General features: G+C 65.7%; 67 protein-coding genes and 4 pseudogenes (1 of these 71 cut by a window edge). 35 read left to right on the top strand and 36 right to left on the bottom strand.

The window, feature by feature from the left end:
- Positions 1–137: 137 nt before the first annotated feature.
- Positions 138–1,341 (bottom strand): annotated as a pseudogene (locus tag R2733_24270) (IS256 family transposase).
- A 394-nt stretch (positions 1,342–1,735) separates the two neighbouring features.
- Here R2733_24270 and R2733_24265 point away from each other — a divergent pair.
- Positions 1,736–2,873 (top strand): annotated as a pseudogene (locus R2733_24265) (IS3 family transposase).
- Positions 2,874–3,322: 449 nt separating this feature from the next.
- Here R2733_24265 and R2733_24260 read toward each other — a convergent pair.
- Both R2733_24260 and R2733_24255 read right to left on the bottom strand, forming a co-directional pair.
- The gene (locus R2733_24260; GenBank protein ID MEZ5379636.1) at positions 3,323–4,030 is read right to left on the bottom strand and encodes an ABC transporter ATP-binding protein; all 708 of its coding nucleotides are present in this window, start codon (positions 4,028–4,030) and stop codon (positions 3,323–3,325) included.
- A 10-nt stretch (positions 4,031–4,040) separates the two neighbouring features.
- Positions 4,041–5,123 carry an ABC transporter permease gene (locus R2733_24255; protein ID MEZ5379635.1) on the bottom strand — a complete coding sequence of 361 codons (1,083 nt, stop codon included), beginning with the start codon at positions 5,121–5,123 and terminating at the stop codon, positions 4,041–4,043.
- Between the two features lie 180 nt (positions 5,124–5,303).
- On the opposite strand from R2733_24255, the gene R2733_24250 reads away from it, so the two are divergent.
- The 5 genes from R2733_24250 (at position 5,304) to R2733_24230 (ending at position 9,224) form a co-directional block, all read left to right on the top strand.
- Positions 5,304–6,425 (top strand): sensor histidine kinase, encoded by a 1,122-nt coding sequence (locus R2733_24250; protein MEZ5379634.1) that lies wholly within the window; start codon positions 5,304–5,306, stop codon positions 6,423–6,425.
- Positions 6,422–7,060 carry a response regulator transcription factor gene (locus R2733_24245; GenBank protein ID MEZ5379633.1) on the top strand — a complete coding sequence of 213 codons (639 nt, stop codon included), beginning with the start codon at positions 6,422–6,424 and terminating at the stop codon, positions 7,058–7,060. The genes R2733_24250 and R2733_24245 overlap by 4 nt, the downstream gene beginning before the upstream one ends.
- Positions 7,061–7,332: 272 nt before the next feature.
- Positions 7,333–7,542: a hypothetical protein gene (locus R2733_24240; GenBank protein ID MEZ5379632.1), complete on the top strand. Its 210-nt coding sequence runs from the start codon at positions 7,333–7,335 to the stop codon at positions 7,540–7,542.
- A gap of 84 nt (positions 7,543–7,626) precedes the next feature.
- Positions 7,627–8,919, top strand: a complete 1,293-nt coding sequence (locus R2733_24235; GenBank protein ID MEZ5379631.1) for an ISL3 family transposase — start codon at positions 7,627–7,629, stop codon at positions 8,917–8,919.
- A gap of 20 nt (positions 8,920–8,939) precedes the next feature.
- The gene (locus tag R2733_24230; GenBank protein MEZ5379630.1) at positions 8,940–9,224 is read left to right on the top strand and encodes a hypothetical protein; all 285 of its coding nucleotides are present in this window, start codon (positions 8,940–8,942) and stop codon (positions 9,222–9,224) included.
- A gap of 100 nt (positions 9,225–9,324) precedes the next feature.
- Here the strand turns inward: R2733_24230 and R2733_24225 are convergent, their stop codons facing one another.
- Positions 9,325–9,840, bottom strand: a complete 516-nt coding sequence (locus R2733_24225; protein ID MEZ5379629.1) for a hypothetical protein — start codon at positions 9,838–9,840, stop codon at positions 9,325–9,327.
- A gap of 785 nt (positions 9,841–10,625) precedes the next feature.
- Here R2733_24225 and R2733_24220 point away from each other — a divergent pair.
- The 3 genes and pseudogenes from R2733_24220 (at position 10,626) to R2733_24210 (ending at position 13,198) form a co-directional block, all read left to right on the top strand.
- Positions 10,626–11,853: pseudogene (locus R2733_24220) on the top strand (IS256 family transposase).
- 98 nt (positions 11,854–11,951) lie between these two features.
- Positions 11,952–12,422, top strand: coding sequence for a hypothetical protein (locus R2733_24215; GenBank protein ID MEZ5379628.1), 471 nt, complete (start codon positions 11,952–11,954; stop codon positions 12,420–12,422).
- 257 nt (positions 12,423–12,679) lie between these two features.
- Positions 12,680–13,198, top strand: a complete 519-nt coding sequence (locus R2733_24210; GenBank protein MEZ5379627.1) for a hypothetical protein — start codon at positions 12,680–12,682, stop codon at positions 13,196–13,198.
- 787 nt (positions 13,199–13,985) lie between these two features.
- Here R2733_24210 and R2733_24205 read toward each other — a convergent pair.
- The gene (locus R2733_24205) at positions 13,986–14,480 is read right to left on the bottom strand and encodes a helix-turn-helix domain-containing protein (GenBank protein MEZ5379626.1); all 495 of its coding nucleotides are present in this window, start codon (positions 14,478–14,480) and stop codon (positions 13,986–13,988) included.
- 253 nt (positions 14,481–14,733) lie between these two features.
- The gene (locus tag R2733_24200; GenBank protein ID MEZ5379625.1) at positions 14,734–15,930 is read right to left on the bottom strand and encodes a site-specific integrase; all 1,197 of its coding nucleotides are present in this window, start codon (positions 15,928–15,930) and stop codon (positions 14,734–14,736) included.
- 327 nt (positions 15,931–16,257) lie between these two features.
- Here R2733_24200 and R2733_24195 point away from each other — a divergent pair, with 327 nt between their 5' ends.
- Positions 16,258–17,133: a DUF4214 domain-containing protein gene (locus R2733_24195; protein MEZ5379624.1), complete on the top strand. Its 876-nt coding sequence runs from the start codon at positions 16,258–16,260 to the stop codon at positions 17,131–17,133.
- A gap of 124 nt (positions 17,134–17,257) precedes the next feature.
- Here the strand turns inward: R2733_24195 and R2733_24190 are convergent, their stop codons facing one another.
- Complete coding sequence (locus R2733_24190) at positions 17,258–18,991, bottom strand: DUF4132 domain-containing protein (GenBank protein MEZ5379623.1); 1,734 nt, start codon at positions 18,989–18,991, stop codon at positions 17,258–17,260.
- A gap of 53 nt (positions 18,992–19,044) precedes the next feature.
- Between R2733_24190 and R2733_24185 the strand changes: the two genes are divergently transcribed.
- Together R2733_24185 and R2733_24180 are read left to right on the top strand one after the other, a co-directional pair.
- Positions 19,045–20,271: an IS256 family transposase gene (locus R2733_24185; protein ID MEZ5379622.1), complete on the top strand. Its 1,227-nt coding sequence runs from the start codon at positions 19,045–19,047 to the stop codon at positions 20,269–20,271.
- 173 nt (positions 20,272–20,444) lie between these two features.
- Positions 20,445–20,900, top strand: a complete 456-nt coding sequence (locus R2733_24180; protein ID MEZ5379621.1) for a hypothetical protein — start codon at positions 20,445–20,447, stop codon at positions 20,898–20,900.
- Positions 20,901–21,931: 1,031 nt separating this feature from the next.
- On the opposite strand, the gene R2733_24175 is transcribed toward R2733_24180, so the two are convergent.
- Entirely contained in the window at positions 21,932–24,178 is a 2,247-nt protein-coding gene (locus R2733_24175) for a DUF4132 domain-containing protein (protein ID MEZ5379620.1), read from the bottom strand.
- A gap of 336 nt (positions 24,179–24,514) precedes the next feature.
- Between R2733_24175 and R2733_24170 the strand changes: the two genes are divergently transcribed.
- A complete protein-coding gene (locus R2733_24170) occupies positions 24,515–25,552 on the top strand; it encodes an IS110 family transposase (GenBank protein ID MEZ5379619.1) in 1,038 nt (345 codons plus the stop codon).
- A gap of 94 nt (positions 25,553–25,646) precedes the next feature.
- Here R2733_24170 and R2733_24165 read toward each other — a convergent pair whose 3' ends face one another.
- The 7 genes from R2733_24165 to R2733_24135 all read right to left on the bottom strand — a co-directional run bounded on the left by R2733_24165 (position 25,647) and on the right by R2733_24135 (position 37,405).
- Positions 25,647–26,648 (bottom strand): hypothetical protein, encoded by a 1,002-nt coding sequence (locus R2733_24165; GenBank protein ID MEZ5379618.1) that lies wholly within the window; start codon positions 26,646–26,648, stop codon positions 25,647–25,649.
- Positions 26,649–26,684: 36 nt separating this feature from the next.
- Complete coding sequence (locus R2733_24160) at positions 26,685–28,664, bottom strand: hypothetical protein (GenBank protein ID MEZ5379617.1); 1,980 nt, start codon at positions 28,662–28,664, stop codon at positions 26,685–26,687.
- Entirely contained in the window at positions 28,661–29,812 is a 1,152-nt protein-coding gene (locus R2733_24155; protein MEZ5379616.1) for a VWA domain-containing protein, read from the bottom strand. Before R2733_24155 ends, R2733_24160 begins: the two co-directional genes overlap by 4 nt.
- Positions 29,809–32,274 (bottom strand): DUF5682 family protein, encoded by a 2,466-nt coding sequence (locus R2733_24150; GenBank protein MEZ5379615.1) that lies wholly within the window; start codon positions 32,272–32,274, stop codon positions 29,809–29,811. The genes R2733_24155 and R2733_24150 overlap by 4 nt, the downstream gene beginning before the upstream one ends.
- Positions 32,275–32,283: 9 nt before the next feature.
- A complete protein-coding gene (locus tag R2733_24145; protein MEZ5379614.1) occupies positions 32,284–33,354 on the bottom strand; it encodes an AAA family ATPase in 1,071 nt (356 codons plus the stop codon).
- On the bottom strand, positions 33,354–36,683 hold the full coding sequence (locus tag R2733_24140; GenBank protein ID MEZ5379613.1) for a DUF4132 domain-containing protein: 3,330 nt from the start codon (positions 36,681–36,683) through the stop codon (positions 33,354–33,356). The genes R2733_24145 and R2733_24140 overlap by 1 nt, the downstream gene beginning before the upstream one ends.
- A 176-nt stretch (positions 36,684–36,859) precedes the next feature.
- Positions 36,860–37,405, bottom strand: a complete 546-nt coding sequence (locus tag R2733_24135; GenBank protein MEZ5379612.1) for a hypothetical protein — start codon at positions 37,403–37,405, stop codon at positions 36,860–36,862.
- Between R2733_24135 and R2733_24130 the strand changes: the two genes are divergently transcribed.
- The 3 genes from R2733_24130 (at position 37,391) to R2733_24120 (ending at position 40,272) form a co-directional block, all read left to right on the top strand.
- Positions 37,391–39,283: a DUF4132 domain-containing protein gene (locus R2733_24130; protein MEZ5379611.1), complete on the top strand. Its 1,893-nt coding sequence runs from the start codon at positions 37,391–37,393 to the stop codon at positions 39,281–39,283. The genes R2733_24135 and R2733_24130 overlap by 15 nt on opposite strands.
- A gap of 84 nt (positions 39,284–39,367) precedes the next feature.
- On the top strand, positions 39,368–39,634 hold the full coding sequence (locus tag R2733_24125; GenBank protein MEZ5379610.1) for a hypothetical protein: 267 nt from the start codon (positions 39,368–39,370) through the stop codon (positions 39,632–39,634).
- A 2-nt stretch (positions 39,635–39,636) separates the two neighbouring features.
- Positions 39,637–40,272 carry a YkgJ family cysteine cluster protein gene (locus tag R2733_24120; protein ID MEZ5379609.1) on the top strand — a complete coding sequence of 212 codons (636 nt, stop codon included), beginning with the start codon at positions 39,637–39,639 and terminating at the stop codon, positions 40,270–40,272.
- Positions 40,273–40,307: 35 nt separating this feature from the next.
- Here R2733_24120 and R2733_24115 read toward each other — a convergent pair whose 3' ends face one another.
- The gene (locus tag R2733_24115; GenBank protein MEZ5379608.1) at positions 40,308–41,366 is read right to left on the bottom strand and encodes an LLM class flavin-dependent oxidoreductase; all 1,059 of its coding nucleotides are present in this window, start codon (positions 41,364–41,366) and stop codon (positions 40,308–40,310) included.
- 171 nt (positions 41,367–41,537) lie between these two features.
- On the opposite strand from R2733_24115, the gene R2733_24110 reads away from it, so the two are divergent.
- From R2733_24110 to R2733_24090, 5 genes are all read left to right on the top strand, one after another.
- Positions 41,538–42,638 carry an IS5 family transposase gene (locus R2733_24110; GenBank protein MEZ5379607.1) on the top strand — a complete coding sequence of 367 codons (1,101 nt, stop codon included), beginning with the start codon at positions 41,538–41,540 and terminating at the stop codon, positions 42,636–42,638.
- 458 nt (positions 42,639–43,096) lie between these two features.
- Positions 43,097–44,479, top strand: coding sequence for an MFS transporter (locus R2733_24105; GenBank protein ID MEZ5379606.1), 1,383 nt, complete (start codon positions 43,097–43,099; stop codon positions 44,477–44,479).
- Complete coding sequence (locus tag R2733_24100; GenBank protein ID MEZ5379605.1) at positions 44,476–45,216, top strand: dienelactone hydrolase family protein; 741 nt, start codon at positions 44,476–44,478, stop codon at positions 45,214–45,216. The genes R2733_24105 and R2733_24100 overlap by 4 nt, the downstream gene beginning before the upstream one ends.
- Positions 45,217–45,328: 112 nt before the next feature.
- Positions 45,329–46,651, top strand: coding sequence for a cytochrome P450 (locus tag R2733_24095; GenBank protein MEZ5379604.1), 1,323 nt, complete (start codon positions 45,329–45,331; stop codon positions 46,649–46,651).
- A gap of 2 nt (positions 46,652–46,653) precedes the next feature.
- Complete coding sequence (locus R2733_24090; protein ID MEZ5379603.1) at positions 46,654–47,598, top strand: alpha/beta hydrolase; 945 nt, start codon at positions 46,654–46,656, stop codon at positions 47,596–47,598.
- 14 nt (positions 47,599–47,612) lie between these two features.
- Here R2733_24090 and R2733_24085 read toward each other — a convergent pair whose 3' ends face one another.
- The 5 genes from R2733_24085 to R2733_24065 form a co-directional block, all read right to left on the bottom strand.
- Positions 47,613–48,083, bottom strand: coding sequence for a universal stress protein (locus R2733_24085; protein ID MEZ5379602.1), 471 nt, complete (start codon positions 48,081–48,083; stop codon positions 47,613–47,615).
- 89 nt (positions 48,084–48,172) lie between these two features.
- Positions 48,173–48,757, bottom strand: a complete 585-nt coding sequence (locus tag R2733_24080) for a GerMN domain-containing protein (protein MEZ5379601.1) — start codon at positions 48,755–48,757, stop codon at positions 48,173–48,175.
- Positions 48,754–50,163 carry a HAMP domain-containing sensor histidine kinase gene (locus R2733_24075; protein MEZ5379600.1) on the bottom strand — a complete coding sequence of 470 codons (1,410 nt, stop codon included), beginning with the start codon at positions 50,161–50,163 and terminating at the stop codon, positions 48,754–48,756. Before R2733_24075 ends, R2733_24080 begins: the two co-directional genes overlap by 4 nt.
- An 81-nt stretch (positions 50,164–50,244) precedes the next feature.
- Positions 50,245–52,425, bottom strand: a complete 2,181-nt coding sequence (locus R2733_24070; GenBank protein ID MEZ5379599.1) for a cation:proton antiporter — start codon at positions 52,423–52,425, stop codon at positions 50,245–50,247.
- 86 nt (positions 52,426–52,511) lie between these two features.
- Positions 52,512–53,222, bottom strand: a complete 711-nt coding sequence (locus R2733_24065) for a response regulator transcription factor (protein MEZ5379598.1) — start codon at positions 53,220–53,222, stop codon at positions 52,512–52,514.
- Between the two features lie 60 nt (positions 53,223–53,282).
- Between R2733_24065 and R2733_24060 the strand changes: the two genes are divergently transcribed.
- Positions 53,283–53,702, top strand: coding sequence for a cupin domain-containing protein (locus tag R2733_24060; protein MEZ5379597.1), 420 nt, complete (start codon positions 53,283–53,285; stop codon positions 53,700–53,702).
- A 28-nt stretch (positions 53,703–53,730) separates the two neighbouring features.
- Here the strand turns inward: R2733_24060 and R2733_24055 are convergent, their stop codons facing one another.
- Entirely contained in the window at positions 53,731–54,216 is a 486-nt protein-coding gene (locus R2733_24055) for a CinA family protein (protein MEZ5379596.1), read from the bottom strand.
- 87 nt (positions 54,217–54,303) lie between these two features.
- Between R2733_24055 and R2733_24050 the strand changes: the two genes are divergently transcribed.
- The 4 genes from R2733_24050 to R2733_24035 all read left to right on the top strand — a co-directional run bounded on the left by R2733_24050 (position 54,304) and on the right by R2733_24035 (position 58,937).
- Entirely contained in the window at positions 54,304–54,669 is a 366-nt protein-coding gene (locus tag R2733_24050; GenBank protein ID MEZ5379595.1) for a hypothetical protein, read from the top strand.
- 29 nt (positions 54,670–54,698) lie between these two features.
- The gene (locus tag R2733_24045; protein MEZ5379594.1) at positions 54,699–56,054 is read left to right on the top strand and encodes an SPASM domain-containing protein; all 1,356 of its coding nucleotides are present in this window, start codon (positions 54,699–54,701) and stop codon (positions 56,052–56,054) included.
- Positions 56,055–56,200: 146 nt separating this feature from the next.
- Positions 56,201–57,400 carry a cytochrome P450 gene (locus R2733_24040; GenBank protein ID MEZ5379593.1) on the top strand — a complete coding sequence of 400 codons (1,200 nt, stop codon included), beginning with the start codon at positions 56,201–56,203 and terminating at the stop codon, positions 57,398–57,400.
- Between the two features lie 64 nt (positions 57,401–57,464).
- Positions 57,465–58,937, top strand: a complete 1,473-nt coding sequence (locus R2733_24035) for an MFS transporter (protein ID MEZ5379592.1) — start codon at positions 57,465–57,467, stop codon at positions 58,935–58,937.
- Between the two features lies 1 nt (position 58,938).
- Here the strand turns inward: R2733_24035 and R2733_24030 are convergent, their stop codons facing one another.
- The 3 genes from R2733_24030 to R2733_24020 all read right to left on the bottom strand — a co-directional run bounded on the left by R2733_24030 (position 58,939) and on the right by R2733_24020 (position 66,469).
- Entirely contained in the window at positions 58,939–62,139 is a 3,201-nt protein-coding gene (locus R2733_24030; protein MEZ5379591.1) for a hypothetical protein, read from the bottom strand.
- 45 nt (positions 62,140–62,184) lie between these two features.
- Positions 62,185–65,766, bottom strand: coding sequence for a WD40 repeat domain-containing protein (locus tag R2733_24025; protein MEZ5379590.1), 3,582 nt, complete (start codon positions 65,764–65,766; stop codon positions 62,185–62,187).
- 112 nt (positions 65,767–65,878) lie between these two features.
- A complete protein-coding gene (locus tag R2733_24020; protein ID MEZ5379589.1) occupies positions 65,879–66,469 on the bottom strand; it encodes an ASCH domain-containing protein in 591 nt (196 codons plus the stop codon).
- Positions 66,470–66,610: 141 nt separating this feature from the next.
- Here R2733_24020 and R2733_24015 point away from each other — a divergent pair, with 141 nt between their 5' ends.
- Positions 66,611–67,465, top strand: coding sequence for a hypothetical protein (locus R2733_24015; GenBank protein ID MEZ5379588.1), 855 nt, complete (start codon positions 66,611–66,613; stop codon positions 67,463–67,465).
- 71 nt (positions 67,466–67,536) lie between these two features.
- Here the strand turns inward: R2733_24015 and R2733_24010 are convergent, their stop codons facing one another.
- Entirely contained in the window at positions 67,537–68,820 is a 1,284-nt protein-coding gene (locus tag R2733_24010) for an HNH endonuclease (GenBank protein MEZ5379587.1), read from the bottom strand.
- A gap of 265 nt (positions 68,821–69,085) precedes the next feature.
- On the opposite strand from R2733_24010, the gene R2733_24005 reads away from it, so the two are divergent.
- On the top strand, positions 69,086–73,912 hold the full coding sequence (locus R2733_24005; GenBank protein MEZ5379586.1) for a hypothetical protein: 4,827 nt from the start codon (positions 69,086–69,088) through the stop codon (positions 73,910–73,912).
- A 67-nt stretch (positions 73,913–73,979) separates the two neighbouring features.
- Here the strand turns inward: R2733_24005 and R2733_24000 are convergent, their stop codons facing one another.
- The gene (locus R2733_24000; GenBank protein ID MEZ5379585.1) at positions 73,980–75,635 is read right to left on the bottom strand and encodes a DUF4214 domain-containing protein; all 1,656 of its coding nucleotides are present in this window, start codon (positions 75,633–75,635) and stop codon (positions 73,980–73,982) included.
- Positions 75,636–75,932: 297 nt separating this feature from the next.
- Between R2733_24000 and R2733_23995 the strand changes: the two genes are divergently transcribed.
- Complete coding sequence (locus R2733_23995) at positions 75,933–76,628, top strand: maleylpyruvate isomerase family mycothiol-dependent enzyme (GenBank protein MEZ5379584.1); 696 nt, start codon at positions 75,933–75,935, stop codon at positions 76,626–76,628.
- 9 nt (positions 76,629–76,637) lie between these two features.
- Here R2733_23995 and R2733_23990 read toward each other — a convergent pair whose 3' ends face one another.
- The gene (locus tag R2733_23990) at positions 76,638–77,441 is read right to left on the bottom strand and encodes a hypothetical protein (protein MEZ5379583.1); all 804 of its coding nucleotides are present in this window, start codon (positions 77,439–77,441) and stop codon (positions 76,638–76,640) included.
- Positions 77,442–77,508: 67 nt separating this feature from the next.
- Between R2733_23990 and R2733_23985 the strand changes: the two genes are divergently transcribed.
- Both R2733_23985 and R2733_23980 read left to right on the top strand, forming a co-directional pair.
- Entirely contained in the window at positions 77,509–77,847 is a 339-nt protein-coding gene (locus R2733_23985) for a hypothetical protein (protein MEZ5379582.1), read from the top strand.
- A gap of 27 nt (positions 77,848–77,874) precedes the next feature.
- A pseudogene (locus R2733_23980) lies at positions 77,875–78,438 on the top strand (DinB family protein).
- Between the two features lie 16 nt (positions 78,439–78,454).
- Here the strand turns inward: R2733_23980 and R2733_23975 are convergent.
- From R2733_23975 to R2733_23955, 5 genes are read right to left on the bottom strand one after another with little or no spacing between them, the layout of a single operon-like run.
- Positions 78,455–78,976, bottom strand: a complete 522-nt coding sequence (locus R2733_23975) for a pyridoxamine 5'-phosphate oxidase family protein (GenBank protein ID MEZ5379581.1) — start codon at positions 78,974–78,976, stop codon at positions 78,455–78,457.
- A gap of 9 nt (positions 78,977–78,985) precedes the next feature.
- Complete coding sequence (locus R2733_23970) at positions 78,986–81,178, bottom strand: AI-2E family transporter (GenBank protein ID MEZ5379580.1); 2,193 nt, start codon at positions 81,176–81,178, stop codon at positions 78,986–78,988.
- The gene (locus R2733_23965) at positions 81,175–82,683 is read right to left on the bottom strand and encodes an ABC transporter permease (GenBank protein ID MEZ5379579.1); all 1,509 of its coding nucleotides are present in this window, start codon (positions 82,681–82,683) and stop codon (positions 81,175–81,177) included. The genes R2733_23970 and R2733_23965 overlap by 4 nt, the downstream gene beginning before the upstream one ends.
- Positions 82,680–83,651 (bottom strand): ABC transporter ATP-binding protein, encoded by a 972-nt coding sequence (locus R2733_23960; GenBank protein MEZ5379578.1) that lies wholly within the window; start codon positions 83,649–83,651, stop codon positions 82,680–82,682. Before R2733_23960 ends, R2733_23965 begins: the two co-directional genes overlap by 4 nt.
- A complete protein-coding gene (locus R2733_23955) occupies positions 83,648–84,217 on the bottom strand; it encodes a fasciclin domain-containing protein (GenBank protein ID MEZ5379577.1) in 570 nt (189 codons plus the stop codon). Before R2733_23955 ends, R2733_23960 begins: the two co-directional genes overlap by 4 nt.
- 130 nt (positions 84,218–84,347) lie before the next feature.
- Here R2733_23955 and R2733_23950 point away from each other — a divergent pair, with 130 nt between their 5' ends.
- Positions 84,348–85,193, top strand: coding sequence for an SDR family oxidoreductase (locus R2733_23950; GenBank protein ID MEZ5379576.1), 846 nt, complete (start codon positions 84,348–84,350; stop codon positions 85,191–85,193).
- Positions 85,194–85,209: 16 nt separating this feature from the next.
- Here the strand turns inward: R2733_23950 and R2733_23945 are convergent, their stop codons facing one another.
- A complete protein-coding gene (locus tag R2733_23945; protein ID MEZ5379575.1) occupies positions 85,210–86,037 on the bottom strand; it encodes a DUF2202 domain-containing protein in 828 nt (275 codons plus the stop codon).
- A 186-nt stretch (positions 86,038–86,223) separates the two neighbouring features.
- Here R2733_23945 and R2733_23940 point away from each other — a divergent pair, with 186 nt between their 5' ends.
- The gene (locus R2733_23940; protein MEZ5379574.1) at positions 86,224–86,922 is read left to right on the top strand and encodes a response regulator transcription factor; all 699 of its coding nucleotides are present in this window, start codon (positions 86,224–86,226) and stop codon (positions 86,920–86,922) included.
- On the top strand, positions 86,919–88,013 hold the full coding sequence (locus tag R2733_23935; protein MEZ5379573.1) for a HAMP domain-containing sensor histidine kinase: 1,095 nt from the start codon (positions 86,919–86,921) through the stop codon (positions 88,011–88,013). Before R2733_23940 ends, R2733_23935 begins: the two co-directional genes overlap by 4 nt.
- Positions 88,014–88,016: 3 nt before the next feature.
- Here R2733_23935 and R2733_23930 read toward each other — a convergent pair whose 3' ends face one another.
- Complete coding sequence (locus tag R2733_23930; GenBank protein ID MEZ5379572.1) at positions 88,017–88,835, bottom strand: PGPGW domain-containing protein; 819 nt, start codon at positions 88,833–88,835, stop codon at positions 88,017–88,019.
- Positions 88,836–88,917: 82 nt separating this feature from the next.
- On the opposite strand from R2733_23930, the gene R2733_23925 reads away from it, so the two are divergent.
- On the top strand, positions 88,918–89,664 hold the full coding sequence (locus R2733_23925; protein MEZ5379571.1) for an alpha/beta hydrolase: 747 nt from the start codon (positions 88,918–88,920) through the stop codon (positions 89,662–89,664).
- Between the two features lie 46 nt (positions 89,665–89,710).
- Here the strand turns inward: R2733_23925 and R2733_23920 are convergent, their stop codons facing one another.
- A protein-coding gene (locus tag R2733_23920) for a PA2169 family four-helix-bundle protein (GenBank protein ID MEZ5379570.1) crosses the window boundary here: on the bottom strand, positions 89,711–90,075 show its 3' portion. Its footprint extends 88 nt past the window's final position; only the last 365 of its 453 coding nucleotides appear in the window; its start codon lies beyond the right edge, outside the window; its stop codon occupies positions 89,711–89,713.

Below are 90,075 nucleotides of genomic sequence, written 5' to 3'. Positions count from 1 at the left end.
GCGGGTCGGCTACGCAAACGCCGAGACACTCCGCTCCCTCCTACGCAGACAACGACGCCGTTCCTGAGTCCAGCGGGACTGTCAGATCGTTGGTGTAACTGATCTGGCTGGTCATTGTTGTTGGGGATCGTAGGGCCTCAGAAGAGGCGGCCTTCGAAGGCGATCGCGAACGCGTTGAGTGCCGGCTTCCAGCGGTTCAACCATCGCTCCTGTCCGGTGCCTTTCGGGTCGAGCGACCGCACGACGAGGTAGAGGCACTTCAACGCGGCCTGTTCGTTCGGGAAGTGGCCGCGGGCTCGGGTCGCTCGCCGGAACCTGGCGTTGAGCGACTCGATGGCGTTCGTCGAATAGATCACCCGTCGAATCTCGGGCGAGTAGTCGAGGAACGGCACGAACTCCGACCAGGCGTTCGCCCACAGCGTGCGGATCGCCGGATACTTGTCGCCCCAGCGGTCGTGGAACTCATCGAGCCGCGCCTGGGCGTCGGCTTCTTTCACCGCGGTTTAAACGGGTCGGAGGTCCTTGGCCATCTTGTCCCAGTCGGCCCGTGACGCAAGCCGGAAGGTGTTGCGGATCAGGTGCAGCACACAGGTCTGCACGACCGCCAGCGGCCAGGTCGCCTCGATCGACTCCGGTAGTCCTTTGAGGCCGTCGCACACGACGATGCAGGCGTCGTCGACGCCGCGGTTCTTGATCTCGGTGAGGACCTGGAGCCAGTACTTGGCGCCCTCTCCCGCCGGTTCCGACCCAGAGTCCTAGGATGTCTCGCTTGCCATCCACGGTTACGCCGATCGCCGCATACACGGGCCGGTTGGCGACTTGGCCATCGCGGATCTTCACCACGATCGCGTCGATGAAAATCACCGGATACACCCGATCAAGGGGCCGGTTCTGCCAATCAGAGAGCTCGTCGAGAACCCGGTCGGTGATCTTCGAGATCGTCTCCCGTGAGATCTCAGACGAGTACACCTCGGCGCGGTGGGCTTCGATCTCACCGGTCGTCAACCCTTTCGCGGTGAGTGAGATGACCATCGAGTCGACACCATCGAGGCGGCGCTGGTTCTTGCGCACCGTCTTGGGTTCGAAGCTGCCACCCCGATCTCGAGGCACATCGATGTCGACCGGGCCGACCTCGGTGATCACCTGCTTCGACCTCGTCCCGCTCCGTGAGTTCCCGCCGTTGCGGCCCTCAGCAGCGTGCTTCGGATAGCCGAGATGCTCCTCCATCTCGACCTCCAAGCCGGTCTCGAGGACCTGCTTGGTCAGATCCGACAGCAGCCCGTCCGGGCCGACCAGGCTCCTACCGTCGGCTCTGGCTTGCTCCACGAGCTGCTCGGCCAGCGACTGATCCGGCCGCCCCTCATCGTCGTCGTTGGACGGTGTCGCCACCGCCACATCATGGTTCGTCACGGTTGTCTGTCCTTCCCGCCGAGCGAACCGCTCAGCGTTTCAGGCCAGACCAGTTACACCGCGGATCTGACAGTCCCAGTCCAGCACCATGCATGTAGCCGGTGTAGCAACGCGCAGTTGGATCCGATCGCACGCAGGTAGACGGCGTTCTGAGGGGCGCGTTTCCGAGCGCGTCAGAGCCACATCCGCGTCGGTGTGCTGCGAGGGGTTCGTACGAGCGGCCAGGATGGATGGATGTCGGATCTGCGCTGAGCCCCTGAGATCGGTCCAGTAGCTGTGCGGTCTGAACGGCTCCGCCATGATGGCGGGGCAGGAAGGACCGACCATGTCGAAACGGCGCCGGCGTTCGCCGGAGCAGATCATCCGCAAGCTGGCCGAGGGCCAGAAGCTCCTCGCCGAGGCAAGACCGTCGAGGAGGTGTGTCGCGAGTTCGGGATCGCTGAGTCGACCTGGGCCAGATGGCTGAATCAGTACGGCGGGATGAAGGCCGAGGACGCGAAACGCCTGAAGGAGCTCGAGACCGAGAACGCGCAGCTGAAGAAGCTGCTCGCCGAAGCCGAGTTGGACAAGGCGATGTTGAAGTACCTCGCGGAGGAAAAATGGTGACCCCGAACCGTCGCCGGGTCGCCGTCGCAGCGCTCGAGGACGAGTTCGGGGTCTCCCAACGCCACGCGTGCCGTGTGGTCGGCCAGCATCGCTCCACGCAACGTCATGAGCCGGTGCCGCCGCCCGACGACGAGGCCTTGATCCGTGAGGAACTCCGGGCGTTCGCGAAGCGCCGGCCTCGGTGGGGTTGGCGCCGCGCCGCGAAGCATCTCCGCCGGGAGGGCTGGGTGGTGAACAACAAGCGGATCCGCCGTCTGTGGCGTGACGAAGGCCTCCAGGTCCCGCAGAAACGCAAACGCAAGCGCCTCACCGGCATCGGCGCCCATGTCGGGCCCATGTCGCTGATCGCCCCCAACGCCTTGTGGGCCTTGGACTTCCAGTTCGATCACACCATCGACGGACGCCAGGTCAAGATCCTCAACGTCATCGACGAGTTCACCCGCGAAGCCCTCGCTTCCGATGTCGATCACTCCATCACCGCCGACGACGTCGTCGCCTGCCTGGAACGATTGGTGATCGAGCGAGGCCGCCCGCCCGCCTTCGTCCGCTTCGACAACGGCCCCGAGTTCGTCGCGATCGTGGTCGCTGAGTGGTGCGCGGAGGCCGGCGTGGCCGCGGTGTTCATCAACCCCGGCTCGCCATGGCAGAACGCCTGGATCGAATCATTCAACTCCCGGATGCGTGACGAGCTGTTGAACCTCTGGGTCTTCGACAGCCTGCTCGAAGCCCGCGTGATCATCGACGACTGGCGAATCGACTACAACAAGAACCGGCCCCACACCGCCCACGGCGACCTCACCCCAACCGAGTTCGCCGACCACTGGACCACCATCAACCACCAACCCCAACCCGCATAGCCCCTGGACCAATCAACGGGACCCGCTCAGATCGTCCGCCACAGTCGTCGTGGGTGAGTGCAAGAGTCGTTGTCGCCGAATCATCGATCGAGGGCCGTGGCTTGTTCGCCACCACCGACCTCGACATCGGCGACGTCGTTGTTCACTTCGGCGGGAACGTCGTCACCGACCGACCGAGCACCGACGCGCCGACCTTTCTCGGGTGTGACGCTGCGAAGGCCCTGTCGATGTGCGTGGTTCGAAACCCTTCGGCCAATGCCTGTTTCGGGCTGCGGGTCAGGGGTTCGCGAGTCGCTCGAAGCGCTGACGTGCGCCTTGGCGGGTCATGCCGAGCTGTCCAGATGACTCCCTATGACGCACCGTTGCGGTGAGCGCGAAGTGCTGCGGCTTCGATGCGGCTCTCGGCATTGCGACGGGCCGCCGCCGCTGCAGGTTGCGATGGCCAGCTGCTAGCGATCGACGGTCGAAGCGAGTTCGCTGGGAGAGCTTGCAGCGTGCAGATGCCCGTCTTGAAGGCGTAGTTGTCGGACGCGTTCGGGGAGCTGGTCGAGGGTGTGGGTGACGATGAGCGTGGCGGTGCCGCGTGCGTCCGCCTGGTCGAGGAGAAGTCTCATCAGTTGGTTGCCTCGTTCGGAATCGAGTGACGCAGTTGGCTCGTCGGCGAGGAGCAGTTCGGGTTGATTCATGAGTGCTCGGGCGACGCCGACGCGTTGGCGCTCGCCACCGGACAGTTGGGCGGGTCGGGCGTCGAGGCGGTGTTCAAGTCCGACCTCGCACAGCAGTTCCCGTGCTTTGTCGCGGTGCACGGAGTCGAGGTTGCCGTTGATGTGGGCGACGAGTTCGAGTTGTTCGGTGGCGGTGAGCGCGGGGAACAGGTTCGATGCTTGGTAGATGATCCCGACGTGTTCCCGTCGGATTGTTGTGGCGTCTCTGTTGGACAGTCCGGTTGCGGGTTTGTCGGCGATCGTGACGTCGCCGGTGTCCGGGGTGAGGAGGAGTCCGGCGATAGCCAGCAGCGTCGATTTACCAGATCCTGATTGGCCGGCGACCGCAACGGTCTCGCCGGGGGCGATGTCGAGGTTGACGTTGTCGAGGATGGTGCGGGTGTCGTCGCCGTCGGGGTAGGCGAGCGAGACGTTGTGGAAGTGGAGTGTCATGACTTCTCGTTCAGGTGTCGGTCTTGAGAGCGACGATTGGTTCGACGTTGACGATGCGCCGGAGTGCGACGATGCTGCCGAGGAGACCGAGGACGATCAGGCTGGCGGCGGTGGTCAGGACGGCGGATGCTTCGAGTCGGAACGGGATGGCGCCGCCGACGAGTTGGCCGACGCCGGTTCCGACGAGCGCGCCGGCCGTGGTGGCGACGACGAGGATGATTGCGAGTTGTCCGACTGCGTCGCTGATGACGTAGAAGTTCGAGGCTCCGATCGATTTGAGGAGCCCGATCTGTTGGGTGCGTTGCACGGTCCAGATCACGAAGAACGCGCCGACCACGAGCGAGGAGATGGCGAGCAGAAACACGCGGATGAGTGTCATCGTCTGGGTTTCACCGCTGTAGCCGGGTGATCCCTTGTATGCGGCTTGCTTCGACATTGTGTCCGTGCCGGCGTCGGCGTCGAGAGCTGCGAAGCCCGACGTGTCGTCGGTGTTAATGGCGATTGCGGAGAACCGTCCCTTTGCGTTGTCGCCGTATTGCAGTTGCTGCCAGGTGTCGAGCGACGAGAACGCGATGTCGACGTGGCCGTAGGAGCCGGTGAACGTGAAGCCGAGGACCGGCAGGACCTCGTCCACGCCGACGATCGTCAACTCGTCGCCGATCTTGATCCCCTCGGCTTCGAAGCTGTCACTCAGCACGATCCCCGCAGGACCTGAGAGTGCTTGGCGGGCCTGTTGGTCGGGGGCCAGGAAGCTGTCGGCCGGCACCCCGAACAGTGCGATGTCGATGGTGCCCGATGTGTCGGTGCGGGCGTTGAGAAAGGTGACACCGAGCGGCGACACTTCGAGACCCGACTCGGTCCACGGGTCGAGGTTGGCGTCATTCAGCGTGGACCGGCTGAACACCGCGTCGGCGCCGTCCTGGAACGCGATGTCAGTGACCGGGAGTCGACGAACCCCGGAGATGCCGTCGTCGACCAGGCCGACAGCGAGTCCTGACAGCAGTGTGGCCATCAAAGCGATCAGACCGACGACTGCGGCGACGAGCCCGAAGCGGGCTCGTCCGACGAGCAGTTCTCGTAGAGCGAGGAACATTGTGGTGGCCTCCGGCCGGGTCGATTGTCGGCGGTCGCCGAACGGGGTCCAGTGTGTTCGGCTGCCACTCTCGGGCCACTCGGTGGATGGGATGACGGGGCATCATCCGAACGGATGAGTCGCCGTGCGTCGATCGGGTGAGCGAGCCGCCGTCGGCCCGTCAGTACACTCGATCCCGTGATGGGTCCCGCGCCGCTCTCAGCGAACAGAGGCTGGTTCGAACGCGGTATCGACGTCTTCTTCATTGCCGTCACCGTCGTCTCAGCGTCACGAAACGCCGACTGGCAGACCCTGACAGCTGCGATCACCCTGCTCGCGCTCTACGTGGCCCGGGTCCCGATTCGGCGGCGTGGACGGTCCGAGATCATCTGGCTGATCGTACTCACCGTTGCCTGGTTGGCCGCAGTACTGCTCGTGACGGTCGACTTCGTGTGGGTGTCGGTCCCGTTGATGTTTCTCTATTTGTTGATGCTGCCACTGCGCCCCGCTGTCGCTGTCGTCGCGGCGATCACGGCAGTGGTCATCGCAGCCGAAGCCGTCGACGACGACGGCCTCCTTGCCGCTGAGGTTGTCGGCCCGATCCTCGGTGCCGGGTTCGCGATCGTCGCCTGCGTCGGCTACCGACGCCTCGCCACCGAGTTCGACCACACGCAACGAGCACTCGCCGATCTCGAAGCCACCCGCGACGACCTCGCGCGCAGTCAACACGCGCGAGGGATGCTCGACGAACGTCGACGAATGGCGCGCGAGGTCCACGACACCATCGCCCAAGACCTCGCCGGAATCTTGTTGATCGCCAGGTCGCCCGACGCGACGAACTCCAGGTCACGAATCGAAGAGCTCGCCACGACAGCACTCCACGAAGCGCGCCGAATCGTCGACGCGCTCGGTCCCGTCGAACTCGTGGCAACACCGCTCCCAACAGCACTCGCCCAACTCGCCGTGACCGACCCAGAACGTCAGCCCGAGATCGTGTTCGAAGTCAGCGGTGAGCCCAGAGACCTCCCACAGCCGCTCCAAGCCATGCTGCTTCGCGTCGCCCAAGGAGCGCTTGCGAACATTCGCGAGCATGCCCAGGCGTCGAGCGCGTACATCACGTTGAGCTACCTCGACGACGAAGTCGCCATCGACATCGTCGATGACGGGCAAGGGTTCACCCCGTGCGACACGACGCAACGGTCTGCCGGGAGTTTCGGTCTGTCAGTGATGCGCGAACGAGCACAGCAGGTCGGCGGAACACTCGTCGTCGAGTCCCGACCCGGTGCCGGCACCGCCGTCCACGCAGCAGTACCGACACCATGATCTCAGTACTCGTCGTCGACGACCACCCACTGTTCCGAGTCGGACTCTGCGACGCAATCAACACCCAACCAGATCTCACTGTCGTAGCCGATGTCGACACCGCCGAAAGCGCCATGGACTACGCCACCCACCACCAGGTCGATGTCGTCCTGATGGATCTCCGCATGACCGGAATGGGAGGGGCCGCAGGCACCGCCACGATCACAGCGCTCGACAACCCACCAAAGGTCATCGTCTTCACCACGTTCTCGACCGACGCCGACATCACCGCAGCACTCGACGCTGGAGCACGCGGCTACATCCTCAAAGACGCCCTCCCCGACGACGTCTTCGCAGCAATCCGACAGGTCGCCTCCGGCGGGGCCGTGCTCGCCCCTGTCATCGCCGATCGGGTCATCAATCGCGACAAAGAAGCGCGCAACAACGACCTCAGCATCCGCGAACTCGACGTGCTCGAACTTCTCGCGGAAGGCTTGAGCAATCGGGCGATCGCCCAACGCCTCCATCTCAGCGAAGCAACCGTGAAAACGCACCTCGCACACATCTACAAAAAGCTCGACGTCGAAAACCGAACGGCTGCCGTCATCGCCGCGAACACCACCGGAATCATCCGGCACCCCGATCAGCCGAACTGAACACGATCCACCATCGGTCCGCGTGCGACCGCTCGTAACATTCACGCCGCCACCCACCCCGATAGCGCATAGCCGGCAATACGGTCGCGTCGAAGCGCTCAAGAATGTGCGTCGCCGTCCCGGCGATCTGGGGGTGCGTCAGCCGTGGTGCGATCGACATTCGGGGATGCCTCAGCACGGCCGGCGATTCGAGTCCATTGGTTGATATGAAGGTCCGGCCCTAGGCAACGGCGTTGTCTCATCCCGGGATGCGTTCGGCCGATGGATCGGGCATGGCATCTGGCTCGGCCGCTCCATCAGCGTTCGCTGTCCGGTCGCTGGGCGTTGGGCTGGCCGCCGTTGTGGCCGCGGCAGCGACCTGGGCACTCACCGGGAGCATGAGGGGCGATGTGGATGCCGACTGGGCCGTCATCGGTGAACCGGCTGCCGATGCCGCATCGTTCGAGGTTTCGGGGCGCTTCGCGTCTGAGCGGGGTGTGTGATCTGGTGGGGATCGCCGACGCGGTTCAGGAGCACCTGCGAATCTGAGGGTGTCTAAGCCGTTCGGATTCTGAGGTGCCCCTGCAGTGTTCAACCCTACGCGCGCGTGCGAGCTGCTGGTCGGCTTGAGCGCGGTCAACATCGTCGACGTCACCGAACCGCTGCCCGGCCGGCTCGAGGTCACCGTCGAATCGATCATCGAGACGCCGGCGTGTCCGCAATGCCGCGAACGGGCTTGGGTGAAGGACCGGCCCGTGGTCGAACTCGCCGACCTGACCTGTTTCGGACGGCCGGTGAGGTTGCGGTGGCGCAAGCACCGCTTCTGCTGCCCCAGGATCTGGTGCCAGCAGCGGTCCTGGACGCACGAGGACCCCAAGATCGCAGCGCCCCGGTTGTCGTTGACCGACCGGGCCGCACGGTGGGCCACGGTGCAGGTCGGCCGCCACGGTCGTGCGGTCAGCGATGTCGCCGCCGAGCTTGGTGCTGACTGGCACGCCGTGAACGACGCCGTGGTCGCCTACGGGCAAGCGCTCCTCGATGCCGATACCGACCGGGTCGGCACGGTGGACGCGCTCGGGGTCGATGAGGTCTTGTTCGCGAGGCGGGGTCGGTGGCGGACCCAGGCGTGGTCGACCTCGATTGTTGATGTTGCCCGGGGTCAGTTGATCGATGTGATCGAGGGCCGCTCATCGATCGGGTTGTGTGAATGGCTTGCTGAGACGCCGCCGTCGTGGCGGGACACGATCTGTTGGGCGGTGCTGGACCTGTCGGGTCCGTGGCGGCTCGCGTTCGACACGATGCTCCCCGACGCCACCCAGATCGCGGATCCGTTCCACCTGATCAAGCTGGCGAACCAGCGTCTCGATGAGGTCCGTCGCCGGGTCCAGAACCAGACCCTCGGGCACCGGGGCCACAAAGACGACCCGCTCTACCGATGCCGGCGGCTGCTCACCATGGCTGATGAACGCCTCGACGAGGATGGTCGAGCCAAGCTGTTGGGCCTGCTCGACGCTGGGGACCCGCACGGTGAGGTCCGCAACGCGTGGCATGCGAAAGAGACGGTGCGCAGCATCTACGACATCGACGACCCCGTGCTCGCGGCCGAGTTCGTCGAACGGCTCGGTCACGATCTCCAAGACCAGGACTGCCCGCCCGAGATCCAGCGTCTCGGGCGGTCGATTGTCCGCTGGAGCAACCAGATCTCGGCCTGGCACCAGGCCCGGGTGTCGAACGGGCCGACCGAGGCGGCGAACAATCTGATCAAGAGGGTCAAGCGTGTGGCGTTCGGGTTCCGCCAGTTCACCAACTACCGGATCCGTGCCCTGCTCTACGCCGGCCGACCCAACTGGGACCTACTCGCCACCATCACACCCCGCTGAAACGCGGAGAGCCGGTTTCGGTGACCGATCCGGCATGCCCGATCAAGCTCGATCGTGACGATATTGACGTCGGCGTGGTCGAAACCAACGATGCTGTGGTGGTACGCGTGCGTGTCCCTGACAACAACGATGGCTCGGCGTGCAAGGCGATGGCGGTCGCCTACACCGTGACGATCGACCTGGCTCAGCCCTTGGCGCAGCGTCGAATCATGGATGGCCGGTTCGATCCGCCACGGCCGGCAATCGCCAGCGACACCGGTCTGTCGGGTGGACCGAAACCGAGTCCGGTGGCCGTCGACGATTGACGCTAGGCAATGAGCGCCGCGCATCCCACGGCCGGTGGTCGAAGGCAGAGGCGACCACGCAGCCGCTGGGCGGAGCTGGGGCTGTCGGACTCGTTGGCGTTTAGGTGGCGCTGCTTGGCGTTGTGGGCGAGGGATGAGTCGCTGCCCACGCATTGAATGTTTCCACGACCCGGGCAGCGTTGGAGCGGGACACCGTGAGGCTGTAGTGCCTTCCAGCGTTGGAGAACACGAGCGTCTTCAGCCCGAGCCGGTGCGGGGTGACGCTGAGGCTGATGTCTGCCGGCGGGCCAGGGACCTTCAGTCGTGGAGCCCTCCCGAGAGGAGACATTGGAGCGTGAACTCCAGCGCTCGTGCCCACGGCCCAGATGAACCTGTTCACGAGTTGCGCGGCGAAGCTGAACAGGAGCACCGCCGCCGCCATCAGAGCAGAGCCAGCAAATGCCCAACGGACGCCGGTGGTCCGAGTGAGGACGAAACCGGGATCGTTGCCCATGTCGATCAGGTAGTAGGCACCGGCCGTGAAGAGTCCGACCGAGCCGACCATCAACAGCGATATTGCTCTCGGACTCACCCTGACCAGCACGACCCGTGGTGATTCCTCCGTTGCCGTGTTCATGTCGTTCGGGGCCCCAGAGGAAGTGGCTTCTGACCGTCGAGCTTGCTGCAGCTCGTGAGCGACGGCAGGCTACGGACCGAACACTCTTGCGGAACTGGTGGTGCGTGCAACCGAGAGTACTCGCTTGCCATCGATCGTGTCTTTCTTCGCTGCCGGCAACGATCGTTCCTGGCGTCCTGACAGTCCGACGGAGGCAGTAGTGGTTGTCCCAATCGTCATCGCGCTCGTGTGTTGGGTGCTCGCCTGGGTTCTGCGCCGAGTTGGTCGAGCCGTTCCGAGGGTTGGCTTCAAGGAGCTTGGTCGTAGGGGCGGGACCTATGACGATGTTCTAAATTTCCGGCTCCATATGCTGCCGCCGACCCTCGTTGTCCTTGGCCTCTTCGCTCTCGCGTTGGGCGTGCTCAAACAGCTCGGCTGGTAGAGCCGCAAGAACACCTCCAGGCCCGCGATCGGCGGCGGTTCGTGCGGGTAGCAACAAGAGAGTCCTGGGGCGCTTCGGGCCAGAGTGACCTCCGTAGCTCCATTCCGATCGACCACAGCATCGCTGCAGCACTGAGCGACGCAGCCCTGTCGATGTCGCGCGAGTTGATCTTCAGCAGCGATCAGACACTCACGGCTTCGCCGACCCGCGATCGCTCACCTGGCTGTCGCTCTACGCTGAGGGGCGTGGCGGACGTATGAGTCCCTTGGCGTGGTGGGGTTTCGGGGCGGGTCCACCTGTGGGTGAGTCACCGGCGTGATGCTCGGTGTGTACGACCAAGTGCACACCATGGAGAACCACACCGATGACTCTTGAACAGTCTGACATCGACCGCTTGCTCGACGCGATCTCGATCGGAGAAGGAACCGATCTGGTCCGCCAGCTCGCCCAGTGGGCGCTGCAACAGTTGATCGAGGCCGAAGCGGCCGAAACGATCGGCGCCGGCCGGTACGAGCGCAGCATCGACCGGACCACGCATCGCAACGGGACCCGGCCGAGGACCTTGTCGACCAAGGCCGGCGATCTGGAACTCGGGATCCCGAAACTTCGCAAGGGTTCGTTCTTCCCCAGCATCCTCGAACCCCGCCGCCGGATCGACCAGGCCTTGTATGCGGTGGTGATGGAGGCCTACTGTCAACGGCGTCTCCACCCGTGCGGTCGATGATCTGGTGGTGGCGATGGGGATCGACACCGGCATCTCCAAGTCCGAGGTGTCGCGGATCTGCGCCGGTCTGGACGAACGAGTCGAAGCGTTCCGGACACGCACCCTGGGTCACACTTCGTTTCCGTACGTGTATCTCGACGCCACCTACATCAACGTCCGTGACGACGCCCTCGGGCAGGTCGTGTCCCGGGCGGTGGTCATCGCGACCGGGATCACCGCTGCTGGCGACCGCGAGGTGTTGGGGGTCGATATCGGTGATTCGGAGGACGAAACGTTCTGGCTCCGGTTCCTCCGCTCGATGCGTAAACGTGGTCTTGGTGGTGTCCGCCTCGTCATCTCCGACGCCCACGAAGGGCTGAAGGCCGCCATCCGCAAGGGGATCAGCGGGGCGAGCTGGCAGCGGTGTCGTGTGCACTACGCCCGGAATCTGTTGTCCAAGGTCCCGAAAGGGCAGCAAGAAATGGTGGCGGCCGCGTTCCGGTCGATCTTTGCGCTCGGCACCACCGGGGAGATCAACGGCCGTTGGGACGAGGTCGCCGACATGCTGGAGGCCAAGTTCCCGAAAGCGTCGTTGTCGATGCGTGACGCCAAGACCGATGTGTTGGCGTTCGGGGCGTTTCCGTCGTCGCACTGGCGCAAGATCTGGTCGAACAATCCGTTGGAACGACTGAACAAGGAAGTGAAACGGCGGACGAACGTGGTCGGGATCTTCCCCAACGACGCCGCCGCGATCCGGCTCATCGGTGCGGTGCTCGCTGATCAGCACGCCGAATGGGCGGTCGCTCGCCGCTACATGACCGAGGGGTCGATGGCAGACCTCAACACTGTGCGCGACACTGAGCGATCACGGGCCCAACTCGAGGCCTGACACACCGAGCAACACACTCGGAACCCCACCACTCCACGGGACTCTGTCTGGCGGACCAGGCGGTGTCGATCGTGATCGTTCGCTACAATCGAGCCCGGATGTACGCAGGATTGTTCCTGCTGCCGCTCGCAGCGTTCGTCCTGTGGCTCGGTCTCAACGGCGAGGCTGGCCTTGGCCGCAACACGATCGCACAAGTCGTCGGTGCCGGCATGCTGTTCTTCGCCACGATCGTCTTGTCCGGTCTGGTCTGGCGGCGGAACGGCTTGATCGTCGGCCGGCGAGGTGAGCTGCTCGTCTACCAGTACGTTCCTTGGCCCCGCACCCGACGGTTGGCTGGTGATCTCCGCGACGTCGAACTGGTGTCCCCACCGCTTCCGCTACCCGAGCCGGTTCCCTTCGCGACACTGCTGAAGCAGCATTTCGGCACGTTCGCAGTGTCACCACCGAGGTTGACCTGGGTCACGTTGGTGTTCCAAGGCTCCGCCGGGTCGATCCATGCCGATGTTGCTCTGGAACGTGTCGAGCCGGGGTTCGTCGAGAACTTCGCGGCCTGGAAGACGCTTCAGTAGCGACACGACGGCCTCGTGCTGAGACGCTGGCAGTCGCTGAGAAATCGAACGCGCTCCGTAGATGTCTAGCGCTCCCGCGACGCCGTGAACTGGCGGCCACCGGAATCACCGGCGACGCAGAGCCGTCGAAGACTGCCGACCCCGCAGGGAGTACGGGACGGGCCGCTGCCTACTGCACCCGCCGATCTACACCACGAGACGGGACCCGTCCCCCGTCAGCTACCGTCGCGCACCGCATCCAGTGAGGGTCGATCGCAATGAAGGACAAGTCGATAGCGATTGTTCGCTACAACACGGTGCGCCTTCGACTGATGGCGGCGGCTTGGATGCTTGCACTCTTCGGGTTCTGGTTCGGGGCGAGCGGCATCGCCGGGCCCGGACGCAAATGGATCCTGCTCGTCGCCAGTAGCGCAATGCTCATCATGGGGTCGATCACCACCTTCAGCATGTTGTGGCGGCGCAGGGCTCGCGTCGCTGGCCGGCGGGGCGAGCTGGTCATCTATCGGTACTTCCCCTGGCCAGGATCTCGGCGTCTTGTCGGTGACCTGCGTGATGTCGAGATGATCAGCCCAGCCCGACCCTTCCCTCGTCCGGTTCCGTTCAAGACGCTCATGAAACGCCAGTTCAGCCGTATCGCCGTCATTCCTCCGGAGTACACGATCGTCAGGTTCGTTTTTGATGGATCCGCAGGTTCGCTCGATGTCGATGATGCGGTCGAGTGGATCGAACACGACTTCTCAGAACGATTCGATGAGTGGAAGAGAATGCAGGGATGACCGATGGCCGCGTCTGTTGTGTCGGCGCCGCTGTCAACGCCGAGGCCCGTAGCGCAAGGGGTGAGGGTTCCCTTCAACGATGACCTCGAACCCCGCGAGTCTTGCTGCCTCGGCCACCCGTCTCGGCCGGGAGCGAATGAACCCGGGAAGTGTCGGCCAGATTCCCCATAGGGCCGGAACCTTGATTGTGTCCGGCTTGTTCACTGGTCGGAGCAAGAAGCTGAGAGTGTCGAATCGCCAACCCGTGTTGCGGTACCGCTCGATGAGTACCCAATCGTTTGGGGAGTAGGTCGTGTGAGCGTGCCACCCCTGCACGATGAGCATGTCTGGGCCAAACGCTGCGGTCAATCGGGAGCGACGCACGAGAACTGCGCACAATGCGACGGCGGCGAGAGCTGTCCCGGTCACGACGGAACCGGTGAAAAGCCAAGCCCAGAAACCCAGACCGAGAGCGATCGTGTACGGGTACATCGAGCTGGGGCGAAAAGTGGCGAACGGCGACGGCGTGCCATCGATGCTTTCTTCCATCTACTTATCGGCCCGAATCATCGTGTTCCCCTGGGAGCTTCGCCCGCCAACGTAACCGAGTTCAGCCGGTCGCCGGCCCAGCCCGTTACCGAAGGCGGCGACACTTCGGTATCCCATAACGCGCAGGCGATATCCGACTGGGGCATGCCCGCGAAGTGCCGTTTCGTGACGCTTTGATATCGCTCCATCGATGGCATCGATGAGCTGCTCGTTCATCGTCCCAGCAACGATCGACGCCGACTCGGCGCGCCTACCAAGTTCACACTTGTGGCGTTGGCAGGCCGCTTCCCGGAGCGCGAGGAAGCCTCGACCCGGATTTTGGGACCGACTCGCTCGGTTCTGTTGCATCGGGGTGAAGGCGGACGGGGAAGTGGTGCTCGGTCCAGGCTTGCATGGCGTCGAGGACGGTATGCAGCGACCTACCTAGCGGTGTGAGTCCATACGAGACTGCGATGTTGCCGCAGTCATCTATGCCAACGACCTTTTCAACGAGACCATCGTCGACGAGCCCGTCGAGGCTCTGGTGGAGAACTTTTCGAGCGATGGGCCTCAGACGGCGGCAGAGCTGACCATGCCGGATAGGGCCGTCATGCAGGGTGGCGATGATCGTGAGCGTCCACTTCCTACCCAGGATCGAGCCGAGCGGACCGAGTCGCTTGGGATCCCAGGACGTCCGTACTCCGAGGGGTTCCAACCCCGTACTCTCGTCGTTCTCCGCCCAGGTTTTGCCTCGCCGGTGCTTCAGCTCGTTCATGTCGCCGCCTCCTCCAATCGTCACTTTCATCCAGTAGCGGTCACGGGGACATGGGGAGCGCAATCCATCGGGCGAATTGGGCAAGTGTGCCCACCGCCAGCTGGCCGGCTTCGGAGGCACGGCCACGACCTGCGCAGAGGTCGAGAACCCACCTTTTCCCGAGTCGGCTGGCCGTCGAGCCATCAACAGTGGACGTCGCCTCATTCGAAGCTCGGGCGGGTGTGGCGCCTCGCAGCGCATCTGCATTCCCGATTCAGGCACCACCGAAGAGCGCATCGTCCATGGCGTCGGCGGCTTGCTTGCGGGCCGCCGGCATGAGGTGGCCGTAGACGTCCTTTGTGATCCTGATTGACGAATGCCCGAGCGTCTCAGATACGACCTCGAGCGGTACACCCTGTGCGAGCAGGATCGAGGCCGCGGAGTGTCGAAGTTCGTGTGGGCTCCACTTTTCGTGAATTGCGGCCTCGGTGACTTGATACGTGCAGTTCCGGAAGTTGTCGGCATCGATGGCTTTCCCGAACTCTGTGCGAAAGACGAGATCGTGTCCGAGCGGAAGCAGTTCCCACGCTGGACCAGCAGCCATTCGCTCCGCGTGTTGCGCTGTCCGGTGCGCAGTGAGGCGATGGGCTAGGCGGGTAGGGAGGTTGAGTGTTCGGCGCGAGTCGGCGGTCTTGGGCGCTTCGATGACGAGGCCTCGGCCTGTCTCACGCTTGAGTGCGTATCTCACCCGGAGAACAGGCGTGTCGCCGCCGAGCTCGAGATCGTCCCATCGGAGCCCAAGCAGCTCGCCTCGGCGCAGTCCGAGCGAAAGGGCGGTGAGCCACGCAGTTTCGAGACGTTTGATCCGCCTATTGTCGGAGCTGGCAATGTGGTCGAGCAGGGTGCGGGCCTGTTCGATGCTGAGTGCTCGGCCCTCCTTCTTCTTTGAGACCTTCACGCCGTCGGCGATCTGAGCGACGTTTCGGGACAACACCCCTTGTTGCTGGGCTCGCCGCAAGGCTCGGCGAAGGACAGATCGAGCGAGACGTTGTGTGTTCGTGCTCTTTCCATCGGCCGCTAGGGCACGAAGCATTCGCTCGACGTGGCCCGGCGTGAGCTCGGCGAGCTTCACGTCACCAATCTGCGGGATGATCCAGTACTTGGCGACTTCGCTGTAGTTCTTGAGCGTCCCCGCCGACACGGTGCCTGGTAGCACCTCGGTCAGCCATTGGTCGAGGTACTCCTTCACGGTCGAGGCGGCGGTCACCAGGTCGACCCCGGCGGCCAGCTCCTTGCGTGCATCATCGATCTTGTCGGCGACCTCCTTCTGGGTGCGGCCCGTGTACAGCTTTCGGACAAGGCGGCCGTCTTCGTCTCGTCCGATGGTCAGCTTCGCCTCCCACCGATTGCGTTTTACGTTTCGGGTGACCCTGGCGTCACCGTCGGGTCGCTTGGCGCGCTTCTTGGGCATCGGTGGCCTCGGGTCGAGAGGTGGACAACAGGTGGACAACAAGGTAGCCGCAATGGCGGATGGAGATCGACGAGGATGGACGCCGGTCGTGCATTTTACCTGTTCAACGTCTTGTGATCTGAACGTCGGCGGACGAGTGTGGACCTACTTGCTACGACTGGGGGTCAGGAGGTCGGGAGTTCGAATCTCCCCAGCCCGACGGTAAACAAGCAGGTCAGAGCCGGTCCGAGAGGGCCGGCTCTCCTTGTTTCTAAACCGAAAAACCCCGAGGGGAGGTGCGGCGCTACTCGATGAGTGGCTGAGCCAGTGACCTGCCAAGATGGGAGCATGAGACACCGACCGGCCGCTCAGGCGCTCTTCGCCGTCGTTCTGTTCGTATCGGTTGTGAGCCGAGGCGCGAGTGGGGCCGAACCGGCCGACTCGAATGATGGAACGTCAACAAGCCACATTGCGCTTGCCGTCAGCCAGGATGCGACTTCCTCGGCGCTCTACGCGTCCGCCTGTCCAGAGCTGACCGACTCCGTCTACCGGCTCTACGCCGCCTATTTCGGGCGAGAACCCGACCCCGGCGGATGGGACTACTGGCTCCGAACCTACAAAGACCGGTCGACGAATCTCGAGACGATTTCTGCGAGCTTCGAGGTCTCCGACGAGTTCGTGCAGACCTACGGGCGACTCGACAACCGCGAGTTCGTCCGTCTCGTCTATCGAAATGTGATGGATCGTGACCCCGACCCCGCTGGATGGGACCATTGGACGAGTTCCTTGAACGGTGGCTACAGCCGTGGTGCGGTGATGATCGCGTTCAGCGAATCGGAGGAGTTCGTCGTCAAGACCAACACGTGGCCTCCGCTCGCTGGCTATCTCACGTGGTACAGCCGGCCCAAGATGTTTGCGTGCGGCATCGGTCAAGTCAGTGTGCCGACGAACGACATGCGATACGCCGATGTCGCAGTCTGGAACGATTCGGCGGAAGCGATCTCCTTCGAGATCGACTACTGGCCGGTCGGATCAGCTCCGGGGACCGGACCGATCACTCTTCAGCCGAACGAGTACTACTTCGAGTGGAACGTCGAGCACGATCCACGGGTGGTCTTCGACATCGAGATCAACGTGCCGATCGACAACGACAAGGTCTTCTGGACCGTCATGCGGTACGACTCGATGCACTCGGCCACACGCCACCCCTACGATCAGCCCTGATGCCATCGTTCTGAAGCTGCGCTCGGTCGACCACAACCCGAATGTGGGGCCTCGACGAGGCCTTGTTGTTGCTCCAAGGAAGGCAGAGACGCGACACGTCCAGTTCGAGCGAGGCTTGGTCAGCTCAATCAGCGCCGCTGCTTTGCCCACAGATGGAGTGGACGTCGCGAACGATCTCGGTGAGGAGGACCGGGGAGAGCTCGCTGAGATCGACGGCGGCATACTCGCCGTGCGCAGCGGAGCCTGACTCGACGACGAAGAGGTTACCGAGGCGACACCGGTGGTCGGAGTACTCATAGCCGCCGAGGTGGAGCCCTCCATCTACGGCGAGAATCGCTTCCAGACCGAGGTCGGCGAATTGGAGGAACACGCCGACGAACGATCGCAGGTTGTCGGCCACCTGCCAGCCAAGGGCTCGGGCCCGCGAGGCCAGAAGGTTGGCACTGAGCTCGCTCCCGGCAACGAGGTCGATGGTCCGCTGGCCCTTGGCGACGACGATGCCGATCGGATCGAGCTGCGAAATGAGCGGGGCGACCTCGTAGTCGCGCAGATGGACGAGTGCCCGTGATCTGGTCTCGGGGTCCAAACGCTGTCCGTGCAAGATCTTCACATCGTTCCCAACGAGCACGAAGTGATCGTCATCCAGCGTGAGCAGCGTGCCGTCGATGAGCGGGCGGAAGATGATCTCGCCGCCAGGCACGTCGGTCGACCACAACACTCGGCTGGCGAGGCGAAGCATCACCGGGTGATCGAGAACGAACTGCTGGAAGTCGGTGCCGCTCCACACTCGTTCCGTGGCCATCGCTCGGCGAAGTCTCAGTGGTTGATGCTTGACCGCAGATCGGATGTCGGTGATGGCGTCTTTGAGAATGCCCTTCGCGTGCCCGATGGCCGCTGCGTCCTCGTCGGCTCGGCCACGCGGCATCGAGCGGAGTGACTTGCCGGTCGAGTCTTCGACAATGGTGATGTCGAGGTCGTTGGTGAGCTTCGCGGTAAAGGTTCGACTGCCATAGTCGAGGGTCAGGGTTCCGGTCCGGTCGAAGCCTCCGGTGGGCACCGACCTATCCGCGAGCTGCTCGGTTGTCCAGCCTTTGTGGTCGGCGACTTGCGCAATCTGACGCGCTGCTTCCTGCTGGAGCGCTCGTGGCTGATAGCGGTGAGCCATCGACATTACGGTCTGGACGGCGCTCGAGTCGTCCATCCACGCCAGCATCTCGATGAGCGCTTTGCTCTGACTCGCTCGCTTGCCTCGGTAGGTCTGCACGTAGGAACGGGCGTGGTCGATGATGACAGGGCTTGCGCACGGCGCGACGAGCGCGAGTAGCCCCTGGGAGGTCCGGGCGGATCCCCTACCCTCCAGTGCGAGATCGTGGTCGATCCACGCCAGCAGGAGCGCTTCGCCGAATGCCCGCGTGTCTGCACCATTCATGTCGGAGAAGTGGCGTTGCAGGATGGGCGATGGCCTTGCCGACTTGTTCTTGGCGGCGCTGTGCAGGAACCACCGCACGACGTTGCTGTCGACAGGGTCGCCATCTCGCCAACGGATTGGGGGAAGCGTGTCGATGGCGAGCCAGTCAATCGCCCTGGAATGCGACGACTTCTTGGACATCGCGTTGTGTGCCGTAGTGACAAGCTCAGTAGGGCTGAGAAATCGGTCGAGATCTGAGCCCAGCCTCTCGAGTGATGTCAGCATGGCGGCCTTGACCCGATCGTCGGCCTCTCGCTGAGCGGCGAGGGTGAGCGCCTCGGTACCAGCGGGACTGGGATGGGCGCCGAGCCATTGCGCTGCACCGATCCGCTCGTATGAGTCCCTTGGCGTGGTGGGATTTCGGGGCGGGTCCACCTGTGGGTGAGTCACCGGCGTGATGCTCGGTGTGTACGACCAAGTGCACACCATGGAGAACCACACCGATGACTCTTGAACAGTCTGACATCGACCGCTTGCTCGACGCGATCTCGATCGGAGAAGGAACCGATCTGGTCCGCCAGCTCGCCCAGTGGGCGCTGCAACAGTTGATCGAGGCCGAAGCGGCCGAAACGATCGGCGCCGGCCGGTACGAGCGCAGCATCGACCGGACCACGCATCGCAACGGGACCCGGCCGAGGACCTTGTCGACCAAGGCCGGCGATCTGGAACTCGGGATCCCGAAACTTCGCAAGGGTTCGTTCTTCCCCAGCATCCTCGAACCCCGCCGCCGGATCGACCAGGCCTTGTATGCGGTGGTGATGGAGGCCTACGTCAACGGCGTCTCCACCCGAGCGGTCGATGATCTGGTGGTGGCGATGGGGATCGACACCGGCATCTCCAAATCAGAGGTGTCGCGGATCTGCGCCGGTCTGGACGAACGAGTCGAAGCGTTCCGGACACGCACCCTGGGTCACACCAGCTTCCCGTACGTGTATCTCGACGCCACCTACATCAACGTCCGTGACGACGCCCTCGGGCAGGTCGTGTCCCGGGCGGTGGTGATCGCGACCGGGATCACCGCTGCGGGTGACCGCGAGGTGTTGGGTGTCGATATCGGTGATTCGGAGGACGAAACGTTCTGGCTCCGGTTCCTCCGCTCGATGCGTAAACGTGGTCTTGGTGGTGTCCGCCTCGTCATCTCCGACGCCCACGAAGGGCTGAAGGCCGCCATCCGCAAGGGGATCAGCGGGGCGAGCTGGCAGCGGTGTCGTGTGCACTACGCCCGGAATCTGTTGTCCAAGGTCCCGAAAGGGCAGCAAGAAATGGTGGCGGCCGCGTTCCGGTCGATCTTTGCGCTCGGCACCACCGGGGAGATCAACGGCCGTTGGGACGAGGTCGCCGACATGCTGGAGGCCAAGTTCCCGAAAGCGTCGTTGTCGATGCGTGACGCCAAGACCGATGTGTTGGCGTTCGGGGCGTTTCCGTCGTCGCACTGGCGCAAGATCTGGTCGAACAATCCGTTGGAACGACTGAACAAGGAAGTGAAACGGCGGACGAACGTGGTCGGGATCTTTCCCAACGACGCCGCCGCGATCCGGCTCATCGGTGCGGTGCTCGCTGATCAGCACGCCGAATGGGCGGTCGCTCGTCGCTACATGACCGAGGGGTCGATGGCGGACCTCAACAGTGTGCGCGACACTGAGCGATCACGGGCCCAACTCGAGGCCTGACACACCGAGCAACACACTCGGAACCCCACCACTCCACGGGACTCTGTCATCCGCTCGGCCTGGCCCCTACTGAGAAAGGTGAGGACTTGAGTCGTGAAGCGGTCATCGACGTGTGGCCAGAGCGCCTTGCGATCCTCGTCGGGACCGGTGACTGCGGATCGCACGAGAGCATCGTGGAGCGGGCCTGGACGTTCCTCGATGCAAAGTGCAAGCTCGAAGAGTTCGTGGCGAACCGCGACGTGTGTGGACGGATCCTCGATTGCTGCCACGATGTCGATCGCATGGAAGCTCAGCCACTTGCCAAGCTGAATCGAAGTCCATCGCTGTGGATCAGCGCGCCAGAGGTTCGAGACGAGCTTGAAGACAAGGTCGTCCTGAATGCCAGCAGCAACAGCGACTGCGCTGATGAACAACGGTTCGACGTCTCGGGATTCGTCGAGCCCTGGAAGATTGCGGTGAACGGAGCCGTAGGCGGCGTAGCGGAGCATGAACAGGACACGGTTGGCACGGGCCAGTCGCTGAAAGAGTCGCAGCGTCGAGGCGCCGACGATCGACTCGTACGTTTTCGACACCTCGAGATGGTCCATCGACCGGTCGGTGTTGAAGAAGCGTCGGACCTGGTCGGCTGACGCCCAGCTGTCGTCACCCCCAGTGACTTCCAGCCACTCCTGGTCAGACAGGTCGACTTCGGTGAACTCGACGTCCGGAAGTGTGATGGTTTGGGTTGAGCGCAATTCGAGGACGGCGCGGACGAGTTCGAGCTCAGCACGTGCGCGACCGGCGGTCTCCTGCTCCACTCGACACTCGACCCAGTCGAGCAGTTCGCGTGTCGGGTTCGGCATCGAAGAAGCGATCGATCGCAGAACGCCTGCGGCCCGCTGACGCTGAATTGCCGATCCGGTTTCGATAAGGGTCGTGAGCGTCGGGATCGCGAGCGTTGCAGGCAATCGAGTCGCGATGGCATGTGCCGATTCCGCGTCCACTCATTGCGTCCAAGCGCGTCATCGATCGCCAAGCCCGTGAAAGGACCGAGGGCTTCGATGCTCACTTGTGAGAGCGACCTCCACAGGCTCGTTCGTGTGGTTGCCTGCTGCGCTGCAGCGAGTAGCTCGGATGGGCGGTCGATGACGAACCGCTCGTAGCCGTCCATCGCTGGTAGTCCGGGGCTGAACTCGCCTACAACGATCGAGGCAGCCAGGTCGCTGATGTTCCAACCCCAACGCTCACCGCAGGCAACAATGTCGTCCACCGTCGACTTCTGAGTCGCGCTCCGATTGGTCGACACTCCGATGGCCAGGTCGATGATGTTCTTGAGGTTGGGTCGGGATCGGATCCCTACTGCCGGCGCCATTCGGGCAATCGCCTCGTCGGGAAGCGCGAGTAGCGCGGCCAAGACGAGCCGCGGTTCGACGACGAAGGAGTGGCTTCGTGACGTCGCCCGCTTGTTGATCGCAGCGAACTGTTCGGTCGTCGGCTCACGACCTTCGAGGACGTGTTCGATCAGGGGCGCTTGTAGGTCATCATGGACCAGCCCGTGTCGCAGCAACTCAGCGACCGAGCCGCCGAAGGCCGACAGGTCGGTGATGTCACTCCCGAGAACCGGGCAGATAGGGGAGTCGGACATCGTTGCCTATCGGCTCGAGGAGCGGGGAGTCGAGAATCAGGCGCCCGGGTGACCGGCGATGATCAGCGCGTCGTCGACAATCTCGGCAATGAGCACCGGCGAGAGTTGGCCCAGCTCAAGTGCAGCGTGCTCGTCGGGTCGATTGGAGCCTCCTTCGATCACGTACAGGCTCGACAGGGTGCAGTCGTAGTCGACGTGGTCGTAGCCACCGAGGAAGAGGCCCCGTTCGACGGAGAGAACGGCTTCGAGTCCGAGATCGGCGAATTGGGTGGTCACGCCGACTGAGAAGCCGGCTCCACCGGTGTCGGCGACCTGCCACCCCAGGCTTCTGGCCCTTGATGCGAGCAGATTGGCGCTGAGCTGACAACCGGCGACGACATCGAGGGTGCGCTGGCCGCGCGCTACTTCGATCGGGCGCCGGTCGAGCTGTGAGAACAGCGGGACCACTTCGTAGTCGGAAAGGTGCGTGGCTGCGGCCTCGATGGCGACACGGTCGAGGCGTAGCCCGTGCGCAATGCGTACCGGCTGGTCGTCGAGGACGAGTTCCTCGTCGTCCATCGTCAGCAGGCTGCCGTCGACCAGAGGACGGTACAGAACCTCGACGCCGGCGACGGTCGTGGACCACAGCAGCCGCGTCGCGAGCCGAACCATCGGCGGATGCCCGAGGATGTATCGGTTGAACTCGTCGCTCGACCAGGTCCGCTCGGTGGCCATTGCGCGGCGCAGTCGTTGTGGTTGGAAGTCTTGCGCGGCGGCGACATCGGCTGTGGCCTCTTTCAATGCCGACTTCTGGCCCTTGACCTGCTCGGGATCTTCATCGGCTCGGCCACGGGGCAGGGAACGGATGGTCTTGCCCGACGAGTCGTCGATCAGTGAGATCCCGGGATTCCCCGACAGTTGCGCCGTGAAGGTGCGTGCACCGAACTCGAACGTGCGTCTGCCTCGTTGGTCGAAGCCGCCATCGGGGACAGATCGGTCTGCGAGGTCGTCGACCGACCAGCCGCGATGGTCGGCGAGAAGCTTGATCTGGCGAGCTGCTTCCTGTTGGAGTGCCTTCGGGTTGAAACGATTGGCCATCGACATGACGGTTTGAACGGCTCGGGGCTCGTCCATCCACGCCAGCATCTCGATGAGCGCTTTGCTTTGGCTGGCCCTCTTGGACCGGTGCTTTCGAATGTAGGAGAGGGCCAGGTCGACTGCCGTTGGGCTGGCGCTGGCGGCGACCAGTGCGAGGATTCCCTGACTTGTGCGCGCCGAGCCGGCAAATTTCGCTTCGCACTCAGGCAGCAGCATCCCCTTGATCTGTTCGATCGTGAGCCCGGTGTACCGATGCGCAGGGTACTGCTGCGCCATTCGGTGCTGGCTCTGAGCCAACATCGTCGCTTCCTTCAGCGCATCGGCGCTGCTCACGCGCATCAGGTCCCGTTCCATCCACGCTTCGAGTAGTGAAAGGCCGAAGTCCGTGGCACTGTCCGAGGTCATCCGCGAGAAGTGGCGTCGCACGATTGGAGAGGGAACTGCGGACTTGTTCTTGGCGGCGCTGTGCAGAAACCAGTCGACGATCGTTCCGTCGACGAGGTCACCGTTCATCCATCGCAACGGTGGCAGTCCAGCGGTGTCGAGCCAGTCGATGGCTTTCGAACGAGACGTCTTCTTCGACATGGTCGCGGCTGCATCCAACCTCAGAGCCTCCGGGCTGAGGAACTCCTCCAGGTCGATGCCGAGGGTCTCGAGTGTGGTCAACACCGCCGCCTTCACCCGATCGTCGCGCTCCGAGCGCACGACGCTCAGCAGGGCGCTGGTCGCTTCTGGACTTGGGTGGATCCGGATCCACTCCGCAACGCCGATTCGCTCACGCTGGCCCCGGTCGAGGTAGGCGAGTACCTCCTGCGTGTACCGAGTGTCGATGACCGACAAGGCCCGCTGGCGGAACTCGGAGCCGAGTACTGCCGAGCGGATGAGGGCGTCGTCGATAGCTGCCGGACGATCAGGGCTGCTGATCAGCATCGAGACAAGCGCATCTCGGTTGACGCCGTAGTGCCTCGGACTCTCCAGGAGCTCGACGATGTCGAGTGCGTGGTGGCTGGCCCACTGCCGGATCTTCGTTGTCGAGAAGCGCTCAGGGTCACCCCTCCACAGCTCGGTCACGAGCCGAACGACCTCTGGCACGATGACGTGCCCGGCTTCGGCAACTGCGCTGAAGAAGAGCGGGTCGTCGCCGTCGTAGTCCGCCAGCCCGAGATGCGCCCGGTGGCCAGCGCCGTATGCCGCAAATTCCAGCATGAGATAGACCCGGTTGGCATCGGCAAGGGGACCGAGGAGATCCAGGTCGGCTGCGAGCCAGAGCGCTGTTCTGACTGTGAGTCTGTAGCTGCGGCCACCGCGCTCGTGGTGTGCTGTGGTCGATGGCCTGGTGCGTGACTCGAATTCTGACTGACCGCAGTGTCTTGTTGGGGACATGTCCGCATCCGGTCATCGGCCCCGGCCCTGGCCGGAGTGACTGGCCTGATCAGGAGCTCGACCGCCAGCTGATCCCTGGCGTGTCCCATCACAGTCCCGCCGATCTCCGCCCTGGACCGGAACCTCACGTTCCACGTTCAAAGGAGAAACGCAGTGACCATGCTGGCAGAAGTCGTCGACGTCGTCATCGGAGTCGACACCCACAAACACACCAACACCGCCGCTGTCGTTGCGGCATCGACCGGCGCCGTGATCGACAGCATGACCGCCTGCACCGATCTCGGTGGCCATCAGGCACTGCTCGAGTTCGCTGGGAATCACGGTGGCCTGCGGGTCTGGGCGATCGAAGGTGCGAACGGATATGGCGCCGGTCTCGCCCGTTGCCTGGCCGAGCGCGGTGAATGGGTGGTCGAACTCGATCGACCGAAACGAGCCAACCGTCGCCACGGAGCGAAGTCCGACCCGATCGACGCCGTTCGTGCTGCTCGTGAAGCACTCAGCCGTGAGCACCTGAGCGAGCCTCGCTCTGACGGGGAACGCCAAGCGCTCGCAGTTCGGCTGGCTGCCCGCCGCCTCGCTGTCGATAGCAGCACCGATACTCAACGCCAGATCCACGGGCTCGTCGTTGTCGCTCCCGAGCAGCTCCGGTCGAAGCTTCGGGGCAAGACCACGGCGGAGATGCTCAAGATCTGTTCCCGTCTTCGTGTGGATCCACGCTGGGACGTGGCGACACGTGAGACCGCACTCGTGTTGCGTTGTCTCGCCCGCCGGGCGATCAACCTTGCTGAGGAAGCCCGGGAGCATGAACGAGCGATCCTTCACCTCGTCCGCGCCTGGCGCCCAGACTTGTTGGACAACTGTGGTGTCGGCCCGATCGTGGCGGCGACCGTGCTCTGCGCCTGGTCACATCCCGGCCGCGTTCGCTCCGACGCTGCGTTCGCGATGCTTGCCGGCACCGCTCCGATTCCAGCCTCGTCGGGAATGACGATCCGGTATCGGCTGAATCGGTCCGGTGATCGCCGTCTCAACCAGGCCATCCACACCGTCGTCGTTACCCGCATGCGGGTCGATCCCGAGACCAGGGCCTACGTCGAGCGGCGCCGCGCCGAGGGCAAGACCGATCGGGAGATCAAACGTTGCCTCAAGCGATACGTCACGCGACAGCTCTTCCGCCAGCTCGAACATCACACCGCTTGACACGACATAGGAGCGTCCCCTTGGTTGGCGTACGACGCTCGTTGGAGCGTGCCGCTCAAGTAGCTCGCTACTTCGGGAGCGCTTGCGAACTCGTTCACCCGCGAGTGGCGGCCGCAGCGACGATTGCTGCCCACAGGTCGTCGCTCAACTCGACCCGCTCGAACCTCACCTCGGGTAGCACGACGGGTTCCGTCTCGCGATGGGCGAGGGTTGAGTGGGCCTTGTCGAGCACAGCGACGACCCTTGCCGAACTCTCGATTTCGATTCGTTGCTCGACCCAGCGGCGAACCGATGGCATCGGGACTTGTGCCTTGGTGATGCTGGCCAACAGCGTTGACGCGGCGTGGAAGCGGTTGGCCGGCGCGCATTGCTCGATCACGTCCTGGGTCTGTCGTACCGCGGCCAGCGGAGGCAGCTGAAGAGCGACCTGCCGAGCCGCAGTACGAAGCCCCTTGTCCGTCGATGCGGAGTCATCGATCAGGTCCGTGGCGAATGGCAGCAGTTGCTCACCTGAGAGCATTCGGAGCGAACGCCAAAGCTCCGCTCGACTGGGTTGGTCTTGAGCCGCTGCGAGGAGTTCAGCGCTGTTGTTGGTAACGAAGGACTCGAGACCTGCGAGCTCGCTGACATACATGGTGCCCTTCCTTCCGTCGACCAGGGCCGCGATCACGTCGCCGGTATCCCATCCCCATCGTCGACCGCAGGCAACGAGGTCGTCGATCGTCGTCGGATCGGTCATCAATCCGCGAGACCTGTCAGCGCCGCCGATCGCTGCGGTTGTGACAAGGGTCAGGGGTGGCTCAGCTCCGGCGAACGGGGTGGTTCGGTTGGCCGCTTCATCTGGCAAGCTCAAGACCGCAGCGAGCATGAGGCGTGGCTCGACCACCAACGTATGGACCCAGGACTTCAAGCGTTCGTTGATCGCAGTGACGGTGTCGGCGTCGGGCTGGGTTCCCTCGACGAAGTAGTCGATCAACGCTGAGTTGGTGTCGTGTTCGGCCAGCGCGAATCGGAGCACTTCGGTGGCCGAGCCGCCGAACGGTGTGAGGTCGGTGATGTCGGTACCGAGCTTCGGTCGGGTGGGGGAATCGGCCATTTCCAACTATCGGCGTTATCTGCGACGAGTGGAGGGTCATTCTGCGGAGTCTGGCGCGTCGCTGCCGTCGGCATCGCGCAGGAGGAGGAGCGTCCATGCGGCGCGTAGAACACTGACGGACGGGTCGGGTGCCGCAGCGATCACCTGGTGAAGGATGGTGTAGCCCCAATCACGAGCCGTCGACGCAAGCGATGTGAGGTCGGTCGATGTCGTTGGCCGTCGCCCGCCGTCGGCAACGCGAACGAGTCGGGCCGAAAGGCGGTCGAGGTGATCGATGGTGGCAATCGGCGCATTCGCCGACGCTGCCGTTTCGTCGGGGAGGACGCCGCCGGCGATTCTCGGGGCTGCGAGGTTTCGTAGTGTCCCGTTGGTCATCGCCGAGATCGGCCACAGTGACAGCGTCTGGCCATCAGCCCGAAGGCGACCGACGAGGTACTCGGGAGGGCCTTCAGATGCGATCCGCTCGAGGTTGGCAAGCGCTCCCACCGAGGAGGGGCGGTAGGGCATGGTGACCACGATGCCGGCTCCCGCTGCGGTTAGCTCCCACTGGAACTGCTGCGAGATCGTATCGAATCGGGGCGGCGACACTTGCCCCTCGACGGCGACGACCGTCCAGCCGGGCTCGGATCGGCCGAGGAGCCGGCTCGGTACAGTCGGCCTCGTACCGCCCCAGGCCAGGCGGGCGAGATCGTCGTTGGTGACCGGTCCGACGGTCGCCGCGGTGGTCGTTGGACTCGCGGACAGTCGGTGACTGCTGCTCGCCTTGGCACCCGACAGCGTCACGTGCTTGCCACTGAGCGCTGACACGTCGCCGACACCAGTCCAGCCCAGCGCTTCGGGTAGGTGCCGCCCGCTCACGACTCGTGGCCGGGCGACGGCGAAGAACCGGGCTGATGGCGTTGCGAAAATGCCGGTCGTTCCAGCGAAGCGATGGTCTCCCCAGTCATAGTGGCCCAGGCCCATGATGCGGAGCTGACCGACGGGTTCGTATCGCGCTCGGGCCGTGCCGCAGAGACCCTCGGGCAGCAGTTGACCGGCAGCGATCTGAGTGTCGATCGCCTCGGCGACCGCTGAGATCTCGGCCAGGTGATCGAGGAGCCGGCTGGTGTCTGCGTCGACGGAGAGCGCGGCGAGCGCATCAACTTGGTCTGCAGCCCGCTCGGCGAGGAGTGCGAGACGATAGAGCTTCGCACCGCGGAAGGATGCGGCCAGCGAATCGAGACGTTCACGTTCGGCATCACCGAGATGGAGAAGTCCGATGGCGACGAGGTCGCGGCACACGCGGTCTGCTCGTTGCACCAGGGCCTGCCGTTCCTTCGGCAATTCGGTTCGCCGGGCGGGTGTCGCGTCGTCTCGGACGACTTCACGTCCGTGGCTGAGCCACAGCGCGAGGACGGCGAGCGTCACGGATCTTCGATCGTTGGGCGTGGTCGGCTTGACGATTGCCGAGTCGAACGTGGTGGCCATGAAACGCACGATGGCGTGCGGAGGTGGAAGCTCGACGGTCACCGATCCGTCTTCGATCACGATGATCTGCGTCGGGTCGATCGAGGCCAGGCGCTGGTGCGCCCAGCGCAGTTCCGCTGACGTCGCCCACTTCGCGAGTTCCTCGTCATGACGCCCAAGCAGGCCGCTCAGAATGTCTCCGGCTGTTGGCGTCGAGCTGACGACGGGTCGGTCGGTCGGAGTCGGCGCAGGATGGAGATCTGCGTGCGCTTCGCGGAGCGCAATGATCGCAGCAATCACGTGTTGGCAGATTCCAGCTGTTGCGCAATCGCATGTTGCCTTGGACAGCGGCGTCGACCACTCGAAGCGCACCCGCCATTCAACGGCGATCACGTCGAGCGCGTCGGCCGATTCGAGCTGCGGAGGTGTCTCGAGGAGCTTGTGCGCTCGTCGCACGAGACCCTTGTTCGACAGGTGCTCGAGCGTTGCGTCGTCGAAGAGCGCAGCATCGACGAGGAGGGCGAGGAATCGGGCATCGTCGCCTGCCGTCCGCGATGGATCATCGCTCATCGCATGACACCCGCTGCCCATTGGGCGAACGACTTCGGTGTCATCGCTGCAACCGGCATGCCAGCGTTGACCACTCGCTCGGCAGTGTGATGGTCGAACGCCGGTGCGGCGACTTCGTCGAGCGCGGCGAGGCCCATCAACGTGACGCCGGCTTCGCTCAGGCGGCCAACCGTTGCGAGCAGCGATTGGACCGAACCCCCTTCGTAGAAGTCGGTGATGAGGGCAACGATGGTTCTGCTGGGGTTGGTCACGATCTGTTCGCAATAGCGAACGGCTTGGTCGATGTCGGTGCCGCCACCGAGTTGGACCGACATGAGGGTCTCGACCGGATCGTCGCTGAGGTGCGAGAGATCGATGACGGCCGTGTCGAAAACGACGACCTTCACCGACACGCCCGGCAAGCCTGAAAGCACACCGGCGAGGACAGCGCTGTGGATGACGGAGCCGACCATGGAGCCGGACTGATCGACGCAGAGGATGATCTCCCACGGATAGCGAACTCGGGAGCGTCGGAAGAACGAGACCTCTTCGATGAGGAGGCGCCTGCGTTCCGGGTCCCAGGTTCCGAGGTTTTCCTCGATGGTTCGTCGGGCGTCGATCACACCGGTCGGCCGCCGGGTTCGGCTCTGGGGGTTGACCCGGCCGGTGAGTACCGCTTCGATCTCGGTCCGTAGACGCTGCATGAGGTCCTCGACGACGTCGGCAACGATGCGCCGGACCGCACCGAGCGCTTCGGCTGGAACATCAGACTTCAGCGAGAGCAGCAGCTGCAACGTGTGGAGATTCGGCTCGACTCGTTCAAGTACTTGCGAGTCGGTGAGTAGCTGCGTCAGTCCAAATCGTTCGACCGCTTCTGCCGTCAGTTCCTCGGCGACCTCGTTGGGGAAGAGCTCGTTCACTGACTGCAGCCAGTCGACCAGGTGCGGTGCGGAATCCTCGAGTCCCGCGCTGCGCTGCTGAGACTCGCCGGGACCACCTCCGCTGCTGCCTACGCCCTCGGCGTCGCCTCGGAGACCGCGACCGGTGTAGAGCCGGTCGTACAGGTAGCCAAGCGCTCGGTCTCTTGCGTGTTGTGAAGGTGCGAGGGGTAGACGCGGCTCGGCGTACTTGCCGAGGATGAGTCGCCACCGCTGCTCAATGTCGCTCATGGTCGCATCCATCCGGCGAGGCCGTCGGTTTCGAGCTGGGTCTCGACGGTTGCCGAGGCCAGCGAATGCCGTAGCACCTCCCCAGCGGTCACTCCGCTGACACGCACATTGGCCCGGGAGCCGGTGATGGTGGTAACGATCTCGGCCAATCGATCGGTCTGTCGTGGTGCGAGCGCCGCAAATGCTGAGCGGAAGGAGGGGACTCGTCGCAAGAACTCCTCCTCGTCGAGGCTGCCGAAAGCGTCGGACAACACCCTGACCATGCCGTTGACGTCCCAGAGGGAATCGCGGGCGACCAAAATGAGCCCTGCGAGGAACAGGCCTCCGACGGCGCTTTCGGTGGCGGGCGCGAGATGACCGGCCGTCGTTGCGAGCAGATGATCGTCGTCGATCCGGCCCCCTCGCCATTCCAGTCCGGCGATCGCGCCTCGGAGCATGCCGGGTTCGACCCGGTCCCGCTGGTCGGCGAGCATGTCCCAGAACAGTTCGTGATCGAGTCCGGCCCAAGTATCGGTGGTGATGACTCGGTGCAGCGACTCCAGACTGCCGACGGTCGCTCGCCACTCCTCTCGTGGGGTCTCGTGCAGCCGGCTGCCGAGTTGACACGAACGGACGTAGAGCTGCTCGGCGAGTGCAGGAAGTGATGTCAGGTCGGAACCGCTCAAGGGTTCTCTCGCGGCCCACAAGAGCTCAGCTTCGGAGAGTGCGCCTACCAGGTCTGTGATGGATGGCTCGATGGCGAGTCGAGAGCGAATGCCATCGAGCGCTTCGGCGACGACGGACGGTACGCCTCGCTGGGCTGCGGTCATCACGAGGCGCATGAGCGCAGCGGCGCTCGGTTGGAACTCGAGAAGTTCGTAGAGTTCTCGTCGGGTCTTGTTGGCAACGGCTTCGACGACGCCGGCTCCCCACACCGAGGCCTCGGTGAGCGAAACGTCAGTGCTTCCGTCGACCCGGACTCGCCATCGTTCGCGAACCACATCCCGTCCGGCGGCACGTGAGAAGCGCAGCGGCGTGATGCAGACGCCGTAGACGACACCAAGAGCATCCAATCCATGGAGTAGCCGCGATCGACGTAGGTCTCGGTCGTTGCGATAGACGTCGAGATGCAGCTGCTTCGGCTCGGTCGTGTCATTGGGAAGCGCGAGTGCGGCGACGATGCGGTCGAAATCTTCGGCCAACGGCACGCGAGGTGTTCCCGGAGGGAGCACACCCAGGGCCGTGCCCGTCATGGAGAGGGCAGCGAAGTGTCGGACCGGGTTGAACACGTTGTCTTCGCCCTTGGTGAAGCAGCTCACCATGGCGTCAAGGCAGTCGTTGCGGCTCACCCTGCGTCGGTTCCGGAGCTTGCTCAACTGTTCGGCGGCGACGAAGGCATCGACGACCGACGGCAGGCTCGGTTGGCCATCACCGCTGACGCTCCGCACTTCGGTGGCGACTTCGCTGATGAAACGATGTGCGGTCACCACTGCACCGGTGCCTCCCGCTCGGCGTTCCTCCCAGGCCGCCTGATACCAGCGTGGACTCGGCATTCCGGCGGCATAGCCGCTCAGCGCGTCGAGCCGCTCGAAGGAGTAGCGGATGAGACCATGCCCATGGTCAACGACGGAACGGACGGGGGCGACGGTCACTGGTGCCGAAGCCGTGCCGGTGACGATGCTGTCGACGAGCGCTGGCAGCGCAACGCTGTGGAACGCTCCGGTGACGACGACGATCGGCCGGGGATCCGAGCTCATCTCGACTCGAACCGCGGCGATACGGGTTGCCATGGCGAACTCACGCTGCTCGGTTCCGTCCCGGCGGAGTTCTTCGGTGCCGACGCCCGCTCGGGCAAGTGAACCGTAGGTCAGCACCGCAGCGACGGTTTCCTCGAGCGGGAGATCAGTCGCCTCGACCATGTGGTCCCACAATTCGTTGTGGTCGCGGCAGCCGAAGTGTTCCGCAGCTGCGGCCAAGGTGGCAGAGAACTCGAAGCGCCGCTCGTCGGTATGGCCGGCAGGAGAGGAGTCCAACCGAGCAAGGGAGTGATCGTCGAGATCGATGAAGCCGAGTCGAGCTTCAATGGCTCGGCCGGAGCGGAGGGCAACCGTTTCGGGCGAGTAGTCACAGAACGGGTGGTAGAACGCACGTCGGATCGGTTCTGCAGCTCGATGATCGACTTCGTCCTCCGCCGGTGCGAACTGGTCGGCGTCGACCTCAGACACCGGCGCGTAGGTGACATGGCTATAGATCGCCAGCGGCATTCGGGCGGCAGGATCCACCAGGAAGTCAATCTGGTCATCGAAGGCGGGAGGACCCTCGACGAGCACAGCGCATGGTCGTTGTTCCGCGATGATTTCGGCGACTACGTGTGCGCAGGTCGGACTGTGATGGCGGATCGGCACGTAGATCACCGGCGGAGCGAGAAGGCCCGCAGCAGCCTTCCGTACATCATCGGCTTCCGTTGGTACGTCGGTGTCCATCAGATGCAATCAGGCGAGCTCGGAACGGACATCCCACAGGTCGCGCCATGGGCCTGACCGCTTCTTCACCACCACGTCGAGATAGTGCCGGAGTTTGGCTTCGTCATCGGGGTTGTCCTTGAGGACCGTTCCGATCAGTTGGCGGCCGATCTGGCGGCCTGTGGGCACGCCATCGTCGAGGAACACTGCCTCGAGGCAGGCGGCGTAATTGATGGCGACGGCCTCGGCGGTGGACATGACGGCAGTCGGTCGTTCCAGAACGACGCCTTCGCGGGTCGATCCGTGACGAAGCTCGTTGAAAACCGTGACCAGCATGTCGACCACGTCGTCCGGGGTTTCCACGTCGAGGCCGCGTTCGGCCAGGAGCTGTTGGGTCTGGCTGACGATCAACCGATGTTCGAGGACAGGGTCGGCGATGGGTCGTACGGTCTCGAAGTTGAAGCGTCGCTTGAGTGCCGACGACATTTCGTGGACACCCCGGTCACGTAGGTTGGCCGTTGCGATGACGTTGAATCCCCGTCGTGCTCCCACGAACCCGGAGGCTCCCAACTGGGCAATGGTGAGGTACTTGTCGGACAACACGGCGATGAGCGCGTCTTGGACCTCGGCCTGCATCCTCGTGATTTCCTCGATGCGTACGATCTTGCCGTCACGCATCCCCTTGAGCACGGGTCCGGGAACGAGCGCATCTTCGGAGGGCCCGTTGGCGATGAGCATCGCATAGTTCCAGCTGTGCAGGACCTGGTCCTCGGTGGAACCCGCCGTTCCCTGCGCAGTCAGCGTGGAGTCGCCGCTGATCGCTGCGGCGAGGAGCTCAGACAGCATCGACTTCGCCGTTCCCGGTTCACCGACGAGCAGGAGCCCACGATTGCCCATGAGTGTCACGAGACAGCGATCGACCAGCGGGTCGTCGCCGTAGAACTTTCTGGCGATGTCGAGTTCGGGGTCGCCGAGAATGAAGCGCCTCGCGGCCCGTGGACTCAGCGCCCAGCCGTCCGGACGAGGTCCGCGGTCGTTGAGCCGGAGCCGTTCGAGTTCGTCGCCGAGCCGGAGTTCGGCGGGGAGTTGCAGGTCGCTCATCAGTGCACCTTCTTGGCATGGTCCGGGTCGAAGCCGCTGCCGCCGTTTGCGATCGCCAGCACTTCCGCGAACAACTCGGTCAGCAGAATCGGCGGTATCTCGGTCAGTTTCATGGCCGACTGGCGATGAATGTACGACTCCTTGGCAGGCACGACGTAGAACTCGCCGATGGCGCATTCCCACGATCCGACGTCGTATGCCCCCGCGGGAACGCCGCCGAGGACCTCGACCACAGCGGTCATCGATTCGCTTGGGATGACCTTGACGATCTCGTACACCATGCCCCCGTCGTGCGGCGTCCCCATCTGCCAGCCGTGGCGGTTCATCTGGCCACGAAGTGACCCGTCGTTGTGCATGAATCCGACGAGATCGGTGATCGCCAGCTGTTCGGGGAGGAGGTCGAGTTGAGGACGCCCGAACTGGGCGAACAGGGGAGTGACCTCGTAGTCGGCGATGTGCTGCCGCCAGCGGCTTGAGAGATCCCCGGGAAGGAGCCGTTCGTGGGCGATGGTGATCTCCCAGGCCGGATCGAGAGCGAGGTCGCCGTCGTCGATGGTGATGAGCGAGCCGTCGGTGAGCGGCCGGAAGCCGATCACGTCGTCGGGGGTCGTCGCAACCCAGATCAGACGCGTGGCGAGGCGCACCATCACGGGGTGCCGGACGAAGTAGCGCTCGAAGTCGTCGCTCGACCAGCGCCGCTGCACCGACATGGCGAGATGGAGCCGGTCAGGCTGAAGGGCCAGGACGGCTTTCAGGTCCTTCTTGGCTGCTGCGAGGTCGGCCTTTGCTTGCTTGATGTTCTCGGCATCTTCGCCGGAGCGACCCGGGGGCAGACTCTTGAGGGTCTTGCCGGTCTCGTCATTGACGAGTGTGACCGACAAGTCGTCGCCGAGGTGTGCGGTGAAGGTGCGGGCGTCGTAGCTGATCGTTTGCCGACCATCGGACTCGAAGCCCCCAGCGGGCACGCTGCGGTCGGCAAGATCGTCGAGGGTCCATCCGTGTCGCTCTGCGAGGAGTTCCGCCTGCAGTAGTGCTTCGTTCTGCATGCCCTTCGGCCGAAAGCGAGTTGCGACCGACATGACCGCTTGCACGGTGGCCGGTTGATCAATCCATGCCAGCATCTGCAGCAGCGACTTGCCCTGACTCATGCGGTGACCGCGGTGCCTGCGAATGTAGGCCATCGTCCTCTCGGTCACATCGGCGCTTGCCGAGGCGGCTACTACGGCCAGAAGTCCCTTGCTCGCCGTCGCCGACGTGGTCATGGTCTGCCGATAGTGCGCAGTGAGTTCATCCTCGATCTGTTGCAGCGTCTTCGTCGCACCGCTCGGCGTGCTCTGTTGCCAGCGGAAGTGGTGCGCTGCCGACTTGCGAGCCTCTGCCCGTGCTTCGTGCTCCGTCACCGGTCGTTGATCTTCGTTGAGCCAAAGGTCGAGAAGTGTCGCGCCGAATCGTTCCACTTGTGCGCGGTCCATGTTGGCGAAGTGACGCCGGAGGATTGGCGAGGGTTCAGCCGACTTGTTCTTGACCGCCGAGGTGAGGAACCACTGCACGATCGCTGGCTCGACGGGTCGGCCGTCGGTCCAGGTGAGTGCGGGCAGGGACTCGAGCGAGAGCCACCTGAGGGCCTTGGGTACGGTCGATGACTTGGCCAACGCCCTGGTGGCGTCGGCCAACAACGTGTCAGGGCCGACGAACTCATCGAGTGGCTGATCGAGTATCTCGAGTGCCGAGAGCATCGTCGTCTTCGCCCGATCGTCTGACTCGACCCGAGCTGCGGTGCGGAGGCCCTCGATGGCCTCGTTCGTCGGGTGGGCTTTGAGCCACTCGGCGGCGCCGAGGCGCTCGCTCGTCGTTCGGCTGGTCAGGAAGGGGAGGACATCACGGGTCCGGTCCGGTCCGACGAGCTTGTAGAGGGCCGTTCGATCGGCGACATAGCCAGCGACGGCAGCCCGAACGAGCGACGAGTCGAGCGCATGCGTCAGAGCTGCAGCCCGACCGATCAGCTCGAAGACCCTCGCGCGCTCGAATCCCCAGCTCGGTCTGGTCACGATGATGGCAATGAGCTCGTCGCTGTAGTAGCGGACGAAGTCGGTCAGCTCCTGCGTCGACCAGAGCTCGGGATCCCCATGAGCGAGGTGGGCGACGACGCCGATGACGGTGTTCGAATCGCAGCGATCGACCTCGGCGACGGCAGCGAGAAGGAGGGGGACCGGTCGCTCGACATGTGTGAGAAGCCGAGCAAGGTCCGACCAGTCGAGGTTGAAGCTGTAGCTGCCTCCAGAGATCAGTACGCGTGCCACATGTGATGACGTCACCTTCCGGAGGGCACGCGGCTCATTCGCAAGTGCAGTCGCCAGAAGGAACCGTGAGGTGGTGAATCGCTCGGCAGACTCCCCGTTCATCGCCGCGGTGAGTTCGGTGGCAAGATCGAGTCGACCAACCGGGGTCAGACCAAGCAGGTCGAGGTGTGGGAGCTCGACACGCGGTAGCAACGGCATCTCAGGGTCGCTGGTTTCATCGAACTCGAGGGACGCACGAGCTCGTTCGATCGCCTCGGCCACCTTGGTAGACCGGTTGTCCGCAGCAAGGTCGTCGAGCCACATCCGCACCTGAGTCGTGTCGTGATCGGCCGATAGACCGATAGCGAGATCGATTGCTCTGGCCCTCTGAGCAGATGGCGCGGATTCGGCAAGCCTGCGCAAGGCTTCGGCTGTCACTTCGATCGGCAACCGGGCCAGCATGGGTGCAGTGGCTGATCGGAGATTCTTCGAATTGGCCGTCGCTGCGTCGCAAAGCTGGTCTGCCAGCAGCACCAACACCTCGGGATCCGTCGACTGGAGTCGCACCCAGTGCTGCTCGTGATCGGATGACGCCGGCGTCAGAGCGCTCCGGAGCCGCTCGATGTCGGCGATCAGCCGATCGGCGAGGCCTTCCCGACCAGCGAGCGATTGGATGACGTTCCCCCAGCGGATCGCTGGCGAGACGATGGAGTTGACCAATACCTCGGCTGGCCACCCCAGCGCCGGGCCTACCGCATCGAGGTCGTGCAGCGTCACCGTTGCGTCGCGGCCAACCAGCCTTGTCACGATGTTCTCGAATTCCCAGACGCCGACGACGAGATCGCCGAAACGTTGGCGCTCGGCCGGCGTCAGCGCAGCTGCGACCGCCAATGAGACTCGTGGCGCACCGATCAACGCCCGATGCCCTGCGCCGAGGGCCACCGAGATGTGGTAGTTCGCGCTCGCAAGTGGGTGAGAGGTGGGTTTGGGCCTGGTCCCGTCCTTGACGTAGGCGATGACCTCGGCGAGCTGCGAGCTTGGTTGCAGCACCGTGGCGAGCAGCTGCTCCCACGAGCCGTCAAACTCTCTCAGATCCAGAATGTCGTCGCCGAGTCTCCGAGGCCCACGATGTCGCTTCATCCATCTTCGCATGCGCCGCTCCCCTGATCTGCTGCCTCATCTGCTATCGGCTTGGGTCGATCGACGATGAGCATGGCCATGATTGCTCACGATGATTCCCCGTAGGTGGAGGACAATGTCTCGACCACCATCTCCATTGGAGTTTCCTGTAGATGAGCAACAGCGAAGCCGCCGATCGCACCGAGGCCCTCCGGGTTCTTCACGTCGCGATTGACCCTCCCGTCGGTGCCCGTCTGCGCTCGCGCCTTCATGCGGTGAGGCCAGCGCACGGTGACTGGGATATCGAGGCGCTCATTTCGGCGATGAGCGGTGAATCGAGTTCCGGCCATGATCTGGACCGTCTCCTCCTGTACGCGCAACGACGTGATCCCGGTATCGCCGATGAGCTGCAGGTGGTTCACTTGGCTCGCATCATCAACCTGGGCTTCGAAGGAAGTTCGCGTCGATCGGTGCATGCTCGGGCCGCATTGATCGAAGCCTTCGGACAGCCGACGCCGATGGAGTTGGCAGCTGTCGCCGACGCCGATGGGAGACCAAGTGCCGAGCTGCCCGTCGTGCTGGGGGTTCTCGCCGACGAATCCGCTTCCCTGTGGAGCGAGGCCGACGTTCGAGCGTACGTGCATTTCCGGCACGACGATCTGATCGAGTGCGGCCTCACCGGCACCATTATCGACCGGGCGGTGGCCCGCGGTCTGCTCGGGTCCGACATCGCCAGCGACCTCGTGCCGTATCTCACCGCTGGTGCTGCCGCAGCGCGTCAGGCCGCTGCGGAGTGGATGCGCTCGTTGCGTGACGCTTCGGTTGAGCCTGCGCTTCGCGTCGCAATTGCCAGGGAGAAGCTCGACCTCGTCAAGCAGGCGCAGATGGCCGCCATCGAATCTCTCGGTGGCTCGCTCGAGGAATACTTGAATCCTCAGCGTTTGCTCGCTGACGCCACAAAGGCGATGAAGAAGGGCCTGCCCCCGGCCATCGATTGGCTCGACCTCGCGCGGCTCCCCGAGCTGCGGTGGGCTGACGGCTCCCCGGTCGATCCGGTCATCATCCAGTGGTTCATCGTGAGCGCTGTGAAGTCGAAGACAGCCGAGCCATCGCCGTTGCTCCGCCGCCACTTCGCACGGATGGTCGAGAGCGATGTGGAGGAACTCGCGCAGTGGCTACTCGACCGCTGGATCACACAGGATCTTGCGGGCATTCCTCCCGCTCGAACCGCGAGCGAAGCGACGTCAGCCCGCTTCCTGGCCATGGCCGAGGGCACGCTCGGATCGGCCCTGCCGTCGAAGGGCCTCCTCGCCGTTGTCGCCGCGGGCGGCGGAGCACCGATCGTTGCCCCGAGCGTCGCCTACATCGACATGTGGCGAGGCAACCGCACCAGTCAATGCAAGTCGCTGATCCAGATGCTGGCCTGGATCGACCACCCGCTTGCAGCGCAAGCGGTGTTGTCGATCAGCACCCGCTTTCGAACCAAGACGATCCAGGCAGAAGCAGCGCTTCAGACCGAGCTTCTCGCGGAGCGCAAGCAATGGACCCTCGACGAACTGGGAGATCGGACCATTCCCACGAGTGGGTTCGATCACGATGGTCGACTGGTGCTGAGCTATGGCCAGCGCACGTTCACCGCTCAACTGACTGACGACCTGAAGGTCGTGCTTGTCAACGACCAGACCGGATCGTCGATCAAGGCGCTGCCCGAGCCTCGCGTCGACGAGGATGACGAAGTGGTGCGTCGGGCCAAGGCTGACCTGGCAACCGCAAGGAAGGAGATCAAGCAGGCGGCGTCGTCCCAGCCGAGTCGGCTGGCGAGGGCGATGTGCATGCAGCGGGCCTGGACGCTCGAGGACTTCCGGCGAGACATCCTTGGCCACCCCGTGATGCGTCGAGTTGCCTCCCGATTGGTGTGGACCGCTGAGACCGAGACGGAGACCTTGACCTTTCGGCCGCTGACTGATGCCACCCTGCTCGACGTGGAGGACCAAACCGTTGGTCTTTGCGACGATGCGGTGATTCGCGTTGCACACGATCTCACGGTCTCGCCCGGTGACGGTCAACGATGGTTGGCCCACCTGCGCGACTACGAGGTGTCGCCGCTGATCACGCAGTTCGGACGGCCGCCCGTGCCCGAGCAGCTCGGCGACGTGATCGACGACTTCAACGGTCATCTGATCGGAACATTCAAACTCAAGCGGATGATGACCAAACTCGGCTGGGGCGCCGGTGGATCAGCCGGGGGAGGTGTGATCGACTCGATCGTCAGGCAGTTTCCTGGATCCGACTTCGAGGCGATTCTCGATATCGCTGGGATGCCCGCCTACGCCGAGGACTGGACGACCGCACTGAGGTTGCTGTACTTCATCCGCGTCGGCCAACGACCAGTAGCAGGCAACGCTGCGCCGATCGCTTCGCTCCCACCGGTGCTCGTAGCCGAGATCTACAACGATGTGGCCTCGATCGCCGCCGCCGGGACCGGCTTCGATCCCGAATGGGAGGTCAGCGGCGCACTCGGCAAGCGTTGAGACAGTGGACACAGCTGCGCATTGTCGCTCGGTCGGATGCAATGCCTCGCGTAACCGCCGGCATTTCTGTCCGTCTCGTGTGGCATGACTGACAACAACGCAACGATTGCCTCCGACCAGATCCGCATCTCGATCGAGATCGGCGCCGACTATGCCATGAGCGACACGCTGGCCTCGCTGCTCCAGCAGGTGCAGGCCGAGGTCTCCGATGACGAGGTGAGTGGCTTCGCCATGGACTTCATGAATCTCAAGCCCCGCACCGGTCTGGACTACCTGACGATCACGATGGAGAACGTCAAGGTTGCGGGCTACACGGAGAACGACTCGAAGGGCAAGAAGAAGGGCATCTGAGCGTGCCCACGACTGCGATCTCGGCGCCGCTGGAGGTCACCTCGGTCGACGAGTTGTTGGATGCAGCTCGTGTGCTCGTCGACAGTGACGTTCGGGGCATCGCCGCTCGCCCCGAGTTCCCGATCTCGTGCGGACCGGGCTGCGGCGCATGCTGCCGCCAAGCCGTGCCGGTGACCGCCGCTGAGCTGCGTGCGGTGCGCGCCTGGCTCGATGGGTTGCCCGACGACGAGCGGATGGCCCACGAGCGACGCATCGCTGCGACCAAGACTCGACTCGACGCCGCCAATGCCGAAGCCATCGGCATCGAGAACGAGCGGGCCTACTTCGCCCTGGGAATCGCTTGCCCGTTCCTCGTTGACGAGTCGTGCAGCATCCACCCGGCACGACCGCTGGCCTGCCGAGAGTACGTGGTGACATCGGATCCAGCGCACTGTGCGACCCGAGCCGACGGTCAGATCGTGCGGATCAGCGCGACCCACGACGTCCTCGGCGCGTTCGCTGCCGTGTCCGCCGAGCTCGGTGAACCGGTCGAATACCTCCTCGCCCCGGCCATCGCTCGGCCCGTTCCCGAGGCACCGGTGTTGGAGCCACGCCCGACACCCGACCTGCTGCGGACGCTGATGGGCCGACCAACCTGACCAACCGGACGCGGTCAGCGTTCCGGGAGACGAGGTCAATCGGCCGGAACGGCGCCCGGACCGGTGAGGCGTGGCACGACCTCTCGAGCCAGCCGCTCGACCATCGGCCCCATCAAGTCGGGGTCGACACCGGGTGGCAGTCCCGACGATGCGATGTCGGTGATGCCGAACTCGTCGATGAAGCCCTGGAGCTGGGCGACGCATTCGTCGGGTGTGCCGATGATGACCGTCTGCGGGATGGTGTCGCCGCCTCGCCAGCCGTAGTCGTCGGGCGTGTCGGCCATGAACGTGTCATAGACACTCATCCGGTGCTGCTCGGCCCGACGCAGGATCGGCCAGTCCCGTTCCTTGTCGTCGGTGACGTAGATCGAGCGGATCAACCCCACCCGGTGTTGCGCAGGGGAGCGGCCGGCATCGGCGACGGCTTCGCGCCACGGGTCGAGCACCTCGGATCGCCGGCCCTGGGGGAGCAGGTTGGTCCCGAAGCGTGCCGCCCGCTTGGCCCCGGCTTCGGACATCGCCGCAATCCACAGTGGCGGACCGCCGGGCTGCACCGGCTTCGGGTGTACGTCGACGTCGTCGAGTCGGTAGCGCTTGCCGTGGAAACTGAACGGTCCATCGGACCAGGCGAGCCGGAGAATCTGGATCGCCTCCTCGGTCATCGACACCCGGTTCTTCAGCGGTACGCCGAACGCCTCGAACTCCCGGGGCACGTAACCCATCCCGATGCCGAACTCCATCCGTCCGTTCGAGATCAGGTCGAGCACGGCGAGCTCCTCGGCCAGGCGGATCGGATGGTAGAGCGGGAGCAGCGCAATGTCGGTCGAGATGCGCACGCGTTCGGTCCGGGCTGCAATCGCGCCGGCCAGGGGCTGAAACGCCGGCAGGTAGCCGTCCTCACAGAAGTGATGCTCGGTGAACCAGACATGGCTGAGGCCGAACTGATCGGCCATCACCGCCTGTTCGATGGTGGCGGCGTAGACGTCGCTCATCGTCATGTCGGATCGCGGATCGAGCCGACAGTCGTACATCAGCCCGATGCGAAGCGGTGGTGACGAGATCGTACGATCGGGAGCGTCGGCTGTCGTATCCATCGCTCCAGTCTGTTGCACGGCAACCGTTGCTGCGAGCCGACCCGGTGTTCGACCCGGGATCGTGCAATCTGGCCGAGTGGTCGAGTGGGTCGACGGTACCGGCTAGCAGGGTGCTGAAGTTCGTCTGATTGGGGCTCGCGTTCTGGGCGGGGATCGAAAATACTGGTGGGTATGCGTGGAACGCCTGATCGCCAGTTGTCGATGTTGTCGTCGCTCTCGACCGAGGACCTGATCCCGACCGATCATCCGATCCGCCGGATCCGGGCTGTGGTCGACGAAGTCCTGGCTGGCATGGATGACCGGTTCGATGCCATGTACGCGGACTCGGGCCGCCGCAGCGTGCCGCCCGAGACCCTGTTGAAGGCGACGGTGTTGATGGCGCTCTACTCGATCCGTTCCGAGCGGGCGTTCTGTGAACGGTTGAACTACGACATGTTGTTCAAGTGGTTCCTGGACATGGCGATCGATGATCGGGCGTTCGATCCGACCACGTTCACCAAGAACCGTCAACGCCTGTTGGATCATGCGATCGCGGACGAGTTCTTCGCCGCCGTCGTCGCCCAGGCCAGGTTGCGGCGCTACACCTCCTCGGAACACTTCAGCGTGGACGGCACGCTGTTGCAGGCGTGGGCATCGAACAAGAGCTTCAAACCCAACGACAGGTCCGACGACGACGGCGACGGGAACGGGTTCAAGGGCCGCAACGCCGAGGTCGACTTCAAAGGCCAGCGGCGATCGAACAAGACCCACACCTCCACGACCGATCCCGAAGCGATGCTGTTCCGGAAGTCTTCCAACGCCGCAGCAGAGCTGTCCTACATGGGGCATCTGTTGATCGAGAACCGGTCCGGCCTGATCGTCGATGTCGAGCTGACCCAAGCGACCGGTTACGCCGAGCGGGACTGCGCGACCGAGATGCTCAAACGGTTGCCGGCATCGGGTCGGCGTCGGACCGTGGCGGCGGACAAGAGCTATGACACCAAAGACTTCGTGGCCGGAGTCCGGGAGTTGGGGTTCACCCCGCATGTCGCGCAGAACACCTCGAATCGTCGCTCCGCGATCGATGGCCGCACGACCCGGCACGAGGGCTACCGCACGTCGCTGCGGATCCGGAAACGCGTGGAGGAACCCTTCGGTTGGATCAAGACCGTCGGGGCGGGCCGCAAGCTCCGCTACATCGGCCAGACCAAGAACCGGGCCTGGCTCAAGATCGAGGCAGCGACCTACAACCTGATCCGGATCTGCGCCCTCGACACCGCCATACCAGCCTGAAGCCAGGGCCCCGACAGCTACCCGAGCCGGTCCTCCGGCCAGCCCAGGGCCACGAGAACCAGCCAGCCCTACCGATCCCGACCAGAACCGCCGCTACAAGCCGATTTTCCGCGCCCTGCTAGGCGCGAAGGCTCAAGTGCGCGCCGCAGATGCACGGAACGATTCGAGATCGCCCCATGCGTCTTGGGTTTGATACGGGTAGGAGCTGTACGCATCTGCACAAGCAGCATCGATCGCGCTCGGGTGAGGTGCGCTGACAAGTGCTCGAAGGGCTGCGTCGAAGAGTTCAGGGAAGCTCGCGTCGGGATGTGCTCGGCGCGCGTCATGAAGGAGATCGGTATCGACCGTCGTGTTGATTCGGACCCGAGCCACACCCACAGCCTGCCACGAGAATGCTCGTGTCGCCGGTGCTCGGGCTGTTTCGGCCCCGCCGAGTTCGTGGAGTAGCGTCGGCGCTCGTGCGCCGCGTCCTCGAGCCCGTTCCGGCCCGCAGCTGGCTGGCGCTGTCTTTGGCGGCACTGACCTTCCTGGTCATCAGCATCACGCTGACGGGAACGAACATCGCCTTCCCGGCGATCACCGCCGAGTTCTCCGAGACGAGTCGAGCCACCCTCTCGTGGGCGCTCTCGGGCTACAGCATTGCCCTCGCCACGTTCATGGTGCCGGCCGGGCGACTGTCGGATCGGCGAGGTCGACGCACGATGTTCTTCGCCGGCGTCTGGATCTTCCTGCTCTCGTCATTGGTCTGTGTGGCGTCACCGAACGCAACCGTCTTCGTCGCCGCCCGCGTCGTGCAGGGCATCGGCGGATCGCTCACCGTCCCCACGTCGCTGGCGCTGGTGCTTCCTGCGTTTCCGGTCGGACGACGAGCATCGGCCGTTGCGGCGTGGACCGCGAGCGGGACGGTCGGGGCAGCCATCGCTCCGAGCCTGTCGGCAGCCATCGTCGAACACGTGGGCTGGCGCTACGTCTACCTCATCGCCGTCCCGGCGACCGCCGCCGTGCTCATCTGGGGACGGTCGCTGCTGCCCAGTGCGCAGACCCCGGTCACCGGCGACCGCCTCGACTTCATCGGCCTCCCCATGGGCACCGTCGCCATCGGACTAATCGCGCTCGTCATCGTGCAGGGATCGTCATGGGGCTGGACCCACCCGGCGATCCTCGGTGCGATGATTGGTGCCGTTGTCCTGCTGCCACTGTTCATCGTGCGCTCGCTGCGCCATCCGGCGCCGTTGCTCGATCTCCGAGTGTTCGCCAAACGGCAGGTCTGGACGGCAACCGCCGCCGGCTTTGTCCTCTCGATGCTCGGCGCATCGACCTGGGTGGTGTGGCCGCTCTTTCTCACCGAGATCTGGGACTACTCGTTGGTGCAGGCCGGCCTGGCGATCACGCCGGCCCCGGTGTGCGCGTCGGCGTTCGGCCTGATCGGCGGTCAGCTCGCCGACCGCTTCGGCCGGGGCGCACTGATCCGGATTGGGTCGTTCTTTCCCCTCGCCTCCATGCTGATCATGGCCTTCGCCTGGGGACCCGAGCCCCGCTACCTGACGGCCTACCTGCCGAGCATCATCTTGTTCGGCACGGGCTTCGGCCTCACGTTCTCGTCGCTCAACGCCGCCGCACTGGAAGGCCAGACCGAGGAGATGTTCGGCGAAGTCAATGCCGGCTTCAACACCGTGCGCAACCTGTCGGCCGGGCTCGGCGTCGCCGCGGCCGTCGCCCTGCTCGGCGAGCGAGACGCCATCGCCTTCGAGGCCTTCGATCGATTCTTCTTCGTCTTCGCTCTCGTCGGCGCACTACCGTCGCTCATCATCAACGGCTTCTACCCGCGGACCACGACATGATCGAAGAGCTGACCGACATCACCACTCGATCCGGTTCGATGCCGACCTTCGTCGTTCGCCCCGAGCGACACGGTCCGTTCCCGGCGGTGTTGCTGTTGATGGACGCACCGGGCATCCGGGAAGAGCTGCACGACATGGCCCGCCGACTGGCCACCGTCGGCTACTTCGTCTTGGTGCCGAACCTCTACTACCGGGCGGGTGCCGACACCACCTTCGGTCCCGAGGTGCTCGACGGCAAGAGCGACGACTACCACCGCATGCGGGCCATTCGCACGAAGATGACCATCCCACCGGTCATGGACGACGTGGCCGACATGATCACGTTCATCGACGCCCACCCCGATGCCGCTCCCGGCGGCGTCGGGGCCCACGGCTACTGCATGAGCGGACCCTACGCCCTGGCTGCCGCCGCCCGGTTCCCCGATCGAGTGGTCGCGGCCGCCTCGTTCTACGGCACCTGGCTGGTGAGCGACGCCGAGGAGAGCCCCCACCTCACGTTCGCCGACGTCACCGGCGAGATCTACATCTCCTGCGCCGAACACGACGACCTCGCTCCGCCCGACATGGTGGCCGAACTCACCACCCTGTTCGAGGCGTCGGGAGTTCAGGGCGAACTCGAGATCCATCCCGGCGTGCACCACGGCTTCGCGTTCCCGCAACGGTGGTGCTACGACAAGCCCGCGGCCGAACGCCACTGGGAGCGGCTGATCTCGCTGTATCGCCGCCACCTGGGCTGAGCGCTGCCAGACCGAGCCTCGAATCGGACAGACGACGTGGTTCGTCTAGTGTGCGCCCCATGCCGATGTTGCCCGATCAGGGGAGGGCGACGCCGCTGACCAAGGAGTGCTGATGACCGACCAAGCGACGACCGAACGTGCACCCTCGCTCGAGGAGTTCCGCAACCCGGAGCAGGAGATGGCGGAGAAGGGCCGTGACGTCGCCGACGCCGACCAGCTCGCCATCGACGAGATCAACGTGCTCAACGCCCACCTCTTCGCGGAGCACCGCTGGTTCGACTACTTCGCCCGGCTTCGTCGCGAGGACCCGGTGCACTTCAACGAGCTGGAGACGGCGGGTCGGTACTGGTCGGTCACGAAGTACGACGACGTGAAGGCGGTCGACGGTGACTGGCAGACCTTCTCGTCCGACCCGGGCATCACGCTTGGTCTGAAGATCGGCTCGCCGCTGCCCGAGGGCATGTCGACTGCCAAACCCTTCATTGCGATGGACCCGCCGAAGCAGACCGAGCAGCGCAAGACCGTGCGCGGTGTCTCCGCTCCGAGCAACCTCAAGCTCTTGGAGTCCCAGATCCGAGAGCGGACGGTCAGCGTGCTCGAGTCGCTGCCGGAGGGCGAGACCTTCGACTGGGTCGACACCGTGTCGATCGAGCTCACCACGCTCATGCTGGCCACCCTGTTCGACTTCCCGCTCGAGGATCGGCGCAAGCTGACTCGCTGGTCCGACATCGTCTTCGCCATCCCCGAACCGGGTGGTCTCGTCGAGTCCCACGCCCAACGCCGCCAGGAACTGGCCGAGTGTGTGACGTACTTCGAGGGCCTGTGGGAGGAGCGGCGGGCCAACCCCGGCAACGACCTGGTCTCGATGCTCGTGCACGGTGAGGCCACCAAGGACATGGCCACGGTCGATCATCTCGGCAATCTCCTGTTGCTGATCGTCGGCGGCAACGACACCACCCGCAACACTATGTCGGGCAGCGTCTTCGGGCTCAACTCCTTCGGCGATCAATACGACAAGCTGATCGCCGACCCCGGACTCATCCCGAAGATGGTCCCCGAGATCATTCGCTGGCAGACCCCGCTGTCCTACATGCGCCGCACCGCCACCCGCGACACCGAACTCGGTGGCAAGCAGATCCTCAAGGACGATCAGGTCCTCATGTGGTACCTGTCGGCCAACCGCGACGAAGACGTGTTCGGCGACAACGCGAACGTGATCGACATCGAACGCCCGAACGCCGACCGCCACCTGTCATTCGGCTACGGCGTGCACTTCTGCATGGGGAGTCGCCTGGCCGAACTCCAGCTCCGCGTGCTGTGGGAGGAGATCCTCGCCCGCTTCGAGCGCATCGAGGTGCAGGACGACCCCACCTACACGTTCTCGTCGTTCGTCAACGGCTACGCCAAGCTGCCGGTCTCGGTGCAGCGCAAGTGACCATGGACGTCCCGACACGATCGGTCCGAGGCGTCGATGGCTCCAACATCGTGGTCTACGAGGCGGGAGAGGGACCACTCGTCCTGCTCTCACACGGGTTCCCCGAACTCGCCTACTCCTGGCGTCATCAGATCCCGGCCCTCGTCGATGCCGGCTACCGGGTCGCGGCTCCCGACCAGCGTGGTTACGGCGCCTCCGACCGACCCGATGCGATCGACGCCTACGACATCGATCACTTGACCGGCGACCTGGTCAACATCCTCGATGCGCTGGGGGAGGAGAAGGCCGTCTTCGTCGGGCATGACTGGGGTTCGATGGTCGTGTGGCAGTCAGCGTTGCTCGTGCCCGATCGAGTGGCCGGCGTGGTTGGTATGAGCGTGCCATTCGCGCCTCGCTCCGAGCATCCGCCCACCCAGATCTGGCGGCACGTGTTCGGCGACTCCTTCTTCTACATCCTGTACTTCCAGGAGCCCGGGGTCGCCGACGCCGATCTCGGCCGCGACGCCGCCACCACCATGCGTCGTCTGCTCGCCGGAATGGGATCGAGCGATCTTGCACCGTCGGTCGGTGACGATGCCGGCTTCGTCGACCGGTTCCCCGAGCCGGATGGGCTGCCCGACTGGTTGACCCAGGACGAGCTCGACCACTACGCCGGCGAGTTCTCACGCACCGGCTTCACCGGCGGCATCAACTGGTACCGCAACTTCGATCGCAACTGGGAGCGACATCCCGAGTTGGCGGGTGCCCGTGTGACCGTTCCGTCGCTCTTCATCGGCGGTTCGGCCGATCCCGTCCTGCAAATGGTCGATCCCGAGGCCAACGTGTCGTGGCTCGACGACCATCGGGGCAACGTCCTCGTCGACGGCGCCGGTCACTGGGTCCAGCAGGAACGCCCCGACGAGGTCAACACCGCACTCATCGCCTTCCTCCGCGAGCTCGATTGGTAGCGGTCGACACCAGATCAGCCGCCGACGTCGATGCCGACGACGGCGCAGGGGACCGACGCCATGAGCCGTCGCAGCAGGCGGTTGCGGCGTGAGCGTCGGCCGACCACGATCATGTCGGCGGTCGCCCCGTAGCGACGCAGGATCTCGTCCGGCCGTCCGTGCTCGACGATCGTGTCGGCTCGGTCCCGGCCGATCAGCTCGTCGACCACGGTTCGCATGGTGGCCCATGTCGGGTTGCCCAGCGCCTCGGCCACCTGCGCCGACGGGCCATTGTGGACAGCGATCGGCACGCTCGTTGCATGAACGATCACGAGCCGGTCGGTGAGCGGCGTCGTTCGGGCCGCCCACGCCACGGCCGATCGCGAGCTCGGTGAGCCCGAGTAGCCGACGACCACGAGCCGCTCGGTCACCGGAGGCGGCGCAGGCATCGGCGCTTCGGCTCGACGTTCGGATCGTGGCGACGTGGGGACCATCACTGCAGACATGCAACACCTCCCGGGTTCTTCCTCTCACAGTGTGAACGAGCGGTGTGTGTTCGGTCCGACGATCGTGCGCGCATCGCGCGCGTTCGCCGTCAGCGATCGAGCAACTCGGCGTAGTCCTCGGCGGTGACCGGACGCTCGGTGAGGGCCCCGTCCCCGGTCGGCACGGCCACCGCACGGCCGTCGAGTACGAACGCCACGTCGTCGATGGTGGGGAACTCGCAGAGTGTGAGGACCACCTGGCCGACGGCGAGAATCTCCTCGACTCCGCCGACGGCGGTGAAGCTGGAAGTGAGATCGACCGTCGCCGTTGATCCGTCGACGGCCACAGCGGTGAGCAGGGTCGACGACGGGATGGCGGTGGACAAGCCTTCGCTCGCCTCGGCATCGGTCGGCCCGTCCAGCAGCGAGCGAACGGTCCCGGCTGCGCCGGCGTCGGAGGACAGCTCACGGGACACGCCCACCAGCCGTTCGTCTCGCACCAGATAGACCGCATACTCGGTGGTGGCCTCGTCCGTTCCGTCGTCGGAGGGGCCAGCGAGGACGAAGGGCTGGTCTCCCTCAGCCAGCACCGTCGGGTTCTCCTCGGTACCGACACCGCAGGCGGCGAGGACGATCGACAGCGCAGCGATGCGCGCAACCAGCCGCAGGGTTGAGGGGGAGCAACGCCGCTTCATCGGTCGCTTCTCGGAAGCTCGATGACGAACCGTGCGCCGCCCTCGGGGCTGTCGTCACACCAGATTCGGCCGCCGAAGGCGATGACCGTCTCCGACACCAGTGCCAGTCCGAGGCCCGACCCGAGCGACAGTCGGCCGGGACCGACGCGCGCGAAACGGTCGAAGATCCGTTCCCGGGATTCGACCGGCACACCCGGCCCCCGGTCGTCGACCAGGACCCTGGTCGTGGTGGCATCGCCCTCGACCGTGATTCGATGCACCCCGTCGGCGTGGTGATCGGCATTCTCGATCAGGTTGGCCATGATCCGCTCGACTGCCGGTTCATTCACGACCACCAGCGGTTCGGCACCGGACGGTTCGACGACCAGCTCGATGTCAGGTCGACGGAGACGACGCAGCGTTCGCTCGACCAGCTCGGCGATGCCGACCTCGGACCGGTCGGCGACCACGACCCCGGCGTCGTGTTTCGACATCTCGGTCAGGTCGATCACCATCCGCTGGAACCGGGCGAGGTCGCCCGAGAGCAGATCGAGCGCCTCCCGCCCATCGTCGGACAACTCGTGGCGACGGTTCTCGAGCACGGCGGCCGAGGTGAGCAGCGTCGTGAGCGGTGAGCGGAGTTCGTGGCTCACGTCGGAGGCGAATCGAGCCTCACGCTGCACCCTCCGCTGCAGAGCATCGGCCATCGAATTGAACGATTGCGACAGGCGCTGAAGGTCGAGATCGTCGGCGGCGCTGAGGCGGGAGTCGAGACTTCCTGCGGCGATCTGCTCGGCCACCGTGCTCACTGCGTCGAGTGGGCGAACCACGCTCGAGCCGATCCAGTGCCCGAGCGCCGCACCGATGATGGTGGACACGACCGCGCCGATCAGGAGGGCGGCAGCGAGGGTGTCGAGTGTCTCTTCGAGATCGCCGAGCGAGAAGACCTCGAAGTAAACGATGGAGACCTCGTCGACCGGAAGCCCGACACCGAGCACGGTCGAGCCGTCGATGTCGAATCGTTGGCGTACCGCCTCGCCGTCGAGCGCGGCGTCGACGAAGGCGTTGGGGAGCTGGTCGGGCTGGATCTGCAAGGAGGCGGTGAACCAGCGCCCGTCGCGATAGAGCAGCGGGCGAGCACGGACCTGGGGTCGCAGTGAGGCCAGCAGCTCCGTCTCACTGATGCCGGTGCTGCGGATGCCGGACGCGACGAGCCGGGAATTGGCCCGGACCTGCTCGACCGCACCTCGCTGCCGCTCGTCGATCAGCGCATCCCGGACCACGAGGTAGGTGCCAACGCCGAGCCCGATCGCAATCGCTGCGGCGACGGCGGCGACCCGCACCGCAATGCGGACCCGCAAGCGGCGCCACGAGGCCGCACGACGAAACTCGAGCCCGCGGCGTCGGCGATCGAGTTGGGTCTGCACCAGTATCTTCTCCCCGGCGGATCGCTCACCCGGGCGCTAGGGGTGGTGTCGAACACCGTACTTGACCGGGGGAAGCGGCGTTCACCGTCCCACGCCCGCCGGCATCCGCTCGGTCTCGGCGCGCCCGGCGGCGGGCTCGCGCCGACGGTTGGGTGACACGACGAGCACGAGCGTGGCACCGCAACGATCGAGGACTCGCTCGATCGTGTTGCCCAGGACCGGAGCCCCGCCGTCGTTGCGCTGCGCCCCAGACACGACGACCAGGTCGGCGTCGAGTTCCTCGACCGAGGCCACCACGGCGTCGGCCGGTGACGTTGCCCGCTCGAGGGTGGCGGTGAAGTTGGCGCCGACCCGGGTCATGTGCGCCGACACCTGATCGAGCACGTGACGACCACCCGCAGCGTCGCGCAGACCCCCGACCCCGCCGGAGCGGCTGCCCCGCCGCTCCGGCGCCGTGTCGACATAGACCAGATGGAGGTGGGTACCGAGTGAGGCGCTGAGATGGCCAGCCACTTCCACACCTCCGACCGAGGCCGCGCTCCCGTTCACCGGCACCACTGCACGGGCGAAGGCCCACGGCAGACGATGACCGTGGTCCCGTTGCATGCGAACCACCACGACCGGCACCGGCGCATGCATGACGACCTCATCGACGAGTGGTGAGACGACGCCACCGCTGTCGGCATCTACCGCCGCGCCCATGGCGATGGCGCCGTAGCCGAGGAGGGCCTCGCGGGTGATGGCGTCGGCAACGTGTTCGCCGTCCTCGACCACGACGTGGTGCACCCGATGGCCGGCAAGCACGGCACGGAAGGGGCGCAGGTCCACGTCGTGGTCGCCCACGGTCAACAGTGTGACCGGGGTGTCCTCAGGCCAGGCGGTGGCGATGACCTGTGCGGCGAGCATCGAGGAGATACCGCCCCGGGTGGCGAGCAACACACCCTTGTCGGTGACGACCGAATTGGCCGCCAGCACCGCCTCCCGATCGAGACGGTCACGCTCCTTGGCGTTGCCGTCGAAGTCACGTAGCACCCGACGCAGCAGCGGGGGAGCGAGCATCGACGTGGCCATCGCCATCAACACCACGATCGTGTAGGAGCGCTCGTTCAACACACCGAGCGAGAGGCCAACGGTCGCAATGACCACCTCGAGCGCACCTCGGGCGTTCAGCCCGACCCCGAGCGCTGCACCCTCACGGCTCGACAGTTGGCCGAACCGTGCACCGACCCACGCCCCGGCGAACTTCGACACGCTGGCGACCGCTACGACCAGCAGTGCCCAGGCGAGCGTCTCGAGGTCGGCCAGCAAGCCGAGGTCGACTCGTAGGCCGGCGGTGGCGAAGAAGACCGGGGCGAGGAACGCGGTCGTCACCGACTCGACCGGTGCGATGAGGCGATGCTCGGCAAACCGTGACCGGGCCAGCACGACCCCGGCGACGAAGGCGCCGAGCACCGCCTCGACATGGAGCCACTGGGTGATGACGCCGAACACCAGCGCCGTCACGAGCACGACCACGAGGCCCGACACCGGATCGTCGCCGTTGAGTCGGACACGGCGCAGCGACAGATCTACCAGACGCTTGCCGACCGTGAAGGCGAACACGAAGAAGACACCGAGGCCGACGACGGTGAAGGCGAGCTTGCCGATGTCGAGTCCACCTCGAGCCAATCCGGCGACGAAGCCGAGCAGGAGCCAGCCGAGCACGTCGTTGGCCATGCCAGCCGCCAAGGTGAGCTGGCCGAAGTTGCGTCGCATCAGCCCCATTTCGGTGAGGATCTTGGCGATCACCGGTAGAGACGAGATGGACAGCGCGGCGGCGATGAAGAGGGCGAAGACGTACCGCTCTGTCTCCTCGCCGACGAACACGCTCGGGATCGACCACCCGACGAACAGGCCGGCGGCCATCGGCACGATGAGTGAGCCGGTCGACACCCAGGCCGCGGCACCGCCGAGCCGGCGGATCAGGCCGAGATCGGTCTCGAACCCGGTGGAGACGAGGAGCAGCATCACCCCGAGCCAGCCGACCGTGAACAGCATGGCGGTCTGCGCGGCATCGTCGGGGAAGAGCCAGTCGGTCACATCGGGTGCCACCCGGCCCAGCAGTGAGGGCCCGAGGATCAAGCCGGCCGCCAGCTCGCCGACGACCGACGGTTGGCCGATCCGGCGCATCAGCGCGCCCAGTGACTTGGCGACGACGATGACGACGACGAGAGCGACGAAGAAGACGAGGACCTGATGTTCGGTGGGCGGGGTCAGGGTCATGGCGGCAGTCTGAACCACCAACGTGACGCTTCTGCGCGCCCGATGCGCGCACTGTGCGCGCTGACCGATTGTGCGCGCGGATCCGGTCAGGCCTGATCGGGATCGAACTTGTAGCCGAGGCCTCGGACGGTGACGATCCAGTCCTTCAGCCCGGCAGCGGCGTCGAGCTTGGATCGCAGCCGCGCCACGTGGGCATCGACCACTCGAAGATCGCCGTAGTAGTCGTAGCCCCACACCCGCGACAGGAGGTCTTCACGCGACAGTACGCGCTTCGGGCTCGACGCCAGCTCGCTCAACAGTTTGAACTCGGTGGTGGTGAGGTCGATCCGCTGGCCACGGTGGCTGACCGTCCCGGCTTCGATACCAATCGCCAGCTCGTCGAAGGTGAGCTCCATCGGAGCGTCACCGGTGTCGAACATGCCGTCGACCCGGCGCAGCAGCGATCGGATCCGGGCGGCGAGTTCCTTGACGTTGTAAGGCTTGGTCACGTAGTCGTCGGCCCCGCACTCGAGGCCGGCAACGACGTCGTGCGAGTCGTCACGAGCGGTCACGATGACGATCGGGATGGCGCTCGTTCGCCGAACCCGACGGATCAGATCGAGACCGCTCATGCCGGGCAGCATCACGTCGACGAGGAGCAGCTCGGGCCGCTCGTCGGCCATGACGTCGAGCGCCGCTTCGGCCGACGGGGCTTCGAGTACGTCGTAGCCCTCGTCTCGCATGGCCAACCGGAGCGAGGCCCGAATGCGATCGTCGTCCTCGACGAGCAGGATGCGATGTCGTCCCGGCGTGGTCACCGACTCAGTCTGCCACCGCCACGTGCACCTAAGCTGGCGCGCTCACCGAGGGGAGCCGTCATGGCCGATTCCGCACCGCCGATCAGCAGCGCCAACTACCCGAACCCGCCCGAGCTGCGGTCGCGCTACATCGATCCCGAGCAGATGGCGTGGCAGCCGTCCGACTTTCCAGGCATCGAGACGAAGGTGCTGTGGGCCGATGCTGCCACCGGCCGATCGACCATCCTGTTCAAGCTGGCGCCTGGAGCGGTCGTCCCGCCCCACGAGCACGCCGACGTCGAGCAGACCTGGGTGCTCTCCGGAACGTTCGAGGATCACGAGGGCACGGCGCTCCCCGGTCACTACATCTGGCGCCCGGGTGGCAATCGCCACGAAGCCCGTTCGGTCGACGGCGCCGTCATCCTCTCGATGTTCGCCGCGCCCAACCGCTTCGACGCCGGCTCGCGGTTCTACACCGACGACGATCAGGACATGTCGTAGCTCTTGCAGCGAGCGAGCGTATTGACGCTCAGCCGGTCAACTCGTCGAGCAGGAGGGTGATGGCCGCTTTGGTGAATCGGCCCATGTTGGCGGCCCGGTCGTTGTCGCCAGTGAGGACGTGCTGGGCTCGGGTCGTGCCGTCGGGGCGGTGCAGCGCAACCCACGCGTGGCCGGCAGGGTCGCCGTAGGGGTTGCCACTCGGTCCGGTGGCGCCGGTCTCGGCCAGCCCCCAGTCGGCCCGCATCCGACTCGCCGCCGCGGTGGCGAGGTGAACGGCGAAGGCCTCGGTCCCGCCGCGCACGTCGGCCGGGAGTTCACCGTCGGCGAAGAGCAGGCCGCGGGAACGCCCGGTGTACACCACCGCACCGCCGAGGCAGAACGCCGATGCTCCCGGCACCGACAGCAGCGTGGCCGAGATCAATCCGCCGGCCGAGGACTCGCCCGTGGCGACGAACTGCCCTCGGTCGACGAGCAGCATCCCGACTCGGGCAGCGAGATCGGTGTGTTCGAGCATCTCGGACCTCCAGGACGGCCAATGTAACCGCGCTCGATTATCGGCGTCTGTGTCAACGCGTCGTGCACGAAACGAAGGAGTGGTCCCATGGCCGAGGAAGAAGCAACAGCGTCAGAAGCAGCAGGGTCGGAGGAAGCAGGGTCGGGCTGGGTGATCGAGCCGCCCGGCGTCGGCCAGATCAAGGTCGCCCTCGGACTCGGTGAAGGTGCCGAGCTGACGCCCGAGGCCGTTGCGGCGTTCGAACAACTGATGGAGGCCCTCCACGACGAAGAAGTGGTCGGCTTCAGCTCCTTCTCGTCGAAGGTCGGACTCGACTTCTTCGGCCCGATCTCACTCGATCTCAAGTGCGGGGAGATGACCTGCTCCGGCACCAACGTGTGCGACGACCTCGAGTGCGGGAAGTACTACGTGGTCGGGACGGGGAGCGATTTCCGCTCGGGCTGGAAGTACTGAGCGTGCGGGAGTCTCGCTACAACACCTGGGTGGAGGTCGACGACCGCTGGTATGTCCACAACGGCATGTCCGGCGCCGTGCGATCGATGAGCCGGTCGGAGCGAGAGGCGCTTGACGCCCTGGTGTCCGGAAGCGCAGCGACGGGTCTCTCGCAGGATTTCCTGGCCGATCTGACCCTCGGCCGCATCGTGGTTGCCGGCGGCCACGATGAGCGAGACGTCCTCGAGGCCCGGTACCGAGCGTCACGAGATGATGCCTCGATTCTCGGGCTCACGATCGTGACCAGCCTCGGCTGCAACTTCGACTGTCCGTACTGCTTCGAGGCCAAGCACCCGTCCATCATCGATCTCGATGTCGAGCGATCGATTCTCGCCGCTGTCGACCGCCAGATCGACTCGCTGTCGCAGCTTTCCGTCACTTGGTTCGGCGGAGAGCCGCTGGTGGGCAAGCGACCGCTGTTCAGCCTGTCCGACGCCTTCATCGAGCGTTGCGACGCCAACGACGTCGACTACACGGCGTCGATCATCACCAATGGCTACCTGCTCGACGCCGACATGTGTCGCGAGTTGGCGGCCCGGCGAGTCCGGTCGGCGCAGATCGGGCTCGACGGACCGCCCGACGTGCACGATCGCTACCGACCGCTGGCATCGGGCGGCGCCACCTTCGGCCGCATCGTGGAGAACCTGCACCACGCTGCCGACCACTTCGACGTTGCCCTGCGAGTCAACCTCGATCGGTCAAACGCGCCACGAGCCGTCGAATTGCTCGACATTCTCGAGCAGGAGGGACTGCGTGGCCGTGTGAGCGTGTATGTGGCGAATCTCGTCGGCAGCACCGTCGACGGCATCGGTCCGAACGCCGACTACGCAACACCGCTGATGTCGAAGCGTGAGTTCGCGCAGGTCGAGCTGGAGTTCAAGCGTGAGCTCGTCGTCCGTGGGTTTGCCCGTCCGCACCTGGTGAGTCCGAAGGGAACGGCCTGTACGGCCGTGCGCCGAAACTCCATGGTGATCGGCAGCGCGGGCGAGCTGTACAAGTGCTGGGACTCTGTCGGCGATCCCGCCGAAGTGACCGGCCACATCGACGATCACGCGAACACCAACTCCAAGATCCGGCGCTGGCTCGACTACGACCCCTTCGCCGACGCCGAGTGCCGGGAGTGCATCGCCCTTCCGGTGTGCATGGGCGGGTGCGCCCACCATGCCTTCGACGAGGCGCTTCGCCCCGACCGGTGCGGCACCTTCCGCGAGACCAATCGCGAGCAGGTGCTCGATCTGATCGCCGCCATGTCGGGCCGACCGACGCTGCCCCGTCGGATCACCGGTGAGACGCCGGTGCAGCTCGGCGCAACCCGCCGATCGGCGTCGCTCGAACTCACCCGTTGAACCGAGCCCGAACCCCATCGGCACGGGCGATCGCCCGGGCCGACGCCATCGGGATCAGTGGGGCTGCTTGCCGCCACAGCCATACTGCGTAAGGCTGCGCTGAAACGGTCCGGCTCGGGGTGAGTCGGCCAACGAGGGGAGCTGCCATGAGTGATGCCGTGCAGGACTGGTCAATCGACTTCGACATCCTCGATCCCGACTATGTCGCCGATCCGTTCATGATCTGGGACGACCTGCGGGGCACCTGCCCGGTCGCGCACACCGAGCGCCGCGGGGGTTCGTTCCTTCCGACCCGCTACGAAGACGTCGTCGCCATTGCACGCGACGTGGCCACGTTCAGCTCGAGCCATGTGGGCGTCCTGCCGCCCGACCCCAACTTCGACGGACCCGATCTGTTGCCCGCCGGCGTGCCGCCGATCTCGGTCGATCCTCCGGATCACACCTGGTCACGACGGCTCTTGCTGCCCTGGTTCTCGCCAACACGGGTCGATCAGTACGAGGCCAAGACCCGTGAACTGTGCCGTCGACTGATCGACAATTTCATCGAGAACGGCACGGCTGATGCTGCCGCCGACTACGCCCAGCAGATCCCGGTGCGCATCATCGGTCTCGTGCTCGGGGTGCCCGACTCGATGGCCGACACCTTCACCGGCTGGGTGCGAGACGTGCTCGAGTTCGCACACGACGTTCCCCGCCGGGAGAAGGCCACCGCCGAGCTGGTGATGTACTTCAGCCAGCTGATGGAGGAGCGGCGGGTCGACCCGGGTGAGGACCTCATCTCGGCGCTGATGCACACCGAGATCGAAGGTGAACCGATTCCCGACGCCCACATCCTGGGCACGGTCGCCCTCACCCTGATCGCCGGTGTCGACACCACCTGGTCGAGCATCGGTGCCGCGCTGTGGCACCTCGCCACCCACCCCGACGACCGCCGCCGGCTCGTCAACGAGCCCGAGCTGATGGACACCGCGCTCGAGGAACTGCTGCGGGCCTATTCGCCGGTCACCATGGCCCGGCTCGTCACCTCCGACACCGAGGTCAACGGCTGTCCGATGCACGAGGGTGATCACGTTGTGTTGAACTTCCCGGCGGCCAATCGCGATCCCGAGCAGTTTCCCGACGCCGACAGGGTCATCCTCGACCGTGCCGTGAACCGCCACGTCGCCTTCGGTGTCGGCATCCACCGCTGCGCCGGCTCGAACCTGGCTCGGATGGAGTTGCGGGTGGCACTCGAGGAGTGGCTCGCCCGCATCCCCGAGTTCTCGATCGTCGAGGGCGCCACAGTCACCTGGGCCGGCGGCCAGGTGCGCGGCCCGCGTGAGTGCCCGGTGGTCTTCACCGCCTGACCGCCCGGGGGCCGCCCCGCGATAGCTTGATCCTTCGATAGTCGAACGAGATTCGTTCGGGATCATGCCAACGCGACAGGAGACCCGTGCGACGAGGCCCGATGTGACGATCGCCGACGACGAGATCATCGAACACGTCGACCCCGGCGACCGCTATCGAGCCACCCTGCTGGCCGTCGTGATGCTGGCCGTGACCGCCTTCGGTTCGCTCATGACGATCGTGACCGTGGCCCTCGGCACGATCGCCGACGATCTCGAGACCTCTCGGGCCACGCTCACCTGGGTGATCACCGGGCTCATGCTGGCCATGGCGGTCATGACGCCGCTGGGTGGCAAGCTCGGCGACATCCACGGCCACCGCAAGGTCTTCCTCATCGGCCTCTTCGCCGGTGTGCTCGCCACATTGGCCTCGGGCCTGGCGTGGAACGCGGGTTCGCTCATCGTGTTCCGCGTGGCTTTTGGCATGTGCGGCGCCATGGTCATCCCCAACGCCCAGGCACTGATGATGCACGCTTACGGGCCACGGCGACGGGCCACCGCCATGGGCTGGTTCCAATTCGCCATGACCGGTGCGCCGACCATCGGCATCGTGCTGGGTGGACCCCTCATCGACCTGCTCGGCTGGCGGGCCCTGTTCCTGATCTTCGCCGCAGTGAACGGGCTCGCCCTGGTCACCGCGGCGCTCGTGTTGGAAGCATCACCGGTCCGCAAGGTGGTGGCCATCGACTACAACGGCGCCGCAGCGCTGGCGCTCGCCGTGCTGGGTGCGCTCTTGGCGATCACTCGCTTCACCGGTCAGCTGCGTGACGGGGTCGACACCGCCGCAATCTTCGATCCGCTCGGCTGGCTCCTCATCGTCCTCGCAGTCGCCGCCACCGTCGGCTTCATCCGGGTCGAGCGGTCGGCGCCGGCACCGATGATCCGGCTCGATTATTTCGGTCGCCGTCACTTCACGCTGCCGATGGTTTCGTCGGCCCTCATGCAGTTCGCCTACATGGGCGGGTTCGTGGTCACCCCCGCACTGCTCGAGAAGCGCTACGGCTGGACCGTCGGCGGCATCGCCCTGCTGATGGCCCCCCGACCCGGTGCCTTCAGCGCCTCGGCCGTGTTCGGCGGCTACCTGCCGCAGCGCATCGGCCAGCGTCTGCCGATCGTCTTCGGGTCGCTGTTCATGGTGGCGTCGATGGCAGCGTTCACTGCCGCAGCGCCGCTGACCGACGGCGTCGGCATCGGCCTGATCGTGCTCGGCCTGGTCCTCACCGGCATCGCGGCCGGCATCTCCCAGCCCTCGATCTCGGCCATGGTGGTCGACGCCGTCGACGAGGCCGACATGGGAATCGCCAACGGCATGAGCCAACAGGTGATGTTCATCGGCATCGTGGCCGGCATCCAGACGATGAACGTGCTGGTGGGCGACGACGGCTCGAGTAGCCGGTTCGTGATCACCTATCTCCTCGGCCTGGCGGTCGCCGTTGCCGGACTCTTGGCCTCGATCGCCATCCCCCGGGCCGCAGCCCGCACGACCGTGGCGGCCTGAGTCAGGTCCGAACGTCGTCGATGAAGAGCGATCGAAGCTCGGAATCGGCCGCGAGGTCGGCGGCTGCGCCGCGGATGGTGACATCGCCGGCGTGATCGGCCAGTGCGAGACGGCTGAGCACTCGCCAACGCAGTGAGCCGGACGCGTCGGATGCGGCGACCGCAGCCTCCAGCCAATGCGTGCGCTGCGTGTCGTCGCTGAGAAGGGCCAGCGCACGCTCGACCGGACCGAGGTTGAACAGTCCGAAGCCGACGACGATCGACCTCCCGGCGAAGGGGAGCAGAAATCGTCGAGTCTCGTCGATGAGCGCTCGGTCGCCGGTCGAGGCGAGGACGTCGGCGAGTGCGGCAACGATCGGGAGCGACATGCTGCCGGGTCGGGCCAGCGCCTCCCTGGCGATCTGCACGCCGTCGCTGCGGCCTCGTTCGGCATCACCACAGATGGCATCGGCGATGGCAAGCCCGGCGCGACCGGTGATGGTGCGTCCGAGGTTGTTGCGCAGCTGCCACATCATCGGCGCGAGGTCGGCCAGATCGGTTCGGGTCCAGGCGTCGAAGAACAGGGCCGCGGCTCGGGCGCTCGAGGCCTCGACCACTCCGTGTCGCGAGCCGTGTTCGTACGCCTCGTCGGCGATGCGCCCGGCAGCTTGGACCTCGCCGGCGTCGAGGGCCAGCATGGCGTCGAAACACAACGCATGCCACAAGCGGGTCGGGTCGCCTGTTCGGGTGCCAAGGTCGACGAACCGACGATGGTGTTCGAGTGCAGTCGCTCGATCGTTGCGCTCGAACGCGGTGATGGCCATCATCTGCTGGATCCGGGCGCCCTCGACACCACCAAGATCGTGCAGATGATCGGGGAAGGCGTGGTCGGCCGGTTGGATGTGGTGGCGGGCGGTCCAGCTGGTGACGTGAGCCAGCGCGACCTGTTCGTCGGTCGTCGCCAGGCCGAGTGCCCGATCGGCCCAGTCGACGGCGTCGGCCGGTCGGCCGCCGAGTGCCGAGAACCGGCTCTGGTAGAAGGCCACGTCGAATCGGCGACGGGGTGGGATCTGATCGAATGGAAGCCGTCGCAGGAGTGAGAGACGAGCCGAGTCGCCAGCGCCGCGTTCACCGTGCGGAAGGCCCGAGAGAGCAGCAGCGACGGCCTGGTCCCAATCCTGCGCAGCCGCCGCTCGTTCGAAGGCTCGTAGGCGGGCCGTCGTGCCGTCGAGCCCGGATGCGTCCAGCGCCGCCGCCCACATGGTGAGCACCTCGACCGGTGTCTCGTCGCCCAGGAGTTGGTCGACACGCTCGCATTCCCGTGTGACGGCACGCCAGTGACCACGTTCGTGGTACCGGGTCGCCGAGTCGGTGAGCAGCGCAACCGCAACGTCGATCGAACCGCTCGGAGCGGCTGCGTAGGCATGATGGGCTCGGCGATGCGGATCGCTCTCGATCTCGAGCACCCGCAGATGCAGCGCGGACAGCCGGAACCGCGGGACCGAACCCAGCAGTGCGTGACGCAGACGGAGGTCGCGGAACCGCAACTCGTTCTGATCATCGCACTCGTCGACGAGTTCTCGGGACCACAGCTCGCCCACCGCTCGCTCGATCTCGTCGGCCGGTCGGTCGAGGATGTGCGCCAGGTCGTCCAGACGGAACGTGTCGCCCAGAACGGCGGCGCCCACGCCGACCTCGCGAACCTCCTCGCTCAGGCGGCTGAGCAGGCGACCGGTTGCCTGACCGGCGACGGCGCGCTCCGGGAGGAGCAAGGTGGTGGGATCGGCCGCCGCCAGTAGTGCAACGACGAGGGCGGCGAGCCCGCCGCTCGCCGCGTGGATGTCGTCGGCCAAGCCTTCGGCCGCGTCGAGGGTGGCGTCACCGAACTCGCGGAGAACCGCCGCGATGATGTCGTCACGCTCGAGTGGAGCGATGTGCAACACGGGGACCCTGAGGTGCTCGAGGTCGTGGCGCAAGCTCAGCCATTCGGACGACGCTCCGTCGCCGTCGGCCGCCACCGTGACCGAGAGTCGGTCGTCGGTGAGCGATGAGTGCATCAGGAGCCGAACGACGTCGAGCGAGGCCGCATCGAGTGCGTCGGCGTCATCTACGAACACATGGAGCACGTCGTCGGCATCGCGGGCGAGACGGACCAGGTGCTGCCAATGTTGGCGGACGGCCTCGGCCATCGCGTCATCGCCGGGTTGGCTGGGCGTCGGAAACGATGCGAGGGAAGGAACGGCAACGTGGAGCGCGGCCAGCGGCGGTGCGTCGTCGGCGAGGGGGATCACGTAGAGACAGGGCTGACCGCTCAGAGCGAGTTGGTCGACGGCCATCGCGGTCAGCCTGGTCTTGCCTGAGCCGCTCGGCCCGAGCAACAAACACGATGTCGACGACATGAGCGTGTCGACGATGTCGTGCTGACCGATCAGCGGACTCGTGCCGGCGAGGTCGAGCGCCGGGTGTCGCAACGCCACCGATGCCGCAGCCCGTTGATGGGCGGCGATCGGTCGTTGCGGCACCAGGGCCCGTAGCCGGCTGCCCAGTTCGTCGGGTACGACACCGATCTCCCGGCGGTGCCGTTCGATCACGGTCTGGAGGAGTCGTGCGGCCTCGTCGCCGCGGTCGGCGACCTCGAGGATCGTGATGACCTGGCCGATGGTGTCGGTGTCGGTGTACTCCCGGGCGGCATGGGCGATCAACGATGATGCGGTGGCGTCCTCGAGCGTCGTGGCCCCGACGCTGCGAAAGCGTTCCACCAGTCGCCGTTGTTGGAACTCGGCGAGATGCCGGGCGTCGTCGAGGAGTGGCCCCGACGCGATCCCGTCGTACGGCCGACCGACGACCGCCCGGCTGATGTCGACTTCGTCGGGGAGGCGTTCGGATCGCACGAGTTCATCGAGCCACCAGGCGTCGACGGCATCGATGGGGCATGCCAGGCGGTAGCGACCGGAAGCGGCTCGGATGTCGATGTCGGGGAACTGATCTCGCAGCCGGCTGATGTTGAGTCGCAGCGCCGCGTACCACGTCGGAGGAGGGCCGGATGGCCAGACGATTTCGGCCAGTCGGTCGTGTGGCTGCCCTTCCGGTCCGGCTGCAACAAGGGCCGCGAGCAGCTGCGTGTGGATTTTCGACAGGTCGAGTGCTGTCGAGGACTCGCCACCCGTCACGGTGACGTGGCCGAACACGCGCACCCCGAACCGTCGCTTGTTGCCGCTGCCCACTGTCCTCCTCCCGGAACCGAAGCAGTGTCCTTCAATCGCAGGACGTCAGCAACGATCTCCGGTCAGCTCGGACGACTTCGAACGGCGCCATGCGACTCGTTCGAGGTCACCTCTGGGTGCATACCGGCGGAGGAGCTCTGGGTCGATGGGATCGCCGGCCCGCTCGGCCAAGTCGTTGAGAATGACCGTCGGATCGAGGGTCCAGCGTTGGGGCCGGTTGGCCGGGCCGGCGGTAAAGAGCAGATCGTCGTGGGCGAAGACCACGCAGTACACGCCCGCCGTCCCGGTCGTGATCACGGTCTCGAGTTCGAACCGGTCGTCGTGGCATTGCCAGAGCCAGATCGAGCCGTCGGTCGTGCCGGCCGCCAGGCGGCGACCGCTCGGGGAAAACCTCACACCGAGCACATTGCCGGCTGGGCCCCTCAGCTGCCGGACGACGTGAAGGCCGGATCGGTCGGCTCGCCAGACCGTGACGGTCCGGTCGACCGAACCGGTGGCCAGCAGGGCCGACGTCGGGTGGAACGTTGCGCACAGCGTTCCCGTCGACGTCGTCGGCCGGTGTCGGGCGATGACCTCCAAACCGAGGCTGTCGTCGACCTCGGCCAGCGCGATCTCGCCGGCGCCGGACGTGACCGCAACTCGCCGACCGGCAGGATCGATCGCGACCCCGAGCGCCGGCGCGGTGATCGAGACGGTGCCGACCACCGACATCGATCGATCGGCCGCCTTGGTCCACACCGTGCAGACGCCGTCGCGAACGGCTGCCGCCAGCATCGTGCCGGCGTCGTCCATCGCCAGTTGCTCGATCAGATCGCCCGCATCGTCGAGTGTGCCCCGAACCTGCCGACTCGCCGGGTCGATGCACACGATCGAGCCGGTCCTGGTACCCAAGCACAGCGCCGAGCCTCCAGCCGAGAGCGCACCGGAACCCGCAAGTATCAACCCCTCGGCCGCCGGTCGAAAGAGGTCGTCGGTTCGAAGTTCGCCGTTGTGATCGAGTGTCCAGGCATAGGCGCCCGTGCGATCGACCGACACGACGAATTCAGGGTTCCGGTCGGCAAGGATCGCCCAGGTCGGCGGCACATCGAGCGGTTGTGCCTGATGGTCGAGCCAGACACGCAGCACACCGTCCTCGCCGGTCGTGGCCAGACCAAAGCTGTCGAACAGCACGACATCGGTGATCACGGACGGGTGACGGAGCCGACGTTCGAGCGCCTGCCACCCCGCGACCTGCCAGAAGCGCACGCGTCCATCAGAGCTCGCAACGGCCACGAGGTTGCCATCAGGAGCGAAGCTGATGCTGTTGATCCACGTGGCGGCGCGGCTTCCCGATCGATCGAACTCGACTGGGCGATCGGGATCGGTCAGGTCCCAGCACCGGACCTCGCCACCGTGGTGACCAGCGGCGAGGCGGGAGCCCGCCGCGTCGAGTGCGATCGCCGAGGCGGGATCGCCCCTGGCGTCGTCATTGGTCCACAGGGGGTTCGCCATCCCTTCGAGATTCCAAAGGGCAACCGTGCCGTCGTAGCTCGCCGTTGCGAGGCGCAGGGCTCCGTCGTCGATGGCGAGGTCCATCGTGCGTGCCGGCAAGGCGATCGTGTCGGACAGCACCCAGTCGTGTGTGTCGCCCTCGCGCCGCCAGATCGTCACGGCGCCCGATCCATGCCCGACGGCGATGATCTGGCCTTTTCCCGCAACGGCGATGGCGGTGACCTCGTGTCGCTCGTCGGCAGGGCGATCGGTCGTTGAGAGCTCGACGATCGCAGGTTGATCGGGATCGGTCCCGAGGATCACCACGTGGCCGGTCTCGGTGCCGGCGACGACGATCTTGCCATCGCTCGAGATGTCGAAGGCGGCGACGTCGCCGTCGAGATGGGGTGTGAGCGTTGTCTGCACCTGCAGTCCGAGCGGAGACCGGCGATAGAGCGTCAAGGAGTTGCGTGTCGCATGGACCAGTCCTCGGTCGAATCGGGCGAGGCCGGTGTTGCCGGGCGCCGTTGCGATCCGCGGTCCAAGTGCTGACGCAGCGGCACTGATCAGCGCTGATCGGGCCTCGACGGTGGGGGAGATGGTGTAGGCCGCTGCGGCAAGCTGGGCGCTCGTTGCTCGCTCGGACTCGGCCAGCAGCGCGGCGGCCGTCGCAATGTGCCGGGACGTCGCAGCGTCGTCATCGGTCCGTTGGGCATCTCGTCGCTCGCAGCTGATCGCCAAGAACTCCTCGTCGGCCGGCTCGAGGTGGAGCTGGGCAATCGGGTCGGCGGTCACCGCCATCGCATCGTCGAGCGGCTGACCCGACAGCAAGAGCGACGGGTCGCGATCGGCATCGCTCCACAAGCTGCGAGCGGTCCGCACCGTTCGAAGCGTGGCCAACGAGGCGCGGGTCTCCTCGATCCATCGGCCCAGGCGGGGCCACGACATCACCAACGTCTCGTGACTGATCGTCGCACTGTCGATGTCGACCACGACGAGGCGACGGCGGGTGAAGGCGTCGATCACGGCGTCGACATCGGATGCCGACAGCGATGCCCGCAACGGCTGGAGCCGCACCGGTCGACGAGTCGGACGACCTTCCTCGCCGAGCTCCACCATGCGGCAGAGCACGGCCCGGGTGAGACCGGGAAGCTCGCCCTCGAGTTCGGCAAAGGCGTCCTCGGCCGACTGTTCGAGCGCTCCCTCGAGTCCACCGATCGCCCGGTAGCCGTCGAGCGTGAGCTGATCGCTGTCGTCGGAGGCGAGCCGGTAGAGAATGTGGGAGAGCAACGGGAGTGGGCTCGACTCGACCCGCTGCGCAGCGTGGACCTGGACGTCGACGAGCAGCTGGGTGAGCAGTGCTGGCTCGATCGTCCGCCCGGTTCGGTCCGCCGGAGCGATGATGCACGACACCACCTGCTCCGGGCTGAGCGCGTCGACCACATAGGGTCCGGCCCGGAAGCCGGCCATCAAGAAGCCGATCGACGACGCCCGCTCGAAGTAGTCGGAGCGGATCACGACTACGACGACCGCACCGACATCGATCGCCTCGTGCAACTGACCGATCGTCGCCGCGAGCGCGGCCTCCTGGCCTCGCTGCAGCAGGAACTCGAACTGATCGACGATCACGACACGTGGTCCGTCGCCGAGCGACGGCAGGGGCATGTCGGCTGCAACGACGTAGTCGACGTCGTGCCCATCGGTCTCAAGCAATGCCTGAACCCCGGCCTGGAGGAGGGAGGACTTGCCGACGCCCGATCGCCCGAGCACGACGAGGGGTGGCGATGCCTCGCTCACGGCCAGCCGTTCGCTGACGACCTGGGCGATCGATGCTGCGTCGTCGTCTCGTCCGAAGAAGAGGTCGGCGTCGTCGGCCGAGTACGCCTCGAGGCCGCGGTAGGGGTTCCGACGAGGCGAGTGGCGCTGGGTGCGCAACAAGACAACGGCCGCAAGCATGCGATCGACGTCCTCGATCCCGAGGACGTCGAGCAAGCGGGCGAAATCGTCGATATCACGGGGATAGGGCAGATGCTCGCCCGAGATCCATCCGTGCAGGGTCGACGGCGGTCGATCGAGTGCGGCTCCGAGGGCCTTGTAGCTCCACCGAGACGCCCGCTTCGCCCGTCCGAGGTGCTCGGCGAATTCGGCAAGGCTCATTCCCTCGCCCACTGATCCCCCTGACGCTGCTCGTGAGTTGGTCGACCCTAAGAAGCAGACGCAACCGAAATGCAACGCCAGCGCGACGGATCGGCGGACCCGCTTGGACGACTCACGATGTCGAGGATCGAAGATGGTCGAGGTAGGCCTGACCTCGGGGTGAGAGCCGATAGCCGACCCGGAAGCTGAGGGTGAGACCGAGGTTCTTAAGCTTGCGGACGTCGAGCTTGAACGGCTGGGTCTCCCGTCCGAACATCTCGGCGAGCTCGGGGGCCCGGCGCTCGGGATGGGCCTCGATCACCTCGAGGTACGCCGTCGTCCACGGTCCATGGTCGGCTCGGTCGAGCCGCTCGAGACGTTTCGCGAGTGCGGCAAGATCGTCGGGACCGAGCTCGGCGTCGTTGGCAAGCTCGGTGCGAGGGTCCGGTTCGTCGAGATGGCGGAAGGCGATCCGATAGACCGGCAGTGCCGCGTCACCGCGCAGGTCACGTCGCAGGGCGTCGGCATCGACAGAGCCGGCGCTGACGGCATCGGCATCGCTGATCTGTGCTGGGTCGACGAGATCGAGTGCCTCGACCAACAGCCGCCCGGCGCCCGTTCGGTAGATGTTGCCGGCCTTCACCTGCGAGCGCTTCCACCGTCGAAACGTGAGCACGACCTCACCCCGCTGGATCGGCTCCCAATAGCGCTTGGCGATCAACATCTGCGCATTCTCTCATCCTCCGGAGGCTCGCATGCGCACGAACTACCGTCACAACGACCGAGCGTCGCACCGAACGAAGGAGACGGAATGGGCAAGCACGTGGTGTCAGTGTCTCTGGGCAGCGCGACGCGAGACAAAGCCGTGTCACTCGAGCTCGGAGGCGTCGAGATCCGAGCCGAGCGCCGCGGCGTCGACGGGAACACAAAGGCCTTTCACCGGCTCATGAAGGAACTCGAAGGCACCGTCGATGTGCTCGCCGTTGGCGGGACCGAGATTGCCTTCCATGTCGACGGTGAGATGTTGCCATTCCGTTCGAGCAAAAAGCTGATTGCCGGGGTCGAGGCGACGCCGGTCGTCGACGGATCGGGCCTCAAACTCACGCTCGAACGACGTGTCTTCGAACTGGCGGCCAAGGTCGACCGAACGCTTTCTGCAGTCCCACGCTTCGAACAGGCATTCCTCAACGTTGCGCTTGATCGGTGGGGGATGGCCCTCGCCGTCGATGAGGTTGCCGAACGTTCGATCTACGGCGATCTCATGTTCAGCTTCGGCATCCCGCTTCCCATTCGCTCTCTTGCCGGCGTGAAGCGTGTCGCCAAGACACTCGTGCCCGTTGCCGGGTTGTTGCCGCTCAAGTGGCTGTATCCCTCTGGTGACAGCCAAACGGTGCGCCAACCGAAGTTCCCCGAGTTGTTCGCCTCGTCGGATCTCATCTGCGGCGACTTCTTGTACATCGCGAAGCACGCCCCCGACGACCTCGGAGGCAAGACGGTGCTGACCAACACGACGACCGAAGCGAACGTGGAGTGGCTCGCCGGAACGGGTGTAGATCTGCTCATCACCACGACCCCACGGTTCGACGGGCGATCGTTCGGCACGAACCTCACCGAAGCCATCATCACCGCCGCCGTCGAATCCGACCGTCCGCTGACGGTCGATGAGATGAACGCCACCATCGACGAGCTCGGCATTCTGCCCGATGTGACGCGTTTCTGACTGGGGATTGTCGCGGCGCGTCGAGGGAGCCGCTCTGCGGCCTGCTTCGGTGGGCTCGGTAGGTGGACCGGCTAGCGAAGGGTGGTGCCGTCGGGCCGGGTGATGGTCCAGTTGCCGTCGGGGCCGCGTTTGGTGCGATAGCCGTGTTGCTTGTGCCGGTTGTGTTTGGCGCACAGCGGTGCGGCGTTGTCAGGACTGGTGGTGCCGCCGCCGGGGTCGACGCCGGGGATCGGAGCCCAGGGGGTGGCGTGGTCGATATGGCAGCGGCTGGTGGGGACGTGGCAGCCGGGCCAGATGCAGTGGGTGTGCGGGATCTGGGCGGCGATACGGGCGCCGCCGGTGAAGAGGCGGCTGCGGCGGCCGAGGTCGATCACCACGCCCTTGGCATCGGTGATGATGCGGCGGATGTCGCCGAGGAGGGCGGCGGCGACGGCTTCGCCGGGTTCGAGGCGGATGCCGTCGGTGGTGTTGCACCGGTAGCCGGGCCGCCACGGATCGTCGGGGCCAGGGTCGGCGCCGTTGAGTTTGCGGATCCAGCGGGCAAAGGTGGCCTGGTCGATCACGATGCCGGTCACGACGGCAGGCTTGCCCGACCCGGAGACGTTGGCGGCGAGGCACATCTTGTGGAAGGCGTCGGCTCGGCGCTGGTGCTCGGTGCGAGCCAGGTGGGCAGTCGTGGTGGCGTCGCCGTGTTCTGCGGTTGCCTGGTCCCAGTCGATGGCGAACTCGAGATCGAGGTAGTGGCGGAGGATCGTGTCGATCTCGGCGCCTTGGAGCGCAGCGAAGCTGCCCTTCAGGGTCCAGGAGTCATCGAAGTCCTGGTGCAGCGAGACGTTGCGCTGGTGGTGGCGGCGTTGGTTGTGATGACAGGTGCCGTCCTCGTCGACGAGCTTGGTCCATTGGGTGAGGAAGGCGTCGAAGTCGGGGTAGGGCAGGGTGCGGGCGTGGTCGACAATGTCGGCCTCGGCGTCGATGAGCGCGGCCCGGACTCGAGGGTTGCTGTAGGCGCGGGTGATGCGGCGGACGGCGTCGGTGCCGATGTGCGCGGAGCGATACGCAGTGGCGACCGACGGGAGATGTTGCAGCGCCCGGACAGTGGCAACGCGCTGGTGGGCTTCGCGGCGCGAGGTTCGGGCGTGATGGGCGATGTAGGTGGTGGGGGTGTGGGCGTCGATGGTGTGGAGACCGGCGTTGGTGATGGTGCCGGCGACGCTGGTCTGGAGGGCGTCGATGCGGGTGCCGAGGTGTTCGATGCGTTGGACCAGTGCGACGCCGGCGGCTGCATCGACGAGGGTGAGATCGAGATGGAGGAGGGCATCGAGTGCCCGATCGGCCGCGGCGACGGCTTCAGCCACCTCGGCAGATGGTGTCAGGTCGCTGCAGGTCATATCACGAACAATAGTTCGAGGGTGTGACACTGAATGCGTGGCGGTGGGCCGAACGGTCCCATGACTGGGCCAGACGCCTCACCGATGGGAATCGCTGCTGGTCGCCGCCCCTCGCACGGATGGTCCGAAGGTCTCATTCCGACCTGACGGGTTCATTGCATCGCACCTGCAGCCGACCTGCACATGCGAATACCTCACGTTGATCACGACACATTGCAAGGGTGACAGACACATGACCAACCGATTCGTTCGCTTCCTCGCCGCGGGTTCCCTCGCGACGACGGCCCTGGCCACGGCGGCGCCTCCCGGCGTCGCTGCGGCACCGCCCACCGGTTGCGGCGTGGTCGGTGTGAATGGTGTGGAAGCCATGGCCTTCCCCAACCCCACGAACGGCGGCACGGTCGCGCAGGGAGCGGTCGTCACCTACGAGAACGTCGCCACCGTTGACGGCCAAGTGGTCGACGCCACGGCAACCGTCACTGCGCTCAGCGGGGGCACCATCAACTTCGAGGACACCGCTGGCGGTACCGGAGGTGGCGCCAACGGCGGCGACGGCGAGGCCTCCTTCCTGATCAACCGCACAGGGACCACGGCGTCGGCCACGATCACGTGGTCGTTCTACGCCGACGGGAATCCGGCACAGCCGGTTCCCGTGCTGTCGAGCTGGCTCATCCGCGACATCGACGGACCGAGCCGCGAGTCGCTGTCGATCGGAGCGACCGGGCTGACCGCAGCATCGACCGCGTCGACCACCAACCTCTCGGTGAACGCATCGGGCGACCCGGCCACCGTCGTGGGCGGCGCCGACGAATCCGGCGGCGACACCTCGAAGGTCCAGCTCGACTTGGCCGGCGTGTCCGAGATCGTGATCACCTACGGTCTCGACTCGGGCAGCACCGGGGCCCGATACATCCACAACGGTGACGGCACTGCGGCCATCACGAGCGGAATCACGTGCATCGGGGTGTCCGACTTCGACGGCGACTCGATCCCGGACATCGATGACCCCGATGACGACAACGACGGCATCTTGGACGTCGACGAGGGCGATGCCGACTCCGATGCCGACGGCAAGCCCGACTACAAGGACCTCGACTCCGACAACGACGGCATCGAGGACGCGTATGAAGGTTCGGCCGACTTCGATGGTGACGGCACCCCGAACTACCTCGACCTCGACAGCGATGGCGACGGGCTGACCGACGCGTCCGAGGCGGGCCACGGCATCGCCGACACCGCCGGTCGCATCCCCGGACCCTACGGCGTCAACGGCTGGGCCGACTCGGTCGAGGTCGCAGACTCCAACTTCGACACCACCAACGCCACTCGTTCGTACAGCATCCAGAACGCCGACGGCGGCACCGACGACTTCCTCGAGAACGCCGACGTGGCGGTCACCGTGCTCACCTCGCCGTCCGCCGTTCCCGGTACGCAGACGTCGGTCACGATCGGCTTGACCAACAATGGTATTGGCGACGCCGGTGAACTGGTCGTGCGCTATCCGCTGCCCGCCGGCACCTCGCTGGCCAGCGGCGGTCCTGCGGGTTGTGTCGAGGTGGGTGGTGCCGTCGAATGCACCTTCGCCGGACCGATCGCCGATGGGGCCACCCCGTCGTTCACGTTCGACCTCGACACCGATCCGTCGGCGACCGCGGGCGTGATCGCCACTTCGGCGACGATCACCAACCGCAACACCCCCGACGCCGTGCCGGCCAACGACACCGTCGCCGGCACGTTCACGTTCCTCGATCCTCAGGCCGACCTCGAGGTCACCACCGTCGGCGACGACTCGGTCGCTCCCGGCGACACCGGGTCGACGACGATCGTGGTCACCAACCTCGGTCCATCGGATGCCGCGGGACACACCGTGTCGCTTCCGCTTCCTGCCGGCACGAGCTTCGAGCCCACTGGTTCCTCGCCGAACTGCACGCTCAACGGCTCGACCGTCGACTGTGTGGTGACCGGACCAGTCGCTCCTGGCAACACCACCACGCTCGACGTCGCCTTCACCGTCGACCCGGCGACCACGCCCGGCAGCAACACGTTGGCCGCCTCCATCACGTCGGCGTCGACGACCGACCCGATTGCAGCCAACGACTCGGCGAGCGGCACCCTGACCGTCACCGCTGCGATGGCCGACCTCGAGGTTTCGGCGACGACGCCGTCGCTCGTTCCCGGATCGGCCGGAACCACCACGATCTCGGTGACCCACGAAGCCGGCAGCTCGTCGGCGCTCAACACCGTGCTCACCTATGACCTGCCTGCCGGGGTCTCGCTCGACACCGGCACTCCGCTGCCGGGCGGCTGCTCGGTCGACGTCACCGGGCGCACCGTGACCTGCGATGCAGGCACCGTCGCCCCTGCGGGCGCGGCGTCGTTCGACATCCCGATCCTGGTGGACTCCGATGTCGTCGGCCCGACCACGTTGGCTGGCACGCTTGTTGCGACCTCGAACGCCACCGACACCGACGGCGCCACGGGACCGGCCAACGTTCAGGCAACGGCGCCGGTCGCCGACCTGGCGATCACGACCTCGGCGACGCCCACCCTCGTGCCCGGCACCAGCGGTGACATCGTCGCTCACGTGGTGAACAACGGCCCGTCGGATGCCTCGACGGTCGTCGTGAGCTATGACGCTCCGGCCGGTGTCACGATCGACACCTCGAGCCCCAACTGGGACGCCGCCAACTGCGTGGTCACCAATGGCGGGACCACGGCGACCTGCGCCGTTCCTTCGGCGCTCGCAGTGGCGGGCACCATCGATGTCACGATTCCTGTCCACCTCGACCAGGCGGTGACCATCGCCCCGACGGGCGGTCAGCTCTCGGTGGCGACCTCCACCTCCGACCCAGTGGCAGCGAACGACACCTCAGCCGCCGACCCCGGCATGGCTGCGCCAGTCGCCGATCTCGGTGTGACGGTGACCTCGGCGCCGATGCTCACGGTTGCCTCGGGCGACAACGTCACCGTGCAGGTGGCCAACAACGGCCCCTCGCGCAGCGGTGCCGCCGACCTGGTCGTCGAGCTTCCGGCTGATGTCGAGTTCGACCCGACGGCACCAAACCCCTCGGGTTGTGCCATCGATCCGATTGGTGCTCGATGCGCTGTCCCCTCGACGGACAGCGGAAACACCGTTGACATGATCGTTCCCGTGCGGCTGACCGCTCCGCAGACCACGACCGGCGGGTTGTCGCCGACGACGGTCTCGGTGACCGGCCAGACGGTGACCGACGATGTGCCCGCCAACGACTCGGCGACCTTGTCGCTGAGCCGTGATCTCGGTGCCGACTCCGATTTCGATGGCGTCGCCGACGTGATCGAGATCGGCCCTGATCCCGCCAATCCGGTCGACACCGACAATGACGGCACGCCGGACTACCTCGACCTCGACTCCGATGACGATGGCCTGATGGACACGTTGGAGGCTGGGGCCGACCCGTCCAACCCGGTGGATACCGATGGTGATGGCACTCCTGACTTCCAAGAGATCGACTCCGACGATGACGGTCTGTTGGACACATTGGAGGCTGGCAGCGATCCGGCGAACCCGGTCGACACTGACGGTGATGGGACTCTTGATTTCCAGGAGATCGATTCCGACGATGACGGTCTGTTGGACACGTTGGAGGCCGGTAGCGATCCGGCGAACCCGGTGGATACCGACGGTGATGGGACTCCTGATTTCCAGGAGATCGATTCCGACGATGACGGGTTGCTCGATGCCCTCGAGGCCGGTTCGGATCCCGCCAACCCGGTCGACACTGATGGTGATGGGACTCCTGATTTCCAGGAGATCGATTCCGACGATGACGGGTTGCTCGATGCCCTCGAGGCCGGTTCGGATCCCGCCAACCCGGTGGATACCGATGGTGATGGGACGCCTGATTTCCAGGAGATCGACTCCGACGACGATGGTCTGTTGGACACGTTGGAGGCCGGTAGTGATCCGGCGAACCCGGTCGACACTGATGGTGATGGGACGCCTGATTTCCAGGAGATCGACTCCGACGACGATGGTCTGTTGGACACGTTGGAGGCCGGTAGTGATCCGGCGAACCCGGTGGACACTGATGGTGATGGGACGCCTGATTTCCAGGAGATCGACTCCGACAACGACGGCCTGACCGATGCCCTCGAAGCGGGACCAGACCCGGCGAACCCGGTCGATACCGACCTGGACGGGATTCCCGATTTCCGGGAGACCGATTCCGACAACGACGGCCTGAGTGATGCGGTGGAAGCGGGGAGCGATCCGTCGAACCCCGTCGATCGCGACGGCAACGGGATTCCCGACTACCGGGACCTCGACAGTGACGGTGACGGCATCCCCGACTCGGTGGAGGTCGGCGGCGACCCGTCGAACCCGCTCGACACCGACGGTGATGGCATCCCAGACCACCTCGACGTCGATGCCGATGACGACGGCATCCCGGACATCGTGGAAGCTGCTGGTCTCGGCATCGATCCTCCCGACACCGACGGTGACGGGATCCCTGACTACCGGGATCTCGATAGCGATGGCGACGGCTTCACCGACGCCCAGGAGGTCGCAGCCGGTGGCAACGCCGACGACGACGGTGACGGCATCCCGAACCGCCTGGACAGCGACGTGACCGCACTGAAGGGTGTGCTCACGGGGCCCAACGGGCAGCCGTTGGCCAACGCCACGATCGTGGTCACCGACATCGACGGTCACCGCTACACCACCACGACCGATGCGTCGGGTCGCTATGCCATCGTGGCGGGGCCGACGGTCGCGCTGACCCCCGGGTCGGCGACCGTGGTCGCCACCACGAGCACCGGCGAAGTCGTCTCGGGTGCCGTGGTCCTGCGGGCGGGGCAGGAGGTCACCGAGAACCTGCAGACCGCCGGTCAGACGGCGCCGGTCACGACGACCACCACGACCGCTGTCGCAACGGCGCCGACGGGCGTCTTGGCCTTCACCGGTGGCAACGCCGGACTGCTGGCCAGCATCGGCGCCGGTCTCATCGGCGTGGGCCTCGTCGTGCTCGGCGGCCGTCGCCGCCTGTCGCCGGTGCGGGTCGACGCCCAGAACTGAGTTTGCGGGAACCGGCATGTGCCGTGCGCCGACGACCGAAGTTGGTCGTCGGCGCACGGCGTTCGGCCTACTGATTCGCCGCCATCGAGTCGGCGCCGACCTGGAGTGACGAGGCATCGATGAACTCGAACATCGAGCCGTCGATCGACTTGAGCTGATCGAGGTCGTCGTTGTCCCACCGATCATCGGGAGCGCCGCTCAAGTACCAGGCCGATCCGTTGTCGGCCAGAATCGCCCCGTGCTGCTGCAGCGCCTCGACGATCACCCGTGACTGGCCGGTGAACGACTCCAGATCGACCGAGGACTTGAGGCGCAGCCAGCTGCCCATCGGGGGATTGGAGTTGCCGTCGCTGCCGGCCTGATGGGACGCAGGCCAGACATAGCTGTTATCGGTGATGGGTGCCGTGAACCGGATCGCGTGGTCGATGGTGCCGGAGGCAACCTCGTCGTAGCGGACCAGGCCGGGCAGGATCGGGAGGCCCGCTGCATCGGCCGAGGTCCATCCATCGGGACGCATGGCGTTCGAGGCGAGATCCCAACGGGCACCGCTGCCGGCGCTGATCGTCGATCCGTTCCAGTGCGCGGCGAACAGCTCGTGCAGTACGCACGTGTCGGTATCGACGACGAGCAGGTGGGCGTCGCTCCCTCGCTCGATGGCGGCATCCCGAGGAACGGGGTAGGGGCCGGGATCGCTCTCGTCGCGGTAGAGAAAGGTGACCGGTGTTGCCAGTCCGGAACCGGCGACGACGTTGTAGGGAATGCCGAAGGCGCCGGTTCCGTCGTAGTCGGCGCCGAAGTCGGGGTGGGCATGCGCTGTGCGACCAATCCTGTTGACGAAGGCGTCGCTCGAAGGATGGACGGGCAGGGACGTCACGTCGGCGTACCAGAACGAATCCGAGGGGAAGAGCTGGCATCCACCGATGGTCTGATGAACCGGATCGGCCGGCCGACCGGAAAACTCCGGGCTCTCGCTGAAGCCCACCATCACCGCACCCCGGGTCATGGTTCGACGCCGGAGCTGCTCGGTCCAGAAGGTCAGGCCAGCCGTGTCGGGTTCGCGTCGCAGCACGTTCCGATAGACGAGGGCAACGAAGTCGGCGTCGGAGAGAGACCCGTACATGGACACGAATTCGGGGCTACGGGCGAACACCTCCGAGATGGCAGCAAGTGACATGCCCCCCAATTGCTGCTCCCTCCAGTAGCCGAGGCCAGCGGCGTCACCGGCCCGGAGAAAGTACGCCCGATAGAGGCGCTCGACCTGGCCGGGATCCAGATGGCCGAGCTGTACGGCGAACTCCACCGACTCGCTGAAGCCGACCATCACCGCTCCACGCGACCGACTGGCCAGCTGACCCCTCCAGAATGCGGCGCCGGCGGTGTCGGGCGAACGGTCGAGCACATTGCGGTACACGAGGTCGACGAAGGCTGCGTCGTCGAGGGGGCCGTACGTCGCCGTGAACTCCTCGCTCTCGCCGAAGGCATCGGCGATGCTGTCGAGCGATGCACCGGCCAGGCGGCGCCCCGTCCAGAAGCTGAGTCCTGCGGCGTCGGGAGCACGGTCGAAGTACGCCCAGTAGAGCCGTTCGACCTGGAGGGAAGCAGCGTTTGGCCGTGGTGCCGCGGCCGCCGGTCCCGTTCCAGCGCCCGCCACGATCGATGCGGTGAGACACAGCATGGAAAGCAGCAGCGTCGTCGGGAGCCGGAACCTCGCTCGAGTGGTCATGCGGCCCCTATCGGCGTTTCGGTGTCTCGATCTTGAGTCCGCCGCCTCCCGTGCCGAGGCGGTTCCCGTCATCATCGGTCGCGAGGCGGTCGAACATCAGCAGCATCGCCAGTGTGATGACGATCATCTCGCCGATGGGCCTGAAGGTGGAGTTCCGCCCGTCGAACCACCGATCGCTAATCGACGCCTGGTGGTCCGAAGGACCGCAGCATTCGATCCGTGAGGAAGCCAAGTAACCGACGCCTCCCTTCGAGAAACCCCGGCAGCGTCGAAGTGAGTCGCCACTACGATCCGGCGATGCTCGACCGCACGGCTCTTCTCGACTCCATCGCCACCGATTGTGCAACCATCGCCGCCATCGCCAGAACCGACGGCGACTCCGCACCGATCGCCCATTGCGGCGGTTGGACGGTGAGCGGCGTGGTCGCACACCTGGGCGATGTCCACCGCTGGGCGACGGGCATCGTGACCACCGGTCATCCGCCGGAGGTCGACATCGATCACGTTCCCGACGGCGAGCTCGTTGCCTGGTTCGAGGCCGGCGCCGCCGCCCTGCTGCGAACGCTCCGAGACACCGATCCCGAGTCGCGGTGTTGGACCTTCGGGCTCCCACCGGGAAACGCCGGCTTCTGGACTCGGCGACAGGCGTTGGAAGCAGTGGTGCATCGCTTCGACGTGGAGTCGGCCGTTCGTCCGCCGTCGCCCATCCCGACCGAGTTGGCAGTGATGGGGATCGACGAGGTGGCCAACTTCCTGTTCGACCGCCAGGTCGGACTCGAGCGCACCGCAGCACTCGACGGGTTGGTGTCGCTCGAGGCCACCGATGCGGGGATCACCCTCCAGCTCGGCGCCTCGGGTGCCGGCACCGCCACGATCTCCGGTCGCAGTGAAGACCTGCTGTTGATGCTGTGGCGCCGGCCTCATGGCCAGCTCGCTCGGTCGGGCGACAGCGGCCTGCTCGCTGCGTTCGACGCTGCTGCGCTCACGCCGTGAGCGCGTGCGCTACGACGAAGCTGGGTCGATGACCGCACCCTCGTCGTCGGCCCGAACCGGACGGAGCGAGCGCTCGTAGAACTCGATCAATCGGTTGCCGGCGGCGATCTGGGCCTCGTCGTCGAGCGTCGTCACCAGGCGGCGGAGCTCGGCGAGCACCTGTTCCCGGCGGTCGACTTCGGTGAGGGTGTGCTGGTGATGATCTCGAACCCCGTCGACGGAGTAGCGACCGATGCGGCACGCGAACAGATCGAGCGCCGCCTCGACGAGCTGCGGACAGCGCACGACGGCCCTGCTCTGGGCGACGATTTCTCGCGCTGCTCGTTCGACCCCGGTGGGCATCCGCCCGCTGAACTCCGGACGGAGCTCGTTGCGGAACAGCGCCGCGACCAGGGAAATCGCAGCCTCGCGCACCGGCGGGGTCGGGTCGAGCGATCGCTGGGCGAGCATACGGGTCACACCTGCCGGTGGTTTGCGCGCGTTCGGGTCCGTCGGTTCCACGATCGGCTGAGCGAGGTGAACGGCAGCTTCGCGAATTCGTCCGTTCGGATGAGACCCGAGCACCACGAGCATTCCCGCTTCGTTGGCGACGAGACCGTCCACCTCGTCTGCGGTGAGGTCGTACCAGCCCGGCGCTTCGATGTGGGTTTCACGGACCCGATGGTCGACGCGACGGGACAGGCCATGATCGAGCGCTCGGCGGATTCGTTCGGTGTGAGCGTCGGCCACGTCGCCGCCGGAGCTCGCCGCCACGATCAGCTGATTCGCCGATTCGACGAGTCGGATCGCTTCGCTCTTTGCCCCTGCACCCATCGGTCGATCCTACGGGCACGCCCGAAAATGCCCGATCCAGGGTCGGTGTGGCTGACAGACTCGTCCGATGATCGAGATCCGGCGTGACCACGACAACGAACTCTGCGGCTTCGTGAAGCCGAGCGACGACGTGTGGCTGGCGTGCACCGTGTTCGGCGCCGCCATCGGGCGCCACGCCGAGCAGGAACAGGCCATCGATCAGGTGCTGGCCGAAGGGCTCTCCTCCCTCACCGATCATTGGTCGCTCACCAACACCGCCACGGGTGAGACAGAGCTCGTACGCATCCAGGAGGCCAATCCCACGTCGGTCACCGTTGCGCTCGGCTACTACTCGCTGCCGGGAGTCCCGAGCGTCCGGATCGAGCGGCAGGCCATCGACGCCGGCGAGTGGAGGTTCGAGCGGTGACCGCCAGCACGATCGGCTGAGTACCTCGAGCACGTCGGACAGGTCGCCCGTCTCAACCGGCGAGCTCTCGAGTACGTCCTCGAGCATCCGGGCGTCGACCTGGGTTCGCCCGTGCCACCGTCGTTCGACGAAGAGCCCACGATCGTCGACGTCGCCGCTACGTTCGAGCGGCTGGACCGGGAGTTCGAACAGATGCACTCGATCCTCGCCGGACTCGACCGTGCGGGGTGGGACACCCCGTGTCTGTTGGCGGGGCAGGCCCACACCGCCGGCTGGTTCGCTCGCCATGTGCTCCACGACGGGATCCATCACCTGGGAGACATCGGCCGGATTCGGGTGCTGCTCGGACACGGTGCGCGGACCTCGGCTGGTCGGATCACCGGGCTGCACGTCTCGAGCGGCGGTGTGCCGATGGTCGTCACGGCGCATGCCGTCCCCTGCGGGAAGAACGCCCAGTGGTTCGTCGACGGTGACTTCGCTCGTATCCGTCACGAGGACCATCCGGGGTCGAGCAGGCTCTACGCCGTGCCGCTTGGCCAGGGTGAGCTACGGGTCGGTGACCCGGTGAGGATCGAGCCGGACCATCGGTGATCGAGCCTGCGCGCGATCAATCTCGACCATCGGCGCGCTTTGCCATGATCGTGCCGTCGCCGTAGTACCGGCGAGCCCAGATCCCGGTGCCGGATTCGCCTTCGACTGGCATGCGCCAGGTCGAGGTGGTCGAGTTGGCGAGCGAAACGGCGATCAACGCCCGCGGCTGGTCGATGGTGTTGTCGACGTACGCATCGGCAGATTCCTCACCGACGTAGCGCTTGGCGATGCTCCGGTAAAGGTCCCGCCACTCGTCGTCCTCGCCCGCTTCGTGAACGATGCGAGCATCGCCCTGCACGGTGAGCTTGCGATACGGAAGCGCGTCCTCGTCGATCGAGAGCCCGACCCGGTGATCGCGGCGAATGTTGGCGAGAAAGGCGGCCGGCGAGCGTGGGGTGAAGACGATGTCGTCGTCGACGAGGATGAACCACGTGGGGACCACACGGGGATAGCCGTTGTCGTCAACCGTGCCGATCCGCACCAGGATTCCCGGTTCGGTGAGGAGTTCGCGGACTTCGGTCGCTGTGAGCTTGGGCATGGCCGCTCATCATGCCACAGCGGGTCGTGGCCGCAGGCGGGGGAAGTCGTCGCTCGACCACTCGGTGCGCAACGCGTGGAGCACACCGACGATCGGGATGGCGAGCACCGCACCGATGAGGCCCGCGATTGCGCCTCCGGCCAGTGCCGCGCCGAGCGCAGCAAGGGCCGAGATGTCGACGGCGTGCCCGACGATGGCCGGTTGCACGAGGTTGTTCTCCAGCAGCTGGTAGATCACGAAGAAGGCGACGCACCCCAGTCCCGCGATCGGGTGGAGGACGATGGCCAAGATGAGCACTGGGGCCCAGCCGATGATGGCGCCGATTTGTGGCACGAAGTTCCATGAGAAGGCCCAGACCGCGAGCATGAGCGGCATCGGCACGCCGACGAGCGCTGCCATCGCGCCGATCAGCGAGCCGTTGATCGCCGCAACGAGGGCCGAGCCGGCGACGTAGCCCGCCAGGGCATCGCGGGCCGAGGTGGCGAGCCGGCGCACCTGACGGGTGTAGCGAGCAGTGATCCGGCGGTCGATGGCCGAGATCACGCGGGGCCCGTCGATGAGTGCCGTCAACACCGTGGCGACGATCCAGAACAGGGCGACGACACCTCCACCGACGAAGCCGATCGCCTGTCCGGCGACAGGGGAGCGGTCGATCAATGACGGTGCACGCCGCTGGAAGTCGGCGACGGCCCCTTCGATGTCCAACTCCGAGAGACGACCCCCGACCACTGGCAGGTCACCGAGTGACGCCGCAAGCTGAGGGAGATCGTCATCGAGTGAGCCGACGCTGCCGAGGTCGCCGCCCGATGCCCACCCGAGACCGGCGAGCGCAGTCGCAACGGCGATCGCTCCGGCCACGACGATGGCCGCCCGAGGCGCGTGGAGGCGTCGCTCGGCCCAGCTGACCGGTCGATCCAGTCCAACGGCGATGAGCAAACCGACCGCCACCCAGATCACGATGGCACCGGCCGACGCCAACGACAGCTGGAACATGACGGCAAATACCACGAGCGCGCCGACTCGAAGCAACGTTGTCGATGAGATGTCGACATACACCCGGGGTGCCCGGTCGGCGTCGTTGGTCTGTTCGACCGGCTCGGTCTGACGATGGCCGGCCGGCGGGCGTTCGACGGCGCCATCGGCGTGGCGTTCCGCAGCAAGCTCGGCAACGCTCGACCAGTGATGGGCGGCGGCGTAGGCACCTGCCGTCACCAGGAACAGCCCCGTTGCCGCACCGGGAAGCCCGGCAGCATTCACACCACAGGCGATGCCGACGACGGCGAGAAGCGGTCCGACGCGAAAGGGAGGAGCCGTTGCCGCTCTCGCTCGGCTGGACACGACCACGGTGACGATGGCGACGGCGGCCATGGTGAGCGCCGGCCGCCAACCCTCGCTCAGGCCGGCGACGACGACAGCCGGCATCCACCCGACCACCGGTCCCAGCACGGGAACCAGCGACACGACCGCAGCCCAGAAGGCGAGCAGCGTGGCGCCGGGAAGCCCGAACGAGCGGGTGACGACCAGCGCAATGATGCCAACCACCGTGCCATGGGCCAGCGCATGACGGAGTTGCCGTGCCCCGGCATCGACGGCATCAGACCAGATCGTTCGCAGCTGGCGTCGGCGATCGCGATCGCTGCTGCGCTGCACCATCGCGTCGATCACCCGATCGCCCTGAAGGGAGAAGAACACACTCAACACCACGATCACGACCAGTTGCGAGGCCCGCACGGCGATGCCGGTGGCTGCATCATCGCCGAGCACGGCCGTCGTACCCCACGACGCCGTGGCGTCGGCCGCACGTCGACTCAGATCGGCTCGGCTGAACGCGATCGGGGCGACCCCGTCGCCGAGTTCGGCCAGCTGTTCGCTCGCGTAGGTCTCGAGATGCTCGGATTCGGTGCGAATGTCGGAGACGACCAGTGACGTCACGGTCACGAGCACGATGAACGCGACCAGGTGGACGACGAGGGTGGCCGCCGGCCGAGCGAGCGCCCGGCCGAGCCAGTCGACCAGCGGTGCCACCACGGCCGACAGCACGCCGGCCATGATCACGAGCGCCAACAACTGTTGGGCCCGCCCGATGGCGGCGATCACCACCACCGTCCCGACGACGAACAGTCCGAGCTTTGCGAGCACGGCGAGCGTGAGGTTCGCTTCGACCGTCGGCGGCGGCGATGGGACCGCCTGGGGATCGGTCACGCCGGCCGAACCTCCCGGCGTAGGAGCAGCCAGGCCACCATTGCGGCAACAACCGTGATGGCGCCGAGACCGGCGAGGTCGATTGGGTTCGGCGCCTGTCCCCGAAGGATCACGTCTTGGAGCCCTCGAATGGCGTAGGTGACGGGGAGGATCCAGGACACGCCCTTGAACGGGTACCGCAGCGCATCAAGGCTCAGGAAGAAGCCACCGAAGAACATGCTGGCAAGGAGGGTGAGCATCGCGAACTGCACCGCCTGGGTGTCCGAGCGAGAGAGCATCGACAACACGAGACCGACGGCGACCGCTGCGGCCAGGAGGAGGACGAAGACGGCAACGAGCGACCAGATCGTTCCTTCGATCTTGACCCCCAGGGCGTACCTCACGAGGGTGACGAGAGCAGCCGCCAGCACACCCCCGACGAGCACGAATGCCACGGCCTTGCCGAGCAGAATGGCCGACGGGGGAGTGGAGCTCACCTGGTAGTGCTCCATGATCCCCAGATCACGATCGCCGACGATGGTGAGGGCAGCGAAGGTCAGCGCAGCGTGCTGGATCAGCAAGGCGATCGCGGAGGGGACGAAGAAGTCGACCGGGGAGATCCAGCGGCCGACGATGCTCTCGGTGTCCTGATCGAACGGGCGGACCAGGACCTCGGCCGGGATGCTTCGCAACTCCTCGAGCGGCCCGGACAGCTCCTGGATGGTCGAGTTCAGCTCGACGGCACGCTGCGGTGCATCCTGGGCTGCCGGGTCCCGACGGATCGTGGCCAGGGTCATGCTGGCTTCATCCAGGTCCGACTGCAGCTGGGCGAGCTGTTCTCGCTCATCGGCCGTTCGTGCGTCCTCGCCGGTGACGGCCAGGAGCCGTGACGAGGTGTCGGCGGCCAACGCCGCCGTCGTCAGCCGCTGGTCGAGTTCGACCGACAGCTCCTCGATCTCGGCGTCGGAACGGGCGGCGGTGGCACGGTCGAGGCGATCGGACAGGTCGAGCAATTCCTGGACCTGGGATCCCTCGGCATCGAGTTCGCTCTGGCCCACCCGTACGATCTCGGTCACGACGGCGGCATTGATCTGGGCAACGGCGACCTCCGAGGCGATGTCGACCGCTGCGAGCTGGATCGGGTCGATCTTGTCGTGCAACACGGCGATCTCGACCCGCTCGCCGGCCCGGATCTTCTCCTCGGGATCGGGCGGGAACACCACCACGATGTCGACCTCGTCGTTGCGCAACTGTTCTTGGGCGGCGACGAGGTCATCGGTGAAGCCGACAGGAACCACGTAGTCGGCGAAGCTGTCCTGGTTGTCGACGATCTGTGCCCGCAGCTCCTCGTTTTCGGGTGTGACGAACATCGTGCGGAGACTGATGGTCTCGTTGCGGTAGCCACCGCCGAAGAGCAGGAGGATCGCGAACGGACCGAGCACGAGGACGAGCAGCAGCCGCGGCTGGGTGAGGGTCGTCTTCAGTTCTCGGCGGGCGAGACCCGAGAACCCGATGAGCCACCTCATGGCCGCATCGCCAACGGTTTGCTCGCCGACGTGCGAACCAACTCAACGAACATGGCGTCGAAGTCGACGATGCGCTCCTCGAGCGATGTCGCCGGGCAGCCTGCCTCGATCAGGAGCGGGCCGATCAGGGCGATGACCTCGCCGGCGCTGTCGGTGACAACGCTGACGCTCCGTCGTCCGGTGATCTCAGGGGCCGAGCGCACGCCGGGGAGTTCAGCGATGCGAGCGAGTTGGTCGCTCGGCACTTCTCGGTCGAACTCGATGTCGATCACATCGCCGCCGAAGACCCGGTGCCGAAGGCCCTTCGGTGTCTCGAACGCGACGAGTTCACCTTCGACGATCACGGCAACCCGATCGCAGTAGCGGGCCTCACCGACGTACTGGGTGGTGATCAGGAGCGTGCGGCCTTCGCTGGCCAGGTGCTCGAAGTGTTCCCAGAGCTGCTGGCGCAGTACGGGGTCGATGCCGGCGGTCGGCTCGTCGAGCACGATCAGTTGCGGATCGTGCACGAGGGCCGCCGCCAGGGCAGCCCGGCGCTTCATCCCGCCGGAGGCGGCAGCGACCTTGGTCTTCCCGGCACCCGCCAGGTCGACCAGCTCGAGCATGTCGGCGAAGCGATCGGATCGCTTGAATGCGCTGAGCCCGACGAGCGAGGCGTGCAGGTGCAGGTTCTCGTTGATCGAGAGATGGGGCAGCAGCGCCGGATGCTGCGGCAGATAGCCGATGTTCGCCTTGACACTGGTGGACAGCTGATCGACGGGCGTCCCCCACAGCCGAAGACTGCCCGCCGTTGGTTCGTAGGCGCCGATCACCAGTCGAACAGCGGTGGTCTTTCCCGAGCCACTGGGCCCGATCACACCGACGATCTCGCCGGGCTTGACCGTGAGTGTGAGCGACTTCAACGCCTTCGTCTCGCCGAAGTGCTTGGCGAGCCCCTCGGCCTCGATCACCGAACCCGACGGGATCATGCGTCGGCATCCATGAGCACACCGTCGATGATGTGGACCACGCCGTTCTCGAGGGTGATGTCGCTGCGCACGATCTCGATGCCGTTGACCGTCGGGGTGTCGCCAGAGGTGTCGAAGACCAGCTCGAGGCCGCCGGCACTCGTCGCACTGGGTGTGGTCGCCAAGTCGGCGGCCATCACGGTGGTGTCGAGGTAGTGGTCCTCGAGCACCTGGCGGAGGGCATCGGGGTCGGCGAGCAGATCGGCCATTTCGTCGGCGCTCATGGCCGAGAAGGCGCTGTCGTTGGGAGCGAAGAAGGTGAAGGCCTCGGCGGTGCTGATCTGATCGAAGCCGACGAGATCCATGGCGGTGTACAGCGTCGAAAGGTCGGCCTCCTGGATCTGCGACTGCAGCTGCTGACCGGCGTTGGACACGTCGTCGCTGAGCGCCTCGGTGTCGGCCCCTTCGATCTGATCACTCACTTCGCTCGAGGCATCGTCGACCGCCGAGCTGATGTCGCTGGCATCGGATCCGCAAGCGGCGAGGAGGAGGGCGAGGGTCATCACGACGGAAATGGTCAAACGCATGGGCGGGTCTTTCTCTCGGGAATGGCACGCCGATACCCGCCCTGCGAGGTGGCAAACCCCACCGAGTGGTCGAGTGCGCGGGTGCGCCGCTGCGATGGACGAACTCCAACGGTTCTGCGATGGTGACGGCATGACTGCAGCTCCCTCCCATCTCGTAGGCCGAACCGTCATCGTCACCGGCGCTGCCGGCGGGTTCGGGCGCCTGGTATCGCAGAAGGCAGCGGCCCGTGAAGCGCACCTGGTGTGTTGCGACCTCGATCAGGAGCGGCTCGACGAACTGGTCGGCGAGATCCGCGACGCCGGGGGCTCGGCCATCACCGCAGTTGCCGACGTGACCGACCTCGCCGCCATGAAGGCGGTGGTCGCGACCGCCGTCGATCAGTTCGGTGAGGTCGACGTCATGGTCAACAACGCCGGGGTCATGCCGCTCGCCTTCTTCTCCGATCACGAGGCGGCCGCCGACGCGTGGAGCCGATGTATCGACATCAACATCAAGGGCGTCTTGAACGGCATGATCGCCGTGTACGACCAGATGTCGAGCCAGGGGCGTGGCCACGTCGTCAACGTGTCGTCGATCTACGGCAACTTCCCGGTTGTCGGCGCTGCGGTCTACGGCGCCACCAAGGCGGCGGTCAACATGATGTCGGAGGCGTTCCGCGTCGAGACCCAAGGCCAGATCAAGGTCACGATCGTCAAGCCGACGGGCGTTCCGGGCACCGGATTGGGCGGCGGGGTCATCAACCCGGCGGCGATCACCGGCATCCTCGGGCAGAACACCGCCGAGTACCTGGGCGTGATGCAGGCACTACGCGAAGGGACCGCCGGCGCCGAGGCACTCGACGCCGACGATCCGGCCTACGCCGCTCTCGAACCCGTGTACATCGCCGACGCCATCCTCCACGCCATCGACCAACCGTGGGGTGTGGCCATCGGTGACATCACGGTGCGGGCGACGGGCGACCGCTACATCCTCTGACTGCCAACGGAGGCCGTCAGCCGTTGCGGCGACCGTTGCCGCCGTTGCCCTGGCCCTGACCGTTGCCGTGTCCCTGGCCACCGCCGTTGCCGTGTCCGCCGCTCTCGTGCATCGAGCCTTCGGAGAGGGCGCCACCACGCTCGGTATCGGTGGAGACGATGGCGTCGTAGGCGTCGGCGTCGAGATACACCGGCTCGTAGTCGACGCCGACCCGGTCGAGCTGCCGCACGAAGGCTCGCAGATGGTTACGAGATCCCCGCTCCAGCTCGGCGTACACGAGGGCGATGTCGGCATTGGTGCTGGCCCGATCCCGCAGGTCCTCGATGTCGAGTTCTTCGATGAGAGCGCCCACCATGAGGGCCTCGACCTCGGAGACCAAGCCGCGGGCGACCAGGTCGTCATACAGCGACTGCAGCACGGGGTCGGAGAACTCGCCGACCGCCAGCGTGGTCGCCGGGTCAGCGATGCCGTAGCGATCGAGGAGTTCGGCCACCCATTCCTGGTGAGTGGTTTCGGCTTTCGAGATGTTGCTGAACACGTTCAGACCCCACTGGTCGTAGAGCGTGACGTAGACGTCGTAGGCGAGCTTCTCCTCCTCCCGCATGTAGACCAGCCCGGCGATCTCCTCCTCGGTCAGGTCGGCCACCGGGTAGGCGTCGAGAGCATCGCTCAACGACACCGGCTGGGACGAGGTGGCAGCGGTCAGCGTGGCGTCATCGACAGTCTCGGCCGCCACGGTGGTGACGGGGTCGGCACCGCTGGCACCGACGTCGGGGGTCGTACAGGCGCCGGCGGTCAGGGCCAGCGTGAGTGCGATGGCGGGGGTGAGCGTCGATGTGAACATGACGGGCTTCCTTTGCAGTTGGTTCCCGCCGACCCGGACTGGTCCGCCCGGACTCGAGAACTCGTTGGTTGACGAGTCCATTGGACGCCTTCCGCATGAAGCCCCGAAGCGGGCGGATGTGAAGCTGACGTGAAGCTGTCCGTCGGTCGTCCACTGGCCCTGGTCGGGGCACGTAGGATCGGTCACGTGGCCACTGCTACCTCCATCCTGGTTGTCGATGATGAGGGCCCGATCCGCAAACTCATCAGCAAGTACGTCGAGGCCGAAGGGTGGGCCGCGATCACCGCAACCACCGGGGTCGAGGCGGTGGCTGCCGTACGCGAGCGCCGACCCGACGTCGTCATCCTCGACGTCGTGATGCCCGAACTGGACGGCATCGAGGCGCTGCGCCAGATCCGCAGCTTCTCCGATGTCTACGTGATCATGCTGACGGCTCGGGCCGAGGAAACGGATCGGCTCATCGGGCTGGCGGTCGGCGCCGACGACTACCTGTCGAAGCCATTCAGCCCCCGAGAACTGGTCGCCAGGATCAAAGCCGTCCTGCGCCGACCGAGAGCAGACCGTCCGACACCCGATGCCGTGCTCGGTGGCAACGGTCTCGACATCGATGTCGAGCAGCGCCGGGTCCGCGTCGACGACGCCGCCTGCGAGACCACGGCGCTCGAGTTCGATCTCCTCGTTGCCCTCGCCGAGCAGCCCGGTCGGGTGTTCTCCCGGCGCCAGCTGCTCGAGCGGGTCTGGGGATGGGACTACATCGGCGACGAGCGTGTCGTCGACGTTCACGTCCGAAATCTGCGCAAGGCGCTCGGGGACAATGCGACGAATCCCCGGTGGATCGGCACGGTGCGCAACGTCGGCTACCGGTTCGTCAGTGACCACGGATGAGCCGGTTCACCACGCTGCGAAGTCGGCTGCTCCTTTCGATGCTCCTGCTCGTGAGTGTCGTCGTCGCAACCGGGCTGATCGCCGTGCGGCTGTTGACGCCGTTGTTGTTCGATCGTGGTCTCCATGCGGGGAACGTTGCCGGACTGCAGCGAGGCCGAGGGCCGGTCGTGTCGAGCGAGATCGAGGCCGCCTATGACACCGCGCTGACCCAGTCGGTGCTGATTGCGGGTGCCGTCGGACTCGTCACGGCCACGATGCTCGCCCTGGTGTTCGGCCGGCTGCTCCTGCGCCGCCTCGGTCCGATGCAGGTGGCGGCCACCCGACTTGCCTCCGGCGACTATGACCACTGCGTTGACGTCCCACCGGAGGCCGAGCTGGCCGACCTTGCCCGTTCGATCAACACGCTCGGAACGTCGCTGGCGAAGACCGAGGAGTCGCGGGCCCGGTTGATGTCCGACGTCGCACACGAACTCCGGAATCCCCTCACCACCATCGAGGGGTACCTCGAAGGACTGATCGACGGCGTCCTCACCCCCGATGCAGAAACGCTTGGCGAGATCGCCGACGAAGCGCACCGGATGAAGCGCATCACCGAGGACCTCTCCTTCATGTCGAAGGCCGAGGAGGGAGCGGCGACGTACCAGATGGCGTTGCTCGATCTGGCGGAGCTGGCGAGGAAGGCGGCAGCGCGCATCCAACAGGCGTGCGAGGCCAAGGGGCTGACGCTCGTCGTCGTCGCCGACAACGCCGTGCCCGCCCACGGCGACGCGCTCCGCCTGGCCCAGGTCCTCGACAACCTCCTCCAGAACGCGGTGGCCCACACGCCACCCGGCGGGACGGTCACGGTCGAAGCCCGTCGATCCACCGACGGAAGCGAGGTCGCGGTGGTCGACACCGGCGACGGTCTCGCTCCCGACCAGCAGCAGATCATCTTCGAGCGGTTCGTGCGCTTCCGTGAAGGCCCGGGGCTCGGGATCGGGTTGAACATCGCCCGTTCGATCGCGTCGGGCCATCACGGTCAGCTGACCGCCGAGAGCGCCGGGCCCGGGAGCGGGTCCACGTTCCGGCTCGTGCTCCCGACGGCGGTCTGAGGGTCAGCTCGTCGTTGCCACGGTGAGTGTGATGTCGCCAGTTGCTCCGGTCGTGGTGATGGTCGAGAGTCGGTTGTCGGCAAGGAACCACGACACGATGCCATCGGTCGAGTAGCCGAGTTCGAGCCGACCGCTCCCGGCTGCTTCGACGAACCGCTGGACGGACGGGTCATCGCACGTCCAGGTTTGATCGTCGACGCCCAGTACCTCGACGCTCTCCTTCGACCGCTCGCCGACCGCCAAGGCGACCGGCTCGCAGGTGTCGGATCGGAGGGTGACGGGGCCGACGTCGGGGAGGTCGACTTCGATGCCGGGGTCGGCGACCGGCACCGACAGGATCGGATCGCTGAGTTCGGTGGCGACGTAGCTGCCGGCCTGGAAGTCATCAGAGCCTCGTGCGAAGGTCCACCACAGCGAGGCCGAGACGAACGCCAGCGTGATCAGGCCCATGGTGATCAGCGAGGATCGCGGGATCTTGCCGTCTTCGGGCACCCCCGGGACGCGTTTGCGGATGTAGCGGAGCAGACGATCGGCCCAGGCAACATCGCGTGACAGGATCGTGAGGCCGCCGGCGATGATGAGCCAGCCTGGCCCTGGGAGGGGAAGGGCGGCGATACCGATGAGCACGACGGTGAAGCCGAGCGTCATCCGAGCGACTCGGACCAGCGCGTGGGCCTTGGCTTCGTCGAGGGTCTCTTCGCGCTCACCGGTTTCGAGTTCGGCAGCGATCGCGGCTTCTTCGACCCGGTCCTTGAAGTGCTCGAACCGCTCACGCAGATGCTCGGGTTCGTGCTCGCCGGGGTGCGATGGGAGTGGGGGCATGTGGTGATCAGCGTCCGGTCGGGGTCGATTGGTTCCCAGTATGGTGGTTGAAGCCGAGGGCACCAGCGACGATGATGTCGCGATGTCTCGACCGATCGTCCTTGTTCACGGTGCCTGGGGTGGCGCTCACGGCTTCCGGAAGGTGCGCCCGATCCTCACCCGATCCGGGCTCGACGTGTTCACGCCGAGCCTGACCGGTATCGGCGAGCGGTCGCATCTCACCCATCCGGGCGTCAGCCTGTCCACGCACGTCACCGACGTCGTCAACACGGTCCTCTATGAGGATCTGGACGACATCGTGTTGCTGGGTTTCTCCTACGGCGGCATGGTCGTGACGGGGGCGCTCGACCACATCGGTGACCGAGTATCGGCGCTGGTCTACCTCGACGCCTTCGTCCCCGCCGATGGTCAGTCCCTGCTGGCGATCGTGGGCGGGCTGCTGGCGAACGCGCCGGCTACTTCGGGTCCGATCGCCATCGGCGACGACTGGCTCGTGCCACCGATCCCGAGGGAACTCGACGATCCGGTGGAGACGGCGTGGTCGAACGAACGCCGATCGATGCAGCCGGTGAAGACGTTCAGCGAAGCGGTGCGTCTTTCGAAGCCACAGGAGGCGTGGCCGTTCTCGTTGACCTACGTCAAGGCGACCGCCGACGCCAACGAGTCGCCCGATTCGGCGTTCTGGCAGGCGGCCCGTCACGCCGAGGCGTCGGACCGGTGGGCGTATCACGAGATCGCAACGAATCACCTGATCCCGACGACGCACCCCGACGACCTGGCGGCGATCCTCAGCCCGCTCGCGCTGGGAGAGCAGAGCGGCGAAGACTGAGGACCGCCGCGATCTGGACGGCCGCCGAAGCGGCCGAGTGCCGAGGTCAGCTCAGCGATGCCTGGAGCGTCTTGACCTCATCGGCGACGATGTTGACGGCCGCGAACTGGCGCTCCACGGTGGAGCGAAGGTCGATCGAGATGTCGCTGTCGAGCGCCTTGCGGTATTCGCTCACGGCATGTTCCTCGCCGCTGCGCGCCACGTCGAGAACACCACTCGCCGACGATCCGGTGACGGCGTCTTTGATGCTCATCCAGCCACGGTGCACGGCTGCCGCCACCGAGCCGTTCTCGTCGATGTCGTCACCGTAGGCTGCGGCCATGGACTCGAGCTCCTGGGAGAAGGCTGCTCGCTGGCGGCCGAACTCGGCGAAGCGTGTCGCCAGGTCGGGCCGATCGGTGCCGGCAAGGC

It is taken from the genome of Acidimicrobiales bacterium, from assembly GCA_041394265.1.
GTDB lineage: Bacteria > Actinomycetota > Acidimicrobiia > Acidimicrobiales > SZUA-35 > JBBQUN01.
Note: the sequence above shows the minus strand (reverse complement) of the source record. Positions and strands in the feature narration are given on the sequence as shown.

Bases quoted from the DNA above. Each gene is read 5' to 3' on its own strand.
- R2733_24260 (MEZ5379636.1), bottom strand. From the start codon at position 4,030: ATGACACTCCACTTCCACAACGTCTCGCTCGCCTACCCCGACGGCGAC.
- R2733_24255 (MEZ5379635.1), bottom strand. From the start codon at position 5,123: ATGTTCCTCGCTCTACGAGAACTGCTCGTCGGACGAGCCCGCTTCGGG.
- R2733_24250 (MEZ5379634.1), top strand. From the start codon at position 5,304: ATGGGTCCCGCGCCGCTCTCAGCGAACAGAGGCTGGTTCGAACGCGGT.
- R2733_24245 (MEZ5379633.1), top strand. From the start codon at position 6,422: ATGATCTCAGTACTCGTCGTCGACGACCACCCACTGTTCCGAGTCGGA.
- R2733_24240 (MEZ5379632.1), top strand. From the start codon at position 7,333: ATGGCATCTGGCTCGGCCGCTCCATCAGCGTTCGCTGTCCGGTCGCTG.
- R2733_24225 (MEZ5379629.1), bottom strand. From the start codon at position 9,840: ATGAACACGGCAACGGAGGAATCACCACGGGTCGTGCTGGTCAGGGTG.
- R2733_24215 (MEZ5379628.1), top strand. From the start codon at position 11,952: ATGTACGCAGGATTGTTCCTGCTGCCGCTCGCAGCGTTCGTCCTGTGG.
- R2733_24210 (MEZ5379627.1), top strand. From the start codon at position 12,680: ATGAAGGACAAGTCGATAGCGATTGTTCGCTACAACACGGTGCGCCTT.
- R2733_24205 (MEZ5379626.1), bottom strand. From the start codon at position 14,480: ATGAACGAGCTGAAGCACCGGCGAGGCAAAACCTGGGCGGAGAACGAC.
- R2733_24200 (MEZ5379625.1), bottom strand. From the start codon at position 15,930: ATGCCCAAGAAGCGCGCCAAGCGACCCGACGGTGACGCCAGGGTCACC.
- R2733_24195 (MEZ5379624.1), top strand. From the start codon at position 16,258: ATGAGACACCGACCGGCCGCTCAGGCGCTCTTCGCCGTCGTTCTGTTC.
- R2733_24185 (MEZ5379622.1), top strand. From the start codon at position 19,045: ATGACTCTTGAACAGTCTGACATCGACCGCTTGCTCGACGCGATCTCG.
- R2733_24175 (MEZ5379620.1), bottom strand. From the start codon at position 24,178: ATGCTGGAATTTGCGGCATACGGCGCTGGCCACCGGGCGCATCTCGGG.
- R2733_24170 (MEZ5379619.1), top strand. From the start codon at position 24,515: ATGCTGGCAGAAGTCGTCGACGTCGTCATCGGAGTCGACACCCACAAA.
- R2733_24165 (MEZ5379618.1), bottom strand. From the start codon at position 26,648: ATGGCCGATTCCCCCACCCGACCGAAGCTCGGTACCGACATCACCGAC.
- R2733_24160 (MEZ5379617.1), bottom strand. From the start codon at position 28,664: ATGAGCGATGATCCATCGCGGACGGCAGGCGACGATGCCCGATTCCTC.
- R2733_24155 (MEZ5379616.1), bottom strand. From the start codon at position 29,812: ATGAGCGACATTGAGCAGCGGTGGCGACTCATCCTCGGCAAGTACGCC.
- R2733_24150 (MEZ5379615.1), bottom strand. From the start codon at position 32,274: ATGGACACCGACGTACCAACGGAAGCCGATGATGTACGGAAGGCTGCT.
- R2733_24145 (MEZ5379614.1), bottom strand. From the start codon at position 33,354: ATGAGCGACCTGCAACTCCCCGCCGAACTCCGGCTCGGCGACGAACTC.
- R2733_24125 (MEZ5379610.1), top strand. From the start codon at position 39,368: ATGACTGACAACAACGCAACGATTGCCTCCGACCAGATCCGCATCTCG.
- R2733_24115 (MEZ5379608.1), bottom strand. From the start codon at position 41,366: ATGGATACGACAGCCGACGCTCCCGATCGTACGATCTCGTCACCACCG.
- R2733_24110 (MEZ5379607.1), top strand. From the start codon at position 41,538: ATGCGTGGAACGCCTGATCGCCAGTTGTCGATGTTGTCGTCGCTCTCG.
- R2733_24100 (MEZ5379605.1), top strand. From the start codon at position 44,476: ATGATCGAAGAGCTGACCGACATCACCACTCGATCCGGTTCGATGCCG.
- R2733_24095 (MEZ5379604.1), top strand. From the start codon at position 45,329: ATGACCGACCAAGCGACGACCGAACGTGCACCCTCGCTCGAGGAGTTC.
- R2733_24090 (MEZ5379603.1), top strand. From the start codon at position 46,654: ATGGACGTCCCGACACGATCGGTCCGAGGCGTCGATGGCTCCAACATC.
- R2733_24085 (MEZ5379602.1), bottom strand. From the start codon at position 48,083: ATGTCTGCAGTGATGGTCCCCACGTCGCCACGATCCGAACGTCGAGCC.
- R2733_24080 (MEZ5379601.1), bottom strand. From the start codon at position 48,757: ATGAAGCGGCGTTGCTCCCCCTCAACCCTGCGGCTGGTTGCGCGCATC.
- R2733_24070 (MEZ5379599.1), bottom strand. From the start codon at position 52,425: ATGACCCTGACCCCGCCCACCGAACATCAGGTCCTCGTCTTCTTCGTC.
- R2733_24060 (MEZ5379597.1), top strand. From the start codon at position 53,283: ATGGCCGATTCCGCACCGCCGATCAGCAGCGCCAACTACCCGAACCCG.
- R2733_24055 (MEZ5379596.1), bottom strand. From the start codon at position 54,216: ATGCTCGAACACACCGATCTCGCTGCCCGAGTCGGGATGCTGCTCGTC.
- R2733_24050 (MEZ5379595.1), top strand. From the start codon at position 54,304: ATGGCCGAGGAAGAAGCAACAGCGTCAGAAGCAGCAGGGTCGGAGGAA.
- R2733_24040 (MEZ5379593.1), top strand. From the start codon at position 56,201: ATGAGTGATGCCGTGCAGGACTGGTCAATCGACTTCGACATCCTCGAT.
- R2733_24035 (MEZ5379592.1), top strand. From the start codon at position 57,465: ATGCCAACGCGACAGGAGACCCGTGCGACGAGGCCCGATGTGACGATC.
- R2733_24025 (MEZ5379590.1), bottom strand. From the start codon at position 65,766: ATGAGCCTTGCCGAATTCGCCGAGCACCTCGGACGGGCGAAGCGGGCG.
- R2733_24020 (MEZ5379589.1), bottom strand. From the start codon at position 66,469: ATGTTGATCGCCAAGCGCTATTGGGAGCCGATCCAGCGGGGTGAGGTC.
- R2733_24005 (MEZ5379586.1), top strand. From the start codon at position 69,086: ATGACCAACCGATTCGTTCGCTTCCTCGCCGCGGGTTCCCTCGCGACG.
- R2733_24000 (MEZ5379585.1), bottom strand. From the start codon at position 75,635: ATGACCACTCGAGCGAGGTTCCGGCTCCCGACGACGCTGCTGCTTTCC.
- R2733_23995 (MEZ5379584.1), top strand. From the start codon at position 75,933: ATGCTCGACCGCACGGCTCTTCTCGACTCCATCGCCACCGATTGTGCA.
- R2733_23990 (MEZ5379583.1), bottom strand. From the start codon at position 77,441: ATGGGTGCAGGGGCAAAGAGCGAAGCGATCCGACTCGTCGAATCGGCG.
- R2733_23985 (MEZ5379582.1), top strand. From the start codon at position 77,509: ATGATCGAGATCCGGCGTGACCACGACAACGAACTCTGCGGCTTCGTG.
- R2733_23975 (MEZ5379581.1), bottom strand. From the start codon at position 78,976: ATGCCCAAGCTCACAGCGACCGAAGTCCGCGAACTCCTCACCGAACCG.
- R2733_23965 (MEZ5379579.1), bottom strand. From the start codon at position 82,683: ATGAGGTGGCTCATCGGGTTCTCGGGTCTCGCCCGCCGAGAACTGAAG.
- R2733_23960 (MEZ5379578.1), bottom strand. From the start codon at position 83,651: ATGATCCCGTCGGGTTCGGTGATCGAGGCCGAGGGGCTCGCCAAGCAC.
- R2733_23955 (MEZ5379577.1), bottom strand. From the start codon at position 84,217: ATGCGTTTGACCATTTCCGTCGTGATGACCCTCGCCCTCCTCCTCGCC.
- R2733_23950 (MEZ5379576.1), top strand. From the start codon at position 84,348: ATGACTGCAGCTCCCTCCCATCTCGTAGGCCGAACCGTCATCGTCACC.
- R2733_23945 (MEZ5379575.1), bottom strand. From the start codon at position 86,037: ATGTTCACATCGACGCTCACCCCCGCCATCGCACTCACGCTGGCCCTG.
- R2733_23935 (MEZ5379573.1), top strand. From the start codon at position 86,919: ATGAGCCGGTTCACCACGCTGCGAAGTCGGCTGCTCCTTTCGATGCTC.
- R2733_23930 (MEZ5379572.1), bottom strand. From the start codon at position 88,835: ATGCCCCCACTCCCATCGCACCCCGGCGAGCACGAACCCGAGCATCTG.
- R2733_23925 (MEZ5379571.1), top strand. From the start codon at position 88,918: ATGTCTCGACCGATCGTCCTTGTTCACGGTGCCTGGGGTGGCGCTCAC.